The sequence below is a fragment of the Gordonia jinghuaiqii genome, assembly GCF_014041935.1.
In the GTDB taxonomy this organism is placed as follows: Bacteria; Actinomycetota; Actinomycetes; order Mycobacteriales; family Mycobacteriaceae; genus Gordonia; species Gordonia jinghuaiqii.
This window is the reverse complement of record NZ_CP059491.1, coordinates 57,672-173,014: the sequence shown is the minus strand read 5'-3', so window position 1 is coordinate 173,014 and position 115,343 is coordinate 57,672. Positions and strand designations below refer to the sequence as shown.

Sequence of the window (115,343 nt, the reverse complement as noted above, 5' to 3'; positions counted from 1 at the left end):
ACGTGCACCGCGCGCCGGTGCGGCGTCCCCTGCGACGAGGGCGGCGACGTGCCGGTGCCAGAGATGACTCGGTTCGCGAAAGGACTACTTCACACATGGACGTTTCAGGCGCATCCGTTCTGGTCACCGGCGGGGCATCCGGCCTCGGAGCGGCCACCGCCCGCCGCTTCGCCGCGGCCGGCGCACAGGTCTTCGGTCTCGACCTCCAGGCCTCGATCGACAAGGCCGCTCCGGTCGAGGGCGTCACCCTCATCGCCGCAGACGTCACCGACGAGGCGCAGGTCCAGGCCGCCATCGATACGATCGCCGAATCCGGCGCGCCTCTGCGAGTGGCAGTCAACTGCGCCGGCGTCGGGTGGGCCGCACGCATCCTCGGCAGGAACGGGCCCCACGAGCTCGACCTGTTCCGCAAGGTCATCGACATCAACCTGGTCGGCACCTTCAACGTCATGCGGCTGGCCGCCAACCGCATGCAGGAGGAGTCGACGATCGACGGAGACGGCCAGCGCGGCGTCATCATCAACACCGCGTCGGTCGCAGCCTTCGAGGGCCAGATCGGGCAGATCGCATACGCGGCGTCGAAGGGTGGTGTGCATGCGATGACCATCTCCGCGGCACGCGACCTCGCCCGTATCGGCGTTCGTGTCTGCACCATCGCGCCCGGCACCATCAGCACCCCGATGCTGGCCGGCGTCACCCCGGAATTCCAGCAGACCCTGGCCGAGGCCATCCCGTTCCCGCAGCGCCTCGGCGAGCCCGACGAGTACGCCCAGCTCGCGGAGTTCATCGTCGAGCACAACTACCTCAACGGCGAGACCATCCGCATGGACGGCGCGATCCGGATGTCACCGCGCTGATCGGCGTCCGCACCCTCGTGGCTCACTGATCGGCTCGGTGTTCGGACAAGCACCGGACACGCATTCATCAGCGGCGCGGCATCCGCTTCCAGATCTCCGCCTTCGGCGGGGGCGCTTCCAGATCTCCGCCTTCGGCGGGGGCGCTTCCAGATCTTCGCCTTCGGCGGGGGCGAGGTGGCGGACCGCGCCGCTGTTGCTGTTGCTGTTCACCGGCGTACGGGCCCAACGAAGCACTACGCGCCGCAGTGACCATCGTCCGCAGTGATCATCGTCGCGCAGTGATGATCGCCGTGGCGACTGCGTCCGTGGCCGACACCCCTCGGCCCGGAAGACGCCTGCTCGACGCCCGACGAGATCTGTACTCAGTCCTCGCCGGTGTCTCCGACCACGCGCAGTCGCGAGTCGGCGGACGGCTTGCTCTCACCGAGACCGGCCGCGATGACGTCCGGCGGATCCTTCGGCAGGCCCTGCTGCTCGCGCAGCACCTTGATCAACTCGTTGACCACCGTGACCGAATCGCTCGAGAGACCGGCCAGGCGGAATGCCGCCAGCTGGACGTTGGTATCTGCCTGCAGCCGCATCAGATCGATCTCGTCGCGGGTGCGCTGGGCAGCCCGGTCCTCGAGAAAGTAGTGCACGTCGACCCCGAAAGCGGCCGCTATGCCCTCCACGGTGCGGAACGACGGGGACTTGGCCTTCCCCGACCGCAACTGGCTCAGGTACGACTCACCCAGCCGGAACCCCCGTTCCGTCGATCGCGCCGCGATCGCCTTGGCGCTGTACGCCCTTCCGTTCGGACCTGGAACGGTCCGGAACAGTTCCTCGAGTCGCCGGGCAAACAGCCCCGGATCGAGTGCATCGGCTTCCGTCGTTCTCGAACGATCGGAGTCGGTGCGTCCGGTCTCCCCCATCAGCTTCTCCGCCCCTCCTGAAGTCATGACCCATTCTCCACAACGCAAAATTTGAATTGCAAACATTAAATCCCGCAGTACACGGCCATGGCAATGCCCGTTACGGTCAGAACGTACCGGACTGCCGCCTGCGCCGCGTATCACCTGTGCCGATGATGTAACGATCGTTAGTGTGGCGTTCTTCACACTCTGGGGCGTTTCACGTTTACCGAGGCCCGTCGGCCGGTGGACCCTCGGCGTCGGGGTTCGCGCGCGCGGGCCGGTGTCGCGAGTCCGCGCCATGAGCCGTTCTCCGACCGTACGCCTCGAGAGCCATGACCCACCGAGCGCCGACAGTACGGTCCGCTCACTCCGCGAGCAGATCCCTCTCATGTGGTATCTGCGTGGCGGCGCCGTCAGAAATCCACTCCCGCAACACTTTTGTCGCCCGGACGTCGTCCTCGTTGTACTCGAGCAGGCGACGGCGCTGCCCCTCGTCGGGTCTTCCCCCGCCGAGGGCCACGGCATCGCGGTACCACTCCATCGACGCCTCGCCGCTCGCGTCGTCGTCGCGCCAGTTGAATCCCGCGACCGGCGCCACCCGCTTGAGCCCCTTGCCCCGGGGGCAGATGAAGTTCTCCCCGACCGCCTCGTAGATGTCGACCCACTCCGGCGACGCGATGAAGGCCTCGACCTCGGCGCGCGACGGAATACCCGGTTCGCCGGCGAACCGGTCGGCCGAACCGAGCAACCACCGGTTCTCTGCCTGCTGGGAATAGCAGTAGGCCGCGAAGGTCTTCCCCGCTTCGCGCGCCGCGGCTCGTTCGGCGTTCAACCACGTCCAGAACTCGGCGAACGAGCGTGCCTCATCCCGGGTGGGCAGCGGATCCCACGTGACGAACGGCCGGTACTCGACCGGGGCGGACGGGTCGGTGGTGTCGGTGCGCAACGTGCCCCACAGGTAGGCCCCGTGCTCGCCGTAGCTCTCCATGTCGACGTCGACCTCGATGTCGGCACGGCGGACCCGCGGGGTGTCGAGACGCCGAACCAGTTCGGTCCCGGTGAGCCAGGCGATCGCGCCGATCACGGCGTCGCCGAAGCGCACCCCGCCCGGCCAGCCCTCGGGTGGTGCGCCGCGCTGCTCGGCGAGCTGATCGATCGTCGTGATCCCGGCGTCGATCAGCGCCGCGCCCTGGTTGCCGGTCGCCACCAGACTCACGTCGCGCCGGGCTTCGAGTTCCGGCCCGCACTTGACCCACCACGGACACGACCGGCATTCGGCGATGCGTCGCGGCTCGGTCGGCACTTTCTGCTCGGCGATCGCGATCCGACGGTCGAGGACCTGCGAGTAGTCGTCGAGCATCGCGCCGGTGTCGTGCACGACGATGCAATCGGCGTCGACGCCGATCACCCCGCCGCGCAGATCCGCGACGTCCGAGGACGACGCCCGGCCGATCTCGACGAGCATCGCCGTGAGATGGGCCAGTCGCAGATTGTCGCGGCGGTTCGGACGGCCGGTGCGATAAGGGTCCGGTGTCGGGGCCCACGCCCAGAAGGGGCTGGTCACGAGTGAGGGTGGGCGCCCATCGGCCTCGAGGCCCGTCTTGACCGGCTGACTCACCCGATGGTTGACGACGATGACCGGCACATACCCCTCGCCGACCCGCACGAGCAGCTCGGCGTGGCCTCGTCGGCCGTGTTCGACGTCGGTGGGCAGCGCGGCATTCCAGATCCACCTGGCACCGGCGTCGCACGCTCGCAGCGTCGCCGCCACGCGCTCGGATGCGCTCGCGTCCGGATCGACGATGACGAATTCGCCCGGCTGATCGCTGTGCACTCCGCGGAGGAGCTCGCGAACCGCCGCGCGATGGTCGGCGGCGGCCTCTTTGCGACGCTGCACACCGGGTGGGTCCGGTTCGTCGCCGGGCCTCCGGTCATGTGCGAAATCCAGCGCTACGCGATGCTCGCAACCAGCGAGATCGCGCGGCGACAACACCACAGGGGCCACGCCATCCCTTTCTCGGCTCGAGCGGTCGGACACGTGGTGGGATACAACCACATGTCATGCTTGTACTTGTTATCACGCACGCCAGGCGCCGGGAGCGAAGCCGGCGGGCAGGAGACGTGCAGCGGTCTTCTCGGCAGCAGCGAAAGGTCATTCGATGGGATTGTTCTCCTCCAACGCCAGAACTCGCGCTCAACGCAGGGCAGAGGCCAAGGCTCTGAAGACGAAAGCCAAGCTGGAGGCCAAGTTCGACGCCAAGCACCGGCGTAAGGAGGAGAAGGCTCGTCGTAAGACCGAGCACAAGTACTTCCAGCGGGAACTGAAGGCCGAGCGAAAGACCGCCAAGCAGCTTGCCAAGTCGCAGGAGAAGGTGACCAAGGCCGACACCAAGAAGGCAGCCGCGGCGGCCAAGGCCGCTGCCGACGCCAAGGCCTTCAGCCCTGCCAGCGTCAAGCGGTACCTCACGGTCGCGCGGCTGGTGGCCCCGATCCTCGCCCCCATCGCCTATCGCGCCGCGGTGGCGGGACGAGCACAGCTCACCGCATTGCAGGCCAATCGGGCGGGCGTGTCACCGGAGGTGTTGCGGCAGTTCAGCGGTCACGGTGCTGCGCTCTCGGCCCGCATCGCCACCACACGCACCGCGCTGGACAAGGTGATCGCGCAGGACACCAGCGCCGACGCCAAGGACTTCGTCGATGCGATGACCAAGCGCCTGGACAACCTGGCGATAGCCGTCGATGCGGCCGAGACGATGTCGGCGGCGCAGCGCCGAACCGCTCACCAGTCGATCGACGATGAGCTGGTCGCCATCGACGCCGACATCCTCGCGCGGCTCGGCGTGCGTTCCTGACCCGAACTTTCCAACCCGCCCACAGACGCACCGCTCTTCGACTCACTCGGCCCGCAGTTCGGGTGGGTGGAACGATCGGTGGTGCGTTTGGAGTCGCTCGGGCGCATTAGGATGGGTCCGACGCATCGCGCGGGGGCCCATTCTCGCGGCGTCGAAGCGAAGCGGGTCGGGCGTCGGGTGAACACCCCGGCCGACCGTTCGCTCCAGCACGCGCAGGAACTCACGTAAGGGAGCGCCCGTATGACCGAACAGGATCCGAACGTGACGCCGTCGGCCGACGACGCGGACCACGATGAGCCCGCGCTGTTCCCGATCACACCCGCGGACGATCCCGCACCCGACGACCGGACACCAGCCGGGGACACTGCGCCCGCAGGCAAGGCAGCGCCAGGCAAGGCAGCGCCAGGCAAAGCGGCGCCAGGCAAGGCGGCCGCCGCCGATGCACCGGCAAGGAAGACACCGGCGAAGAAGAGCCCGGCAACGAAGAGCCCTGCAACGAAGGCCCCGACCGCCGCGAGCGAGCCGGCCGAGCACTCCCCGGTCAAGCACTCCCCGACCGAGGACTCCCCGACGCAGACCGGTGGCGACCAGCCGGCCGAGAAAGCTCAGGGAAAGCCCGCCCAGCCGAAGCCCGCACCCTCGGGGAAGTCTCCGGCAAAGAAGGCTCCGGCCAAGAAGGCGGCGAGCAACGCTCCCGCCAAGAAATCGGCGGCCAACACGGCTCCGGCGAAGAAGGCCCCACCCAAGTCCGCCCCGCCTGCACCGGCACCCGCGTCGCCTGCCGCACCTGCAGCCGAAACCTCTTCTCCCACAGCCACGCCCGCGGCTGCACCCGAGCCCGCTGCACCCGAGCCCGCGGCGGCCGAAGCCGCCGCGTCGTCTCGGCCTGCACCCAAGGCAGATCCCGGTGCCGCCCCGGCGCGTCCGCCGGTCGATGTGGTCGCCGAATCCGACGCTGCCCGAGCAACTTTCGCGCAACTACGCTCCGGCGGCCCCACCGAACCCCCGACCACCAACCTCACGCCGGCATACGCGGGGCTCGCAGCCCTGGTCGCGCTGGTGGTCTTCGTCGTCCTGCGTCGAATCCTGCGCTGAAACGAGCCCGCTACCGCGCTACCGCGGGGGCGGTGAGACCTCGACGCCGCCCGACTCATGCTCGGGGCCGGCGTTGGGGTGGTCGGCGGGCAGTCGGCCGCGGAAGCGAGCGGCCTCACTGACGCGGGGCTCGCCGCTGCTGGAGTGCGGCGGGCGACGGTACGGGCCCGGCTTCGGGCGGGCCTTGCCGCCCGGGAATGCCAGGCGCGCGATGGTGCGGTGCACCTGTCCCCACTGCTGGCCGAACGGTCCGGTGTTGTACGGCAGGTCGTAGCGCTCGCAGATGTCCTTCACCTTCGGGGCCACCTCCGAGTAGCGGGTACTCGGCATGTCGGGAAAGAGGTGGTGCTCGACCTGATAGCCGAGGTTGCCGCTGATGATGTGGAACAGCGGACTGCCCTCGATGTTGGCCGCGCCCACGAGCTGGCGGACGTACCAGCCGCCCCGCGACTCGTCTTCGACCTCTTCCTGACTGAACGTGTACGTCTGGTCGGGAAAGTGACCGCAGAAGATGATGGCGTGCGACCACACGTTCCGGATGATGTTCGCGGTGAAGTTCGCGGTCAGCGTGCGCAAGAACGTGCTCTCGGCACCGGGCAACACCCGGTCGGCGACGTCGGCCACGGTGTCGAATCGCCTGCGGTCGACGCGGCGCAGAGCCGAACCGATCCGCGACGTCGACGGCTGACGGATACTGCCGCCGGTCAAGGCCTGGGTCAGCAGGAACGCGCCCGCGCTGATCGCCGGCCAGCCGATGTAGTCCTTGACGACCTGACGTCGCATCTTCACCGCGATGCCCTTGAGGTCCTTGATCACCTCGGCGGGGGGTTTCTCACCACGTCGGATGGCCTCGAGATCGAGGTCGTGCAGTGCGACTCCCCACTCGAAGAACGCGGTCAGCAGCACGTTGTAGAACGGCTGCAGCAGGTAGATCGGATGCCACTTCTGATTCGGGTCGATCCGCATGATCTCGTAACCGAGATCCTTGTCCTTGCCGCGGATGTTGGTGAACGTGTGGTGGATGTAGTTGTGCGAGTGCTTCCACGCCTCCGCGGTGGACGCGGTGTCCCAGTCCCACACCGACGAGTGGATGTACGGGTCGTTCATCCAGTCCCACTGCCCGTGCATGACGTTGTGGCCGATCTCCATGTTCTCCAGGATCTTGGCCATGCCGAGGCAGGCGGTGCCCGCCACCCATGCACCTCGTGAACGCGAGTTCAGCAACACGATCCGTCCGATCGTGGCGAGCTGGCGCTGGGAGGCGATGACGGTCTTGATGTAGCGGCGGTCGCTGTCACCGAGGTTTCCGTAGACCTCGTCGTGAATGGCGTCGAACTCCTCGGCCAGGCGATCGATCGTCTCCTGATCGAGGTGGGCCAACGGGCTGGTGACGCGCCGGCCGGAATCTGTGGCTGTCATGTGTAGTCCTTTCCGGTCAGAGGTCGACTTCGACGTCGCCCTCGGCAGTATTGACGCAGATGCGTATGCTCTGGCCTTCGGGCGAGCTCACCTCGCCGGTTCGCAGATCGCGGATGTTCCCCTGCTTGAGCACCCCGGTGCAGGTGTGGCAGATGCCGATCCGGCATCCGAATTTGAGATCCAGACCGTTCTCCTCCCCCGCGACAAGGATCGGGGCACCGGGTTCGCAGGTGGCCTCGGTCTTGCTGCGCAGGAAGCGGACGGTACCGCCCTCGCCGTCCCCGGGGTTCCCACCGATGATCGGCTGGAAACGCTCCAGATGGATGCGGTCCCCGGCACCCTCGGATTCCCAGTGTTCGACCAGACTGTCGAGCATCTCGCGCGGGCCGGAACACATGGTCTCGCGCTCGCGCCAGTCCGGACAGAGTTCGTCGAGGTCGGTCGCCTTGATCCGCCCGTCGCGCTCGGTGATACGCAGGATGAGGTCGAACCCGTCCTGCCGGTCGTCCATCGACTCGAGGTCGGCCCGGAACATCACCTGCTCGACGCTGTGCGCGGAGTGGATCGCCACGACATCGTCGAGCCGATCGCGGTGATCGAGGTCGCGCAGCATGCTCATGATCGGAGTGATTCCGCTGCCCGCGCTGATGAAGAGCATCTTCGACGGCAGCGGATCGGGCAGGGTGAACACCCCTTCGATCTCGCCGAGCCGCACGATCTCGCCCGGGCGGATCCCGTCGACGAGGTAGGGCGAGACCGTCCCCTCCTCGACCAGCTTCGGCGTCACACTGATCAGCCCGTCACGCGGCTGCGGATCCGACGTCAGGGAGTAAGCGCGCCAATGGAATACGCCGTTGACCACCACACCGAGACGGACATACTGTCCTGGTAGGTGGCCGGGCCACTCATAGCCCGGCTTGATCCACACCGTGGCCGCGTCCGCACCTTCGGGGCGTACCTCTTCCACCCGTCCGCGCAGTTCCCTGGTGGTCCAGAGCGGATTGATCAGCTCGATGTAGTCGTCGGGGTGCAGTGGATTGAACAGATGCCGGATGGCGCCGAGAAAGCCTCGCCGCAGTGGGGACACCTTGGGTGTTGCGCCGCGCTCAGCCATGTGAGCATTCCGGCCGGAAATCGATATGTCTCACGAGACCTCGTCTGGGTGGTCGTCGATTGTCTCTCGTCCCTACGCGCTGCTGCATAGTCGAGCCCCGAGTTATGCACCCGACCATACGACGACTGGTCGGCTCATGCCGACCAGTCGCCCATATCGGTGTGCTCGGGCCGTCATCCACTCCGGCAGAACGACCCGCACGCGCACGTCGTGGTCGGCCGCCGTCGGCGACGGCGGCCTGATCTGCGGTGTCGTCGATCAGCATGGGAGAGGTCATACCCACATCGCGCTCTGATCACACCCGTACTCTGATCGCGCGCCTCACGAGCTGCCCCTCGTCGGCACAGACCGAGTCACGCGCTTTGACCGGCCCTCACCCGTCGGCGCGTGTGACCCGGTCCAGGATCGCTGCCGCCACGTCGTCGGGGCGGGACTCCGGGAGCCAGTGGTCGGCGCCGGGCAGCACGATGAAGTCGAACGGCGCCTCGACCCAGGCGGAGCACAGCCTGGCGGAGACCTTGCCGATGGCGATGTCGGCGTCTCCCCAGACGTAGGTGGTGGGGACGCGTACCCGCTTGGGTGCGGAACCGGGGTCGCGCGCGAACATCGCGCGGTACCAGCCGAGGGCGCCGGGCAGTGCGCCGTACTCGCCGATCTCGGCCGCCACGCGGGAGGCGAACGGTTCCGGAAGTCCCATCCGTGCACCGAAATCCGGCTGGGTGCGCAACGCCCAGCCGAGCAGCTTCTCGGGCAGCACCGGGATCTGGAATGCCGCCATGTACCAGGACCGGAGAATCTGGCCGCGCGGCATCGCCTGCACGAACGCCCCCGGGTGCGGAACGGACAGAGCCGTCAGCGTTCTCACCCGATCGTGATGGTGGCCGGCGAGGGTCCACGCGACCGCCGCACCCCAGTCGTGACCGGCGATGTGCGCCTCGGAGATCCCCGCCTCGTCGAGCAGCGCGAGCACGTCGGCAGCGAGTTCGGACTGGGCGTAGTCGCGTCGCCGTCTCGGGCGCGCCCCCGGCGAGTACCCGCGCTGGTCGGGTGCGAGAGTCCGAAAGCCTTTGTCGTGCAGCAACGGGGCCACGCGTTCCCACGAGGATGCGCGCTGCGGGAAGCCGTGCAGCAACACGATGGGTTCGCCGTCGATCGGGCCGGAGTCGACGACGTCGAACGTGAGCGGTCCGCGTCGAAACGCGGTGATGCGATTCGCCATACACCGATCCTTTGTGTTCGTGGAGTCAGACCATCGCGAGTACCCGGGCGGGTCCGCCCGAACCACCGGCGAACCGCGGCGCACCGACCATCACCGTCGCGCCCCGTGGCGGGACAGAATCCAGAGCAGCCATCGCCTCGACGACATACCGCCCGGCGCCCAGAATGGCGGTGTGCGCGGCGGCCTCGCCTCGGATGTCGACGCTGAGGGTGTCCGTGCCGATCGCCACGACACCCCGCTCGGTCACGAGCAGGTTCACGGCGTCGGCGGAGAAGCCGGCGGCGTCGGCGCCGCCGGTTCGCGGTTGCCAGCCGGTGTGCAGGGCCACCAGCGCCCCCTGCGGAATCCGGCCGTTCCGCGACTCCCATCCGTCGATGTCCCTGTCGGTCAACCGGGTACGCGGGTCCTGCCCCGCTCGGGCCCCGATGCTGATCACCACCAGCGGTGCGACGAGGTGGGCGGGATCGATCCGGTCGACGGTGATACCCCGGCCGATCTTGTGGGCAGGTGCGTCGACGTGCGTGCCGGTGTGTTCGGCGAAGGAGACCCAGTTGGTCGCGAAGCCCGAATCGCGGTCACCCACACGCGATGTCGGCACACTGACCATCGGCGGGTTGCCGGGCCACACCGGGAAGGACGGGGAGAGCGGGTGGGTCAGGTCGACGATCCGCGTCGTGCCGCGGCCGCGGGGCTCTGCATGGAACGGCGCCGTCCACCCGACTCCGGCCGCCCCGACTCCGGCCACGGCCGACGCGGACACCCCGGTGGCCACGCCTGCTGCCACCCGCAGTGCGGTACGCCGCGACATCCGACGGGATTCCTCGTGCGCGTGCAGCACGATCGCGTCGTCGCACATGGCTCAGCCGCGCCAGCGCACACGCAGGATTCGATCGGACCCGTCGCCGTCGCTGGTGGTCAGCACGAGCGAACCGTCGGGGGCCACCGCCACACCGCGCAACCTTCCGTGCGCGTCCTTGAGCGCCTCGGTCGAGGACACCACCCGGCGTCCGTCGCCCGACAGCGTCATGAACACCAGCCGCTTGCCCTTGAGGGTCGTGAGGACGAGCCCACCGCTGTGAGGTCCCCAACCGGATTCCGGCAGGAAGGCGATGCCCGGCGGCGCTATCGTCGGGGCGCCAGAGCTCCACACCGACCCGATCGCGCCGGGAACGCGCACCGGGTCGGTCATGGGAACCGACTCGTCGTAGATGAAGGGCAGTCGGTCCGGCTTGTAGCCGTAGTTGCCGCCGGAAACGATGAGATTGAGCTCGTCGTCGCGCGAGGTGCCCTGCTCGATCGCGTAAACCCGGCCGGTTCCCGGCGCCACGGCGACGCCCTGCACATTACGGTGGCCGAGACTGTATATCGGGCTGCGCGGATTCGGGTTCCCGGCCGCCGGGGTGCCGTCGAGCTTGATGTGCAACACCTTGCCGCCCAGGGAATCCCGACTCTGCGGTATCCGCGGGGTCGCGCTGTCACCGGTGCCGATCCAGAGCGAGTCGCCGGTGGCGGCGAGTCCGCAGCCGGCGTGGCGACCCGAGGAGTTGATCGGGATCCCGCTGAGCACAGTGCGCTCACGGGCCATCCGGGTCCAGTCCGTGCCGACCCGCCAGGCCACGACCTTGATCGTCTGGCCTGTCTGCGGGAACTCGATCGGCAGATCAGACAGCGACCCGGGGGCGTTGGGCGCACCGGGCACCGTGGTCTCGGCCTGACACGAGTAGACGCGGCGCGTCTGTTCGAACCGCGGATCGATGGCCAGGCCCATCAGGCCCGACTCGTTCTCCGCGAAGATCCGGGACAGGTCGGCGCGAACGTCGATGCGCTTGCCGCCGGGGCGTACGGCGACGAACCTGCCCGAGCGCTCACCGGTGAGCACCGTGCCATCCGGTGCCACCACGACGCCCCAGGGGATCGACAGGCCGCTGGCCAGCGTCGTGACCTGCAGCGGAGGTGCCGCATTCGCGACCGGCCCGGACGTGAGACCTCCGGCGAGGACCGCCGTCAGAGCTGTGGCCATCGTGAGCAGGCGAGATCTCCGCGATCCGCGGAAGTGCCGGTGGGCGGCGGGGACTGTGCGTGCGCGGCGGCTCCGATTCACGGTGCCACCCTAACCACCACCACCTCACCGGGGCAGGACAACCGCGGATCGGGCGGGGTCTCGGTCGACCCGCAACCCGCGAGGATCAGCGGCCGGGTAGGTACTTCAGTGCACGGACCGCGGCCGGGGTGATCGCGCGGTAGATGCTCGTGGGCACCACCGGCATCCGGTCGATGCCGATGAATCGCTGCTCGGCGATGGTCTGCGACTCGGTGTACTTCAACAGGCCTTCGTCGCCGTGGCGTCGGCCCACACCCGAGATGCCCATGCCGCCCATCGGCGCCGCGGTGGACGCCCACGCCGCGGCGTAGCCCTCGTTGATGTTCACCGTGCCCGCACGCAAACGTTCCGCCACAGCCTGCGCCTCGGCACTGCTGCCCGCGAAAACGCTTGCGTTGAGCCCGTATTCGGTGTCGTTGGCCAGCTTGATCGCCTCGTCGGTGGAGTCCACCGGGTAGATCGAGACCACCGGTCCGAAGGTCTCGTTGCCGAAGCACACCATGTCGTCGGTGACATCGGTGAGGACCGTCGGCTCGAAGAAGAACGGGCCCAGGTCGGCTCGGCGCTTGCCGCCGGCGAGAACCTTGGCGCCCTTGGCGACTGCGTCCTCGACGTGGGCCTCGGCGGTGTCGATCTGCGCGGCCGAGGCCAGCGAGCCCATGTCGGCGGTGAAGTCGTAGGCGGCCGAGAGCTTCATCTGCGAGACGAATGCGGCGAACCGGTCGGCGAACTCGCCCGCGATCTTCTTGTCGACGTAGATGCGCTCGATGGAGATGCACAACTGCCCGGAGTTGGAGAACGCGGCGCGTGCCGCACCCCGCACGGCGTTGGCGATGTCGGCGCCGGCGGTGACCACCATGGGGTTCTTTCCGCCCAGCTCGGCCGAGAACCCGATGAGTCGACGGCCTGCCTGCTCGGCGAGGGTGGCGCCGGTGGCCGACGACCCGGTGAACATCACATAGTCGGTGGTGGCCATGATCGCCTGCCCGACAACGCTTCCGGGACCCGGCACCACTGCATACAGTTCGCGCGGGAGACCCGCCTCGTACAGCAGTTCGGCCAATGCGAGTGCGCAGTAAGGCGTTTGGCTGTCGGGCTTGACCACCACCGCGTTGCCTGCGACCAAAGCCGCGACGGCGTCCGACACCGCGAGAGTCAGCGGGTAGTTCCATGGGCTGATGACACCGACGACACCCTTGGGCAGGTGCCGCACACGAACATTGGTCGCGCCGGGCAGCATCCCCTTGACCTTGCGGTCGGCGAGCAGACGCGGACCGTTCGTGGCGTAGTGCCGCGCGGTCAGCGCGACATCGATGACCTCTTCCTGCGCGTAGATCCGTGCCTTGCCGGTCTCGGCCTGAGCGATGTCCATCAACGACGCGGCGTTGCGGTGAACGAGATCGGAGAAGGTGTCGATGATCGCGGCACGCTCGGCCGGGGTCCGCTGGGCCCAGCCCTCCTGCGCCTGACGCGCCCGGGCAACCGCGGTCTCGAGGTCGGCGGCAGTCGCCACGGGGATGGTCGCCATCTCCGTGCCGCTGAACGCCTCCAGCACCGGGCGGGTGGGACGACTCGCGGCGTCGTCGATCGCGACGAGATCCCCGAGGCGGGTGAAGTAGTCGACAGTGGGCTTCGGCATGACGGAGGCTCCTCGGCGCGGTTCGGTCGGGCGGATCAGTGACTGGAGCTGGTGGGTCTACGGGCTGTCTGGGCTGACGAGCACGATCCCGTCGTCGTCGGAGTACACGATGTCTCCGGGAGCGAAGGTCACCCCGCCGAACGTGAGCGGGACGTCGCGTTCGCCGGCACCGGTCTTGGTGGACTTCCGCGGATTGGTGCCCAGCGCCTTGACGCCGATCTCCATCCCGCCGATGGTCTTGGCATCACGGATCGCGCCGTGGGCGATGATCCCCACCCAGCCGTTCGACCGGCCGAGTTCGGCGATGATGTCGCCGACCAGCGCGGTGTGTACCGAGGCGTCGCCGTCGACGACCAGCACACCGCCGGGGTTGGACTCGCCGAGGACTGATTTGAGCAGGGCGTTGTCCTGGAAACACTTGACGGTCGAGACGCGGCCGACGAACTCCCGGATGCCGCCGAACTGCGTGAACTGGGTGTCGCAACTACGGACATCAGCGCCGATCTCGTCGACGAGGTCGGCTGTCGGGGTGAAGGTCGGCTCGCTCATGCCGACCAGTTTAGGTGTAACCGCAAGTAGCTGGTTACTCGCGGGTAGGGAGAGAGCGATCCGACTCTCTCATGCCCTCGATGATCTCGGCCACGTCATCCGGCCGCTCGGAGACGAGGAAGTGCTTCGTGCGCGGCAGTACGGCGATCTCGTCGGCGCTCAGCACTTCCGCGTACCGCTGCTGCTTCCACTCCCAGAACTCCCGGTAGCCCGGCAATCGTGACGACGCGACCACCACGATGACCGGCACGTCGGGCATCGGCCTTGTCCGACGCAGTCCGCGCAGCGTGTTGTTCATGGCACCGAATGCGGCATTCTCGACAAGCAGGGCGAGAAGGAACGGCGGTTGACCGAAGATCCTCGCACCCCAGCGTCGTTGCTGGTCGCCACGCCCTTCCGGCGGAGCGGGCACCACTCGCGTCCACACCTGCAGACTCGGCCAGCGCCGGATGCCGACACGAGAAGTCACCGCCCGCGCGGCACCCACGAACCGGTGGGCGTTGCCGGTCCGGAACGACAGCGGAACCATCCGCCACGGGACCAGCACGAACGACCCGTCGAGAAGCACCACGCCGGCAGTCCGCTCGGGATGCCGACGGGCGAACGCCTCGACATACAACGAGGCCAGCGAATGTCCCACGACGACAACGGGTTCGTCGACACCACGGGCATCGAGCACCGCCGCCATCCGCTCGACCTCGCCGAGCAACGACGGATGATGATGCCGCCCCACGGGACTGGACAGCCCGTAACCCGGCCGGTCATATCGGATCACCCGCCACGACGACGCGAGCCGCGCGACCAGCGGGTCGAGGTCGAACCAGTTGCTACCCAACGCCGCCATCAACAGCAGCGGCGGCCCCGACCCCTCGTCCAGCACGTGCAGGCGATGCTCGCCGACGGTGACGAACTCACCCGGAGCTCCGCCTGCGTCGCCGGGCGTCATCTCGTGCACCCGACCAGTGTGCCCGAAGCGAGGGTTTCGACAAGCTCAACCGGCAGAGGGACACGCTCCAACCGGCAGACGGACACCCTCAACCGGCAGCGCGTCAGGCGTCCTGCGGTTTGGCGAGCGGGAAGGCCAACGACTCGCGGATCGACTGCCCGGTGATGAGCATGACCACCCGGTCGACACCCACACCGAGACCGCCGGTGGGCGGCATCGCGTACTCGAGTGCCTGCAGGAAGTCCTCGTCGAGCTCCATGGCCTCGGGGTCGCCGTCGGCGGCCAGGATCGACTGCTCGGTGAGCCGCTTACGTTGCTCGACCGGATCGGTCAGCTCCGTGTACGCGGTCCCCAGCTCGACGCCCCAGGCGACCAGATCCCACCGCTCGGCGACTCCGGGCTTGCTGCGGTGCGCCCGGGTGAGCGGCGACGTCGACGTCGGGAAGTCGATGTAGAACGTGGGAAACGTGGTGCGATCCTCACCGAGGTGTTCGTACAGCTCGAGCACGATCTGGCCGGCATCCCAGTCGGGCCGGTGGTTGATCTCGAGCCGGTCGCAGATCGCGCGCAGTGTCTCGACGGAGGTCTCGGGCGTGATCTCCTCTCCCGCACCTTCGGACACCACCTGGTGCACGGTCTTGACCGGCCACTCCCCCGAGATGTCCACGCGCTCTTCGTTTCCGTCGGCGTCGGTGCGCACGATCACCGGCGCACCATAGGCCGCGGTCGCGGCATGCTGGATCATCTCCCGGGTGAGGTCCAGCATCTTCAGGTAATCACTGTGTGCCTCATAGGCTTCCAGGCTCGTGAACTCGGGGTTGTGACTGAAGTCGACGCCTTCGTTGCGGAAGTTGCGCCCGATCTCGAACACCTTCTCCACCCCGCCGACGCACAGCCGTTTGAGGTAGAGCTCGGGTGCGATGCGCAGATACAGGTCGAGGTTGTAGGCGTTGATGTGGGTCTGGAACGGCGTCGCATTGGCGCCGCCGTGGATCTGCTGCAGGATCGGTGTCTCGACCTCGAGGAATCCACGCGCGGCCAGGAAGTCGCGCAACGACTTCACCACGAGACTGCGGATCGCGAGGTTCTTGCGGCTCTGCTCGTTGATCGCGAGATCGACGTAGCGCTGACGCACCCGCGCCTCGGGGTCGGTGAGTCCGGCCCACTTGTCGGGCAGCGGACGCAGGCACTTGCCGTTGATCCGCCAGGCATCGATGAGGATGGAGAGCTCACCGGTGCGGCTCGTCCCCACCACGCCGCGCGCCTGGATCAGGTCACCGAGGTCGACGTCGGTACCGAAGTCAGGCGTACCCGGGATGACCCGGGACTCCTCGACGAGCACCTGCACCTCGCCCGACCAGTCGTGGACGTCGGCGAAGACCACCTTGCCGAAGTCACGCATACGCGTCACTCGTCCGGCGACGGTGACCACGGTCCCCTCGGGGGCGGCCTTGGCCTGCGCGACCGTGTGCGTCGGCTGGTCGGCGGGCGGGTACGGATCAAAGCCGCGCTCGACGAGCCTGTCCATCTTGGCGAGTCGCACACGCACCTGTTCGGGGCGGTGGATGACGGCCCCCTCGGGGTTGGCCGCCTCCGCTTCGAGTTCGGCGATCAGCGCTGGGGCGTCGACGCCGGGTGGGATCGACGGCTGGCCCTGCGCGTAGTGCTTGGCGCGGCCCAGGCGCGGCAGGGTGATGAACCCTTCGGTGACGATCGCCGCGAGTCCCACCCGCGGCAGGATGCGGTTGTCCTCGAAGCACAGGTACCGCGACTGCCAGTCGGGCAGGTACTTGGCGTTGGACTTGTACAGCGACTCCATCTGGAAGAACCGCGAGCCGAACATCAGGACCGAATAGCCCATCCGCATGACCGGGCCGGCGCCGATCTGTGATCCCTGCTCGAAGAACGCGCGGAACGCCGCGAAGTTGAGGGACACCTCGGTGATGCCGAACTGTTCGGAGTTGCGGCACAATTCGGCAACCATCGTCTCGACGACGCCGTTGGGTCCGTGGCGGTCGCGGCGCATCAGGTCGAGCGAGACGCCGCGACGCCCCCACGGCACGAACGACAGCATCCCGACGACGCTCTCCTCGGGAGTCCCCTCACCGATCACCGCCTCCACCAGCAGGCAGTCGCCGTCGGCGGGATCTCCGATGCGAGACAGCGCCATCGCGAAACCGCGTTCCTCGTCGGTGTCGCGCCACTCGTCGGCACGGGCGACGATCCGGTCCATCTCAGACGGGTGGCCCTGCGTCGAGATGTCCCGATGCCTGCGGATTCGCACGGACACCCCGGCACGTTTCGTGCGTGTCACGGCCTGCCGCACGGCCTTCATCGTCGGGCCGCTGAGACTGAACTCGCGCGTGTGCAGGATGGCCTCGTCGCCGATGTTCAGCGACACGAACCCGGCGGCGTCGTAGGCGGCGGCACCGCGGGTGCTCGAGCCCATCGACGCCGGATGCCACCCGTACTCCTCACAGAGCGTGAGGAACTCGGCGATGGCGTCGGGCCACGATTCCGGATCCCCGATCGGGTCACCGCCGGCGAGTCCGACGCCCATCTCCACCCGATAGGTGATGGCTGCCCGTCCGTCGGGCGAGAACACCACCGCCTTGTCGCGCCGGGTCGAGAAGTAGGCAAGCGAATCATCGTCGTTGAATCGGGTGATGAGGGCGCGGATGAGTGCCTCGTCCTCGGCGGTGATCAACCACCGCAGGCGCTGCGACCGGAACAGTACGACCGCAGCCGCGATCAGCGCGAGCGCACCGAACAGCCCCAGGAGTCCGTTGACGAGCACGTGGGTGTGCCTGCCGTCGAAGGACGCATCCTGATCGATCGCCCCGAAGGCGACCACCCGGTTGAAGGCGTAGGGCAGACGATCGCCGCGGGTCAGTGTGTGCGGGAAGGCCCACACCAGCGCCCAGCCCAGCAGGGTCGCGACCGCCAGACCGGCGATCAGCGTCCCGAAAGCGGCCGGGACCGCGCCTCGTCGGACGCGTGTGTAGAACTGGCGGTAGGTGGCCAGCAGGAACACCAGCGCGGCGGCGTCGATGACGAGACCGAGGTAGATGTTGGTGCGGTCCCACGAGGTCACATCGAGGTCGTCCTCGAGCGCGGGGATCAGGTAGAGCACGTTGCCCACCATGAACAGCACCAGGTACACGATGCTGATCCACCAGGCGATGCGTTTACGCGCCGACAGCGCGATCGCGATCAAGGCCAGCACGAACGCCCAGGCGAAGCTCGTGTCGGGCAGCGTGATGACGTAGTCGTCGACGTAACGGCGCGGGTCGTGGATCAGATGCCGGATCGCCGGGAACAGGCTGGACAGCAACGCAATTGCGGCCAGAATCCCCACGACGGTGCCCGCGATGCGGGGCGCGTTGCGGCCGAATCCGCTGGGCCGCCTGATCTTGTCGAGGAGCGCGAGGGATCGACGGTCGGCTGCGGTGGGCGTGCGGTGCGCGATGTCGGCGTGCTCGTCGGCGCCGGCGGGTTCGACGGAATGAGCCGGGTCCGGCGCGATGGGTGTGTCGGTGGCCATGCGTAGAAGGTAGTCGCCGAACGCCGGTCAGCCCTCGCACTCCACGCGGTTGGCCCTGCCCCGGCACAGATCTGCCCCAGCACAGATCTGCGGCGCCCGGGCTCGCACCGCCGATCGAGACCCGGCATGATCGACACCGTGTACGACGTGACGATCCGGGACGAATCCATCCGCCTCGGCCAGTTCCTCAAACTGGCCAATCTGATCGAGTCCGGGGCCGAGGCGAAAGAGGTGATCGCCGACGGCCTGGTGAGCGTCAACGACGAGGTCGAGACACGACGCGGTCGTCAGCTGACGGTAGGCGACGTCGTGGAGGTCGGCGGGATGAGCGTCCGGGTGGCCGCAGAGGAGTAGGCGCAGAGGAGTAGGCGCAGAAGACCAGGCGCAGAGGGGTAGGGCGAGAGAGCGCCGCAGACCAGACGCCGCAGAGCAGACGCCGCGGAGTACGACTCAGCGGGGGACGCGAGCCTCGGCCCAGGCGCTGAGGCCGAAGCGTCTCAGCTCGGCCGGGGTGATGAGGCGTTCGGCCTCGGCGGGGAATCGCGTCGAGTGTTCTCGACGACCCCCGATACGCCCTCCGGTGAGCGAGGTCAGCAGGGTGCCCCGACGGGGCGAATGCAATGTGTCAGCCAACTTCATGACCAATCACTACTTCCTGGTGCATACACATTCGTTACAACGGACTCGTACTTTGAAGTACTGTAGCAGCCGGCTGTGTGCTGCCGCGGGCTTCGAAGTGACCTCGCCGCGTTCCCCGCGACGCGCCGACACGTGTGAATCCCCGCCTCCCCGATTCGGGAGTCGCGAACGCCGCACGTGACGGCTAGATCGATCATGGCACGGTCCGCGTTACCTTCTGGCCAGCGACGCGGACCCTACCTGCGCGAATGTCATTCGTAGCGAACACGACACCGGATGACCCACCCGGCTCGTCGATGCTCCCCGCCGGGATTTCGACGGTGCTGAGGTCACCTGGCTCCGTCTGTGTGCTCGGCGAGTCGGGAGCTCCCGCTGCTTCGGCGTCGGACGCGTTTGACGACGAACCATCCGACCAGCAGGACCAGCAGGACGATCACGACGTTGGACAGCACGCCACTCCAACGCTCCAGGGCGGGCGAGATCGCGGGACCGAAGGCGAACCCGATACCTATCCACAGTGCATTCCACACGCCCGAACCCACCGTCGTGTAGGTGGTGAAACGCCAGATCGACATCCGCTCGACACCGGCCGGGATCGAGACGAAGGACCGCACCAGCGGCACGCACCTTCCGAGGAGCACCGCGAGCCCACCCCAGCGGACGAAGAACGCCTCCGCCTTGTCGAAGTCATCGTGATCGAGAAGCGGAAGTCGTCCGACGAGGCGCCGGGTTCGGTCGCGGCCGAGTGCGGCGCCGATGGCGTACCAGATCCACGCACCGAGCACCGACCCGACGGTTGCGGCCGCCCACGCGAGCCAGACATTCATCCGCCCCTCGTAGGCGAGGAACCCGGCGCCGGGCAGAACCGCCTCGGACGGAATCGGCGGGATGAACGTCTCGAGCAGGATCGCCACGCCGACGCCGAGCTCCCCGAGGGAGTCCATGAGGTCGAGGATCCAGCCGATGAAGCCGCTGTGTCCTTGGGCCGGGTCGGTCATGGCAAGCGTGGCGGAGAGCGTTGGCAAGGATGAGGTCCGTCTGTTCGGGGCGGTCGTGTCGCAGGCATCGGGGTGATCGCGCGAGCGCCACTCTAGCCGGATGTCCGATTCACCGGCCAAACCACAGTTCAGGGCGCCGAACGACGCGCGCGGCCGCCTCCGCGCGCACCGTGGCGCTTCTCGATCAGGCCAGACCGGCGAGGAACCGGTGGGACCACGCGACAGCCGTGACGCCCGGGCGGACCTCGAAGTCCCGGTACGTGCCGTGCGACCCGGACTGCAGGAACCGGCTGAACGACAGGATCTGCTCGCGGGCTCGCTCGTCGCCGAGTTCCTCCACTATCGCTCCGGGACCGCCCAGTGTGAGCAACTCGCGCAGGATCGCCGCCGCCTCCGCCTGATATTGGCCGAACTGGCTGGGCGTCGGATCACTCGTCTCGGCGAGGTATCCGACGATCCGCGTCACGAAGTGGTCGCGAGGGACGTTGCAGTAGACATCGGTCGGTTCGCAGATGGTGAAGGCACGCGGGAGCACCCAGCCCATGCTGTCCACCCGCGGGCCGCCGCTGCCCTCACCGCGCAGCGGCGGGCCGATCAGGTTGTCCCTGACCGAGCGTCGCGGGTCGGAGATCAACACGACCCCGGCCACCTGAGAGGGCCGGATCTCGGCGCGGCCGGTGCCGATCTCCGACGCGACGTCACCGGCGGCGTCGGCGCCCTGGCTGTAGCCGACCAGCGCGATCCGGGCGCCGGGGCACCGGCGCAGCATCTGCAGCGCAAGACCCTTCGTGTTGGCCACCGCCTGCGCCTTGGACTTGCCATAGATCGCCTTCTCCCAGGGGAAGGCGGTCGCGTCGTATCCGACGTACTGCACCTGAGTCTCTGGGCCGAGCCCGGCGGTCACCTCGCCGAGAATGCCGGGGCTGACCCCGTTGGCCCACGTCCCGGGCACCGCCAGCACGTAGAGCTCCGGACACCCTCGCGGGACCGCGTCCGCTCGGACAGCCGTGAGTCCGGCCCCACCCATCACGGCACACACCACCGCACAGACCATCGCGACGATTCGACGCATACTCGGCTCTCCGTAGTCGGGGAATGGGATAGGAGCGAGTGTAGGTCGGGGTGCACCCCGACGGGTGCCCTCCGGCGAAGATCCGACGGCATGCCCGTCGCCCCCCGGCCGAAACGAGAACTCCCGCCCGCCCCGAAGGGCAAGCGGGAGTTCAGGTTCGGCGATCAGGACGGGCAGACGCCGATCAGCGCTGGGCGACCTGGGTCGGCACGATCGGAGCGGGCAGGTCGGTCTGACCGACGAGGAACTTGTCGGCCGCGGCCGCCGCCGAACGTCCCTCGGCGATGGCCCACACGATCAGCGACTGGCCGCGCCCGGCGTCACCGGCGACGAACACGCCGGGCTGACCGGTGGCGGCGAAGTTGCCGTCGCGCTTGACGTTGCCGCGCGGATCGTAGTCGACGCCCATCTTGTCGAGCAGGTCCTCACGCTCGGGACCGACGAAGCCCATGGCGAGCAGCACCAGGTCGGCCTCGAGCTCGAAGTCGGAGCCCTCGACCTTCTCGAACCTGCCGTCGCGCATGACGACCTCGTGCGCCCGCAGCCCGGTGACCTTGCCGTCCTCGCCGAGGAACTGCTCGGTGTTGACCGAGAACACGCGCTCGCCGCCCTCTTCGTGGGCAGAGGACACGCGGTACATCAGCGGGTAGGTCGGCCACGGGGTCGACTCGGCACGCTCGATCGGCGGCTTGGGCATGATCTCGAACTGGTGCACGATCTCGGCGCCCTGACGCAGCGAGGTGCCCAGGCAGTCGGCACCGGTGTCACCGCCGCCGATGATGATGACCTTCTTGCCTTTGGCCGAGATCTGACCTTCGACGGTGTCGCCGAGCTGCACCCGGTTGGCCTGCGGCAGGAACTCCATCGCCTGGTGGATGCCGTCGAGCTCGCGGCCCGGGATCGGCAGGTCACGACCGATGGTCGAGCCGTTGGCGAGGATGACCGCGTCGAAGTCGGCGCGGAGCTGGTCGACGGTGACGTCGACTCCCACGTTGACCCCGGTGCGGAAGACGGTGCCCTCGGCCTCCATCTGCGCCAGCCGGCGATCGATGTGCCGCTTCTCCATCTTGAACTCGGGGATGCCGTAGCGGAGCAGACCGCCGATGCGGTCGGCCCGCTCGAACAGTGTCACGTCGTGGCCGGCACGCGTGAGCTGCTGCGCGGCAGCCAATCCGGCAGGACCGGAGCCGACGACGGCGACGGACTTGCCGGTCTTCTCCGACGGCAGAACCGGGGTGACCCAGCCGTTGTCGAAGGCGTTGTCGATGATCTCGACCTCGACCTGCTTGATGGTGACCGGCGGCTGGTTGATGCCCAGGACGCACGACGCCTCGCACGGCGCCGGGCACAGACGACCGGTGAACTCCGGGAAGTTGTTGGTCGCGTGGAGACGCTCGATGCCGTCACGCCACCGGTCCCGGTAGACCAGGTCGTTCCACTCGGGAATCAGGTTCCCCAGCGGGCAGCCGTTGTGGCAGAACGGGATACCGCAGTCCATGCAGCGGCTGGCCTGCGTCTCGAGATGGCCCTTGTCGAAGTCTGTGTAGACCTCTTTCCAGTCCAGCAGGCGCAGCTCGACCGGCCGGCGTTCGGGCAGCTCCCGCTCGGGGTGCTTGAGGAATCCTCTGGGGTCAGCCACGTGCGGCCTCCATGATCGCTTCGTTCACGTCTCGCCCGGTCTTCTCTGCCGCCGAGATGGCCAGCAGCACACGCTTGTAGTCGCGCGGCATGACCTTGGCGAAGTTCGTCTGGGCGGTGTCCCAATCGTTGAGCAGTGCTCCGGCGACCGGGGATTCGGTCTCGGCCCGGTGCTCGTCGATGATCGAGGCGAGGAACTCGATGTCCTCGTCCTCGAGCGGTTCGATGTCGACGAGCTCGGTGTTGAGGTTGTCGGCGAGCTTGCCTGCGGGGTCGTAGACGTACGCGATGCCGCCGGACATACCCGCCGCAAAGTTGCGGCCGGTCTCGCCGAGGACGACGACCCGCCCACCGGTCATGTACTCGCAGCCGTGGTCGCCCACGCCTTCGACGACAGCGGTGACACCGGAGTTACGCACGCAGAAGCGCTCACCCACGATGCCGCGCAGGAAGATCTTCCCGGCGGTGGCCCCGAAGCCGATGACGTTGCCTGCGATGATGTTGTCCTCGGCGACGAAGTCGGCGGGGGCGTTGCGCGCCGGACGGACCACCAGACGGCCACCCGAGAGGCCCTTGCCGACGAAGTCGTTGGCGTCGCCCTCGAGGCGCAGCGTGATGCCCTTGGGCACGAACGCACCGAAGCTGTTACCCGCCGAGCCGTTGAAGTCGACGATGATCGTCCCGTCCGGAAGACCCTGCGCGCCATAGGCCTTGGTGACCTCGTGGCCCAGCATCGTACCGACGGTGCGGTTCACGTTGGTGATCTTGGAGCTGAACGACACGCGGGTACCGTGATCGATCGCCTCGCGGCTCTGCGCGATGAGCTGCTGATCGAGCGCCTTCTCCAACGCATGATCCTGCACGCCAGAGCAGTACAGATCCTGGTTCATGAACGGCGATTCCGGCATCGTCAGGATCGACGACAGGTCGAGCTTGCCCGCCTTCGACGACTTCCAATGTGCCAGTGCCTTCGTGGTGTCGAGGGCCTCGACGTGGCCGACCGCCTCCTGCAGTGTGCGGAATCCCAGGCGCGCCAGCAGTTCACGGACTTCCTCGGCGATGAACATGAAGAAGTTCTCCACGAACTCCGGCTTGCCCGCGAAACGCTCACGGAGCAGCGGGTTCTGCGTGGCCACACCCACCGGGCAGGTGTCGAGGTGACACACGCGCATCATGATGCAGCCCGAGACCACCAGCGGTGCGGTGGCGAAGCCGAACTCCTCGCCGCCGAGCAGTGCGGCGACGACGACGTCGCGGCCGGTCTTGAGCTGGCCGTCGACCTGCACGACGATGCGATCGCGAAGTCCGTTGAGCAGCAGCGTCTGCTGGGTCTCGGCCAGGCCGATCTCCCACGGCGCTCCGGCGTGCTTCATCGAGGTCAGCGGGGTGGCACCGGTGCCACCGTCGTGACCGGAGATGAGCACGACGTCGGCGTGGGCCTTGGAGACGCCCGCCGCGACCGTGCCGACGCCGACCTCGGACACCAGCTTCACGTGGATGCGGGCCTGCGGGTTGGCGTTCTTCAGGTCGTGGATCAGCTGCGCCAGATCCTCGATCGAGTAGATGTCGTGGTGCGGCGGCGGCGAGATCAAACCCACGCCCGGCGTCGAACCACGCACCTCGGCGACCCACGGGTACACCTTGTGCGGAGGCAGCTGACCGCCCTCACCGGGCTTGGCACCCTGCGCCATCTTGATCTGGATGTCGGTGCAGTTGCTCAGGTAGTGCGAGGTGACGCCGAAGCGTCCCGACGCGACCTGCTTGATCGCGCTGCGCCGCCAGTCGCCGTTCTCGTCGTGGGTGAAACGACGCGGATCCTCGCCGCCCTCACCGGAGTTGGAGCGGCCGCCGAGACGGTTCATGGCGATGGCGAGGGTCTCGTGGGCCTCCGCCGAGATGGAACCGAAGCTCATGGCGCCGGTGGAGAACCGCTTGACGATCTCGCTGGCCGGTTCGACCTTCTCGATCGGGATCGGGTCGCGGTCACCGAAGTTGAAGTCGAACAGGCCGCGCAGCGACGCCATCTGGGTGGACTGGTCGTCGACGAGCTTCGTGTACTCCTTGAACACCTTGTACTGGCCGGTGCGTGTGGAGTGCTGCAGCTTGAAGACGGTGTCCGGGTTGAACAGGTGGTACTCGCCCTCGCGGCGCCACTGGTACTCGCCGCCGACCTCGAGTTCGCGGTGCGCCCGCTCCGACGGACGCTCGGAGAACGCCAGGGCATGCCGCACGGCGACATCGGCGGCGATCTCGTCGAGGCCGATGCCGTCGAGCTGGCTGTTGAGGCCGGTGAAGAACTCGTCGACAGTGTCCTGCGAGATGCCGATGACCTGGAAGAGCTGCGCGCCGGTGTAGGAGGCGAGGGTCGAGATGCCCATCTTGCTCATCACCTTGAGCACGCCCTTGCTCGCGGCCTTGATGTAGTTCTTCTGCGCGGTGGCGAGGTCGACGCCGGCGAGCACGCCGCGTTCGATCATGTCCTCGATCGACTCGAACGCCATGTACGGATTGACCGCTGCCGCACCGAAACCGACGAGCGCGGCCACGTGGTGGACCTCGCGGCAGTCGCCGGACTCGACGATGAGGCCGACTCTCGTGCGCTTGCGCTCACGCACCAGGTGGTGATGGACCGCGGCGGTCAGCAACAGCGACGGGATCGGCGCGTAGGTCTCGTCGGACTCACGGTCGCTCAGCACCACCAGGTTCACGCCGTCGTCGATCGCGGCACTGACCTTGGCGCGCACCTCGTCGAGCGCCTTGCGCAGACCGGCGCCGCCCTCGGCCACCGGGTAGAGCCCGTGGACGTGGATGCTGCGGAAGTCCGGCAGGGCGTCGTTGTCGTTGATCTCGACCAGCTTGGCGAGCGTGTCGTTGTCGAGAACCGGTGAGGAGAGCTCGATCTGGCGGCAGGACTCGGGACTGGGGTTCAGCAGGTCGGCCTCGGTGCCGATGGTGCCGCCGACGCTGGTCACGATCTCTTCGCGGATCGCGTCGAGCGGCGGGTTGGTCACCTGCGCGAACATCTGCTGGAAGTAGTCGAACAGCATGCGCGGCCGCTTGGACAGCACGGCGATCGGCGTGTCGGTGCCCATCGAGCCGAGCGCCTCCGCGCCGGTCTTGGCCATCGGCTCGACCAGGAGGCTCAGTTCCTCGTTGGTGTAACCGAACACCTGCTGGCGCAACGCAACCCGGTCGTGGGGCATGTGCTGATGCGGCGGCGCCTCGATGTCCTCCACCGGGACCAGACCCTGCTCGAGCCACTCCGCGTACGGATGCTCGGCGGCCAGCTCGTCCTTGATCTCCTCGTCGGCGACGATGCGGCCGGCAGCGGTGTCCACGAGGAACATGCGACCCGGCTGCAGGCGCATCTTCTGCACCACCTCGGAGTGGTCGATGTCGAGGACGCCGACCTCGGAGGCCATCACGACGAGGCCGTCCTTGGTGACCCAGACGCGGCTGGGGCGCAGACCGTTTCGGTCCAGCACGGCGCCGACGACGGTGCCGTCGGTGAAGCACACCGACGCCGGTCCGTCCCACGGTTCCATGAGCGCGGAGTGGTACCGGTAGAACGCCCGGTGCTCGGGCTTCATCGACTCCTGACGTTCCCACGCCTCGGGGATCATCATCAGGACCGCGTGCGGCAGGCTGCGGCCACCGAGGTGCAGCAGCTCGAGCACCTCGTCGAAGCGCGCGGTGTCCGACGCGCCGGGGGTGCACACCGGGAAGATCTTCGACGCCGCGTCGGCCCCGAAGGCCTCGGTGTCGATGAGCGCCTCGCGGGCGCGCATCCAGTTCTCGTTGCCGGTGACGGTGTTGATCTCGCCGTTGTGGGCCACGCGGCGGAACGGATGCGCCAGCGGCCACGACGGGAAGGTGTTGGTGGAGAAGCGCGAATGGACGAGGCCCAGCGAGCTCTCCATGCGCGAATCCTGCAGATCCACGTAGAACTCCCGCAGCTGCGGGGTGGTCAGCATGCCCTTGTAGACGAAGGTGCGGCCGGACAGGCTCGGGAAGTACACGGTCTCGCGACCCGGGCCGTCGGCGCCGGCACCCTTGTTGCCGAGTTCATGCTGCACACGTTTGCGCACGACGTAGGCACGACGCTCGAGGTCCATGCCCTCGGCGCCACCGATGAAGACCTGGCGGAAGGTCGGCATGGCGTCGCGGGCGAGCGCACCGAGCGAGTTCTCGTTGGTGGGCACCTCACGCCAGCCGAGCAGCGTCAGACCCTCTGCCTCGATGACCTTCTCGACACCTGCACAGGCGAGGCGCGCGTCCTCGGCGCCCTGCGGCAGGAAGGCGATGCCGGTGGCGTAGGCGCCCTCGGCGGGGAGTTCGAAGTCGACGGTCTCGCGCAGGAAACGGTCCGGGACCTGGATCATGATCCCGGCGCCGTCGCCGGTGTTCGGCTCGGCACCCGCGGCACCGCGGTGCTCGAGGTTGACCAGGGCCATGATCGCCTTGTCGACGATGTCGCGACTGCGTCGTCCGTGCATGTCCACGACAAACGCCACACCGCAGGAGTCGTGCTCATTGCGTGGGTCGTAGAGACCCACCGGTCCCGGAGCCTGCTTCATATTCGCCTCACTTTGCGTGCGCGGGGTGCACGCACTACCCGTCGTCAATGTCTGGGGCCCCACCCGGCCGTTGGGTCGCGGACCTCGATGTCCACGGCGTCGTCGTCTTCCGCCCCTATCGGGGCTGACCTGGGCAGAGCCGACAATCACTAGGCGGTGTGTCCCGGTCAGCGCCGTTGCTGACGGTATTCTCGGGCCGCATCGTCGGGGCCCGAACCACCCTGCTCATCCCAGCTTGTGCGCAGCACGCAAGGGCGCCCGCGGGCAGCCGTATGAGCATTGTGGGCCATTTTTCCACGCCGAGGGTCCACTATTGAAATCCGGCTACCACAACGACGACGACGCTGCACGTGAGACGGCGATCGAAAGGCGCGTGGCGGATTCGGCACCGGCCGCGGCGGAACGACGCCGGAACGTCTCGTTCGGGCGCTGATCGGGTAACGATCGACGCCGGCGTCGGGAATGCCGGATTGAGTCGATTCGATTGTGCGGCGCGAGAGTCACACTCGGTCTACCGTCGGAGTGATGAGCGTCACCTCACCCGCGGATGAACCCTCCCCCGGGCGGACAGCACCGCCGCCGGCCGCCGACCACCCCTTCGGCCGGCTCGGCGTCGACCCGCACGGTTCGCGGCGATCCCGCGCGGTGAACGCCTATCTCGCCCGCGTCACCTGGCCGATGATGGCGGTTGCGGGGGCCAGCCCGCTTCGCGTGACGGCGGAGATGATCCAGCGCACCCGTCCCGGACTCAACCGGACGATCGAGCGGCTCAACCCGCCGCCGGCGAACACCCGCATCCAGATCGTGCGCGAGGTGTTCCGCGGCGGCCAGATCCGTGGTGAGTGGGTCACCGGTCGGCGCGCGTCGCAGCCGCGGCCCGGCGGCCGCATCATCTACTACTTGCACGGCAGCGGGTATGTCGTGTGTTCGCCGCGCACCCACCGCGGTCTGGTCGCGCGCCTGAGCAATCAGACCGAGTTGTCGGCGTTCAGCCTCGACTACCGGCTCGGCCCCGAGCATCCCTGGCCATCCGCGGGCAACGACGCCATCCGCGGCTACCGATGGCTGCTGTCGCAGGGGTACCGGGCGGAGGACATCGTGGTGGCAGGCGATTCCGCGGGTGGACACCTCGCGCTGGACCTGCTCGCCGTCAACCACACCACGGGGACGCCGCAACCGGGTTCGATGGTGCTGTTCTCCCCTCTCTACGACCCGACTTTCGATCTGGCGGTGGCCAATCAGCGCAGCGGGGTCCGCGATCCCATCATCAACGCGGTGTCGGCGCGCAAGATCCTGCGGCTCTACACACGCACCGCCGACCCCGACCATCCCCGCATGCGGGTGCGCCTCACCCCGGACATGTCGTTGCCGACGACGCTGATCCAATACGGTGCACTCGAGGTCATGGGCGCCGACGCCCGTGCCACCCACGACGAGATCATCGGCGCCGGAGGGGTTTCGGTGATCCAGTCCTGGCCCGACCAGGGCCACGTCTTCCAGCTGCTGCCACGCTTGTCCTCGGAGGCACGTCAGGCCGTCGCGACCGCCGCCCGCTTCATCAGCGTGACCGGCTCGGCCCAGCCGCTACGAGCCGCCGAACTCTGATCCATAGCCCTGCCGGTCGGCCGCTCCCGCGAGCTTGCGGTCCAGATCGTCTTGCCACTCACAGGCCGCCTGCCCGTCGAGCACGGCCAGACGTTCGACGACCGCAACACGTTGTGCCGGAGCACATCCGGTGAGTAACGATTCGAACAACGCACGCAGTCGACGCTGGACCTGCGCCTGACCTGCGCTGTGCCTGCGGATCTCGTCGGTGCCGATCGCGACGTAATCGGCCCAGCTCCGCCGGATTCCGCGGACCGAGGTGAGCGGCGCGCGGGCCTCCGCACTCACCCTCGGCGCGAGGAACAACAGCAGGTCCTCGGTGTGGTCGAGGGCCTGCACCACCACGCTCGGGTCGTTGCTGCCCGCCGACATGGCCTTGAGCGCGATGTCGGAGATCGCCTGCAGCGCGGCCGCCGGACTCACCGACGGCTGGTGTGAGTCGCCGAACAACAGACAACCCAGGACACGTGCGGTGATCACCGGCGTCGGATCACCGATGATCGCGACAACCGGGTGACCGCGGGGTACGTGATCGCCCACCGCGACCAGGACGTCGATCCGCACACCCCAGCCGAGCGCCAGTCGTCGGAGTCGATCGCCGTTGACCGCCAGCAACACTCGACCGTGCGCGTTCACCTCCCCCAGCGGGATCACCGATCGGGCGTCGTCGACCAGCGCTTCCCGTTCGGTGGCCGCGTCCTCGGGCGGCTCTCCCGCATCGGGGTTCGCCGGATCGGGGTTCGCCGGATCGGGGTTCGCCGGATCGGGGTTCGCCGGATCGGGGTTCCTTGGATGGTCGGACTCCTCCCCGGGTGGCGCGGGCGGCATCTGGTACTGCCTCAGAATCGCCGCTCGGCCGTCATCGGCGATCCACTGCAACAGGCGGGCGGTGTTGAGGATCGTGCCGACCTTGCCGACGAGCGCGATGAACAGGTACGCACTCGCCGTGGTGAGCACGAAGGCGATGGCCGTGGACAAACCCGGTGTCGGAGAATCGGGCTCGCCCACAGACAGGTCGATCGCGATGATCACGCTGTAGACGAAGGTGGCGAGGAAGAATCCGGTGGACCACCGCATCACGGGTTCCTGCTGGAGCATCGGGATCACCCGCACCGAGATCGACGACGCCCCGAACTGCATGGCCAGGGTCACCGCGGTGAACACCAGACCCGTCAGGGTCGCCATCGAGCCCGCGATGACACTGAGCAGCGTCGCGAGGGTGCCCGGGTCCACCTCGAGCTCGAGGAGCTGGTCGAAGCCGACGGTGAACCACGCCGCGACGATCGCCAGTGTCACCAGCACGACCGGCAGGCGCCAGATCGGCACCGCGCGCAGCTCTTTGCGCGTCCGGCGCCAGCGCAGGGCGGTGACGAATGCACCCGGCACCGGTTCGTTCACGGTGTCGACCGCCGCCACCGGAACCGGAGGAGGCGGCTTGTCGGGTAGGCCGAATCGGCCCGCGACAGCTTCCTGGAGGATGATCTTGCGCCGCATGACCGGCTCGCGGTAGCGCTGCTCACGGTCGGTGGCCCTGGCCATCTTGCGCTCGCGTGTGGTGTAGCGCCAACGCGCCCAGGGTGATTGCGGCCGCGCCAGCCGAAGTGCACCGAACCACAGCAGGATCGGGATGAACATGCCCACGAGTCCGGTCCACACCTTGCCCTTCAGCAGGGTGATCACCGCCAGGATCACGTTGAGGACGACGACGGCGGTCACCGCGATCCGCGCGGCGGTGTCGGTCTCGTCCCGGATCTCGCCGACGATGTCGAAGGCCCCGAACGGCTGCAGTCCCAGCAGGAACAACAGGCCGATCGCGATCGCGACGAACACCGCGTCGATCGAGGCGCGGCCCTCCTCGGACCAGTAGACGTCGCGCAGGTGCAGGATGAGCGCGAACTCGTCGAGCACCAGGGCCGAGCCGATGCCGAAGAGCGCGGCGAGGATACAGTCGACGACCGGGGTGCGGAGCGGGTCGACGGCCACGAAGCCGAAGCCCGACAACAACATCAGCATCATCCCGAAGAAGACGTGATGCACGTGCAGCCCGCCCGGTGTCACGTTCCCGGGCCACCAGCTGACCTCCGCGCGGATCATCCGCACGCTGAACCGGATGAACAGGAAGGTCAGCACGAACGCGAGCAACAGGATGAGCAACGGCAGGCGGCCGGGCTCGACGATCCTCTCATCGAACCACCGCGTCATCCCCCGACATTAGCGGGACATCGGCGCGCTCTCGTGGTCAATCGCAACCCCGGGCACGGCGATGACGCTCACCGCGAGTGTGTCTCGTCGGCTGGGGGGTGCGGCCGTGGTCCGGCGCGTTGTCCCGCGGAGAGATGGGAGCCCGCCTGGGCGTGCACAGCGTGGCCCGTGGTGGCGAGTTCCCATCCCGCGCGGTTGAACACCCCGGTCACCGGGTCCGTGCAGACCGCGGTGAGCAGTGTCCGCGTCGGCAATCCGAACGCCAAATCCTGTCTCCGTTGGCGACCACCCGTGTGCGGATCGCGGCGATGGTCGGCGTGCCGCGCAGGACGAGTGCGCGCGGTTCCGTCCGGCGAACGCGGCCTCTGGTCCTATCCTGAGCCGATGAACAGCCTCGTCACCGTGGTCGTCGTCGACGATCACCCGTTCTATCGCGACGGCGTGTCACGTGGACTGACCGCCAGCGGCAGAGTGCGGGTCCTCGGTGAGGCCGCCGACGGACCGTCAGGTCTGGATCTGATCCGGCGCGAGAAGCCCGACGTCGCGGTCGTCGACCATCAGATGCCCGGCATGACCGGTGTCGAGCTCGCCCATGCGGTGACCCGCGACGGGCTGCCCACTCGCGTGCTGCTGCTGTCCGCGGTCACCGACGGCCCCATCGTCTTCCGTGCCCTGCAGGAGGGCGCCGCGGGTTATCTGTCGAAGGACGCCGACCGGGATGACATCGTCGGCGCGGTCACCGCAGTGGCCAGGGGCGAGACCGTGGTTCCGCCGGCACTCGCCGCCGGTCTGGCCGGCGAGATACGCGCGCAGACGCGGCCGGACACCCCTGCCCTGAGTGAGCGGGAACGTCAGGTTCTGACGGGTTTCGCTCGAGGACAGTCGATTCCGCAGGTTGCGGCCGAACTGTACATCGGCGCGTCGACCGTCAAGACCCACACCCAGCGCCTCTACGAGAAGCTCGGTGTCTCCGACCGCGCTGCCGCGGTGGCCGAGGCCATGCGTCGTGGACTCCTCGAGTAACGCCCCGGCCCGGCGGCGGACGGGTGCGGACATACCCGGTGCCACAAGTTATCTCGGGCTCAGCGAGTTCACCGACGAGCCGCGCATCCACGACATCCTGATCGACCATGCGGTGCGCGGTATCCGCATCCAGGTGCTGCTCCGGTTGTTCCTCTCACTGTTCGTCCTGCTCGCCGTCTGTCTCGATCCACCCGCGCACGCAGCCGCTTTCAGCGTCGTGACCGCTGTGCTCTACGCCGCGTGGTGCGTCGGCGGAGCAGTCGTGGCCGTCGGTTTCCCATCGATGATGATCCGCTGGTCCTGGATCGCCCTGCCGATAGACCTGGTGTTGCTGACCGCGCTGGTGATCGTCGCGGGTGAGTCCAACGAGTTGAGCTGGACCACAAACGCTCTCATCAACGGCTTCGTCCTGGTGCCGATGATCGCGGCCATCGCCCTGCAGCCCCGGATCTGTGCGGTCGTGGTGATCGCCACCGCCGTGGTCTACGCCGTCTCGAGCGCGCTGGCCCGCACGTCCAACGGCGAACCCTGGTCGGTGATCGCTCTGCGCGTCCTCGTCGTCTGCGCGCTCGCGGTGGGCGCAATCCTGTTGTCGCGACTGCAGCGGTCCCGGGTGACGACGATCGGATCGCTTGCTGCCGAACGCGCCCGGTTGCTCGACGCGACGATGGAGATCGAGGAGCGCGAGCGACGCGACCTCGCCGACAACCTGCACGACGGGGCGCTGCAGTATGTGCTGGCCGCCCGGCAGGAACTCGCGACGTTGCGCGGCTCCGCCGATCCGGTGACCCTCGACCGGGTCGACGGGGCACTGCGCGACTCGGCACAGCTGTTGCGCACGATGCTGAGCGAACTGCATCCCGCGGTTCTGGAACAGGCCGGTCTCGCGGTTGCGCTCACCGACCTCGCGTCGTCGTTCGGCAGCCGCGCGGGCGCACCCGCGGTGGCCGTCGACACCGCCGGCTGGTCGCCGGACCTGCGCACATCCGTGGATTCGCTGCTGTTCTCCGCCGCCCGCGAACTGCTGACCAACGTCGTCAAACACGCGCATGCGACGACCGTGGAGATGACCGCGGAATTCGACGACGGGCAGGCACGACTGGTGGTCGTCGACGACGGGATCGGGCTGCCGGCAGACATCGGCGTCGACGATCTGATGCGCCGCCGGCAGGCCGCGGGCCACATCGGACTCGCGTCGAGGCGCGTCCGTATCGAGGGCGCAGGCGGCACGTTGACCCTGGCGCAACGGGCTGGTGGCGGCGGGACCGTTGCGATCGTCGAGGTGCCCGCCCGCACCGTGTGAGACCGGTGAGGTCGCCCGTGTCCCCCTTTTCCCCTGTCCACCGATCGGGGGATGCGCGGTTCAGCCGGTCCATCACCCGGTCGGCGGAATCCGGTAGGGGCGTTCTCCGAGGAAAGTCATTGGTGTCACCGGAACAACCGGCCACACACCAGAGACACCCACCCAGAGAATCCCAGGAGAACACGATGAAGACCATCACGACGACCACCCGCCGCATCGCCTTCGGAACCCTGGGACTCGCCGCCGCCGCGGGTATCGCCCTCGGAGCATCCGGAGCCGCCCACGCCGGCACCCTGCCCATCACCCGGCCCGGCGAACCGACCGTCGCGATGACGATCACCAACCACACCGACAAGCCCGAGTACCTGCAGGGCGCCAACGCCGACGGAGGCCAATGGGTCAACGCGCCGCAGAGCATCCTCTACCCCGGCGCCACCGAGACCATCACCGCGGTCGCCCCCTACGCCGACCACCTCGACGTCAACGCCATCTACCGCATCGGGCTCTTCGGCCCGACCGCGAACTACCAGCTGACCAACCACCACCACAACGTCAACACCGGCATGAGCAGCATCTGGGGCCCGCACTCCCAGCAGTACTGGATGAACAGCAACATCAGCACCGGCTTCCCCCAGGCCAACGTGGGCTTCGACCAGTGGTGAGAAGGAGGTGAGAGGGGACCTGTGAGACGCAGGAACAACCTCCAGCCCTGGCGAGAGAGCGTCGTCCGCGAACGAGGGGTCGCGGACGACGTTCTCGTCGTTGGTCACTGCGCCGTCGGCACTGAAGGTGCCTGCGGTCAGGTCAGGGGAAGATGTTCTCCAGCGAACCGAACGCTCCGCCTGCACCGGTGGCCGCGAAGTTGGTGGTGCAGCCGTTGAACGACACGTTGTCGACGTTGACCTTGCCGGCCTTCGCGGCAGGCTGACTCGAGATGCCGTAGTGGTCCACGACGGCCTTGTCACCGGCCGCCTCGACCAGCTCGGCGAGCGTGGCGTTGGTGCCCTTCTTGATGTCGCCCAGGTCGCGCGTGGCCCACCACTCGTCCGAACCGGCGGCGCTCGCCTTGCCCGCGCTCGACGACGCCGTCCAGACGAGCGTCGCGAAACCGTCCGCGGCACCGGTGTTCGCGCCGGTCACGCGGATCTGCCAGTTGGCATGGCCCTCGGACTTCTCGAACGTGAGCGGTTTCTTCGCGGCGTCGGCCAGCGGGAGCTTGCCCGCGGAGTGGTACGACGCCTGGCGCGGCGTGGTCGCCGACGTCACGAGTTCGAGCGAACCGTCCTGGTCTCGAACGGTGGTCGCGGTCACCTTGCCCGCCTGCCCATGCTCGTCGTCGAAAGTGTTGCCCCAGCCTGCCGGGTTCGACGGCGTCGAGGTCTTCGCACAGTTGGTCTCGGATACCGGCGCCGCAGTGGCGACACCGCCGGGTGCGAGCAGAGCAGCGACCCCGAGGGCAGCACCGACAGTGGTCACACGTATGTAATTGCGTTGCATATGGTTTCTTGCCTCCATTTGTGATTTCGGCTTTCGTCCAACGGCGAAACTAACAAAGGGCGCGGAGCGGCACCACCCCTATTGATAGATGAATCACACACTTGAATGTGGTGAATCGACAATGCTATTCGGTTAATTGGAGACATTTCCGACCAGGCGGCGAGCCCTCGAACGCATCCTCGAACGCAAATTGCGCCGTGCGTATCGGATTCCGATACGCACGGCGCATTCTGTTTGCCGACCGGTCTTCGCCTCAGGGTTCGACGGTGGCCCCGGTCAGGGGTGGATTCGCGGCCAGCGTCGCGTTCTCGTTTTCGCTGAAAGCCCGTGCCCTCGAAAGGAATCGCACACCTTCGGGCGCTTCGAGACTGAACCCGGCGCCCCGACCCTTCACCACGTCGAGGATGAGCTGGGTGTGCTTCCACAGTTCGAACTGGTCACCGTTGATCCAGACACGCACGTTCGGAATGGGTTCGGGGAGTTCGATTTCCCCCACCAGCACATCGCGCTGACCCACCCGATACTCCCCGACCGGGTAACACATCGGGGCCGAGCCGTCACAGCATCCACCGGACTGGTGGATCATGAGTCCGCCGTGCAGCTCCGACAACTTGGTCAGGAGCTGCACGGCGGCGTCTGTGGCGACCACCCGATCAGGAACATTCTGTTCGGTGGTCATCGTCTGTCACCTTCCATCCGCTCCTTCCAGGAGCGAGCTTGAGCTTGGGAGCTCTCTCGAAGTGGCACCCGTCAGAAGAAGCCCTTCGCGCTCTGCGCGTAGCCGACCAGGAGGTTCTTGGTCTGCTGGTAGTGCTCGAGCATCATCAGGTGGTTCTCGCGGCCGATGCCGGACTGCTTGTAGCCGCCGAAGGCCGCGTGTGCCGGGTAGTCGTGGTAGGTGTTCGTCCACACGCGACCGGCCTGGATCTCGCGGCCCGCACGGTAGGCGGTGGCGCCGTCGCGGCTCCACACACCCGCGCCGAGGCCGTAGAGGGTGTCGTTCGCGATGTGCATCGCGTCGGCGAAGTCCTTGAACGTGGTGACCGCGAGGACCGGCCCGAAGATCTCTTCCTGGAAGATGCGCATCTTGTTGTTGCCCTGGAAGACAGTCGGTTTGATGTAGTAGCCCTCGGACAGGTCGCCGTCGAGCTGGGCCGGCTCGCCGCCGATGAGCACCTGGGCGCCCTCGTCGCGGCCGATGGCGAGGTAGGAGCTGATCTTTTCGAACTGGTCGTTCGACGCCTGGGCGCCCATCATCGTGTCGGTGTCGAGGGGGTTGCCCTGCTTGATCTTTCCGACGCGGTCGAGGGCCTTGGCGATGAACTCGTCGTAGATGTCCTGCTGGATCAGCGCGCGGCTCGGGCAGGTGCACACCTCGCCCTGGTTGAGGGCGAACATCGAGAAGCCCTCCAGCGCACGGTCGAGGAAGCCGTCGTCGGCCGACATGACGTCGTTGAAGAAGATGTTCGGGCTCTTGCCACCCAGCTCGAGAGTGACCGGGATGAGGTTCTCCGACGCGTACTGCATGATCAGGCGGCCGGTGGTGGTCTCCCCGGTGAAGGCGATCTTGCGGATGCGGTTGCTCGACGCGAGCGGCTTACCCGCCTCCACACCGAATCCGTTGACCACGTTGAGGACCCCCGCGGGCAGCAGATCGCTGATGAGGCTCACCAGGTAGAGGATCGACGCCGGGGTCTGCTCGGCGGGCTTGAGGACCACCGCGTTGCCTGCGGCGAGTGCCGGTGCGAGCTTCCACACGGCCATCAGGATGGGGAAGTTCCACGGGATGATCTGGCCGACGACGCCGAGCGGCTCGTGGAAGTGGTAGGCGACCGTATCCTCGTCGACCTCGGAGATCGACCCCTCCTGCGCACGCAGCGCGCCCGCGAAGTAGCGGAAGTGATCGATGGCCAGCGGCATGTCGGCGGCGAGGGTCTCACGGACGGCCTTGCCGTTGTCCCAGGTCTCGGCGACCGCGAGCTTCTCGAGGTTCTCCTCCATGCGGTCGGCGATGCGCAGCAGGGCCAGCGAGCGCTCGGCGACCGGGGTCTTACCCCACCCGGGCGCGGCCTTGTGCGCGGCGTCGAGCGCGAGGTCGATGTCCTCGGCGGTCGAGCGTGCGACCTCACAGAACACCTTGCCGTCGACCGGCGACGGGTTCTCGAAGTACTGACCCTTCACCGGCGGGGTCCACTGTCCGCCGATCCAGTTGTCGTAGCGCGACTCGTAGCTCATCACCGAGCCATCGGCACCCGGCTTTGCGAAGACGGTCATGGTTGCTCCTTGAGTGTCGGCGTCGTCGAGGACGCTTGCGGATGTCGCACGGGCCACCAACGGGGCATCGTGTGATCTGTTACACACAGTACGAGCGCGTTGGTTGCACGAGGGTTGCAACGTCGGGCGGAGCCCGTGACCTCCCCCTATACCGGTAGAGCCCTCTATCGCTGGAGCTCCGGTGAACCCCTCAGGCTCCGTACCGCTGGTCGAGCAGTCTGATCCGGCCGCCGACGACGGCGCGATCGGGATGCCCCACCGGTAGACGGTGTTCCAGTCGACGCCAGGCGGCGAGGTCGTCACGCCCGTGGATGGACGACGTCCACCTCCGTAACGCGGCGACGTCACCCCCGGCGATCAGGCGCGACCGCAGGTCCTCGCGCAGTTCCTCGAAGATCTCGACGATCCCCGGCGCTGTGGACTCGGCGAGCAAACCGCCGCGGCCCAGGTCGTCGACGACCGAGGCCGGGGAGGTCCCGCCGGCGATGCGCTTCCGGACTGCGTCGACGTCGGAGGAGATGTCGAGAGTCAGGCGGTAGGGCCGGCTGGCGACGACGTCGGCACCGAGGTCGCGGCGGAGTCGTGAGATCTCGGCGCGGACGGTCACCGGGTCGAGGCCGTCCTCGGCGAGTTTCAGTGCGAGCTGCTCGGTGTTGAGCCCCTCCGGAAACGCCTGCAGCAGAAGAAGTATCTCCGCGTGCCGGCGAGACAGCGTGCGGGCGCCCGCGGGGTCTGCGGTGCGTCGCCAGCGCGGGGCGCCGTCGGCGAGGACCGCCAGATGGGCCGCGCCCGGCTCGGCTGCGCTCGAGCCGAATGTCGCCGGGTCGGCGAGGTCGACCGCACTCGACTGCAGTTCCCGCTCGACCGCGGCGACCACCGACCGCACCGCCGCCAATGCGAAAGGGGCCGCGACCTCGCGCCCGCCGGTCACATCGATCACGCCGATGACGTGGCCGGTGAGCGGGTCGTGCACCGGTGCCGCGGCGCAACTCCACTCCTGCACCGGCCCTGCGAAATGCTCTGGTCCGACCACCTGCACGCCCCGGTCGACGGCCAGTGCGAGGCCGGGCGCGTTGGTCCCGACGACCTCTTCGCTCCACACCGACCCCTCGACGAAGTTGATGTGTCCGGCCTTGTCGCGGGCCGCGGAGTCGCCCTCGATCCACAGCAGGCGCCCGTCCTGGTCGGTGAGTGCGACGACCACCCCGGTGTCGGCGATGGCGTCCACCATCAGCGACCGCACAAGCGGACGCACCGCGGTGATCGGGTGTGCGGCGCGGTAGGCGGCGAACTCGTCGGGGGACATGGCCGGGGTGTGCTCACCCTCGGGGTTGGCCTCGGCGGGGTCGATTCCCCTGGTCAGAGACCTGGCCCAGGATTCGCGCACGATGGAGCGCACCGCGTCCGCAGGTGGGGTGACGCCGGACAGAAAGTCCTCGTACGCCTGGCGGATGCGTGTGGCCACCGCAGCCGCGTCAGTCATGCGCCCTCCGTCGAATTGCCCATATGCCGACGATTCTGCCTGTCGGCGTGTGATCTCGGCAACAATCGCTCAAACTCGCCCACGTGGCGCTGACCACCGGTTCCGTCGCGGCGACGGGGTTCGTACCGACCGATGCTCCGAAGAAATCGGCCGGCTGAGCAGGGCGCGAGGGAATATTGCCCTCGGACGCGGTTGAGGAGGATGAGATTTTTCATGTCTCCGCGGGCCCCGACCCGAAGCGCCCTGACCCGAAGCGTGCCGAGAACGTCCGCGGTGTCATGCCGGTGACCGTCTTGAAATCGCGGACGAAGTGCGCCTCGTCGGCGTAGGAGAGTTCGGCGGCCAGGGACGCCAGGGTCTCGGTGCGCTCGCGCAGGCGTTCGGCCGCCTCGTGCAGGCGCCGACGCTGGATGAGCCACTTGGGCGTCAGACCGAGGCGGCGTCTGGTGAGCCGTTGCAGGCTGCGTTCGGTGAGGTGGAAGCGGTCGCAGATCTGCGCGACCGCCACCACTGTCGAATCGTTCTCCACGTACTCGACGATCGCGTTGACCAGACGTCCGTCGTCGTCGAGCGGGAGAAACCCTCGTAACCACTCCTCGACGATGTCGGTGGCCCGCCGTTGCGTCTCCTCATCGCCGGGTGCGGCGGCCATCTCCGCGCGGACCCGGCTCGCCAGTTCGCTGCCGCTCTCCCCGAAGACCTCCGACAGTTCGTCGAACCTGTCTGTCCAGGTCGCGACGTCCCCGGTCAGCAGGCCGCCGGCGCCCGGCGTCAGCATCACCCCGACCGCCCACCCGTCCCCGGTCAGCACCGTCTCCGACAAGCCGGTGACCACGCCGTAGAACCGGGCGTAGGTGTTGCTGACGACGATCAGGCAGACCGGGTACTGCAGCACGCGCTGCGGCGACTCCGCTCCGGGCGGTACCCACCACACCGGCACCCAGAAGCGCCGTACCAACTCGTCGAGCTCGGGACCGGGCCCCCAGCGTCCGATGCGGTAGCTCGCGTCAGACGGGTCGACGAGGTGCGCGCGCTCGACGTCGTCGAGCCGCGTCGATCCAGGCCGCGTGGATCCCTGATTGTCGGGTTTCATCAATCACCGTCCCGTGGTCTTGCGGTTGACTCTCATCATGACCGCAATCAACGACGCCTCACCACTGCTCACCCACTACGTCGAGCTCGCCGACGGCCTCGCCGGCGTCCTGGACTCGCTGCCCGCCGACGCCTGGACCAACGATTCCCCGTGTGACGGCTGGACCGGCCGCGACGTGGTGGCACACATCATCGGCACCCAGCGCGAATTTTTCACCGGGCACGACGTCGACCTCGGCCCCGCGCCCTCACTCGACGACCCGGCCGCCGCCTGGCGCGCGCACCGCGACGCCGCGGCAGAGGTACTGGCCGACCCGGCCGTCGGAGACCGCGCGTTCGACGGGCACTTCGGTCCGACGACCATCGGAGAGACCCTGCTGCGTTTCTACGGCTTCGACATGATCGCCCACCGCTGGGACGTGGCCCGTGCCGGTGGCGTGGCGCACACGTTCACCGACGCCGAGCTGGCCGAGATGGAAGCGGCCGCCGACAGTTTCGGTGACGCCCTCTACTCCGAGGGTGTGTGCGAAAAGCGCGACGTCCCCGCCGACGCCGACCGCCAGACGACACTGCTCGCCCGGCTCGGCCGAACGGTCTGAGATCAGGGAATCCATCCGTTGCGTCGCGGATACCGCACGCGCAGATGGCTGTAGGCGTAGGTGCTCAGCAGCAGGGCGACGCCGGTTGCGATCGACGGCCACAGGAAGGCGTTGTCGAACGAGTCCCGGACCGAGGCGACCGCCCACCCGATCACGAGGAGAACCATGGCGATGGTCGCGAGGATGCGGATGACGAGCACGAGGGTGGTGATCACCGCCCACAAGGCTTCTCGCGTCCGTACCGACCGTTCATCCACCCCGACATCGTAGTGCGGGCCGTGGCGGGAATCGGGTCTCGTGTGACCCACCTCGCGTGCAACGGCGGTGCCGCGGGGCCGCGCGGACACGGCGATGGTCCCGCATTTGTACCCATCCCCCGGCATCGCGAGGAGAATGTGTCAGATGAAGACCATCCTCAACGTCATCTGGCTCGTCCTGTGCGGACTGTGGATGGCGATCGGCTACGTCATCGCAGGCATCATCTGCTGCATTCTGATCATCACCATCCCGTTCGGCATCGCGTCGTTCCGGATGGCCAGTTACGCACTCTGGCCGTTCGGTCGGACGGTGGTCCGTAAGCCGACCGCGGGCGCGGCGTCGCTCATCGGCAACATCATCTGGATCCTGTTCGCCGGGTGGTGGCTCGCGATCGGGCACATCACGACGGGCATCGCGATGTGCCTCACCATCATCGGTATCCCGCTGGGCATCGCGAGCTTCAAGATGGTGCCGGTGTCGTTGCTTCCGCTGGGCGCCGAGATCGTCCCCACCGACCAGCCGATGCCGGGGGGCGTACCGGCCAGGATGTGACCCGGCGGACATCCGCCACGCCGGCGCCCGGACCCATCCGACACGCCGTCGGTGCCGAACAGGGGGCATGACACTCACGACCGGATCCGCCGGTGCGTCATACTTCTACCCGCGGCCATCTCGTCACCGACCGCGCACGGAAGCGTGATGGCCAATTGTCGGAGCAGTGTGTGGCGGCCGGAGGCAGCAACCCGCCGGCACAGGCAGCAGGAGGTACGTGATGTCTGACGATCTCGAGCCCGATGCCGCCGAGCTTCTCCAATTCGCTCCGATGGTCGGGCTCAACGCGCTCTCCGGCGACGAGCTCCGAGGCGTCGAGGCGCGGGTTGCCGCGGCCCCCGCGGACTTTCGCGAGCTGTTCGACAAGCAGGTTCGTGCGACGCGTGAGGCGATGGCCGCGATCAGCGTCACGACCGCGACCCCTCCCCCACCCGCGCTCCGCGATCGCGTCCTCGCCGCCGCCCGCGCCGACGCGGGACTGACGGGACCCCCTGGGTTCGACGCACTACCGCAAGGACTGCCCGACGGCGACCAGGACGGTGACGAGGCGGGCGGATCCACTCCTCCGGGACCTGCGGAAGACGAAGCGGCCGAACCGGCCGCCACCACCGGGGCCGACTCCCGACGCCGGCGCTGGACCTATCTGGCGGCCGCCGCGGTCATCGCCATCGCCATCGGTGCCGCAGGATGGGTCATCGGATTGTCGAGCTCCGACCCCGAGCCCGGGCCGCCGCTGGCTTCACCTGCCGAACAGGTCTTCTCCGCGAGCGATCTGCGTTCGACGGGAGGCGCGGTCGCCACCGGCAGCGCGACCGTCTATCTCGCGAAGTCGGCCGATACCGGTGTGCTGGTGATGCATTCGGTCCCGCCGCCCAAGCCCGGAACCGTCTACCAGATGTGGCTCATCGGTCCTGATGGTCCGCGCTCGGCCGGCACCATGACCGACAAGGACGTCGAACCGGTCACCACCGCGGTGCTCTCCGGCATCAACTCCGCATCCGCACTGGCGTTCACGGTCGAGCCCCCGGGCGGGTCGGCGCAACCGACCACCACCCCGGTGGCCCAGCTCTCACTGCTCTGACGGCCGATCGTGGTGCGTTTTCCCCCGGTTCGCGAGGGAAAACGCACCGTGATCACCGGCCGGAGCACTCACTTCACGAGCGCACGTACCGCCTCGATGCTGTCGGCCTGGGCGGCAGTCTTGTCCGGGCGGTAGCGGACCACCCGCGCGAAACGCAGCGCCACCCCTCCCGGGTACCGCGAACTCCGTTGCGCACCATCGAGTTCGATCTCGACCACGATCTCCGGACGCAGATACACGGTGTGCGCGTCCCGATGCGTCTCGTGCCCGGGGAACTCTTCGGTCTGCCAACGCAAGAGCTCATCGGTGAGTCCCTTGAAGGTCTTGCCGACCATGATGAACTCACCGGTCTCCGGGTCACGGGCACCGAGATGCAGATTCGACAACCAGCCGGTACGCCTGCCCGATCCCCACTCAGCGCCCAGGACCACGAGGTCGAAGGTGTGCGTGGGTTTGACCTTCTGCCATGCCTTTCCACGACGGCCGGCGACGTAGAGCCCGTCGAGCGATTTCACCATCACACCTTCGTGGCCGTCGGCCATCGCCGTCTCGAAGTGTGCGTGTGCTTCCGCGGGGCTGGGACGCGTCACCGCGGGGATCCGGAGATCGGGGGCGATCGAGTCGATCGCCGCGAGGCGTTCCGACAGCGGGCGGTCGATGAGGTCGACCCCGTCGAGGTGGAGACAGTCGAAGAAGAAGGGCTTCAGCACGCGTTCGGGTTCGCCATCGGCGGTGGGCCCGGAACCGAAGCGGCTCATCGTGTCCTGGAACGAACGTGGGCGGCCGTCGTCGTGCAGCATCAGCGTCTCACCGTCGAGTATCACCGAGTCGCATGGCAATCCGGCGACAACCGACACGAGGTCGGGCACGTTGGCCGTCACATCTCTCAGCGTGCGGGTGAAGACGGAGATGTCGGTCCCCTTGCGATGCACCTGGATCCGGGCGCCGTCGAGTTTGTAGTCGACGATCAGGTCGGGCCCGAGCAAGCCGAGCGCGGCGTCGAGATCGTCTGCGGGGGTGGCGAGCATCGGTTCGACGGCACGGCCCACCCGGAGTCCGACCCCCGCCAACGCGTCGGCCCCGAACCGCGCGAGGGCCGCCGTCTCCGGTAGCGATCCCGTCAGCATGTGCGCGCGCCGGACGAGCGCAAGTGGTTGACCGGTGACCTTCGCGATGGCGTCGGTCATCACCCCGGCCAGCGCGCCCTGCCGGAGTTCGCCCGTCAGCAACGCGAGGAGGAACTTCTGCTCGGCCTCGGTCGCGGCACCGAAGACCGACGCGATGATCTCGGCGCGGCGCTTCGTCGAACCGGGCCCGGTGGCGCCGGCGAGTGCGCCGAGAGCGGCGTCGACGTCGGCGACCTGCAACGACGACGCATCGGACGGCGCGGAGATCAGTTTCGACAGCGACCGCCACCCGACGCCGAGCCTGCCCTGGGGGATCTCCCCGGAGAGCCACGCGACGACGATCGGGAGCTCGGCATCGGTGGCCGCGGACAGGGCTCCGGCCAGCACCTCGGTCTTACGAATTCGCGAGCGGTCCCGTGCGACGTTCGCGGATGTCTCGACCACGTCGATCAGCTTCACGGCGTCTCACCCACGACAACATCGCCAGGATCCGGTCACCCGATCGACGGTACGCCGCGACGGCGACACGATGCGGCCGATGCCCTCAGACCTCGGTCAGATCGACCGTCTTGGTCTCCCGGACGCAGAGCAGCGCGATCATCGTGGTGCAGGCGGCGATCGCGAGATACACACCGACCCAGCCCACGCCGAAGTCGGCGACGATCCACGTCGCGATGAACGGCGCCACCGCGGCGCCGATGATCGACGCGACGTTGTAGGAGATGCCCGACCCGGTGTAGCGGACGTTGGTGGGGAACAGTTCCGGCAGGATCGCGCTCATCGGCCCGAAGGTGAGTCCCATGAGCGTCATGCCGAGGATCAGGAAGAACAGCATCATGCCGTCGGTCATCGACGACGGGTCGAGGAGCAGCTGGAAGAACAGTCCGAAGACGATGATCGCCCCGGTGACCACGATGAGGAAGGCCCGGCGACCGTACCGGTCGGCAAGGCGACCCGAGATCGGTACGCACGCAGCGAAGAAGAGCACCGCGATGAGCTGCAGTTCCAGGAAGTCGACGTAGCTGATGGAGAGCTTCACACCCGAGGCGTCGGTGACCTTGCCGGTGCCGTAGGAGATCACCCAGGTGGTGACGATGTAGAACAGCGTGTAGGTCGCGACCATGATGAACGTGCCGGCGATCAGGGGACGCCAGCTGGTCTTCACGACCTCGGTCACCGGCGCCTTGACCTTCTTGCCGTCGGCGACCGCTTTCGCGAACACCGGTGTCTCCGTGAGCTTCAGCCGCACGTACAGGCCCACGGCGACCATGATCGCGCTGGCCAGGAACGGGATTCGCCAGCCCCACGTCATGAACGCGTGGTTCGACGCCGAGGTCTTCGCATCGAAGTCGAGCCCGAGCATCAGCAGCAGGAAGGTGCCGTTGGCGAAGAGGAATCCGATCGGCGCTCCGAGTTGCGGCCACATCGCGGCCCATGCCCGCTTGCCCTTCTCCGCGGTCTCGGTCGCGAGAAGTGCTGCGCCCGACCACTCTCCGCCGAGTCCGAGTCCCTGGCAGAAGCGCATGAGGGCCAACAGTGCGGGCGCGAGATAGCCCACCGAGTCGTAGGTGGGCAGCAGCCCGATGATGAATGTCGCGATACCCATGGTGAGCAGCGACCCGACCAGGGTCGCCTTCCGTCCGACGCGGTCACCGAAGTGCCCGAACAGGATCGAGCCGATGGGCCGGGCGACGAAGGCCAGGCCGAACGTCGCGAACGACGACAGCAGGGCTGCCGTCTCGTCGCCGGGCGGGAAGAACAGCACCGGGAACACCAGCACCGCGGCGGTCGCATAGATGTAGAAGTCGAAGAACTCGATACTGGTCCCGATCATCGACGCCACGACGATGCGACTCCGGGGTACTGGCGCCTGATCTGGATGGTCGACATTGCGGACCGCGGACTCACTCATCCGCGCGACATTACGCCTGAGAACCAGGTCACACGCCTGGACCCCTGAGGACAATCTGAACGAGCCGACCGGCGCCGGGGAGGAGGGATGCGGCGCCGGTGAGGCCGAGCTGTCGGCCTCCGGAGCGGGCTCGAAGGACATGGCGTCCTCCGGCCCGCTCCGGAGGACGTCATCTCCGCGGGTCGACCGGCGTTCGCGCAGCCTCTACCGCGTCAGCTGCCGCGTTTGATCCATTCCTCCAGGTGAGGAGCCTCGGCTCCGACCGTGGTGCCGTCGCCGTGGCCGGTGTAGACCTTGGTCTCGGGGTCGAGGGAGAAGATCTTCTCGGTGATCGAGGCGATGATCGTCGGGAAGCTCGAGTACGAGCGACCGGTGGCGCCGGGCCCGCCCTGGAAGAGCGTGTCGCCGGAGAACAGCACCTTGGCCTCGGGCAGGTGGATCACCGACGAACCCGGCGAATGGCCCGGTGTGTTGATGATCGTGAGCTCGGTGCCGGCGACGCGGATCCGCTGACCGTCCTCGAGATCCTGATGAGCGACGTCGGGATGGGTGTCGTTCCACAGCATGTCGTCCCCGGGGTGCAGCAGGATCGGCGCGCCGGTGGCCTCCGACAGCTCGGGGGCGACGGTGACATGGTCGTTGTGGCCGTGGGTGAGCACGATCGCCTTCACCGTCCGGCCGCCGACTCCGTCGAGAATCGGCTTGGCCGAGTGCGCGGCGTCGATGATGATCACCTCGTCGTCATTGCCGACGAGCCACACGTTGTTGTCGACATCCCAGGTACCACCGTCGAGGCTGAAAGTGCCTGAGGTGACGACGTTGTCGATCCGCAGCTCCGACATCAGAGTTCCACCACCGATCGCAGGACCTTGCCTGCCTCCATCGCCGAGAACGCGGCCTCGACGTCGTTGATGCCGATGCGTTCGGTGACGAACTTGTCCAGCGGCAGGCGACCCTGCTCGTAGAGGTCGATGAGCATCGGGAAGTCGCGCTCGGGTAGGCAGTCGCCGTACCACGACGACTTGAGCGCACCGCCGCGCGAGAAGAAGTCGACCAGCGGCATCTCCAGGGTCATCTCCGGTGTCGGGACGCCGACGAGGACGACGACACCGGCCAGGTCACGTGCGTAGAAGGCCTGCTTGTAGGTCTCCGGTCGGCCGACGGCGTCGATGACCACGTCGGCGCCGTTGCCGTCGGTGAGTTCCTGCACGGCCGCGACGACATCGTCGACCTTCGAGCCGTCGATGGTGTGCGTGGCACCGAGGTCGGTGGCCCACTCGAGCTTGGATGCGTCGCGGTCGATCGCGATGATCGTCGTGGCACCGGCGAGGCGGGCACCGGCGATCGCGGCGTCGCCGACGCCACCACAGCCGATGACCGCGACCGAGTCGCCGCGGCCGACGTTGCCGGTGTTCATGGCTGCCCCGATGCCGGCCATCACGCCGCAGCCGAGCAGGCCGGCGACGGCCGGGTCGGTGTCGGGATTGACCTTGGTGCACTGCAATTCGTGGATGAGGGTCTTCTCGGCGAAGGCGCCGATGCCCAAGGCCGGGGTGAGCTCGGTGCCGTCGGTCAGGGTCATCGGGACGCTGGCGTTGAAGGTGTCGAAGCAATACCACGGACGGCCGCGCTTACACGCCCGGCACTGACCGCACACCGCGCGCCAGTTGAGGACGACGAAGTCGCCCACCTCGACGTGGCTGACATCCGAACCCACCGACTCGACGATGCCCGCGGCCTCGTGACCGAGAAGGAACGGGTACTCGTCGTTGATGCCGCCTTCGCGATAGGCCAGGTCGGTGTGGCAGACACCGCATGCCTTGATCGCCACGACCACATCACGCGCCCCCGGGTCCGGGATCACCACGTCGACGACCTCCGTCGGCGCCTTCTTGCTCCGCGAGATGACTCCCTTGACTGTCTGCGACATGCGTTGACTTCCTTCCGCAACTGCGTTGTTCGGGTACGTTTCTGGCCTCGGTATCCGACGGGGCGGACGTGGGCGTCTCCCCCGGACAGATCACCACAACCTTATCCGTAGGCCGTAGTGGCGTCTACTCGTGGTCAACAGCGTTTACTGCTGTTATCCCGCTCTGTAAGGATGCCACTGCGTGATCAGCCGCTGTCTCAGACCAGTTTGGTCCGACATCCGCGTGGGCAAACCGGAAAGGCGACCGTTCCAGTCCATCACGCATCCCGAGGAGGTAGACCATGGCGGAGAAGAAGGGCCCCGGACCATCGGTCAAGGACGACGAACTGTACGAGAAGCTGCGCGACGAGGGGAATTCCAAGGAGAAGTCGGCGCGCATCGCCAATGCCGCGGCCAACAGCTCTCGGTCCAGCGTCGGCAAGAGCGGCGGCGAGTCGGGGTCCTATGAGGACTGGACCGTCGACGAGCTCACCGATCGCGCCAAAGAGCTCGACCTGTCGGGCTATTCGGACCTGAAGAAGGACGAGCTCATCGAGAAGCTCCGCGACCACTGACCCCACACACCACGAAGACCCACCAACCACGAAGCCGCCGACCCGGATCGGGTCGGCGGCTTCGGTGTGAGAGGGACGGTGCCGGTCAGTGCGCCTCTCGGCGTATGGTCCGCTCGAAGCGGCGAAGGGTGGGACCCGGGCATTGAGTCCGTCACCGTCGCGTGGTTCAACCGGCGCCCCCGTCGAGTTATTCCGCACCTGCCGCGCATGGGGTCCGGGGATACCCACGGCCACCCAAATCAACCACCCGACCGGGGTTTCCGTGGCGACTACGGCCGCAACAACGCGCGTCGGCACATGGATCGCCGGGCGTCAGGGCAGGAGGCCCGCGCGCCGCGCGGTCACCACCGCTTCGAGTCTCGACGACGCGCCGAGCTTGCGCATCGCGTCCTTCATATAGCCCTTGACGGTGTACACGGTGACGCCCAGGGTTTCGGCGATGCGCGCGTTGGGATATCCGAGCGCCGCGAGTGACAGCACGTCCTGCTCGCGTCCGGTCAGTTCGACGGCGGGCACGCGGGCGGATGACCCGGCGACCAGCACCTCGGTGATCGCCGCGATCTCATCGGCGAGACACGCATCGTCGACGGTGTCGGCGAGCGATCGCAGGCGCGCATATGCCGCCGTCATCCGATCGCGGATCTCGGCCTCGTCCTGGGCGGCGTGTTCGAGTCGCGCGCGGCCGGCGACGATCTCCTGCTCCACGGCGCGCGCCTCCATGGCGAGGATGTCGAGCATGCGGCCACCGATCGGATCGGGAGTGTGCAGCGCCCCGTAGATCACCGCGACGGGGGTCCGGTCGACGATCACCGGGGCCGCCATCATCGCCCGCAACCCCTCCCGCTCGATGATCGTGTTGTAGCGGTGGGTGATGCGGGGCGTGCGGAGGTAGTCGTCGACCACCATCGGCCGGCTCAACGAGACGACCTTGCCGCCGAGGCCGTGCCCGACGTCGACCGAGACCCCGCTCAGCGCGCCGACGGTGGTGCCGGCGAAGTGCTGCAGGCGCAGGTTGGTCGGCCCGTTCACCACTCCGGCGAAAGCCAGTGGCACACCGCTCGACCTGCGGACACGGTGCAATGCGTCGGTGACGATACCGCTGAGTTGCTCGGGCATCTCACCTCACTCCTCCCCCCTCTTCGGGGGGTGTTCCGGGGGCCACCGACGGAGGACACTGTGACCCAGCTTACTGACCGATAGCGAGGTTCACGATGACACAGGCCACCACGACCCCGGCCGATATGGTCGAGCACTGGTTGGGAATCTACGGGGCACCCGATGCCGACGTCGCAGCACTCCTCGTCGACGGCCACGATCAGGATGCGATCGCGTTCACCGTCATCGAGGTCGCCGAGACCGGCGAGCCCGTCACCACCGACATCACCTACGGCGAGCTGGCCGAGAGGTCCAGGCGACTCGCGGCCGCCCTCGCCGAACTGGGTGTGGGTCGCGGCGACACCGTCGGCGTCCTCATGGGCAAGCGCGAGGAACTCGTCGTCTCGGTGCTGGCCATCGCCCGGCTCGGCGCGATCTACATCCCGCTGTTCACCGCGTTCGCGACGCCGGCGATCGAGATGCGCGTGCGCGCGGGCAACGCGAAGGTGGTGATCACCGAGCCGAGCCAGGCGGCCAAGCTCGATCCGATTGACGGGATCACCACCGTGGTGGCCGGCGACCAGTTCGACGGGCTCGTCGACTCGCACGATCCCCTCGCGGAGTCGGTGGCCGTCGGCGGCGACGGCACCCTGATCCTCCTGTTCACCAGCGGGACCACGGGCGCACCGAAGGGTGTGCCGGTGCCGGTGAGGGCACTCGCCTCGTTCGTCGCCTACATGCACTACGGGCTCGACGTCCGCGACGACGACGTGTTCTGGAACGCCGCGGACCCGGGTTGGGCCTACGGCCTCTACTACGGCGTGCTCGGCCCGCTGGCCACCGGCCGTCGAAACCTGCTGCTGCACGCGGGGTTCACCCCCGAACTCACCGCGCGGATCCTCGGCGATCTCGCGGTCACCAATTTCGCGGCGGCACCGACCGTCTACCGCTCCCTCAGCAAGGACCCCCGCATCACCGGGTTCTCCCTGCGGCGCGCGTCGTCGGCCGGTGAGCCCTTGACCCCCGACGTCATCGACTGGGCCTTGGATGCCTTCGGCACCGAGGTCCGCGACCACTACGGCCAGACCGAACACGGCATGTTCATCAACAACCACTGGCACACCGACGTCCACGAGGAACTGGTCCCCGGTTCGATGGGCAAGCCGATGCCCGGCTTCGCCGCCGGCGTCGTCGACGGTCAGATCGCCATCGACGTCCCGGCCAGCCCGCTCCTGTGGTTCACCGGGTATCTCGACGCCCCGGAGAAGACGGCGCAGCGGTTCTCCCCGGACGGCCGCTGGTACCTGACCGGCGACACCGGCCGCGTCGACGACGAGGGTCGCTACTTCTTCACCGCCCGCGACGACGACGTGATCATCATGGCCGGTTACCGGATCGGCCCGTTCGACGTGGAAAGCGTGCTCATCACGCACCCGTCGGTGATCGACGTCGCCGTGGTCGGGAAGCCCGACGAGCTCCGCGGTGAGGTCATCGAGGCGTTCGTCGTCCTCGCCGACGGGGTCGACGGGACGGAGGCACTCGAAACCGAGCTCCAGCAGCTGGTGAAGACGCAGTTCGCCGCCCACGCCTACCCGCGGACCGTACATTTCGTCGACGCCCTACCGAAGACCCCGAGCGGCAAGATCCAGCGGTTCCTGCTCCGAAAGCGCTGAGCCGCACGCTGTCTCGAGACCAGAGACGGTCTCGGACGAACCCGGCCGGCAACCAGCGGGTCCCGTCCCCGCTGGTTGCGGCCGACCCGTCTGTGTGCCGAGTCCCGTCCCCACTGCCCGGTCGAGTCCTGAACTCGCCCCGAACGAGGACCGAACGAGGACCGAAGATGTCCGCGATCGCTCGTAGCGTGAGTTCTGTCCACCAGAACCACCCGATCCCGATCAGACCAGGAGCGACATCATGGGAACCTACACAGCCGCGGAACTCGGCGTCGACGTCACCGGCGAGAAGAAGGACCTCCTCACCCTGTTGCAGGACCAGCGGAATCTGCTGAAGGTCGCCGCCCGCGATCTGTCCGAGGAGGACGCCCGTAGGCAGACGACGGTCAGCGCCCTCACCCTCGGCGGATTGATCAAGCACCTCACACACGGGGAGCAGGGCGCGGCACGGGTGATCACCGAGCGGGACGAGAACGCGGAGTTCGACATGAGCCAGGCGGCAACCGAGTACGACATCACCGGCGACGAGACACTCGCGTACTGGCTGGCCGAATATGACCGCGCCGCAGCGTCTTTCGATCGCGTGATCGCCGACGTCGAGGATCTCGGCGAGCTGATCCCCCAGCCGACCGCACCGTGGCAGCCCGAGCGGGAGTGGTCCTCGATCCGCATGATGATCGCCCAGCTGCTCCGCGAGACCGCACATCACTGCGGCCATGCCGACATCATCCGCGAAGCCCTCGACGGCCAGAGCACGATGGGCGCGATCTCCGAAGGACAGGAGTGGGCCGACGCCGAGTTCTGGACCACCGAGGCGAGCGCGGCGCCGGGCGGACCGGGCGCGTGAGCAACCCCGGGCCCGGCGAGCCCGGGCCCGGGACTTTTCGGATGGGAGCCTTCGGAGACCCATCCGTGCGCCTGCGCGCACCGAATGGGTGGTGAGGCTGCCGACGGCGCAGCCGAAACCCTTCGGAGATTGGATCAATGATGATCAAGCGAGTTCCCCGCATAGCAGGAGCGGTGACCGGTCTGGTCCTCGCCGTCGGCGTGATCGCCGGCTGTTCGAGCGACGATTCGAGTTCGTCAAGCGAGACCAGCAGTGCCACAAGCGAAATGACATCGATGAGTGCGACGGCAGATCCGGCCGCCAACCTCGTCGGACCCGGCTGCGCCGCATATGCCGAGGCCAATCCGTCGGGACCGGCCTCGGTCACCGGGATGTCCACCGTCCCGGTCGCCACCGCTGCTGCCACCAACCCCGAACTCACGACCCTCACGCAGGCGCTGTCCGGGCAGCTGAACCCCGACGTCAACCTGGTCAAGACACTGAACGAGGGTGAGTACACCGTCTTCGCGCCGACCGACGACGCGTTCGCCAAGCTCCCCCCGGAGACGATCGAGCAGCTCAAGACCGACGATCAGTTGCTGACCAAGATCCTCACCTACCACGTCGTCGAGGGTCAGGCGACCCCCGACAAGATCGACGGCGAGCACACCACCCTCGAGGGCCAGACGGTCACCGTGACCGGTTCGGGTGACAACCTGAAGGTCAACGAGTCCGGCATCGTCTGTGGCGGTATTGCCACCTCCAACGCCCAGGTGTACCTGATCGACACGGTCCTCATGCCGCCGGCCACCGAGTGATCTCGACGGCCTCGTCCACGTTCACCACAGCGTTCCCTGACGCCGACCTCGGACTGCATGTGAGCCGAATGCGCCCTTGACCGCACGCGGACGCCTCCGCCCCTCGAAACCACGATTTCGAGGGGCGGAGGTCATTGCAGGATAGAATCGTTTCAACCGACGCTCGGCACCCGATCGCTCGGCGGTTGCCACGACCGCACAAGGAGGACCATGAGGGACGAACACGTCTACTACGTGGACTGCGACCCGGGCATCGACGACGCCCTTGCGCTCATCTATCTCACCCGGAGCAGTGTCTCCCTCACCTCGGTCGGCGCGGTCGCCGGCAATGTCGGCGTGTTCCAAGCGGCAGAGAATGCGCGCCGGTTGCTCGCGCTGATCGGACGAGCGGACATCCCCGTGGCGATTGGACGACAGGAGCCGGTGCGCGGACGGTTCTGGGGTGGCGCACAGTTCATTCACGGCCCCAACGGGATCGCCGGATTGGACCTGTCCGCGTCGGCCCGTCCGTTCGACGAGATGACCGCGCCTGACAGGCTGGTCGATCTCGCACACCGCCTCGGCCGACGGATGCGGATCATCGCACTCGGTCCGTTGACGAACATCGCGGTCGCCTTGTCTCTCGAACCTCGGCTGCCCCAGCTGGTCGGTGGCATAACCATCATGGGAGGCGCCCACGACGTCGCCGGCAACATCACGCAGTTCGCCGAAGCCAACATTTACGCCGATCCCGTTGCCGCCCAGCAGGTTCTGTCCACACCGTGGGATGACTTGATGCTCGTCCCATTGGACATCACCAATCACCACAGCCTGTCCAGGGCCGAGGTCGGTCTCCTCCGAGAGTCCGCCGACCCGGACGTACACACCATCGCTCTGATGCTCGACCACTACCTGGACGGGCATCCGGAGTTCGATGGCACCAAATGTCTACTCCACGACCCGCTCGCGACCGCGATCGCGATCGGTTCGATCGGACTCTCGCACGCGCCGCGATGCACGATCCGGGTGGAGATCGACGGCATACATCGTGGACGCACACTGGTCGACGTGGATGCCACCAGCAACGAGTCGGCAACACCCGGCCACCGGATCGCACTCGCGTCGACGGCCCCGTTCGCCCCCCTGCTGATGACGACACTCGATCCCTCATGCCCGGCTCGTCCGTCCGCAGCGGTGTGACGACCTGAGGAGCTCCGTACTCGACCCTCGGTGCGCATCGGCCGCAGCCACCAGTCCGACTAGGATCAGTTGCTGGTGGCCGCGCCTGCCGAGCCGTACCGCGCGCAATGTGTCCGCGGATGCGACCACCACTGCGTGTCGAGAGATCAACCGGCTCACACCGATCCATAGCAACCGACGCAGACTGGAGAGTTCGTGGCGACCAGACAGCCCCGGGGCAAGCGCGCTCCCTCGGCGTCGGCCACCGGCCGCGTCCGCGATCCGGAGCGTGCCCGCGCCGCCCTGCTGAAGAGTGCCGTGACGCTGTTCGAGCAGAACGGATACGCCGCGACCTCGGTTCAGAGCGTCGTCGATGCGGCGGGGCTCACCAAAGGCGCCTTCTACCACCACTTCGACAACAAAGAGGATCTCCTTCGCCGGGTTCATGACGAGTTCATCCACTACCAGCTCGGCCGTGCACGCGCCGTGATGGCGGAGAAGGACCAGGACCTGGCCACCGCGCTGCGACGGCTGATCGTCGAAGCACTGATCGAACCCATGTCGATCTACAAATCAGAGACCGCGGTATTCCTCCAGGAACGCCGGTTTCTTGCCGGCCGGTTCTTCGAGGAGATCGAACGCAAACGCAGCGAGTTCGAGGGGATCTTCGTCGACGTGATCGCCCGGGGAATCGACGAAGGACGGTTCCGCGCGTCGGGTCCCCCGAAGGTCGTGGCGTTCGGGATCATCGGCATGGGCGCATGGTCCCATGTCTGGTTGGACCTCGACGGCCCGCTGTCGACCCGCGAGATCGGGGAGACGTTCGCCGACATGGTCATCGACGGACTGGGCGTCGACCCACCCTAAGCTCCCGGGTGGGTCGGCCGCGTCACTCCCGCGCCGCGACCGACCATCCCGTCCCTGCCCGCTCGTTCTGCTAGACGTCTTGCACATCGACGACGGTTCGCCCTCTGATCTGGCCGGCCAGCAGGTCCGCGGCCACCTCAGGGACGTCCGCCAGGCCCACCACCCGCGCGGTGGCGGCCAGCTTGGCGAGGTCGAGATCCGTCGCCAGACGGGACCAGGCCTCTTCTCGGATCGCGACCGGAGCGTGCACCGAGTCGATTCCGGCCAGGGTCACTCCGCGGAGGATGAATGGCAGCACCGAACCCGGCAGGTCGGTGCCCTGGGCAAGTCCACAGGCGGCGACTACGCCACGCATCTTCGTGTGCGCCAGCACATTTGCCAGGGTGTGGCTGCCCACGGAATCCACGGCACCGGCCCATCGCTCCTCCGCGAGCGGCTCGCTCGCGTCGGAAAGCGTCGCACGGTCGATGATCGCCGAGGCGCCGAGGGAACGCAGATAGTCCGCCTCCTCCGGACGACCGGTCGAGGCGATGACGTCGTAACCGAGATCGGAGAGCAGTGCGATGGCGATCGAGCCGACTCCGCCGTTGGCGCCGGTCACGACGATCTCACCGCAATCCGGCGTGACACCGCCCCGTTCGAGTGCCAGCACTGAGAGCATCGCGGTATAGCCGGCCGTCCCGATCGCCATGGCGTCACGGGTGGAGATGGTGTCCGGCAGGCGGATTGCCCACTCACCCGGGACCCGCGCGCGCTGGGCGAAGCCACCGTGATGGGTCATGCTCAGCCCCCATCCGTTGACGACCACCCGGTCACCCACGCCGAGGTCCTCCCGATCCGTCGCGCTGACGGTCCCCGACAGGTCAATGCCCGGGACGAGCGGGAATGTCTCGATCACCTCGGCGAGGCCCGTGATGGCCATCGCGTCCTTGAAGTTCACCGTCGAGTACTCGACGTCGATACTCACCTCACCCGGCATCAGATCCTGCTCGTCGAGATCTTTCAGCGCGGTGACGATCCGGTCGTCGGCACGCTCGGCCACCAGAGCCTTGAAACTCATGACTTTCCTTTCGGTACTCAACATCAGGGCACGGCACCGAACCGGACCGTCGATTCGACGGCCCGGACGGTTGTCTGCTCTGGCGACGCCCGCCGAACGTGTCAGCGGGTGAACGCGACGGCGATCAGTGCTGGGACACCGACGAGCGAATCTGCAGGGTCGTCGGCAGAATGCTCAGTTGTTCCGGCTCGTCGTTCTCGATCAGGTCGAACAAGACGTTGGCGGCGCGAAACCCCATGTCGTGGGCCGGTTGTCGCACGCTGGTGAGACGCGGGGTGAGAAGTCGGGAGAGGGCGAGGTCGTCGAATCCGACGATGCTGACCTCGTCGGGCATCTGGAGTCCGGCCTCGCGACAGTATTCCATCGCGCCCACGGCCATCAGGTCGTTGGCACAGATGAGCGCCGACGGCCGGGGGTTCGCGATGAGCGCCGCCTTGGCCGCCTCGTAACCCGAGTCCTGCTGGTAGTCACCGTGATACACCGGCACGGCGTCCGGGTCCAATCCAACGCCCGCGAATGCCTCTCGGTATCCGGCGAGTCGTTGCTGCGCGGTCCAGAGCGCCGGGGGTCCACCGATCACCGCGATCTGGCGGTGCCCGTGATCCAGCACGTGCATGGCCGCCTCACGGGCCCCCTTGCGGGAATCGCAGACCACAGCCGGCAGATCGATGCCGGGGATCTGCTCGTCGACGAGAACCACCGGTCCCGACCGGGCGAGCTCATAGCTCGCGGCCGGCATCGAACCGGTACCCGACAGGTACACGACACCGTCGATGCGTTGGCTGCGCAACAGTTTGGCCTGCTCTTCCTCCGACCGCGCAGCGGCGTCGGGGATGACGAGTACAACGAGGACGTCGCGGGCCGAAGCGGCCCGCTGAACGCCCTCGGTCACCATCGCGAAGAACTGATTCGTCAGTTCAGGAACGACCATGCCGATTCGCGATGCACCGCGCCGCTTGAGGTTTCGCGCCGACTCGTTCGGCGAGTACTCGAGCACGCGAACGGCGTCGAGCACACGGTTGCGCCGTTCCGGGGCGACCGGGCCGGAGTCGTTGAGCACGTAACTGACCGTGCTGACCGATACGCGCGCATGTTCGGCGACGTCCTTTATGGTCGGGCGCTTGTGTTTGGGGCCCGGTTGCTTCACGTCATGCCTCCTCAGCCATTCCGACGGTCGGACGGCTACCTCGCATCTACGACAGTATCGCCGACCGGTGGGCGACGCCCCGGGACCGCGCGTTGATCCCCTCGTACCCAGGTCGAGCGGCCTCGCACATCGGCCGCACCACCGTCCGCCGACGCGGCGCTGAGAGCAAACAGGGCGGCGGGGTTCTCGGTGAGCAGTGTCGCGGCCTGCTCGGCGGAGACACCGTGGCGCTCGAGCCGGGGCAGGAACATCTGTGGGACATAGCCGATCCCGTTGCCACCGTGCCGTGTCCACATACCCTTCGACGCCATGTCATGGCTCAGCAGGAGGCGTTCACCGTGGCCGTCTGCGATCAGCCGAGCGACGGCCGAGGCGGTCTGCTCGGGTGCCGGGGACTGCCCTTCGCCTGCGTAGTAGAACGGCATGCCGATCATGTCGAACTCGAGCCAGACGCCCAGTTCGGCGACGGAGCGCTGGTACTCGGCGTCGTCGCCTGACGGATCCATGTGGCAGAGCACCACAGCCTCCGGCGCGACACCTTCGCCCAAGACGATGTCGAGCACCTCCGGGGCCCGGCGTTTCCACCCTGGCAGATGGATCATCAACGGCACCCCCACCTCCCGCTGGACCCGACTCGCGGCTCGCAGGCGGACCTTCTCGGCGTCGGTGAACTGCGGCGACACTCCGATCTCGCCGATGATGCCGGGCTTCGCCGACGTACCGTCCGCGCCGTCGACGAACTCTGACATCAGGTCCTCGACGAGCTCGTCGACACCCGCCGACGCCTTGTGACTCTCATGGAAACCGTGCACATACCACCCGGAGCCCATGATCACGTTGACGCCGGCTTCTCGCGATATCCGCTCCAGCGCCCGCACGTCGCGGCCGATCTGCGAGTTGGTGCAGTCGACGACCGTCCGGCCGCCCGCGACGGTGAAGTGCCCCAACTCCTCGATGATCCCATCGGGATCGTCGAGCCGTCCGGCGTCGAGACAGCAGAACGGGTCCTCGGCCAGTTTCCAGTGCAGCGATGCGTCCATCGGCGTGTGGTACAGCTTCCGCGCATCCTCATCCGCCGGCTCGACGAAGCGTGTGGTCCAATCGCAGGCGAGATGCTCGTGCATCAACGTCATCCCGAGGTCCTCGACGTCGATCGGACCGAGGACGGTCGTGACCTGAACTGCGCTCATGGAAGGAACATTATCCGTTCCGACCCGCGAAGGCCAGAAGAATAGAATTGTTTCCAGTTGGCGCTGATCGTCCATCTGCCCGCCTGGCCAGACCAGTCCCGAACGCACCTATAGCTCGTTGTTCCCTGGCTACAAACACTTTTCAGGCCGAAAGTCGCCGCCTCACGCATCCAACCGACGGAGTTCAGTCGCCGGCGATACCCCAGCTGGGTTAGAATCGGTTCTATGAGTCAACTTCTCGGAAACGTATTCGCCGCCGAACTTCAACCCGAAAGGTACGTCAGCCTCGACGACGGTACCCCGGTGTCGACCGGGGCCCACTTCATCTCCGACTTCGCCGGCGGCAAGGTCGGCGTCTGGGGCGCCGAGCTCGGCTACATCGGGGGCGAGGCCGCCGACGAGATCTTCGTCATCCTCGAGGGACGCGCGGAGATCAGCTTCGACGACACAGGTGAGACCTTCGTCGCCGGCCCCGGCGACATCGTCCGGCTGTACGCCGGCAAGCGCAACACCTGGAAGACGATCGAACCGGTCCGCAAGGTGTCCTTCTGGATCGAAAACGACGCCTGACTCCGATCCCACCCGCCCGACGGCGAACGGCGTCCGGTTCCCCTGTGACCGCAGCGGAACCGGATGCCGTTGTTGTGCACCCGTTGTCGTGCACGCCGGCTCGGCGAGCGCGCCTCTCCTCCCCGCTCAGACCTGCGCGGTGGCCGCGGTGAAGAACTCTCGTCGTGCGTAGGCGAGAGCGTGGCTGTCGCGGTGCGCCGCTCCCCGCACGACGTGGCCGATGACGATCGTGTGATCCCCGGAGGTGTGCATCTGCTCGACCCGGCACACCGCATACGCGGCGACGTGGTCGTGCAGGACGGGGCCACCGGAGTTGTCATCGAAGACCTCGAAGGCCAGGCCGTTGAATTTCGACCCCGACTTGACCGCGAAGCGCATCGCGATGTCCTCGTGGCCACGGGCGATGTAGTTGACGGTGAACGAACCTGATTCGCGCACTGCCGCCAGTGTATTCGACCCGTGGTCCAGGCAGGCCAGGACGAGCGGGGGATCGAGCGACACCGAACAGACGGCAGACATCGTCAGTCCCTGATGCCGGCCGTCTGCGCCGGTGGCCGTGACCACCGTCGCCGGTCCCGGCGCGGCGGCCATGATGTTCTTGAACGTGTCCTGATCGATCATTGCTGTCTCCTGACTTCGTGCGTTGAGCCGTCGTGCGGCCGTTGCCCGGAGCGGTCCGGCTTCATCCGGATGCGCCGACTCGGGCTCACTGCCATCGAATGCGTCCTGTCGCCTCACGTCACCGGAGTAGTGAAGATGGTTGCGGTTTCGGGGATGGTCACCTTGCGCCCCTGCGCGGAGGCGATCTCGCACCATCCGGACCAACTGGGGTCGAGGTGGACGGTCGTACCCTCTACCCAGCCGATGCCGTTGAGCCGGAGGATTCCCGGTAGATACGGAAGGAGCTTGTCGTGAGTTACGATCCGCACGTCCTCGGTGTCGGCATCGCCCACCGAGACGGCGTCACAGCCATCGATTCGTACATCCATCAGCGGTCTCCTTTCCTTGTGGGTGTTCCCGGTCAGCGCCGGGAGGAGTCGAAGATCCGCGATCCGGTCTCGTTGAGAGGATCGATGATGTCGGGCAGGCGTCCGGGAACCGCACTGTATTCACGGATCTCGTAAAACATGATTCTCCTTCGAGGTGAGCTCGTCCGGTCAGAAGATGTGGTTCTGGCCGCCGAAGACGGCGCTCACGGAGTCGTTGGTGAAGATTCGACGGATCGAGTCGGCGAGCAGCGGGGCACACGAGACGACCTCGACATTCGTCGGCGCACCGGCTGACAGCGGAATGGTGTCGGTGACGACGATCTTCTCGAAGGGTGCGGCAGCGAGGTTCTCGAAGGCACGCCCGCTGAACACCGGATGCGTCGCCGCCGCGAAGACCCGGCGCGCACCGGCGTTCACCACCGCCTCGCCGGCCGCGCGAAGCGTTCCCGCGGTGTCGATCATGTCGTCGACGATGATTGCGGTCTTGCCGCTCACGTCGCCGATGACGTGGGTGATCTCGGCGACCTGCTGCACCGGACGTTCCTTGTCGAGAATCGCCAGGCCCGCGCCCAGCCGGGTCGCGAACTGCTTGTTGAGTTTCACCCGTCCGGCGTCCGGCGCGACGACGACCAGATCGTCGTCGAGGCCGGAGAAATGGTCGGCCAGCATCATCAGAGCGGTCATATGGTCGACCGGCTTTCCGAAGAACCCCTGCAACTGGCCCGCGTGAAGGTCCATCGTGAGGACCCGGTCGACACCCACGGCCTCCAGGGTCCTGGCCACGACACGGGCCGAGATCGGCTCACGCGCAGCAGATTTCTTGTCCTGTCGGGAGTATCCGTACCACGGCGTCACAGCCACCACTCGATGAGCACTGGCACCGACCGCCGCGTCGACCATGACGAGCAGCTCCATCAACGCGTCGTTGGCGTTGACCCCCGACTCGGCGTTACCGCACATGGGTTGCACGATGAAGACATCCGCCCCGCGGACCGACTCGTCGAATCGACAGTAGACCTCTCCGTTGGAGAAGGTTTTCAACGTGACCGGACCGACGTCGACACCGATGTCGGCCGCAATGGCTTGGGTCAGTGCAGGATTCGCACGTCCGGAGAACAGCATCAGTTGCTTCTCGTCTCCGAGTCGCATGGACTGAGTCATGGAACCAACCTTGTCTTCGTCACGTTGCGCAGGTCGTCTGCGGGAACCGGTGGGCACTGTTGAGGGGATTTCGCCATACGAGGCGGTTGTAACGTTTCTACCTGCGAGGATAGCACCGTGAACTGTATGGTTCCATACGTAGAGCCAAATTCTCACGGATTAGTAGAATTGATTCTATCGAGCCAACGGCGGACGATCGCTCGATGTACGCGCCTGTGCTGCAACGCAATCGGACCGGCAGGCGTCCAGGCGTTGTCACAACGCCTGTCACCGACCGGTCCGATCCGCCAGAGGTCTGCTGGAACTAGTGCACCGGAACCTCGAGCTGCGTCCGGAGTTCCCGCTTCAGGATCTTGCCCGAAGGCGTACGGGGCAGCTCATCGACGAGGTGAACCTCCTTCGGCACCTTGAAACCGGCCAACCGCGCCCGGCAGAGCTCGAGCACCTTCTCGGTGTCGATCTCGTGGCCGGGTTCGGCCACTACGAAGGCAACCGGCACCTCTCCCCAACGCTGATCCGCCCGGGCGACCACTGCCGCTTCCGCCACCCCGGGGACCTCATAGACGACTCGCTCCACCTCCGACGCCGCGATGTTCTCGCCGCCGGAGAGGATCATGTCCTTCTTACGGTCCACGATGTAGAGGAACCCGTCCTCGTCCAGGACCCCCATGTCCCCCGTGTACAACCAGCGATCGCGAATGGTGTCCCGCGTCGCCTCCTCGTTGAGGAGGTACCCGGGGAACACCACCGGTCCGCGGACGAGTACTTCGCCCGCGACACCCGCCGACACATCCTGACCGGCGTCGTCGATGACTCGAACCTCCCGTCCCCGGGCCGGGATTCCCACCGAGCCCAGTTTGGAGACCGCGAACTCACTCGGCAGGATCGTTGCGAGGCCTTGGCACTCGGTCAGTCCGTAGACGTCGAAAGCCTTGACCGACGGCCACATTCCGAAGAGCTTCTCCAGCATGGGAAGGGGTGCCTTCTCGCCGCCCATGACCAGAACACGCAATGACACAACGCCGGGAGGCCGCTGATCCGCCTCGGCCAGTACTGCCGCCACCATGCTCGGCGCCATCCACGTACACGTGACCTCGCCCGCATGCAGGATGTCGAGCACGGCCGACGGGTCGAACCGTTCGCAGATGACAACCGTTCCACCGATGTACAGCAAGGTGGTGGCAAAGGTGTCGAGTGCCGCCACGTGGTAGAGCGGCCCAACCGCGAGATTCACGTCGTCAGAACTCAATTCGAAATCGGCAACGCGGCTGAGCGCCCCGAACACGACCTGCCCGTGAGTGACGATCGCACCCTTCGGCCGGGCGGTGGTGCCCGAGGTGTACATGATTCGTTGGGTGTCCGAGAAGTCGGCGGGGACGTCAGCATCGATCTGGCTGCCCGACATCAGCGTCTCGTAACCGAGCCACCCCGGCGGAACGCCGTCCGCGGTGGTGATCAGGCGGAACACATCCGTCTGATCACCGACCGCGCCGGACACCACATCGTGAAACCGTTCCTGCGTGAACAGCATGGCGCACTGACTGTGCTCCAACTCGTAGCGCAGTTCATCGGCACTCATCCGATAATTCAAAGGAACACAGACGATTCCGGCTCGCATGCACGCGTAGTAGATCTCGAAGAACTCCATGCAATTCCACATGAGGATTCCCACAGCGGAGTTCCTGCGAACTCCCGCTTCAACCAACCCGCCGGCCAGCCGGGAGACACGTGTGTTCAACTCCGCGTAGGTTCGTCGTCGTTCACCGCATTTGAGCGCGACCTTATCCGGATGCCGGAGGGCATTCTCGGTCAGGCTGTAGGAATAATTCATCGGCTTCGTTGTCTCCTTCGACCAGCGACGTCGCTCGACTAGACCAGCAGGGCCTTGACCTCGAGGTACTCCTCGAGCCCGAAGACTCCCCATTCACGACCGTTGCCCGACTGCTTGTATCCGCCGAAGGGTGCGTGGAAGTTGTAGTCGGCGCCGTTGACGAAGACCTGCCCGCTGCGGATCTGCTTGGCCACCTCGACGGCCTCGTCCTGCGGACCCCAGACCGCGCCGCTCAGGCCGTAGACGGTGTCGTTGGCGATGTGGACGGCTTCCTCGACGGTGTCGTAGGGCAGGATCGAGAGCACCGGCCCGAAGATCTCTTCCCTGGCGATGGTCATGTCGTGCTTGACATCGCTGAAGACCGTCGGTCGGACATAGAAGCCGGTGTCGAGGCCGGCGGGCTGCTCGGCGCCACCGGCGACGAGCCGTGCGCCCTCGCGCACGCCCTGGTTGATGAGTTGGCGGACCCGGTCACGCTGCGTGGCGGAGACGACCGGTCCGACGGTGGTGTTCTCGTCCGCGGGGTCGCCGACCACCTGGCCCCCGGCGACCTTGGCAGCGATCTCCTCGGCCTGCCCCAGAAGAGCGCGCGGCACCAGCATGCGGGTCTGGGCGTTGCAGGCCTGTCCGGCGTTGGTGTAACAGTCGAGAATTCCTGCCGTAACTGCCTTTTCCAGGTCCGCGCCGTCGAGAATCACGTTCGCCGACTTTCCGCCGAGCTCGAGGGCGACCTTCTTGATGGTCGCCGAGGCGAGTTCGCTGACGCGCCGACCGGCGCGGGTCGATCCGGTGAACGAGACCATGTCCACCTCGGGGTGGGACGCGATCGCCTCACCCACTTCCAGACCGGTGCCGTGAACCAAGTTGAACACACCGCGGGGGAGGCCGGCCTTGTCGAGGATGTCGGCGAAGAGCACCGCCGACAGCGGGGCGACCTCAGTCGACTTGATGACGATGGTGCAACCGGATGCGATCGCGGGCGCCACCTTGAGCGCCACCTGATGAAGGGGGAAGTTCCACGGCACGATACCGCCGACGACGCCGATGGGCTCGCGCACGATGTTCACACCGTTGAGCTGGTACTCGAACTCGTAGTCGGTGAGGAGCTCGGTCGCGACCTGGAAGGTCACCGACGGCAGAAGGGCCTGCATGTTGCGCGACAACTGGATTGGCGAGCCTATCTCCAAGGACATCACTTGAGCGAGTTCCTCACGACGCTCGTTCAACGCCTCCGTGATGGCCTTGAGATATCCGAGTCGCTTCTCGCGAGGCGTCGCCGACCACTCTGCGAAGGCCCGTCGGGCGGCGGTCACCGCACGGTCCGCGTCTCCGGCCGTGCCGGCCGGAATGGACCCGACGATCTCTTCGGTCGCCGGACTGTAGACATCGATCCGGGCGTCGGACTCGCTGGGGGTCCACTGTCCGTCGATGTAGTGGCCCGCGGACAGGCGTTCCAGTTCGGGGAGGACCCCGGCGGCGAGGGAAAGTGTGGTTGTCATCGTTGACTGCCCTTCTTCGTTGGGTTTGTCAGGGCCATCGCCCTGAACTGGTAGCAGGTAGGCCGGCGCGAGTTCTCGCGGCGTGGGTGATCACGAGAGATGGGAGCCTGTTCGGCCATGTGGTGTTCGGGCGGGCGACCGTCGAGGACTCCCCGCGGCCCGTGCTCGACTGTGACCCCGATCTCTCTGGTCGGACTGAGCATAAACGATTCTTGCTGCGGTGGCTACGGCAACCGACGCCCAGAATCGGTTGCCGATCCACCCAGCGAATCGGACCTGGATCTGAGCCGTCGCGCCTGGCTCCCATGCGTCCTCCTTCAAGGGAGCCTCCTCAACCGGTCGCAGGAGCAACCGTACGAGAGGCTCTGAACAGCACAAATGATCGACAGATCACGAATCCGCATGGTGCGGCAACGAAGGGTATTGACGTGTGTCACTCTGCTTGATTATTGTGATCTAGGTTATAGAAACGTTTCTGATACTGCGGGTTTGTTACACGAGCCGCAAGATGTTTCTCACCCGGACCGCGCGTCGGGTGGATACGATTCCGGAAGCAAACGTCGCGCTGGGGCCGATCACCACTCGGGGAACCTTCACTCATTCATCACCGATCGATGCAGCACTACCAGGAAGGTAAGTCAACTATGGGTCAGTCATCGACTCGCAACATCCTGCTCCTCACGGACGTCTACAAGCACTGGGTCATGCGCATGTGGCCGGAGGGCACCGAATACGTCTCGTCCTACTACGAGTCGCGCGGCGGCAAGTTCCCGGTGACCATGTTCGTAGGCCTGCAGGCCTACTTGCAGGAGTACCTGTCCAAGCCCATCACCAAGGACGACGTCGACCTCGCCGAGGAAGTTCTCACCAAGGTCGGCGGCGACTTCCGCCGGCAGGCCTGGGATGACCTGATCAACGATCACGGCGGCTACCTGCCAGTCGAGATCGAGGCCGTCCCCGAGGGCACGGTGGTGCCGACTCGCAACGTACTCATGCAGGTCATCAACACCGATCCCAAGTACGCGTGGATCTCGAACTTCCTCGAAACACCTCTACAGCGGGCACTTTGGTACCCGACGTCGGTGGGAACGCTGAGCTGGACGGCCAAGCAGAACCTGCGCGAAGTTCTCGAACGTACCTCGGACACCCCCGAGCTCCTGCGTATGTACCTGCACAACTACGGGCCCCGCGCGGCAACCTCGAACGAGTCGGCTGTGCTCGGCGACCTCGGGCATCTGGTCAACTTCGACCAGTCCGAGGTCATGGCGGGCTACCTCGCCGCCGACGAGTACTACGGCGAAGCCAATCCTCCCCGCGGAGCCACCGCATATCTGGACCACTCGGTGACCACCACCCGCGGTGCCGCAAACGAGGCCGACACCTTCCGAATGATGCTCGCCGACACCGATTCCGGCCTCGCCGGCCTGCTGACCGACACTTTCGATCACGAGAACGCGGTCCGCAACATCATCGGCAAGGAACTGCGAGAGGAGATTCTCGCCTACCCGGGCATGGTCGCGGTTCGTGTCGATTCGGGCAACCAGGTCCTGACGCCTGTCGAGACGACCGAAGCTCTGCTGGAGGCGTTCGGCGCCACCGTCAACAGCAAGGGATTCAAGGTCCTACCGCCCAACGTCCGGGTGGTCCAAGGTGACGGCCTCGACATCGAACAGCATCGCCAGATCTACGAGGAGCTCGAGAAGCGCGGCCTTTCCGGTGAAAACGTCCTGTGCGGCATGGGTGGAGGACTCCTGCAGGACGTCAGCCGCGACATGCAGAACTTCGGGTACAAGGCGAGTGCGATCTGCGTGAACGGGGAATGGCGGGGGGCCGCCAAGCGCCCCAAGGGCGATCTCATGAAGCACTCGCGAGAAGGCCGATTCGCGCTGCAGTTCACCGACGGCGAGTACCGCACGGTTCTGCGCGATTCGATTCCCGCGGAAGAGAACCTGTTGGTGCCGGTGTACCGCAACGGCGAGCTTCTCAACAAGACGACATTCGCTGAGGTCATCGAGCGGAGCGAGCGCCCCGTGCCCGAGCACTACTACAAGCAGCCCGACAACGTCGAGGCAATCGCCTGACGCAACGGCGATAGGCGAACCGGCATCGCCGGGCTCGGTGCAACCCATCAATGGGGCTGTGGCCGCCACCCACCGGGTGGCGGCCACAGCCTTCTTGTGCTCCCTCCCCATTCGCCTTCCCCCGCCCGGCCCGTCCGCCGAGCACCAGGAACGCAATGCATACCGTGCGGTGAATCCCTCATGGAACCGGAATCCTTCTTACCTGCGGATTCTCGCTTGTAAATACCGGTCGGTATGTATATTCGCAGAAGTCCGCGTAGCGTCGAACCTACCGCTCACCGGTAGCGAATCGTTTCCAAAAGGAGCCTCGACATGACCTCTCCCGACCCGACCCCACCTTTGTGGCCCACGCCCGCCGCGATCACCGCATCCGACGGTGAACTGGCACGCGCCGTCGCGGCGGGGAACATCCCGACCCTGCAACTCGTGCTCGCTCAGTTGACGGGCCGGATCGATTGGTTGCGTGGCGAATTCACCCCGAGTCGCACGGTGGCCCTCAACGACAACGATGACGCCGGACTCGATGAGGACCACCAGCGCCGTATCCAGGAGGCGGTCCTCGCCGAGGTGACGGCGATCCGTGACGGCAAGGCCACTCTCCGCCGGCCACCCGCGGACGACGAACTGATCGCGATGCTCAGCGCATCGCTGGGCGAGGAAGTGCCACTCACCTACGGTCCCTTGATGTCCGAGGAGGGCGGATTCCGCCGGCGCCCGGCACTCACCTGGCACGGCGAGCGGCCGGCCGGCGCCGACGATCTCCACGTCCTGATCATCGGCGCCGGTGCAGCCGGCATCGCCGCCGCCGCGCGGCTCGGCAGCCTCGGCATCGACTTCACCATCGTCGAGCGGAAGTCCCAGGTGGGCGGTGTCTGGCGGGACAACGTCTATCCGGGCGCGGGTGTGGACACGCCGGCCCACATCTACTCCTACTCGTTCGCGCCGCGAAACTGGTCGCGCTACTACGCCAAGCAGCCGGAAGTGCTGACCTATCTCCGCGAGGTGGCCGAGGAGTACGGCGTCACCGCCCGCACGCGGTACGACACCGATGTCGAACGCGTCACGTGGGATGAGGACGCGCAGGTCTGGGTCGCTGAACTCGACCACGCCACCGACGGGCCCTCCACGCTGCACGCCAACGTCGTGATGACCTGCGTGGGAACCCTCAGTGAGCCCTCGATCCCGTCCCTCCCGGGTGCGGACACGTTCCAGGGCAAGCAATTCCACTCCGCGCGGTGGGACACCTCGTTCGACCCGCAGGGAAAGAAGGTCGCCATCATCGGCACCGGCGCAACCGCGATGCAGATCGTGCCCGCGATCGCCGATGCCGCCGAAGTGACCACGGTGTTCCAGCGGACCCCGCAGTGGGTCGCGCCGAATGCCAACTATCTGCGGTTCGTCTCCGACGACGTCCGCCTTCTCATGGACCAGGTGCCCTTCTACGCGGCCTTCTACCGGCTGCGGTTGATCTGGCAGTTCCAGGACAAGCTGCTCGAAACCCTGCGACGCGATCCCTCGTGGGCCCATCCGAACCGATCGGTCAACGAGCACAACGACAGACACCGCGAGTTCCTCACCGCCACCGCGCTCGAGCGTCTCGGCGAGGATGCCGAGACATTCGCCGAACTGGTCGTCCCGGACTATCCCCCGTACAGCAAGCGCATCCTCATGGACAACGAGTGGTTCGACACCATCCGACGTCCCGACGTCGTGTTGGTTCCGCAGAGCGCCACCCGCCTCGACGAACGTCACGTGATCGACTCCGCCGGCACCGCCCACGAGGTCGACGCCGTCGTCTACGCCACCGGGTTCCAGGCCGCGAAGATGCTGTCGACCGTGAATGTTGTCGGCCGAGGCGGGGTGTCACTCCGGGATGTCTGGGGCGACGACGACGCCAGCGCCTACCTCGGTGTCACGGTTCCGGACTTCCCCAATCTGTTCGTGATCGGCGGCCCGCACACGACCCCCGCGCACGGCGGCAGCGCGCTCTATATCGCCGAGTGCGCGATCGGGTACGCCGTCGATGCGATGGTGGACATGGTCGAACGCTCCATCGCCTCTATCGAGGTCCGCCCCGACGTGTTCGAGAAGTACAACGAGGACGTCGACGCCGAGCACGCAACGCTGGTGTGGACACACCCGGGCACCGACAACTGGTACCGAAACAGCCGCGGCCGGGTCATCAACGCACTGCCCTGGACCCTCATGAAGTACCGGGCCGACACCGAGTCGTTCACTGCCGACGACTACCTCACGGTGTCGCGCGACAAAGTTGCTCAAGCGGTGAGGTGACACCACTCGTTTGATCAACCCGATCTCGCCGGGCCCGCTAAGGTCGTCAATGACCTCAGCGAGTCCGGCCCCTATTCACAAGGCATCATCGCTTACCGGTGCGATAGAATCGTTTTTAGTCTTGAGATGGAACGCTCGTTCCGATATCGTCTGAGCTAGCGGCAGTAGCCCCCGTTTCCGAAACGACGCCATCGGCGAACTATAGAAACGATTCACAGGCCAGGACCAGACAGGAGTGACCATGAGCTCGAGCATCGCGTCCAGGCGCGCCGCAGGAGCCTCGATCCGCGCGTCGGCTCCCAAGCAGGAGAACCGGTTTCCCCGGCGGTTCGCATCTACCGAGATCGCCGAGATGCCGCGGATCACCTTCGCGACCGGCGCCGACTCCGGTGTGTTCCTCTCCCGGGAACGCGACGGCTCCCGACACTTCAGCCAGGGCATCAGCTTCATGCGCGCCGACGCGGACGACACCACGTGGCAGGCCACGAGCTGGGACGAGACCCTCGGCTGCCTGAGCGGCAGATTCCAGATGCTGGTCACCGACATCGACGACGTCACAGTCGATTACCTGGTCGAGGCCGGGGATTTCTTCTGGGCGCCTGCCGGATACCGGTACACGTGCCGGGCGGTCGGCGTCGAAGCCACGCTGGTCTTGACCGTCGGACCGGTGATGCCGTCCGGCTGGCGCCACACCGGTGACGACGAGTCCTACAGCGACACCCTCATCGCGCTTCGACGCTGACCAGCCTCTCGAAAAGCTTGCTCCGCCTTCCGGATCGGAGCGTCAGTCACCGACTTCCGTCCTCCGGACGAGTCGACCACACCACAGTTAGGAGACATGACCATGTCACTCAAGATCTGGGTCACGACGCCCTTCTTCTACCCCGACATGAGCCGGCCCTGGACCGACCTGCTCAACGACATGCTGTCGATCGTCGATGCCGCCGAGGACCTCGGTTTCGAAGGCGTCATGATCAATGAGAACCAGTTCCAGAACTATGTGACCAACCCGTCGTCGCTCGCCTTCAGTGCGGCCGCCGCCACCCGCACAAAGCGACTGAAGATCATGCCTGGCGTCGTGGTGCTGCCCAACTACCATCCGCTCCTGGTTGCCTCGGAAATGGCACTCCTCGACCACCTGGCACCCGGCCGGATGAGCATCGGAGTGGCACGCGGCGGCAGCCGCTACCAGCTGGACCGACTCGGCATCAACCCCGCGGAAGCACGCGACATCTACGAGGAGGCCCTCGAGATCATCCGCCGGGCCTGGGTCGAGGACGACCTGACCTACGACGGGAAGTACTTCTCTTTCCCCGAGACCACGATCGTGCCCAAGCCGGTCACCCAGCCGTCCCCCGATCTCTGGGTGGCCTCCCAGAGTGTCGACGGAGTCAAGCGGGTTGCCGAGCAGGGCCTGAACCTGCTGACGGCCCCCAACCACGGCAACTTCGAGCCCTACGGTGATCTCGAGGAGCTCGTCCAGACCTTCAACGACGCGGCCGCGGCCAGCGGTAAGCCCCGCGGTGAGGTCATGGCACTGCGTCACACCTGGCTCGGCCGCACCGAGGACGAGGCCCAGGAGTACTTCGGCGACATCCTCAACGAGTACAACCACTACAAGGCACTCGTGAAGGGCAGTGGAAAGACCCAGACCAAGGAAGGCCGCCTCGCAGCCCGCGGCGTGGGCGACCGGGTCGACGACTACATCCGGGCCGGCCGGGTGTACCCGGAGTCCGAAGCGATTTCCCGTGACGGGCTCTACGAGAAGTACGCCGACCCGATCCTCACCACCCCCGATCGGATGATCGAGCGGTTCAAGGCGTACGAAGAGATCGGCGTCGACCACATCGTCTGCCTGGTTGCGATGGGACAGCCCAACGAGGCGGTGCTGGAGAACCTGAAGTTCATGGCCAAGGAAGTTCTCCCCGCCTTCGCCTGATCCAGTCCGTGACGCCCGGCTCGTCGCTCACCGAGAACTCCGCCACTCGGTGACGGGCCGGGCCGACCGAGAAATGAGGACATCCACATGCCGATCACTCTGGGCCACCTCGCCCCGCTCGACGGTGCGAAACGCCAAGGATTCCTGGAGAAGGCGCTCTGGCTCCGGCTCGCCACCGCGCCTTCCGGCGGGCGGATCCACATCTCCCCCGTCGTCTTCGTCACGGTGGACGACGCGATCTACATCGCACTCGATCCCACCGTCGGCGACCCGGGACAGACGACGACGCCCGACCATCGGCACATCGAGACGATCGACGCCGGCGGGACGGTGTCCGCGCTCATCGACCAGGGCGACGAACTCGCCAGCGTCCGCGCGGTGACTCTCGAGGGTCACGCCGAGCCGGTGACCGACCCCGAGGACGTCGAGCAGCTGCTCGACCTCGTCGCGGAGAAGTACTTCCACGTCGGCCACCCGCATCTCGAGTACTACTTCAGCGCCGGCAACGTCGCCGCTCGCCGCTGGTACCGGATCGTGCCCGAGCACATCGATGGCTGGGACATGCGAGTGCTCCCGCAGCCACCGATCTCCGACCTCCTCAGATTTCCCGCGCATGTTCACGATGCGCAGTGATCATGGTGTGCGACCACCGTCGGACCACATGATCCGACATGACACAGGAACTCACGAGCATGCAACCACCGACCCCCGTGGATGATCCAGCCGCGCACCCGCGACGGCTGCACGTGTTCGACATGGACGGCACCCTCCTCCGTGGCGCATCCACAATCGAGCTCGCCCGGCACTTCGGCAAACTCGACGAAGGGCTGGCCATCGAGCAGCGCTGGCTCGCCGACGAGATCACCGAACGCGAGTTCTGGCAGGTCCTCCTGGACCTGTGCGGCGGCGCCACCGACAGCGAGCTCGACGCCGCATTCCACGGCGCGCGCTGGATGTCGGGGGTCGCGGAGACCTTCGCCGACATCCGATCCCGCGGCGAGATCGCGATCGTCATCTCCCAGTCCCCCATCTTCTTCGTGCGGAGACTCCAGCAGTGGGGTGTGCACGAGACCTACGGGTCAGCCCTGGAGATCGATCAGCCGTTCGCCGACGGTGCGACCATCGCACCCGAGGAGAAGGTGTCCATCACCGCCCAGGTCATGGAGCGCCACTCCATCTCCCCGGAGAACTGTGTCGCCTATGGGGATTCGTCCTCGGACCTCGACCTGTTCCGGTGGCTGCCCAACTCGGTCGCGGTGAACTCCGACCCCGTGATCGCGGAACTGGCCACCGACCGCTACCTCGGCGAGGACATCCGCGAGGCCTATGAGATCGGGCGCCGCCTGCTCACCACCACGCGTGCCGACCGGCGCAACCCGCTCCACTGAAGACTTCAGTACCAATCGAAATCCGACGAGAACGAGAAGGAGGATCTGGTGATGACCGAGATCCGCAATGCACTCGCACACGATGAGGAGGGCCTGTCATGAGCGGTCTGGAAGTCCTGGTCGTCGGCGAATCCTGGGTGAAGCACACCATCCACATGAAGGGCTTCGACCAGTTCCACAACACCGAGTACGAGGAGGGCGCCACCTTCTTCCTCGAATGCCTCGCGAACGCCGGACATCACGTCACCTACATCCGTGCCCATGAGGTGTCCGCCCGATTCCCGCGCACCGCAGCAGAACTCGACGCGTTCGACGTCGTCGTCATCTCCGACATCGGCTCCAACTCGTTCCTGCTCCCCGACGAAACCTTCCTTCGATCGGAGAAGTCCCCCAACCGTCTCGGCCTCGTCGCGGATTTCGTCGGCCGTGGTGGTGGCCTGCTCATGGTCGGCGGATACCTGTCCTTCACCGGGATCGACGGCAAGGCACGGTACGGCATGAGCCCCCTGGCCGACGTCCTGCCGGTGACGATGCTTCCCTACGACGACCGCATCGAGAGGTCCGAGGGACTCAAGGTCGACGTCTGCCAGCCGGACCATCCGATTCTGGGCGGCACGCCCGCGGACTGGCCCGAGTTCCTCGGTTACAACCAGCTCGTGGCGAAGGACGGGTCCGACGTCGTGGTGCGGGCGGGCAATGACCCGATGCTGGTCGGCGGCGAGTTCGGTCTGGGCCGCTCGGTGGCCTTCGCATCGGACCTCGCACCGCACTGGGCCACACCCGAGTTCGTCTCGTGGACGCACTACACCGACCTGTGGTCGTCGATTCTGGGCTGGGCGAGCGCGAACAAGCATGCGGACTCCGATCCCGCCGCTTCGTGATCACTCGCTCGCACCGACGTCTCCCGGCGGAGATGAACAGCATCGCCGGGGCGACGCCGGAGCACCCCACCGGCCACCCCTCACCCCGGGGTGGCCGGTCCTTTCCGGGAGGTAGTAGATGAAACCCTGTGTGCTGGTGGTGGGCGCGCTCAACGTCGACCTCGTGGTCGCCGCCGATCGGCTCCCGGGCCCGGGCGAGACCGTGGTCGGGGACAAGGTGGAGCGACACGGCGGCGGCAAGGGAGCGAACGCCGCGGTCGCGGCGGCCCGCGCCGACGCCGACGTCCGGTACTGCGGCGCCGTCGGTGCGGACGCCACCGGATCGACCGCCCTCGATGAGTTGCGCGCCGATTCGATCGATGTCACCGACGTCGAGATCACCGAGGGCACCCCGACCGGTTCGGCACTCATCGTGGTGGACCCGAAGGGTGAGAACCAGATCGCCGTGGGCGCCGGGGCCAACGCGGTCGCGGACCCGGACGCGGTCTCCTCGGCCGTCGACCGTGCTTCCGGTTGGGCCGGTAGCGTTCTGGTGAGCACCGAGATCAGGCCGCAGGCCGTGGTCGCCGCCGTTCAGACCGCGGTGGCGAAGGGGATGCGTTGCATCCTGAACCCGGCGCCGGTCATCCCGGAGATCCACGGACTGCTCGCACTCTCACCGATCGTCACTCCGAACGCCTCCGAGTTGCGCGACCTGTACGCGCTGGTGACCGGCGACGACGGTGCGAGCGCCCCCGTGCCGGACATGGCCGCCGAGATCGTCACCCGCACCAAGGCGCCCGTCGTGGTGACCCTGGGTGGCGACGGTGTCCTCGTCGTCGAGGCCGACGGTACGTCGACCACCATCCCGGCGCCGCCCGCCGAGGTGCGTGACACCACGGGCGCCGGCGACACCTTCAACGGGGTCCTGGCCGCCACCCTGGCGCGGGGTGTCCCGATCGTGGAGGCCAGCCGGCGCGGCGTCGTCGCGGCGACGCTGTCGGTGCGCGGCGTCGGCGCGCGGTCGGGGATGCCGACGGCCGCCGACATCGACTCGACCCTGGGTTCCCTGTCCCCACAACACAATCCGTAACCCGCAGTCCCGCCACACCAGGAGGAAACCACATGAGCATCACCGTCCTGTTCGACGTCGAATTCAAGGCCGACGCCGTCGCCGACGCCCGACGGATCATGTCGCAGGCACTCGTCGACACCCGAGCCTTCGACGGCTGCCTGGAGGTCGAGGTCTTCATCGACGAGGCGAACCCCGCCCACTGGGTGATCACCGAGGAATGGCAGTCGATGGAGCACGACAAGGCCTACCGCGTGTTCCGGGACGGGCCCGGTGCGATCGGCGAACTCGGGGCGATCCTGGCGGGCCCACCCAAGCTGACCTACCTCACCAAGGACTCGGCCATCTAGGTCGCCATTCGGTCGGCGGCCCGAGCCGAGACCTCGATCGGCACGCCGGTCATGTTGGCCATGCCGGCCAGTCGCTCGAGGTCGGCCGGGTCGGAGGAGATCAGTGCGTTGACGTTGGCGCCCCCGGCGCCGAGGTCGTTCGGGGCGGCGGCGTTCGCGCGGGTCCAGCCCCCGGAACCGTTGTGGCCCCAGCCATGTGGGATGGCGACCACTCCGGGTTTGATGTCCTCGGTGATGGTCACCGGCAGCGAGATCCGGCCGTGCCGGGACGCCACGGTGACCAGGTCGCCCTCCCCCAGCCCGCGCGGCGTCGCGTCGTCCGGATGCATCCGGGCTGCATGCGCGCGCCCGCCCCGGAGGAGCATCGGCGCGTTGTGTTGCCAACTGTTCTCCGAACGGATCTCGCGCATCCCGATGAGCCGCAACGGATACTCCCCGTCCGAGACCACCGCCAGCCGACCGATCTCGGCCATCAGTTCCGGTGCGCTCAACCGGATCCGGCGATCGGCGAAGGTCACCGTCTTCGAGAGTTGCCCCGCGGCGAGCCTGTCGGCCACCACCACGCCGTGCGGATGCTCGTCGGCGAGCTTGCGATAGGTAAGGCCACCGCGGCGAAGCCCGAACCGGTCACCACCGGTTCCGAGGCGGATGACCAGATCCGAGACCAGTCGCGGAGTGACCGGACGGCCGATGCGCGCCGCGAGCGCATTGCCCGTGTGCAACATGCGGATCATCAGGTTCTCACGGGCGAGGACACCGATGAGGTGGTTGATCACCGTCCACTCCTCGCGCGCCTGGCCCTGCGGCGGGATCACCGCCCGCGTGGCCTGCTTGAACGGTGTGGTGAACAGGGCCTGGAACGGGAGGAGGAAGTCCTCGCGCTCGTACATGGTGGTGGCCGGCAGGATGTAGTCGGCGTGGGCGTTGGTCTCGTTGCGGTAGATGTCCAGCGACACCATGAGATCGAGTTGATCCAGCGCAGAAAGTAATTCGTCGCCGTTGGGCACCGACAGTACCGGATTGCCCGCGCTGACGAACAGGGCGCGGAGCGCTCCGGCGCCCGGCGTGGTGATCTCCTTGGCCATCAACGACGCCGGGGCCGTACCCAGCACCTGCGGCAGACCCCCGACGCGACTGCGGCGACCCGACCACCGGAACCGTGACATCCGTTGCAGCGCAGCGATCCCCAGCCGCTGACCGGGAACCCCCAGATCCCCGAACATCGACCCGCCGACCACATCGAGATTGCCCGCGACCAGGTTGACCATGTCCAGCAACGCCGTCGTGAGCGTACCGGTGCGGCCCAGCGACGTGCCCACCCTGCCGTACACGGCTGCCCGCTCGGTGGAGACGAGTGCCCGCGCGATCTCACGCACCCGCGCCGGCGGGACGTCGGTGCGTTCGGCGGTCACCTCGGGCGCATACGCCGTGACCGTCGCCTTCAGCTCGTCGAGGCCGCGCGATCGGCGTCGAAGCCGCTTCTCGTCGGCGAGCCCCTCGTCGAACATCACGTGCAGCAAGGACAGCAGGAACAGCGCATCGGTGTCGGGAGTGATGGGCAGCCAATCGAATTCGCGTGCGGTCTCCGTGTGACGAGGGTCGACGACCAGCACGGTACCGCCTCGCGCGGTGATCGCGTGCAGACCTTCGCGGATACGCGGTGAGCTCATCACGCTCCCGTGGGACACGACCGGGTTGGCGCCGATGATCATCAGATAGTCGACGCGATTGATGTCGGGGATGGGCGCGGCGACAGGATTCCCGTAGAGGAAATGGCTGGCGACGAACCGGTTGTTGACGTCCTGCGATCCGGCCGAGTAGATGTGCGGCGTCCCGAGAAGGTTCATGAAGACCGCGGTCCACAGGGTGTGCCCGGTCGAGAATGTCGCGGGGTTGCCGAAGTACCACCCGATGGAGTTGCCGCCGTGGGTTCGGTGGACGTCGAGGAGCCGGTCGCCGATCTCGGCCAGCGCGGTGTCCCAGGAGATCTGCTCGAACCCGCCGTCGGGGCGGCGTCGAAGCGGGTGGCGAAGGCGGTCCGGGTCGTTGACGATCTCGGTGAACGCGATCCCCTTGGGACACGCGAACCCGCTCGACAGCGGGTGCTGTTTGTCCGGGCGCAAGGAGATCAACCGGTCACCGTCGACCGTGGCGATCAATCCGCACAGCGGCTCGCAGATCCGGCAGTACGTGGGCTTCTCCTGGGTCATCGCGTGTCCCCCCCTCGACCCCGACCACGGGCCCGACCCCGCAGCCCGGCGCCGGCGTTCCCGCAGTTCGGTGTGATGCCGTTCACAACTGAGGACAAGTGTTGCATGATGACAGCAGCCCCGGCACCCCAGCGAGGAGGTCCGCGTGACCGACAGCAACACGACCCGGCAGGACACGCCCCGACGGGAGACCGACCAACGGGAGACCGACCAACAGGACGCCACCGCGCAGGACGCCGCCACCCCGTCGTCGAACGGCGCAGAGCAGCCCCTCCGTGACGTCATCATCGTCGGAGCCGGTCTGTCCGGAGTCGACTGCGCCTACCGTCTCCGCGAGCAGAATCCCGGCGCGGACTATCTGATCCTCGAGCGCAGGCGACGCATGGGCGGTACCTGGGACCTCTTCCGCTACCCGGGTGTGCGCTCCGACAGCGACATCTACACCCTGAGCTATCCCTTCGAACCCTGGCGCAAGCCGCGTGCTCTCGCGCACGGCGACGACATCCGCGAGTACATCGAGGACACCGCCCACAAATACGGCATCGCCGACCACATCCGCTTCGAGCAGCACGTGGTCTCCGCCGACTGGGACTCGGCGACGGATACGTGGACGCTCACCGTGGAAGTCGGCGGGGATGGCGACGGCGGGAACGGTGACGGCGGCGCCGCGCGGCGCGAGACCCACCGCTGCCGGTTCCTGGTCTTCGCGACCGGCTACTACGACTACGACAACCCTTACACGCCGCAGTTCGCCGGGGCCGAGGACTTCGCCGGACAGATCGTGCACCCCCAGCACTGGCCGGAGGACCTCGACCATCGGGGCAAGCGCGTCGTCGTCATCGGAAGCGGCGCGACGGCGGTCAGCCTCATCCCGAGCCTCGCCGACAGCGCCCGGCACGTGACGATGCTGCAGCGATCGCCGTCGTACATCTTCTCGGCCAATCAGAAGCAGTACCTCGCGCCGCTCGCGCAGAAGCTGCTGTCGCCGCGGGCCGCGCACCGGCTCATCCGGTTCAGGTACGCGACCCAGACCGCGGCCATCGTGCACCTCACCCACCGGTTCCCCAAGCTGGGCCGCAAGCTGATCCGCAGCAACGTCGCGGCGAACCTGCCCGCGGACTATCCGATCGACGTCCACTTCAACCCGACCTACAACCCGTGGGACCAGCGCATGTGCATGGTCCCCGACGCCGACCTCTTCCAGCAGATCGCAAGCGGCGCAGTCGAAATGGTGACCGACCACATCGACAGGTTCGACGAGACGGGTGTGCGCCTGACCTCGGGACGCCACCTCGACGCCGACATCATCGTCACCGCGACGGGATTGCAGTTGCTGGGTTTCGGCGGGACGCGGCTTCGCGTCGACGGGGCCGAGGTCAAGCCGCACGATCGCTTCGTCTTCAAGAGTCACCTGCTCGAGGACGTGCCCAACCTCGCCTGGTCGGTGGGTTACACCAATGCGTCGTGGACGCTGCGCGCGGACATGACCGCCCGCGCGGTGGCCGACCTCGTGAAGTACATGCGCCGCAACGGTTACACCCACGCCTACCCGCACCTGGGTTCCGAACCCATGACCGCACGCCCCGTCTGGGACCTGAAGGCCGGTTACGTCGAGCGGTCGCCGGAGGCGCTGCCGAAGTCGGGCACACGGGGTCGCTGGCAGGTCCGGCACAACTACTACCGCGACGCCATCGACCACCGGATCGGCAAGGTCGAGGAGTCGATGGTGTTCGGACGCCACCCCTGATCGGCGAGCGGCGTCGCTGAGGCGCGTCGCGCGCCCCGGCCATCATCTGTCGCGTCACCGCTGCCCAGCGTTACCGCGGTGTGGTCCGAACGGTCGAGATTTGACGTCGCAACCGGCAACAATGCTGGTCGGACCTTGCTCGGCTCCGTCCCGCGCGCAGATACTGAGCTCGGCGAGCGAGCTGCCTCGTCCACATTCGCGGGGTTCCGCGCAGAGGAGTTCCCCACCGAGGAGTTCGTCCGATGACCTATCCGCCCGGTCCCCCGGCCCACCCCTCGACACCGTTCGGCGCGATCCCTCCCGAGCCGCGGGGCGCCCGGACGCTCACGCTGGTCCTCGGTGCGATCGTCGTCGTCCTCGCGCTGGTCCTCGCCGGCGGTATCGTCTTCGTCCTCAAGGCCCGTGACGGCGACATCTACGTTCCCGGACTCACCCTCACCGCGGCCAACGATCCCGGCATCGACCCGTTCACCGATCCCGTACTGGTGGCCGGCGCGGGCACGCTTCCGGACAACGTCGCGCTGACCGGCAGCGTCGGTGCGTCCGACCTCGGGGGCCGCGCGGTCAACGGAACCGAACCGGGTCTGTACGGCACCGGTGATTCCGCGGCCTGCGACACCGCCGCACTGAGCAACCGGCTGCTCGCAGACCCTCCGACCGCGCAGGCGTGGGCGAGCGTCTACGGCATCGGCACCGCCGACATCCCGCACTACCTCAACACGCTCACCCCGGTGGTCCTGACCGCCGACACCTGGGTCACCAATCACTCGTTCACGTCCGGACGGGCCGTCCCGTTCCAGTCGATTCTGCAGCGTGGCACTGCCGTCTACGTCGACTCCGCAGGCGTACCGCGCGCGATGTGCTCATGCGGCAATCCGCTGGCACCGCCCGCGGCGGCTCCCCTGGGCGGCTACCGCCTCGAGGGTCAGCCGTGGCGCGGCTACCAGAGCCGGTCGGTCACCCGGATCGCCTACGCCGACCAGAACGTCACGACCGTCCACGGCACGACCACGATCGTGCCCGGGACGCCGCAGGCAACGGGCACACCGGGGGCACCGATCCTGCAGCTGCTGGACATCCTGACCGGACAGATCTTCGGCAAGCCCGCCGGCGGGCTCCTCGACGTGTCGGGGCTCGCGCCGCCGACCGGTCCGCTGCCGACCCCCGCCGCCCTCAACACCCCGTTCCGGGCGGACACCGAGGACGATGCCGAACACAACGGACTCGCCGGTCCCGGCAACCCCGCACCGGCCCAGGCCGTCGAGAAGCGTGCGGCAGAGGACGGCGGACTCCCCGAGGGCGCCCCCGCGTCCGACTCACCCGGCCCCGGCGTGGATCAGCCCGCCCCGGCATCCGAGAACCCACGCTCTGAGAACCCCGGGTCCGAGATCCCCGGCGCGGACGTGCCCGGCCCGGCCTCCTCGGCACCCGACGGCCCGGCACCGGAGTCCCCCGCGCCCGCGCCCGGCGGGTCAGAGATTCCCCCGGCACCCCCGGCGTCGGAGGTCCCGCCGGCAACACCGCCCACGCCAACCTCGTTCAGCGGGGTCGGCGAGGTGATCGCCGATTTCGCCTTCGACGATGCCGGGCTGGCTGTCGGATGCGACGTCCCGTCCGTGGCGGCGACCGGCTCGGTGGAACTCACGTGCACCGACAACGTGCCCAGATCGGTGCCCGCCACCGCGCTGCGACGATCGTCGGTCGCCGGCGCCACCGACCCGACCGGCGTGTGGACCCTGTCGCTCACCACGACCGGTTCCTCGGAGACGGTCGTGGTCAGGTCCGCCACCTGGACCGTCGACCGGACGGACACGCCGACGACGACTGCACCGGCCACGCCGACCCACGTCGCGCCGCCGGCCGAGGAGACCCACTCCGAAACCACCACGACCACCACCACGACCGAGTACGTGCCCCCGCCCGAGGAACCGTCGCCCGCCTCCCCGGAGACGCCCGCAGAGGTTCCGAGCCCCTGACCGTTGGGGCTGCCGGTGGGCCCGACTCCCGCCTGGGTCAGCCGGGTGGCCGACCTCCGGAGTAGCGTTCGGACCAGCGTTCGGAATGCGTCTGATCAGACGACCAAGAGTGTCGGTGAAGTCGCCTAACCTGGACCGAGGGCAGGTTCGGGGCCGGCCCGCGCGATCGTGCTCTCCGTCGATCGTTCGTCCCTCCCGGGTTCCGCCAGAACGTCGCACGATGCATCCCGATCGGAGCACGACGAGGAAGGGAGTCGACATGGCCGACTTCACCGTGGACTCGCACATCGACGACGCGTGGCGCACATTCGCCCTGCACGTCGGCGACCGGTTGTCTTGTCTCGACAGCGGTGCCACCCTCACCATCCAGCAGGACCCGCAGATCCCCGAGGGCCCGCACGGCACCCTGCGGTTCACACTCACCGGGTCGCATCGGTTGCGGTGCACCATCGACGACGCCGACCTGCACCCCACCCCGGAGTACTTCGACGAGCATCTGACGATGCTCGCCGGCCTCGGCTGGCGACGCCTGCGCAACGGCACCCACATCTACGAGGTCGGCCGCCGACGCGTCGACGAGCTCGCTCACGTCGCCGTGCAGACGCTGCGTCAGGTGTGGGAGGTCGTCCACCCGGCCTTCCTCGACCACACCCCGGCACCACGGGCCGAACCGCAGATCGAGGTCGCCGTCCAGCCCTACGACGCCGATCACCTCCGCGCGCTGGTCGTCGCCTCGCTGGAGGATCTGACCGGTTGCCGGATCCAGACCGACACCGACGGCGACATCGTCCTCCCGACCAAGCCCGTGTCGTCGTGGCTGAGTCCGCGCTCCGACGCACCCCGTCTCGAGTTCTTCGCCCGCCTGGCCGGTGACATCACCGACCGGCGGCGCGCCGCCGACGTCGTCGCCGCACAGCCGACGATGGGATCGGCCGTTCGTGTCCACCTTCTCGAGGACGAGGTGTTCGCGACGCTCACCCTCGAGTGCGCGGTCTTCCATCCCCACAATCTGAGCTCGGCGCTGGCCGAGTGGTTCTCCTTTCTCGCCGACTGCGCACCGAGCGTCATCGAGAAGGTCGCCGAGGGCGCACCCGAACGTATCGAGTCCGACGACCGGCTTCCCGACGCCCTGCAGACCCTCCTGGAGCTCGATCCCGACGGCGGGTCGCTGAACGCGCACGAGGTCGCCAAGATCTGCCACTACAGCCAGGCAGACATCCTCTCCTACATCCACACCAGCGAGGAGCAGTGCCTCACGTGGCGGCGTTCGGCGGTCGATGCCGCCGCGGCGTCGGACACCGCCGAAGCCGATGCCTGCCGCCACGAGGCCGAGGCCTGGCAGGCGACCACACAGAGCCTGCGTGACGCGCTACGCGTCGTCGTGCTCTCCGACGACGCTCCCGACCGCCGCCCATCAGCCAAGTGAGCGAGGCTTTTTCCCGGTTTGCCGCTCGTGAGGACGCGCTCGGCGTAGTCTGCGCGGACGATATTCGAGGTTTTGACGGGCGCACGCGGTCTGCGACGCGTTAGATCGGTGACGGACCTCCTCGTGTGGTCCGGGTCACCGATCGGAGCTACCCATGGCCATCACCACGGACCGCGGCGCGCTGACGTTCACCTTTCCCGCGCTGGGGCCGGACGCCCGACTGCACGTCACGTTCCAGCGCACACCACGCACCCCCGACCTCACCGAACGCACCGGACTCGTCGGCGACGGCACACTACGCCTCGCACAGGGATCGCCCGCCGGGGACGCGCACGCCGTCATCCCGATGTGGCAGTCCGAGGCTGCCTGGGTGGACTTCACCTCACCCCACCAGCATCCGTTCCTGGTGATGCTCGGCGTCGACGGCATCAATGCGATCAGCGGCGAAGAGTTCACCGGTACACCCGATTTCGAGGCCGGCGATTACATCGAGGTACCCACCCAGCCGACCCTCGCGTCCTATCGCGTCCCCACCGGGGACAACCGCCAGTTCGTCGCACCGTCGACGCACACACCCGAGGGCCTGCACTCGGACGGCTCGCTTCTCCAGCTGACCGTCATACCGATGCGCGCCGACGCCTGGGCCCGCCGCCGGCGCCACACCTCGACGACGCCCGGCACCTGCGTCCTCTGCGACATCTCACGTGCCGAACAGGCCCGTGCTCAGCCCCGCACCACGGTCCCCCGGGTGGTCGGACCGCTCGAGTCCACCGACACGTGGCATCCGACCACCCGCGAGACGGCGGCCTTCCGCATCGTCAACTCGGTGACGTGGGAGGCACTGACCGGCCGGACGTTGCGGCGCGCCCCGCTGACCTGTCCGGACTACACGTCCCGGCGGTTGCCCTGGTATCCGGGGTACGGCGAGACCATCCAGCACTCGACACCCCGCTAGATCTCTCACGGGTGTCACCGCGGCGTCGTACTATGCGGATCCCGGTTCGCGTACATACGCCCCCAGAGGAGCCTGCATGTCCCCCGATTTCGACGCCGTCCTCGAGGCGGCCTGGCGGGACTTCGCCGACACCCTCTCCACCCGTGTCCCGGAGTTGGTGCGCGGACAGTCGCTGGCGATCGTGGAAGCCGCTGCGGGTGGCCGGCGCAGGCGGATGACCTTCGCCGTCGCCGGCCAGACCGGCCAACCGGACCGATTACGGTGCACCATCTCGGCGGGCGACCTCACCTGGACCGACAAGGACCGCTGGATGAGGCAGGCCACCTACATCGTCGACCGCGGCTGGTGCCGGCTGGAGGGTCGCAGCGCGTTCTGTTACGAGGTCGACCCGACCCGTTTCGACGATCTCGCCGACGCCGCGGTCCGCGCGCTGCGGGAGGTGTGGGGGGTCATCCACCCGTCCTTCGTCAGCATCGGCGATCCGTCGTTCGCGCGGCACCACTCGGCGTCGGGCGCCGCCGACACCGACGCACCGGGCGAACACGACAGACCGGGCGAGTTCGGTGCCCGCGACGAGACCACCGCTCCCGAGAACACCACCGCCGAGAACACCACTGCCGAGAACACCACTGCCGAGACCGTGCGGTTCGCCTCCCTGGCCGGGCCGGTCGACGCCCCGGTCGAGGGTGGCGTGGTGCCCCGGTCGAAAGACCATCTCGTCGAACTGGTCCGGGCGGCGATGGCCGCGACCGGCCGGCCCGTGGTGGTCAGTCCCCGCAAGGCCATCTATCTTCGGTCGTCGGGCACCTCATTGCTGCGGCCCACACGTGATGCGCGCGCCCTGGAGATCGTCACCATCCTCAGTTCGGTGGTGCCCGCTCCCTCGTTGCTGGGGATGATCGTCTCCGAGTTCTCCCCGCGCTGGCCCGAGGTGGCGGTGGTGGTGCGCAACGGACTCGTCTACGCGCAGCGGCGGCTCGACGTCGCGGTGTTCAATCCGGCCAACCTCGACGCCGCCCTCCGGCGCTGGGACGACTTCGCCGCATCCGCGCGCCCGCAGATGATCTACCGGCTGGACGTCGACAAGAAACTCAAATTGGATCACCGTCGCCGCGGTGACCGTCTGCCCGGCGCGTTGCTGGGCCTTCTGCGGGTCCACCAGAAACCCGATTCCAAGCTGTCACCCAACACCGTGCTCATCGCCTGCCGACACGATCCCGCGCGAGTCCACGAGTTCTTCGACATCTGCGCCGCCGAGATGCGCGAGTGGATGGACAACCTCCTGACGGCCCGCAAGGCTGAGCTCGGCGACGAGGAGATCGCGCTGTGCGAAGCCGAACATCGAGCGTATGCCCGCGTGGCCCGACTACTTCTCAGCGCGATGGACCTCGTGGGCGACGCGTCGTCGGGCCCCTCGGCGGAGGCCTGAGCCCGAAGCGGGCCCGTCGGGTCCGGGCGGTCGGGTCCGGTCAGTCGGTCGAGCTGTAGGACAGGTGGACGACGCCGTTGTCGAAGACGTCGGACCCCACCAGGGCCAGCGGGGTGTCGGTGAGGCCGTCGAAGAGGCGGGCACCACTGCCGAGGACCACGGGGTATACCAGGAGGTGCAGCTCGTCGATGAGCTTGTCGCGCAACAGGGCACGGACCAGCGTTCCGCTGCCGCTCACGTAGAGATCGCGGTCCTTCTTGAGTGCACGGATCTTCTCGGCGTCGTAGGTGCCGAAGATCTCGGAGTTCTGCCAGCCCTCCGCCTTGTGCAGGGTCGACGACACGACATACTTGGTGGTGTCGTTGAAGAACGGAGCGCCCGGATCGTCGTCGGCGGTCCGCGTCGACCACGCCGGCCCGAACATCTCGAAAGTCCTACGGCCCAGCAGGATTCCGGTGCAGTCGTTCATGAACGCACCGAGGAGCTCCGCCATCCCGTCGGCAAAACCGTAGGGCACGGTGAAACTCGGGTCCTCGTAGCTTCCGTCGAGGGTGATGAATTCGTGGACGTGGATCTTTCCCATGGTGCGCTCCGTGTTCTCGATGCTCGGTGGATCCCCGGTGTGTCTCGACGTGTTGCTGTCACGATGTCAGACCGGGCCCCGCGCCGGAACTCATCGGAACGGAACCGATCGGGGAACATCGACATCTGGTAACTCTGAACGCACACACCTGTCGATCAGAGGAGATCCATGGACGTCGCGGGCAAGGTCGCCATCGTCACCGGTGGCGGCGGAGGTATCGGCGGGGCCATCGCGCACGCACTGGTCGACGCAGGTGCGCGGGTCGTGGTCACCGACCTCGACGGCGACGCGGTCACCGGCGTCGCGGAATCCCTCGGGAACTCCGCCGCGGCTCTGAGCGGCGACGCCTCCGACGATCGCCACATCGATGTCGCCGTCCGGCTCGCGGAATCCACCTTCGGGCCGGTCGACCTCTACTTCGCCAACGCCGGCGTCGGGATGGGCGGTGGCGTCGACACCGACGAGGCGGTCTGGGATCTCGCCCTCGACGTCAACCTGCGGAGCCACATCCGCGCCGCGCGACGCCTGATTCCGCAGTGGGTCGAGCGTGGGAGCGGCTACTTCGTCAGCACGGCGTCGGCCGCCGGTCTGCTCACCCAGATCGGCAACGCGCCGTACTCCGTCACCAAGCACGCGGCGGTCGGCTTCGCCGAATGGCTCAACATCACCCACGGCGACGACGGCGTCCGGGTCAGCTGCCTCTGCCCGATGGGTGTCGACACCAAACTGTTGCGGCCAGAAGGGGATTCGGTCACGCAGGAACAAGAGTTGATGCGACGCGCCGTCGAGACGGCCGGTGCGGTGCTCACCCCGGGCGCCGTCGCCGCACTCGTTCTGGAGGCAGTCGCCGACGAACGGTTCCTGATCCTGCCGCACCCCGAGGTCCTGGAGATGTACCGCCACAAGGGCGCCGACTACGACAGGTGGCTCTCCGGGATGCGCCGGTACCAGGCCACCCTCCGCTGACAGGGGTCACTCGAAGTAGCGGCGCGGGACGTCGACGAGCATCGTCGAGATGTCGGTATCGCTGACCCCACGTTCGCGGAGCGCGGGCAACACCTCCTCGCTGATGTGCCGGTAGTTCCACCGCGGCAGCGCCTGCTTCTTGGCCTCGTGATCGAACCAGTCGATGAAGCAGGCGGCGTCGTGCGCCAGGGCCATGCGGTCGGCGTAGCCCCGCTCACACAGTTCGGCGACGGTGTTCACGCGATCCTCGAAGGGCAGCAGGAGATCGAGTCCGAAGCGATCCATGCCGAGGATCGAACCGGCATCGGCGAGCTTCATCAGGTAGTCGAGGTCCACGCTGTCCCCGGAATGGCCGATGACCACCTTCGTCAGGTCGGCGCCCTCCTCGGCCAGCACCTTCTGCGCGATCAGCCCCGACTGCGTGTGGGGATCGGTGTGCACGGTGATCGGCGCACCGGTCTGTGCACTCGTCTGCCCGACCGCCCGCATCACCCGTTCGACGCCGGGCGTCAGACCCTGGGACTCGATGGCGCACTTCAGGAATGAGGCGCGCACCCCGGTGTCGGCGATGCCTTCGGTGAGGTCGCGGGTGAACAGCGTCACCAGCGGTTCCGGGACGTCGAACAGCATCCCGGGGCCGGCGTAGTGGAACTGGAACGGGATGTCGTTGTAGGTGTAGAGCCCGGTCGCCACGACGATGTTCAGGTCGATCTGTGCCGCGATCCGCTGGATGCGGGGGATGTAGCGCCCGAGTCCCAGCACTGTCGGGTCCAGGATGGTGTCGATCCCGAGTTCCTTGAGTTCGGTCAGGTCGCGTACCGCCTCGGCGACCTTCTCGTCCTCGTCCCAGTCGTCCTGGTAGTTCTGCCGGAACTCTTCGCCGACGATGAACACGTGCTCGTGCACCAGCACGTTCCCGAGGTCGGCGGAATCGATCGGACCGGTCACGGTCTGGACGGTGGCCATGGAAACCTCCTCGCCAGGCGGCGTCGTTGCCACCTGCTGCGCCGAACCCTAACCGACGTGGTCAGGACGGGCGGGGGTTTCGACGGGCCTCAACCGGCAGGTGGATCAGGCCACGTCCTCCACGTCGGCCTGCGACGCCCCGGTGATGATGTCGAGGACGCGCGGGTACTCGGCTGCATCCGACGTCACCACCGATCCGTGGTTGCCGCCGTCGATCAGAACCGCCTCGGCGTCGCCGCCCTGCCTCACCACGGCGTCGACGTACCGTTGCGAGTTCACCGGCGAGACCACACGATCGGCCGTCCCGTGGATGGCGACCACAGGCGTGTCCGGATCGATGTTCTGAATCGGATCGACCATCGCGTAGCGCTGCGGAACCTGACGCGGTGTGCCACCCAGGGCGGTCACGATGCGGTCGTCACCATGTGTCGCCGCGTAGACCATGTCGAGCGGGCCGGCCAGGGAGACGACTCGCGTGGGCCGGAACACCGGGCGGGACCCGACCTCGTCGTCCTTCAGCTTGTGCCGCGTACCGCCCCACACCGCGAGTTGTGCCCCGGCGCTGTGTCCGACGACGAGCTCGTCGTCTGTGGTGATCTGCGGGAACTGTTTGTCCACCACCGCAACGTGATCGAGCGCGCTGGCGACGTCGCGGAACGTCGCCGGCCAGCCGCCTCCGGAGCCCACCCGCCGGTACTCGACGTTGTAGACGGCCATCCCGCGGTCGGCGAGATCGCGCGCCAGCGGCTCGAAGATGTCGGCACCCAGCGCGCTCTGCCAGGCACCGCCATGGATCAGCACGACGAGCGGGATCGAATCGACACGCTGCTCGCCGGCCGGCAGGTACAGCTCCGCCCAATTCTGTTCGGTGTCAGCGGTGTCGGGAGTCGGGTACTCGAATCGGTGGACGGTCACCTCGTCGAGCGTCTCGACCTGCTCGGTGATGCTCGACGCCGGTGCGGAGGTCGTCGACGACGGTTCGTCGCTGCAGGCGACCGCGCCGAATCCGACCGCCCCGAATCCAACGACGCCGAGCCCGACAGCAGCCAGCAGGCTCAGCACGCGCGGCGGAACCGTCCGGCCTCGGGCGGGAGTGACACTCGTTCCGGCCCGGCGGTTGTCGCTGTTCACTGGGCGAGTGTCACCGGCGTGACAGATGCACCACTGCGGACGGTCGCGGTCAGCGGTCCCCAGCCGGTCCAGAGATTCACCGGCACATCGAGCTTCGCACCCGGGCGCAGCGTGACCGGGGTTCGGGTGATCGCGGTCCGGTCGGTGAGGGTGTCGCTGCGTTCCACCGCGAGTCGCACCTTCTGCGCCCGACCCTCGGTCAGCACCGTCACACCCACCGGTGAGGTGGCGCCCACCGACACCGACGAGCCCGGACCGATCGACAACTGGCTGGTCTCGGTCGACAGCGACCGCAGCGAATCCTCGGTGGCCACCTGGAATTCCGCGGTCGTCGTCGCCGACGAACTCACGCGAAGTGCATGCCGCGCCGGGTCTGCGTCGATCACCGCGGTGGCACCGGCGGGCACCTCGAGGTCGCCCATGGCCACGGCGCCACCGCCACTCAGGACGGTCGCATTGATGTCCGCGGTGCGTCCGGCCTCCACACCGTCGACGACGATCCGGAACTTCCGGTTCGCGGGCACGGTGAACGACGCGGTGTTGTCGTTGTTGAAGAAGATCTTCTTCTCGACGCCGGGGATCGTGCGGCCGGCCGGATCGGTGACCCTGACGTCCCAGTCGACGTCACCGGCGCCGCGAGCGCCGCCGTTGGTGTCGGACACGACCACGACGGTGTCGTCGTTGCGCAGGTCCGGATCCTGGTGTCGCGCAAGGATCGACGCCAACGGCACCAGCATCATCTTGTTCGCGGCAGACCCCTGGAACAGCATGGTCGGTTCGGACGGGTTGGTGGCCGTCGAGTAGTACCAGCGCTCGGCGGCCGGATCGACGACGACCATCTTCTCCACACCGGGGAAGTTGTTGTCGTAGACGACGATGCCGCGCTTGCCCTCACCGAGGTCGCGGATGGCGATCGGGTTGATCGCGTGGCCGGCCTGACGCTCTTCGTCGGTGTAGATCGCGAGAACGTAGTTGTCGTTGCGCGTCCACGCCGAACGCAACCGTGAGAGGGCCTGTGACGCCGAGACCTCCGATTGGGCGAGATCGGTGGGCGGGAAGCCCTGGGTGATGAACATCCGCGCGATCAGCTCGTCCAGCGGTGCCGACGGCCCGATGCTGTAGACGGACTGCCACGGCATCGCGAACGGGAACGGATTGAGCCGCTTGGTGGCATACAGGCCGGCCAGGGCCGCCATCCCGAAGCAGTGCCCACCGGTCATCGCGTCGTTGAATTCCTGCTGCACGAGCTCGGCGACCGTCGTCGGCGAGCACACCCCCAGGACGATGCGGGCGCACACCTCGTCACCGAAGACCGCACGCATCCCCTCGATCGACAGGCCACGCGAATGGGCGGCGTCGTTCGGTCCCCAGTTCTCGAAGGAGAACCCGTCGCGCTTCACCTCGAAGTCGGCCTTTGCCACCAGCTTCCCGGCCTTCGGGTTCACCACCGGAGCGGCGGCCGACGATCCTGCGGCGACGACCGAGAGGGAGGCGGACACCGCGAGCACGAGAGCCGCCACCAGCAGACGCGCCGACAAGCGCACAGAACCCTGACCTTTGAGCATCGCTAAACATTAGCGGACAAATCAGGCAACCTGAGCAAATCCTGAGACATATCCGTGTGGCGTTCGAGGCATGTCCCGGATTCGCCGTTCGGCACCGGAAAGCGGTCGCGGTCAGAGATACACGACGCGGTATTTGAGGCTGCCCTTGATCCGTCCGACGAGATTTCCCGTCACCCAGACCCACGCCCCGCGCCGCCGACGCGACCACGCCCAGGGCCACACCGGACATGTTGCGAGGACGACACCCACATGGATCGGGAACCACCACCACTGCCGTCCGGGAGCACCGAACTGTTTGGCGACGCGGGCCTCTTCGCTGCCGTAGTCGACGACCTGGTCCCACGATTCGCGCAACCCGGTCCGATACCGGTAGGCGACCATGGCCTCGGGCGCGTAACCGAAGGTGTGGCCCGCGGTCTGGATCCGCCAGCAGAACTCGACGTCGCTGCCGGCCGTCGGGTAGTTCTCGTCCCACCCGCCGACTGCGTCGAAAACGCTGCGGCGCACGCCGAGATTGCAGCCGAAACTCATGGGGAGAAAGCGTCCCAGCACGATCGGTTCGTCCGGATCGGGCAACACCCGCCACGACGCGACGACCGGGTCGTTGAGAGTGTCGCGCTCGAGTGGACCGCCCACCAGGTCGGCGTCGCGGCCGGCGTCGACCATGGCGCGCAGCCAGGTCGGATGGACCGCGTCGTCCTGGTCGCAGTAGACAATGAAGTCTGCTGCGGCGCTGCGTGTTCCGACGTTCCTGGCATGCGAGGTACCGGCGACGTCCGAGGAGTCCACCCAGCGCAGAGCCAACCGGTCGCGCAGCGGATGGGCGTCGAGATGCCGACGCAGCTCGGCGCTTCCCTCGTTGTCGCTGACGATCACCTCGAAGTTCCCGCTGAAGTCCTGCGCGGCCAGGGCTTCGAGCTGGACGTCGAGGTCGGGCAGTCCGCGGTAGTAGGCGATCACCACCGATGCCGCCACCGGTGCGGCCGTCATCGGACTGCCTCCCGGAGCACGGCGACGGTGGGCGTCCCGTCCTGTTCGACGACGGTCTCGAGGATCGCCCGGAGAGAGCCGACGAGCCGCTGCGCGGTGGCCGGGTTGAACAGGGCGACCGGATAGAGCAGGGTGCCGGTGATTCCGGCAGGCCCCTCGGCGTCGCGGACTTCGAGCAACGTGAACTCCAACTCGTGTTTGGCGACGCAGTTCGCGAGCGGTTCGCGGGTGATCCGCACGCCCCCTAGGTCGATCTCGGACATACCCGCGTCGTCTGCTCCCGCCTGCTGCAGGATCAGCGTCGCCGGGAAGACGGGCGACCCGGACGAACCCGCGGGATCGATGTCGAGGTCCAGTGCGTCGGCGAGGTCGGGAACCGAGATGTCCGGGTGCGCGAGGCCGTCGAGCAGCTGCTGATGCACCTCGCGTGCGAGCGCGGCGAAGTCCCGGTGGCCGGCTGCGTCGAGACGCATGGGCAGGTCGTCGGCGAAGTTGCCGATGACCCCCTCGAGCGCCGCGTGCGGCCGGTTGGCGTTGGCCGTGCCCACGCGCACGTCCGGGTCGTCGGCCAGTTCCGCCAGGATCACCGCGAACGCGGCCTGCAGGACCGCGAACATGCTCACCGACGTCGCCCGGGCGAACCCGTCCAACGCGACGTGCAGGTCGGTGGCGAGGGTGAACTCGACTGCGGCGCCTGCGGACTGCCACCGCGCGGGACGGTGGTGGTCGGTCCGTAGCGTCGGACCTGTTCCGGGACCCCGGGATCCGGCGGTCAACCGATCCGTCCAGTAGGCGAGCTGGCGGTCACGGTCTGCGGCGAGGATGCCGGTGCGCCATCGCGCGTAGTCGCGGAACCTCACCGCCGGCTCCTGCACCGGAACGGCCGATCCGGCATCGAGGGTCCGCGCGACGAAACCGGTGATGAGGTCGCGGGCGAGCGGTGCCATCGACTGGCCGTCGACGCTCAGGTGGTGGGTGACCAGCACCAGAACATGTGTCTGGTCGTCCAACTGCAGCAGCCGGAGTCGGATAGGTGCCGAGTTCCGCACGTCGAGTTCCGACCAGGCCACCTCGGCGAGGACCTGCTCGTAGTCGGCGGCGGCGACGGGTTGCGGAGTGAGGCCGCGATCGATGAGATCGGCGACCACTCCGGTCGGCAGCACCACCAGTTCCGGGCCGGAGACACCGTCACGGTGGCGCGTGCGCAACGATTCGTGGCGGTCGACGAGGTCCACCAGAGCCGACGCCAGTGCCGCTGTGTCGAGGTCCCCGGAGAAGCGCACGGCGACCGGTACATTCCAGTCCGCACCCGACCCGTTGCGCACGGCCTCCCAGATTCGACGCTGCGCCGGTGCCAGTGGCGCCGGCTCGTCGTCGTCACCGCGGACGAGCGGCACGCCCGCGGTGTCCTCGGTGCCGGTCGGGACGGGCAAGGTGTCGATCTGCGCGGCGAGATCGGCGACGTCGACCGCGTCGAAGAGCAGCCGGACGGGGATTGCACGCCCGAACTCCGCTTCCAGCAGCGATGCCACCCGCGTCGCCGACAGCGAGTTGCCGCCGACGTCGAAGAAGTTGTCGCCCAGGCCGACTCGTTCGGTGCCGGTGACCTCGGCGATCACCTTGGCGACCCGGCACTCCACATCGGTGCGTGGCGGCGCGTAGGCGCGTTCGGCGGCCCGCGGTTGCGGCAGTTGCGAACGATCGACCTTGCCGTTGTCGTTGTACGGCAACGAATCGAGGACATGAACCTCTGGGCGCAGGTAGGCCGGAAGCCGGGACGCCGCCTCGCGTCGGACGTTCTCCGCGGTCAGCTCCGCGGCGTCACCGGCGACGAAGCCGACGACCCGGTCCTGGCCATCTGCTCCCGGGATCGCCACGACGACCGCGTCGGCGACGCCTGCACAGCGCCGCAGCACCGCCTCGATCTCGCCCGGCTCGATGCGGAAGCCGCGCACCTTGAGCTGGTGGTCGGTGCGACCCAGATACTCGAGCGCGCCGTCGGTGTTGCGGCGCACCAGATCCCCGGTGCGGTACATCCGTGCGCCGCCGGTCGTCCACGGATCAGGGACGAACGACGCCGCGGTCCGCGCCGGGTCCCCGTGGTACCCGCGTGCCAGTTGCACACCGCCGAGGTACAGCTCGCCTGCGACGCCGTCGGGCACCGGTTGCAGGCGTGTGTCCAGCACGCGCACGGTCACGACGGGTTGCGGGTGCCCGATGGAGACCCGCCCGTCGGGAACGCCCACCACTTCGTGTCCGGTCACGCTGACCGCCGCCTCGGTGGGCCCGTAGAGGTTGTGGATCACGATCGGCGTCGACCGACTGCCGGCGGCGGCCTCGCGCACCCGGGCGACGAGCTCGGCGGGCAGCTCTTCACCGATGCACAGCACGGTACCCAGCGAGGCCGGTGGCGTACCGGCGTCGAGGATCATCGACAGTGCCGACGGCACCGTCGGCAGTACCGTCACGTGGTGCCGGCCGAGGGCGCCGAGCAACGCGTGGCCGTCGCGCTCGCTCCCGTTGTCGCCGAGCACGATTCGTGCTCCGGTCTGCAGTGGCCACCAGTACTCCCAGACCGACAGATCGAAGCCCGCGGAGGTCCTGACCAGCACCGTGTCACCGGCACCCATCGGATAGCGGTGCTGCATCCAGTGCAACTGGTGGGCGAGGGCGGCATGAGACACACTCACCCCCTTGGGTATTCCGGTGGAACCGGAGGTGAACAGCACGTAGGCCGTGGAGTCGGGGCGCGGTCTGGGGAACTCATCGGACAGCGCGGCCGGGAGTTCGACGAGTTCCGCGGCGAAGTCGGCCGACGTGGCCTCGATGGTATCGAGGTCGAGGTAGGGCCGGGAATCGGGCGCCGCGGATCCGACGCCCAGTACCAGGACCGGGTCGGACACATCCAGGATCGTCGCGGCACGTTCGGCCGCCGACGGGTCGACCGGAACATATGCGGCGCCGACGGTGGCGACCGCGTACACGGCGAGCAGTTGGGGCAGTCCGCGTGCCGCGGCGATGGCGACACGGTCCTCGGGACCGACGCCGGAACGCACCAGTAGCCGCGCCAATGCCGTCACCCGGCAGGCGAATTCGCGGTACGTCAGGACGCGATCGCCGGTCACCACGGCCTCGGCGTCCGGTGTGCGCGACGCCCGGGCGTGGAACAGGTCGGCCAGTCCCGTGTCGCCCGGGACGGTCTCCGGCGCGGTCGCGGTGACCGTCAGCGCCGATCGCTCAGTGGCGTCGAGCAGTGGCAGGTCACCGACCGCGGTGTCGGGTGCGTCGACCATCGCCGCCAGGATGCGCCGGTAGCGCTCGACTAATTCGGCGGCCGAGTCCTGATCGAAGAGATCGGTCGCATGGACCAGTTGCCCGGTGAGGCCGGCGGGGGCGCCGTCGGCCCCGAAGGTGTCGGCGAGGGTCAGATGCAGGTCGAACTCCGCGACCTCGACGTCGTCGTCGACGACCTCCACCGCCAGCCCCGGCAAGGCCAGGTCCATCGGGCCGATGTTCTGGAACGACATCGCGACCTGGAACAACGGGTGGTGCGACGTCGACCGCGGCAGGTCGAGTTCCTCGACGATGCGGTCGAACGGGATCAGCGAGTTCGAGAAGGCATGCAATGCTGCGTCTCGCGCGATGTCCAGGGCTTCGTCGACGGTGGCAGCCGGGTCGATGACGGTGCGTAGCGCCAGCATGTTGACGAACATGCCGGCCACCCGGTCGAGGTGTTGCTCGCCTCGCCCGGCGATCGGCGTGCCGATGACGACGTCGCGGTTGTCGCCGAGACGGCCGAGCAGCACCGCGAGCGCGGTGTGCGCCACCATGAACGGGGTCGCGCCGCGACGGCCGGCGAAGTCGACGATCCGAGTGTGCAACTCGGCATTTATCGCGAAGTCGACGCGGGCTCCGCGCCCGCTGGGTCGAGTGGGTCGCGGGCCGGCCGTCGGCAGGTCGATCACCGGCGGCGCGCCCTGTAGTCGCTGCACCCACTGCTGCAGTTGGGCGGCCGACGAACCGTTGCGGTCGTCGAGGATCGCACGTTGCCAGACCGCGTAGTCGGCGTACTGGACAGGTGGTGGTACCGGCTCGACCGCCCGTTTCCCGGTCCGGTGCGCATCCATCCGCGACGAGTAGTCCGCGGCCAGCTCGCCGGCGAGTGCCACCATCGTCAGTCCGTCGGCGCAGATGTGGTGGGCGACGAGGACGAACACGTACTCGTCCCGGCCGGCGTCCGTGCGGTGGTGATCGGTCACGCGGAAGAGCTCGGCGCGGACCGGTGGGGCCGCGGTGACGTCGAACGTCGTCCGGGTGGACCGCTGGACTGCGTCGGGCAATGCGCTGCGGGACAACGGGACTGTCGATAGATCGAGTGGTACCTGATCGGCGGGCAGGATCACCTGGTGTGGTCCGTCGGCGCTGTCGGGGTAGATCGTGCGCAGCGCCTCGTGGCGGGCGAGCAGCCCGGCCAGCGCCGCGGTGAAGGCCTCGACGTCGAGGTCACCGGTCAGCCGCAGGACGATCGGGATGTTCTCGGTCAGCGCGCCGGGATCGAACCGGTTGAGGAACCACATCCGCTGCTGGGCGGGCGACAGCGGAATCCGCGCCGGCCGGTCGAGTTCACCCAGGACCGGTCCGGTGTGTGCGGTGGACGCGTCGAGCCGGCGTGCGAGTTCCTGTACAGATGGGGCGTCGAACAGATCGCGGACGGACAGCTCACGGCCGGAGCGGGTGCGGATACGCGCGGCGGCCTGGGCGGCGGTCAACGAGTTGCCGCCGGCGTCGAAGAAGTTGTCCGACACCCCGACCCGGTCGCGTCCGAGGAGTTCGGCGAACACCTCGGCGACAAGCCTTTCGGTCGACGTACCGGGCGCGCGGTACTCCGTGGTCTCGTATACCGGTGCGGGCAGGGCCCGGTGGTCGACCTTGCCTGCGGAGGTGAGCGGTACGGCGTCGAGTTCGACGATCGCCGCCGGAATCGCGTGGGCGGGCAACGACTCGCGCAGCCGGTCGAGCAGGTGGTCCCGCCGGAGATCGCCGGTGGGCACCACATAGGCCACGAGCGCGGCGTTCCCGTCCGGGCCCGGCCGGGTGGCGACTACCGCGGCGCGGACGCCGGAGTGCCCGCGGAGCAGCGACTCGACCTCGCCGGTCTCCACCCGGTGGCCGCGGATCTTGACCTGATGATCGATGCGGCCCAGGTGCACCAGACCGGCGCGCGCCTCGAGCTCGGGTGCGCGGACAGACACCCTGACCAGGTCGCCGGTGCGGTAGCGGCGAGACCCGGGTGGGCCGTCGGGGTCGGCGACGAAGGTCGCGGCAGTGAGCCCGGGCCGACCGTGGTATCCGCGGGCCAGACCGACTCCGCGCAGGTACAACTCGCCGGGCACCCCGGGTGCGCACTCGCGGAGAGACGGATCGAGCACGCGGACGTCGGTGCCGGTGATCGCCGAGCCGATGGTCATCGGTTCGGTGTCGGCCACCGACAGCGGGCCGGCGAGGGTCCCCATGATGGTCGACTCGGTGGGCCCGTAGGCATTGAAGAATCGCTTGCCCAGGCCGATCCACCGCCGCGCGGTTGTCGCCGAGCATGCGTCCCCGCCCACGATGATCGTCTGCAGCAGCGGCAACGGGTCCGCTGCTGCGGGATCGTCGGCGTCGGGTGCGATGGTGTCGAGTACGCCGGGGGTGAGGAATGCGTGCGTGACGCGCTCGGCACGGAGCAGCTCGGTGAGGTCGTCGGCGCCGTAGATGTCGGTGGGCGCGACGATCGTGGTCGCGCCCGCGTCCGCGGCCATCAACAGCTCGAGGATCGCGGCGTCGAAGCTGGGAGACGCGAAATGCAGTACACGGCTGCCGCTCTCGATGCCGTAGCGGCGCTGCTCTGCCGTGAACGACGCCACGCCCCGATGGGTCACCGCGACCGCTTTGGGCCGCCCGGTCGATCCCGAGGTGTAGATCAGGTACGCCGGCTGGTCCACGTGCCGAACCGCCCGGCGCTCGGTCTCCTCGATGGCACCCGCGGGCAGCGCAGCGAGTTCCGACTGCGTGTCCGGGTCGTCGAGCAGGAGCACGTCCTGCCGACCGCCGCAGGCGAGCGATCCGGTGGTGGTGACGATGATCGATGCGCCGGAGTCCTCGAGCATGAAGGCGATGCGATCGGCAGGATACGACGGATCGACCGGCACGAATGCCGCACCGGTGGCGGCAACCGCCCGCATCGCCATGACCGACCACACCGAGCGGGTGATGGCCAGTGCGACAACCGTTTCTGGTCCGGCGCCGCGGGAGATCAGCGCTCGTGCCAGTCGATTGGTCCAGTCGGCGATCTCTTCTGCGCCGAAGGCGCGCCACTGTCCGCCTGAGCCGAAGGCGCACCCTGATCCGTCGCCGTCGAAACCCACCAGGCGGTGATCGGGATTGCCGATCGCGTCGCCGAACAGAACCGGGGCGGCGGGATCGTCGCCGCGCAGGTCTGCGAGGGTCTCCTGCTCGTGCTGACCGAGCAGGCTCGACACCCGTAGCGGTGTCGTGGGATCACCGGCGGCCAGCGAGATCGCCCGGCCGTACCGATCCAGCAGTGCTGCGGCAGTGCTGTTCCGGTACACATCGGGACGATGGATCAGGGCGATGTCCAGGCCGCCGTCGGACGTCGGGGTCACGGTGAACTCGAGATCGAAACGGGCCACCGGGATGTCGAGACGAACGGCCTCGGCAGCGGCGCCGTGCTGGGAGTGCCTCCCGTCGGCGGGGTGGTCGGCACCGTCGACCGTCAGGGTCACCTGGACCAACGGGTGGCGTGTGCCGTCGCGGGACAACCCGAGATGGTCGACGATCTCCTCGACATCGACCTCACCGTGTTCGAGCGCGTCCACCACGCTCTCGCGCGACCGCGCGACGAGCTCGGCGAATCCGGATCGCGGGTCTACTTCGGTGCGTAGCGGCACCATCGTCACGAACATGCCGATCAGATCGGCGACATCGGCGTCGAAGCGGCCCGCGGTCGGGGTACCGATGACGACGTCGTCGCCGGCACCGGACCGGCTCAAGGTGAGTGCGAGCGCAGCATGCAGGATCCCGAAGACGGTGCTGCCCGACCGGTCGGCGAGATCACGGAGCCTGGCTGTCTCCGCTGGTCCGACTGCTCGGTGGTGCACGGTGCCGGGTTCGGCCTCGAGTATCCGGTCGGCCGCGGGCGCCGACAGCGTCGGCGCGCCGGACAACTGGTTGCGCCAGTAGGCGAGATGTCCGGCGAGCTTCGAGGCCGGATCGCCGGGCGCGCCGAGGCGGCTCGCCCGCCGTACGACGTGATCGGCGTACTGCACCGGCAACGGCGGCCACGCGGGCTCGTTCCCGGCGAGGCGTGCGGTGTAGGCGGTGTCGAGGTCACGGGCGAGGACACGTAGCGACCAGCCGTCGGCGGCGACGTGGTGCACGGCCAGGACGATCACCGTTGCACCATCGTGTTCTCCGACGACCACGCGCAGCGGCAGGTCGGTGGTGAGGTCGATCGTGGAGTCCAGTGCGGCCGCGACCGCCTCCTCCTCGGCGGAGGTCGATGGCGCGCGCATCGAATCCATCACCTGCAGAACGTCATCGATCGAGTACTGGCCGGTGTCCCGGATGAGCTGATGCGGTCCGGCGTCGCCCTCGGGGTACACGGTGCGCAAGATCTCGTGCCGCCCGATCACGTCGCCGAGTGCCGCACGCAGGGCATCCCGGTCGAGGGTCTGCGGGATCCGCACGGGCGCGACGATGAGGTACGCGCTCGACGACGGCTCGATCCGGTTGTGCAACCACATCTGCAGTTGCGCCGCCGTCAGCGGGATTCGGTCCGGCCGTTCGACGGTGTGCGGTCTCGGCAACGGGTTGGCGGCGGCCGCGGTGTCTGCAGCGGCGGCGATCGCGGCGGCGGTGCGGCCGTCGAAGACCGCGCGCACCGGGACACCGACGCCGAGTTCCTCGGCGATCCCGGCCACCACGCGCGTGGCGACGAGCGAGTTGCCGCCGGCGGCGAAGAAGTCGTCGTCGACACCCACGTCCTCGCCGAGGATCGCGCGGATCAGCGACAGCACAACGTCTTCGGTGGCGGTTTCCGGTCGCCTCCCGCCATCGGGACCCGGTGCGACGGTGGTCGCGGGTGTGGGTAGCGCCGCCCGGTTGACCTTGCCGCTGGTCGTGGTCGGCAACGCGGCGGTGGGCAGGATGTGAGTGGGCACCATGTGGTCGGGCAACCGCTCGGCGAGGTGGGCGCGCAGTCTCGCCGCGGTGAGCCCGGCGGCCTCATCGACGACGACGTGTGCGACGAGCTGGGAGCCGATACGCGGGTGCTCGTGGACGACGACCACCGCCGCGCGGACTTCGGGGTGCGTGAGCGCGGCGGCCTCGATCTCGCCGGGTTCGACGCGCTGCCCGCGGATCTTCACCTGGAAATCGCTGCGTCCGAGGTAGTCCAGCACCGGCATTGCCTCATCGGGTCCGGGCCGACGCCAGCGCACCAGATCACCGGTGCGATAGAGCCTTTCACCGTTCCCCCAGGGTGACGCGACGAAGCGCGACGCGGTCAGGTCGGCCCGCCGGTGATACCCGCGCGCGAGCTGGACACCTCCGAGGTAGAGCTCGCCGGTGACACCCGCGGGGACCGGCCGCAACCGGCTGTCGAGGACGACGACCGTGTTGCCCGCGGTGGGGCGCCCGATGGAGATCGCGGTGTCGGTCCGGTCGACCTCGACGGCGGTCACGTCGACGGCCGCTTCGGTCGGGCCGTACAGGTTGTGCAGCTGCGCGGACGTGAGTGATCGGACCGCCCGCGCCGACGGGGCACCGAGCGCTTCCCCGCTGGTGAAGATCAGCCGCAGCGAGCGCAGGTCGTCGGCGGCAGGTGAGGCGGCCACGAACGCGTCGAGCATCGCGGGCACGAAGTGGATGACCGTGACGTCGTGTTCGCGGATCAGTCCGGCGAGTACGGCCGGGTCGCGGTGCGCATCGGGTGCGGGGAGAACGACATCGACGCCTCCGTGCCGGATACCGGTGAGGAAGGGCCAGAACAGTTCCCACACCGACACGTCGAAGGTGATCGGCGTCTTCTGCAGGACCACGTCGCCCTCGCCGATCGGGTGGCGCTGTTGCATCCACGCGAGGCGGTTGACGATCGCCGCATGACTGATGCTGACCGCCTTGGGCACCCCGGTCGATCCCGAGGTGAACAGGACATAGGCGGGATGCTCCGAGCGGAGCCGAACCCGCCGGTCGGCGTCGGTGATCGGCTCGTCACCGCGGTCGAGGTGCAGGTCGGCCGGATCGAGGAGGCGGTCGGCGAACCCGGCCGGAAGACTCAGCCCGCTGCTCGCAGGTGCGAAGATCCGCACCGGATCGGTGGTCTCCAGCATCGTCGCGATCCGGGCTTCCGGCTGGGCGAGGTCGATCGGCACATATGCGCCACCCGCGAGAACAACGGCATGGATCGCGACGAGCATGTCGATCGAACGCGGAACGGCAACGGCCACCGTCTGTTCGGGGCCGACGCCCGCCGCGATCAGCGCGCGGGCGGTACGGGCGACCCGCCGGTGGAAGTGCTTCACGGTGACCGCGGTGTCGCAGTCGATCACCCGTCCCGTCGCGGTACCGGGAACCGTCATCGCCGCGGGCAGGGTGCGGGAGGTCGCGTCGCCGGCAGGCCGGCCACCGCTCCCCCACTGCTCGCGGGTGCGGTCGAGTTCGGCGGTGTCGACGACTGCCAGTTCGTGGACTGCGGCCCCCGGCTCTGCCACCACGCCCCGCAGGACGTGCAGCAGCATGTCGACGAAGCCGGTGACCGTGCTGCGGTCGAAGAGTTCGGTGGCATAGGTCCACCGACCGCGGATCGGTGCGTGTCGCGACCCGGCGTCCGTGACCGAGTCCGATGCCTGGAGGGTTCCGAGATCGTCGGGAGTTCCGCCCGTCGACGGGACGTCGAGGGTGAGATGCAGGTCGAAGCGCGCGAGCGGCAGTTCGACGGGCAGCGGCGTCGCGGCGATCTCACCGCTGCGGACGGGACCCGGGGGCGGGTCGCCGAACGCGAGCATCACCTGGAAGACCGGATGATGCGCGCCTGCCCGGTCGGGCTCGTACTCGTCGGCGAGTTCCTCGAACGGCACCTCCGCATTCGCCTGCGCGGCAACATCGGACTCGACGACCGATTGGAGCAGTTCGGAAACAGTCGCGTCCTCGTCGATGCGGGTTCGCAGGACCACGGTGTCGACGAACATGCCGACGAGGTCGTCGAGCAGTTCACTGCCGCGACCCGAGACGGGCGTGCCCACGACGATGTCCGACGAACCGGACAGCCTGGAAAGCACAATGGCCAGTGCAGTGTGCACGAGGTGGAACACCGTGGCCCGGTGGGCTGATGCGACGCGTTCGATCTCGCGCATCAGCGCAGGGTCGACAGAGAACTCGACGGTGTCGCCGCGGTGTGTCGGGTGTGCGGGGCGTGCGCGGTCGACGGGAAGCGGCAGCGGGCCGGGCAGGTCGGTGAGGACCTCGCGCCAGAACTCCCGCTGACGGGCGATGCTCGGGTGCGGCTCGGTGCCGTCGAGCTCGCCCAGCAGCGTCGACTGCCACAGGGCGAAGTCGGCGTACTGGACCGGCAGCGGGTTCTCCTGGCGGGCTCCGCCCGCGGGGGTCTCCTGGCGGGCTCCGCCTGCCGGAATCTCTCGGCGGGCTCCGCCCGCGGCGGCGGTGAGATAGCCGGCGAGCAGATCGCGTACCAGCGGACCCGTCGACCACCCGTCCGCGGCGATGTGATGGAGAACGATGACCACCACGTGGGCGTCGGGTCCGGTCCGGAATGCCCTGATCCGCAGCGGTATCCGGGAATCGAGCGCGAATCCGCGGCTCGCGGTGTCGCCGACGAAGGTCTCGACGGGGACGCTCTCGGGAACCTCGGCGACCAGATCGATGTCGGCGCCGGCCAGTGCCTCGTCGGTCGACAGGATGTGCTGGCGCGGGATCCCGGCGTCGGCGGGGTAGATCGTGCGCAGGACCTCGTGCCGGTCCAGCAGTCCGCGGATCGCTCCCGCGAGTGCCTCGACGTCGAGCGGGCCGTCGACCTGCAGGGCGAACGGCAGGTTGTAGAGCGCGGTACCGGGTACGAGCCGGTCCGACAACCACATTCGCCGCTGTGCTCGCGACAGCGGCAGCACCGGCGGCCTGGTCCGAACACCCAGGCGGGGGCGGTCGGAAGCGGCCGCGTCGTCGATGCGCCGTGCGAGGTCGGCGATGACGGGGGCGTCGAAGACCGCGCGCACCGGGAGGTCGACACCCATGGCGTCGCCGATGCGAGCCGAGAGACGTGCGGCCATCAGTGAATTGCCGCCGAGTTCGAAGTAGTCGTCGTTCACGCCGATGGCCCGGTCGGCGTCGGCCGGCAGCAGCGTGCCGAGCAGTTCGACGAGCGCGCGTTCGGTGGCGGTGCGGGGCGCGACGTGGGAGTGCCGTGTTCGCGGCGGCTCGGGCAAGGCGCCCCGGTCGATCTTGCCGTGGATTCCACGCGGCAGGGCGTCGAGCACGACCGCGGCGGTGGGGACCATGTACGCCGGCAGCCGGCGGCGGAGATCGTCCAGGACCGCGGTGGCGCCGAAGGTGTCCGTCGCCCCGTGCGCGGGTACGAGGTAGGCGGTGAGGGTGTCGCCGTGATGTGCGGCGACAGCTGCCGCGGCGACGCGCGGATCGGCGGCGAGAGCGGATTCGATCTCGCCGAGTTCGATCCGCTGGCCACGGATCTTCACCTGGAAGTCGTTGCGGCCGAGGAACTCCATCGTGCCGTCCGGACGGATGCGGGCGAGATCGCCGGTGCGGTACATCCGTGTGCCCGTCCCGGCGGGGTGGGCGACAAACCGATCCGCGGTGAGGTCCGGACGTCCCTCGTAGGCGGTCGCCAGTTGCGCTCCCGCGAGGTACAACTCACCGACGACCCCGAGCGGCACGGGATGCAGGCGAGCATCGAGGACGAGCACGGTCGAGTCGTCGACCGGAACACCGATCGGTACCGTCGGGGACCCGGGCGACGCGAGCGCCCGACCCACCTCGTGGTGGGTGATCCCGACGGCGGCCTCGGTGGGACCGTAGAGGTTGAACACCCTGGCGCCGAGCATGTCCGCGGCCCGTTGCGCCGTCGCCGGGGTGAGCGCCTCACCGATGCACAGCACCCGTCCGATCGGGTGCGCCTGCGTTCCGGTGTCGGAGAGTGCGTCGAGGTGGGCGTCGAGCAGCGACGGGACGAAGTGGGCCGCGGTGACCGCGGTGCGCCGCATGAGGTCGGCGATGTAGCGCGGGTCCAGGTGCCCGTGGGGCGTCGCGACGACCAGTCTGGCGCCGCTGATCAAGGGCCAGAACAGTTCCCACACCGACAGGTCGAAAGTGAGAGCCGTCTTGAGAACGGTGCTGTCCCCGGGTCCCAGCGGGAATGCGGTGGTCTTCCAGTTCAGCTGGCCGGCGATCGCCCGGTGGGACACCGCGACACCCTTGGGTGTGCCGGTGGAACCGGAGGTGTAGATGACGTACGCCGTGTTCGACGGCCGCAACGGCGCGATCCGGTCGGCGTCGGTGACCGGCCGGCCTGCGCCCCCACCGGCTCCCCCGTCCCCGGTCACGTCGGTCACGGTCACGTCGGTCACGTCGGTCACGTCGGTCACGTCGATGATCACCACCGGGTCCACCGGCGTGATCGTCGTCGGTCCGGCGACCAGAACCACTGCCGGTGCGCATGATTCGAGGACGAGACGTGTTCGTTCGGCCGGCGCTTCGGGATCGACGGGCACATACGCGCCGCCCGCACGGGACACCGCGAGCACCGCTTCGACGAGCGTCGCCGACCGCCCGATGGCGACCGCGACCCGGACCTCGGGACCCACACCGGCCGCGATCAGCCTGCGCGCCAGCCTGTTCACGCGTGCATCGATCTCCCCGTAGGTGAACTCGGCGCCGGTGGCGTCGTCGTAGAGTGCCGGTGCACCCGGATGTCGCGCCGCGGCCTTCTCCACCAGGGCGGGCAGGGTGTCCTCGTCGCGACCGCTCTCCGGTCCGGCCAGGACCCCTGCGGTTGCCTCGACGGCCAGATCACCGACGGGGGTGTCCACGGCGTCGAGAGCCGCGGACAGGAGTGCGATCCAGAGTCGGTGCCAGCGCTCGATGGTGCTGTGGTCGAACAGGTCCCGGTCGTAATCCCACTGCACGCGCATCGGCCCGGCGGTGACGCCCGCCGCGCCGTCGTCGACCAGCGTCAGGTGCAGATCCGACTTCGCCACTCCCAGAGACGGTTCGACGATCTCGACCTGGAGTCCGTCGAGGAACACGGTCGACGTGCCGAGGTTCTGATAGGAGAAGCCCACCTGGAACAGCGGGTGGTACGCCGCGGAGCGGCGCGGGGCGACGAGGTCCACCAGCCGGTCGAACGAGATGTCGGCGTGCTCGAAGGCGTCGAGGTCGACGGTCCGCACCTCGGAGAGCAACTCGGCGAACGTCGCGGTCGGATCCACCCGGGTCCGCAGGACGACGGTGCCGACGAACATGCCGACCAGTTCGGCGAGGTCGCGGTGGTGCCGACCGGCGACCGGGGTGCCGACGGCGATGTCGGCGGTTCCGCTGAGACGTCCGAGCAGCAGCGCGAGTGCGCTGTGGGCGACCATGAACGGAGTGGTGCCGGTGGCCCGGGCGAGGGTGCGCATGCGCTCGACCACCTCCGCCTCGACCTCGGTGTGCAGCTCGCCGCCGCGTGCACGCGGGTGCGCGGGCCGGGGCCGGTCGGTGGGCAGGGCGAGCAGATCGGGCAGGTCGCCCAGGCGGCGTTGCCAGTGGTCGAGCTGAACGGCGGCAACCGACGACGGGTCGGACTCGTCGCCCATGACCTCGCGATGCCACAGCGTGTAGTCGCGGTAGGTGACCGGCAGCGGCGTCCATGCGGGCGCCTCCCCGCGTCGGCGCGCGTGATAGGCCACCGCCAGATCGCGGGCCAGCGGCGCCGTCGACGACCCGTCCGCGGCGATGTGGTGTACGACGCACAGGAGGACGTGGTCGTCGGCGGCCACGCGGAGCAGACGGATCACGAGCGGAACGCCTGCGGCCACATCGAAGCCGGTGGTCGCCAGATCGGCGATCCGGGCATCGAGATCGGACATCGCGACCAGCTCAGGGTCGGTGACCGTGGTGAGGTCGACGACGTCGGTGGGTTGCACAACCTGGACGGGCCCGCCCGGGGTGTCCGGGTAGACGGTACGCAGCGTCTCGTGCCGGTCGAGGACGTCGCGGACGGCATCGGCCAGTGCCACGCGGTCGAGGTCGCCGCGGATCCGCAGGGCGAGCGGGATGTTGAACACCGGTGAGCGCGTGTCGAGCTGGTTGACGGCCCACATGCGCTGCTGCGCGGGTGCCAGCGGCACGGGATCCGCCGCACCGGCGTCGGCGCTGCCGATCGTGGTGACGCGCCGTAGCTCCGGGATGCGTCGGGTCACCGGATCGGCGAGGCGCGCTGCGAGTCCGGCGACCGTCGGGGTCTCGAAGACCCAGCGGACCGGGACGTCGGCGTCGAGTTGGCCCGACAGCGTCGACGCGAGCCTCGTGGCGGTGAGCGAATCACCGCCGAGGGCGAAGAAGTCGTCGTCGCGGCCGACCCGGGCGGCACCGGTGCAATCGGTGAACGCCGCGGCGACCACGCGTTCGGTGTCCGAGCGCGGTTCGGCATAGGGTGCGGCCACCGGCACGGGGACCGGCAGGGCCTTGCGGTCGACCTTCCCCGATGTGGTCAGCGGTATCGCGTCGAGCCGAACGAGAACCGAGGGAACCATGTGCGCCGGCAGGACCGAACGCAGCTCCTCGCGAACTGCCTCGGAATCGGCTGTGCCGGTGTAGTACCCGACCAGATAGGTGCCGGCGGCGGTGTCGCCTGCGCCCGCCCGTGCGGTCTGCGGCTCGGTGACCGCGAGATCGACACCGGCAACCGCGCCGATCGCGGCGTCGATCTCACCCAACTCGATGCGGAAGCCACGGATCTTGACCTGCCGGTCACCGCGGCCCAGGTACTCCAGGTGATGCTCTCCCCCCGCGGTCTCGCGCCACCGCACCAGATCTCCGGTGCGGTACAGGCGTGCACCCGGCGGCCCCCAGGGGTCGGCGACGAACCGCGAGGCCGTCAGCGCCTGCCGCCGATGGTAGCCGAGGCCGACGCCGGCACCGCCGACATACAGCTCGCCGGTCGCCCCGACCGGCACGGGCCGCAGCCGGTGATCGAGGACCACAGCCGTGCTGCCGGTGATGGGTGCACCGATGGTCACCGGCCCGGCCGGATCGAGCGGCCCGGCGAGGGTGGCCATGACCGTCGACTCGGTCGGCCCGTAGGCGTTGAACATCCGCCGTCCGGTCCCCCATCGGGACACCAACTCCGGCGGACAGGCCTCGCCGCCCACGATCACCGTGCGCAGCTCGTCCAGGCCGTCGGCCGGGAGGGTTGCCAATGCGGCCGGGGTCAGGAAGGCGTGGGTGACGCGTTCGGCGCGCAGCAGCGCGGCCAGCTCGTCGCCGCCGTAGATGGTGGTCGGCACGATCACCATCGTCGCGCCCGACGCCAGGGCGAGAAGGAGTTCCAGGACCGCGGCGTCGAAGCTCGGGGAGGCGAAATGGATGGTGCGCGAACCGCTCCCGACGCCGTAGCGCCGGATCTGCTCGTCGGCGAAGGAGGCCAGTCCGCGGTGGCTGATGACGACACCCTTGGGCGCGCCGGTGGAACCGGAGGTGTAGATCACGTACGCGGGGTCGTCGATGCGCAGGGGCCGTGTCCGCTGCGCATCGGTGACGGGTTCCGCCGAGGCGTTGCGGTAGTCGGCGACGACGCGTTCGTCGTCGAGAGCCAGCCAACGGCAACGATTCTGCAGCGCGTCGAGTCGTGCGCCGCTCCCCGGGCCGACGATGCCTATCTCGGCGGCGCTGTCGTCGAGAAGGTAGGCGAGCCGGTCGTCGGGAAGCGCCGGATCGACGGGTACGAACGCCCCTCCGGCCAGCAACACGGCGAGTTCGGCTGTCACCGAGTGCAATCCGCGTGGAATCACCAGGGTCACGGTGACACCCGGGCCCACCCCGCGGGCGATGAGCACACGGGCGAGTCGTCGCACCCGTTGCATGAGTTCGTCGTAGCGCAGCGCACGAGGTCCGTCCACCACGGCCTCGGCGGCCGGGTGTGCCGCGGCGGCACGGGAGATGAGGTCGGCGAAGTGCGCCGGCTCCGACGCGGCGTCCCCGCGCGCCGGGACGAGAAGTGCACGCTCGGCCACCTCGAGGATGTCGAGGTCGCCGACCCGGGTGTCGGGGCCCGCGGTCACCATCCCCGCGAGAACGAGCAGGTATCGGCGACGATGGGCGGTCAGATCGGCCTCGGGGTAGGCGGCCGCATTCGCCTCGAGATCGATTCGCAGATCACCGGTTCCGGTGTGGACGGTGACGGCGAGATCCTCGGTCGGTCCGGTGCTGAGGATGTGGCTGCGACCCACGCAGTCGCCCAGGATCGTCTCGCTGCGGAACATCATCACGTTGACCGCCGGCCCGAAGAACCCGCGGCCCACCGCCGACGGGCCGAGGCTTCCCTGGTTGGTGCCGGCCGTCCGCGCCGCGAGGTCGCGTCGCATGTCCTCGAACCGGTAGCGCTGGTGGCGCAGCGCCCCGCTCAGCTCGGTGGTGATGCGGGTGAGGAGTTCCCCGATGGTGGTGTCGGGTGTGATGCCGCTTCGGATCGGGACGACGTTGGAGACCATGCCGCCCGAGCGGCGCAGCAGCGCATTGGTGCGGGCCGAGACCGGCAGGCTCAGGACGATGTCGTCGGTGCCGGTCATTCGCGAGATGTACACGGCGACAGCCGCACTGGCCACGGCTGCGACGGTCGCCCGGTTCTCCGCGCAGAAGCGCTCGACGTCGAGGACCAGTTGCGGGTCCAGGTCACCGCCGACCGTGCGCGATTCGGCGCCGCCGCCGAGAACGGGATCGGCGAGACGGACCGGATCGGGCAGATCGCGTAAGCGCTGTGCCCAGTGCTCCCGGTCCCGTTCGAAGCGGGTCGACGACCGGTAGGCCACGTCGTCTGCGTGCAGGTCGTGCAGACTCCCGGCGCGCGCGGCCGGCACGTCGAGGCCCCGTGACCGCGCGGTGTAGACCTCGGCGGTCCGCTCGGCGAAGGCCGACGCACCGTATCCATCGAGGAGTATGTGGTGAACGCGGGTGTACCAGAAGTAACGCGATTCGGAGATCCGCAGCGTCGCCGACTCGATCAACCGGTCGGCGAAAAGGTCGAGGGGAGTTCGGAACTCCTTGTCCATCCACGCCCGCGCGGCCGCCTCGGGGTCGTCGTGGTCGGTGAAGTCCAGGTGCATCATCTCGTCGCGCAGGGACTCGTCGAGGTACTGCAGCGGCGCCTGGGTCGCATCCTCGGCGGGCACGAGTCGCACCATCGCGGTGCCGAACTCGCGGGCCACCTGCCGCCCGACGTCGGTCAGCAGGTCGAGGTCGAGGTCGCCGTGCACGTCGACGTACTGGGCTATGGAGAACGGGGTGTGCGGCGCGAGGTGCTGCGCGAACCACATGCTGCGCTGGGCTGCCGACAGGGGAACGAGATCGAGATGTTCCACGACGTCCGATGCGGTCACCGATGCGGCACCGGGCCGCGCGTCGACGTCGTTGTTGGTCACGTGGGATGTCACTCTTCCGAAGGTTTCGGCATGCCGAAGACAGCCGGGCCACGATCGGGCCGGCGTGGGGAATGGTTAGGATTCGGGGCGAACCGGTCGCGCGGCGCCGGTTCCTCGATGTGTTACATCGGAGGCGCCGGCGGAGAATTGCCCCCGGCTCCGACATGCATGCGCCGTGTACAGGCGATTTGGCCAGGCGTCATTAGCACAGGCTAACCTTAACACGCCGTTCAAGCCGCTTACATCCGTGTGGGCGTCGTCCGTGCGGGCCCGTGATCAAGAGGAGAAGTGATGAGCGAACCTGCCGTACGGGTGGACGCCATCACCAAGTCCTTCGGTGACGTCCACGCGGTCCGGGACATCTCGTTCGAGGTGCCCGCCGGCACCGTGCTCGGCATCCTGGGACCCAACGGGGCAGGCAAGACCACGCTGGTCGACATCCTGTGCACACTCCTCACCCCGGACTCGGGTACGGCGTCGGTCGCCGGGCGCGACGTCGTCCGCGACGCGGCCGGTGTGCGCGAGGCGATTTCGATGACCGGCCAGTACGCCGCCCTCGACGAGACCCTCGGTGGGCGCGACAACCTGATCTTCTTCGGCCGGATGCAAGGCCTGCGCCGGCGCGCGGCCCGCGAACGCGCCGACCACCTCCTCGAACAGTTCGACCTCGCCGAGTACGCCAAACGACCCGTCTTCGCCTACTCCGGCGGCATGCGCCGCCGCCTCGACATCGCGTGCGGCCTGGTGGTGAGACCCGAGGTCGTCTTCCTCGACGAACCCACCACCGGCCTCGACCCGCGCAGCCGGCAAGCGGTGTGGGGGCTCGTCGAATCACTCAAGGCCGACGGCATCACCACCCTGCTCACCACCCAGTACCTCGAGGAGGCCGACCGCCTCAGCGACAGCATCGTCGTCCTCGACAAGGGGCAGGTCGTCGCCGAGGGAACCGCCGCGGAACTGAAGAACAAGGTCGGCGGCACCTACTGCGAGGTGATCCTCGACGACCCGCTGCGTGCCGACGCCCTGGGTGCACTGCTCACCGAACGACTCGGCACCGAGCACCGGCCGACCGTCGGGGCCGGCGCGACGATCACGCTGACGTCCACCGACGGGATCGCGACCATGGGCGAGGTCATCGCGATCGCCCGCGACGCCGGCATCGGACTCGCCGACATCGGCCTGCGCACCCCGTCGCTCGACGACGTGTTCCTCACCCTGACCGGTTCCCCCGGTTCGGGCGCGACCGACTCCGAGGCCGGTTCCGCCCGGTGATCGGCACCGGAACGCCCACGGTGACCGGCATCGACGAACGGCGCCTCACATGGCCCGACGTCGACGACCCGGCAACCGTCGCCCGGAACCGGCCCTTCGCCCGCCAGTGGGCGACGATGACCGGCCGCGGCATCCGGTCCGCCTGGGGCGAGGGCGAATTCCTGGTCGCGGTGGTGATGCCGCTGGTCTTCGCCCTCGGCTTCTATCTGCCGCTACGGCTGGTGATGGCCGACCGCGGCATCGACTACGCCCAGTTCCTCATGCCGATCATCGTGCTGCAGGCGGTGGCGTTCACCGCGGTCGCCGCGGCCCAGCGGGCGACCCTCGACAAGCTCCGCGGGATGAACCGGCGTCTCGCCTCGATGCCGGTGCGTCCGCTCGTCCCCCTGTCCTCACGGATGACCATCTCGATGGTCCGTTCGGTGGTGTCGATCGTCGCGGCGCTGATCTTCGGTGCACTGCTGGGCTTCTCGTTCAGCGGCAGCGCCCTCGACACTCTCGCGTTCGTCGGCTTCGCGCTGGCGGTGGCGCTCGTGCTGGCGATCGGCGCCGACTCGCTGGGACTGATCGCCCGGAATCCGGAGGCGACCTCGCAGTTGCTCGTGCTGCCTCAGCTGGTCCTCGGCCTGCTGTCCACCGGGTTCGTCCCGGAGTCGGGATTTCCCGACTGGGCACAGCCTTTCGCCCGCAACCAGCCCATCTCCCACTTCGCCGGCACGATGCGCGAACTGGCCGAGGGCAATCCGACGGCGTCGACCGTGGTGCCCGCGCTGATCTGGCTCGGGGCACTCGCCGTCGTGTTCGTCGCGCTCGCCCATCACACCCAGACCCATCGGCGCCTGTACCCATGACACAAGTACCCATGACACCGGTACCCCCGACATCGGCAACCCGGACATCGGCAACCCGGACCCCCGGTCACACAACCCCGGCACCCGACGCCCTGCGGTTCCCGCCGCGTGAGGCCTGGACCGCCGAGTCGACGCCGCGGGCGTTGCTGCGCGGCTCGATGCTCCAGGCCGAACGCATCCTGGTGAAGTGGGCCACCGACCCCGCGACCCTCCTTCAGTCACTGCTCTTCCCGGCGCTGATGGTCCTGATGTTCTGGCTGGTCTTGGACCGCTCGGTCAGCGCTCACTCCGGGTCGTCGAGTGTGTTCGGCATGGTGCCGATGGTCGCCCTCGTCGGCGCGATGTCGGGTGCGTCGATCAGCGGTCTGGGGTTGCGACGCGAACGGATGTCGGGGCTGCTCACCAAGATGTGGGTGCTCCCGGTGCACCGGGCCTCGGCGATGGTCGGGCGGCTGCTGGCCGAGGCGGTCCGGATCGTCATCACCGTCAGCGCCGTACTCGCGGTGGGCACGATCATCGGGTTCCGCATCGAATCCGGGGTGCTGGGCTACGTCGCGATCATCGGCGTCACGCTGATCTTCGGCATCGCCTTCTCCATCATGGTCACCGCGCTGGCGCTGCTCAGTCGCGACTCCCACATCGTCGAATGGGTGGCCATCGGCACCAACCTGGCGATGTTCTTCAACACCGGTTTTGTGCCCGCCCAGTCCTATCCGGCGTGGTTGCGGCCAATCGTGGAGTATCAGCCGCTCAGCTGCGCCGTCGAGGCCATCCGGGGGCTGGCCTCCGGCGGACCGGTCGCCCTACCGCTGCTGCTCACCGCCGTGTGGGCGGCCGGGCTGCTCGCGGTCTTCACGGGGCCGACGTTGTCGGGGTATCGGCGCGCCGCCTCGCGGTGAGCACCCCAGCCCCCTGACCCCTAGCCCCGTAACCCCGTAGCCCGTTCGGCCTATGGCCCTACGCCCGCGGCGTGTATATCGTCACTCCGACGAGTGCGAGAGCCCCGAACCCCAGGAGTGCGTGAATGTTGCGACGAGTCGTGTCGGTCTTCGTGGCCGTTACCGTGATGGCACTGGGGATGATCGTGGGCACCGCCCAGACACCGCAGGCTTCGGCAGCCACCAGTTACGGCAACGTCTACATCTCTTTCCCGAAGTGGCAGGGCAACTGTCCGCGCGGCGGCAACGTCTACGCGATCGGCGGAAGTGTCACCGGCCTCGAGGTCCCGACGTCGTGGAACGCGAGGGGCTGGGACTACGGCGACGACCTCATCTATGCGCGGGTCGCGCTGAAGAAGCGGAGCCAGGTCAGCGCCCAGGTGTGGTGCAACCAGGCGAAGCCCACTGCACGGCCGCGCAGCATCTCGGTGTCCCACACCGTGATCGCTCAGATCAAACCGACCCGCAACGGCCAGACCGTGTGGGTGGGCCCCAAGGGCGTCAAGAACAGCTGACGCAGCTGTCCGAGGCCCGTCACACGTAATAGCAACGGAACTGGATGCTGCCCTTGATGCGCCCGACGAGGTTGCCCGCGAGGAACAGCCACCGTCCCAGCGGCGCGCGGGTGATCGCGGTTGGCAACAGCGGATTGCGGATCAGCAGGTAGAGCAACACATCCACGGTGGCGTACCAGGGCCGGCGCGGCATGCCGTAGTGGCGGTAGTCCGCATAGAGTCGGGCGTCGCCCTCGCCGCACATCACCGACTGATCCCAGATGCCGGCCAACGAGTCCCGGAGCCGGTAGGCGACCAGCGCCTTGGGGGCGAGAACCATGGTCCCGCCGGCCAGCTGCACGCGGATCGCGAAGTCGGAGTCCTCGGCGCCCCGGTCGTACTCGAGGTCGAATCCGCCGACCCGGTCGAACCATTCACGCCAGACACCGAAGTTGCAGGTCGGGTGCACGCGCATGAAGCCCGGCACGTGGTAGGGCTCGTCGGGTTCCAGGACGTGCCGCCAGCTGCGCACCTCGTCGGAGTTGAGGGTGTGGGTCTCCAGCGCGCCGCCCACCGCGGCCGCTCGCGTCGCCACCGCGGTGAGTTCGGTGAGCCAGTCCGGGTACGCCCAATCGTCACCGTCGCAGAAGGCGATGAAATCACCGGAGGATGCGGCGACGCCCATGTTGCGTCCCTGCGATCCGCCGCGCCGCTGGGAGGCGTCGGTCCAGGTCATGCGGAGACGCTCACGCAGCGGGTGGTTCTCGATGTGCGCGCGCAGGCCGTCGGTGGAGCCGTTGTCGGCGATGATCACCTCGAACGGCCGAGGATAGGTCTGTGCGGCGAGCGCCTCGAGTTGATGATCGATGACGTGGACCCCGTTGCGGACCGGGATGACCACCGAGACCAGTTCGGGGAGCGGGCGTTCGGTGTCCTCGTAACGCTCACCGACCGGCGTCGTCCCGCCGTGGCTCCCGGCGGGCCGGGACAGCCCTGCACGGAGCCGCGCGGCGCGCTGCAGCGTCCGTTCCGGGATGCGCCCGGTCTCCCCCTTCGCGGCCGCACGGAGTCCGGCGGCGGTCAGGTACACCCGGGAGAGCCGGTCGGTGCCGATGAGCATCGCCCGTCCCCGCGCGATCACGTCCTTGGCGATCGACGCCGATGTCCACAACGGTTCGGTGCGTGCATAGCGGCGGTACATCACCGACCGGTTGCGGGCGATGTAGTAGTGACGGAACGGTGCGTCCTCGGTGAACTCGATCGCCGCGCCCGCACCGCGCCCGCGCAGCATCCACCGCAGCGGACGCGGGGGTGTCCACGTGGCGGACCGCCCCAGACTGTGCCGAATCCGGTTGCCGGGCACGATGAGTGCCGACCCCCCGGCGGCACGCGCCCGGAGATAGAACTCGGTCTCCACACAGTCGATGAACAGGTCCTCGTCGAAGAGGCCGATCTTCTCGAACAGACCCCGCGAGATCACCAGGCCCGACTGCAGCGGCTCGAAAGCCAGGGTCAACCCCTTCTCGGCGAACCAGAACGGGGCGACGTCGTCGTTGATGAACGCCGGCGAGGCCATGGCGTCGGTGACACCGAGTGACGCCGCCAGCGCCAGGTGGTCGACGGCGCGCCGGACGTAATCCGGACCCAGATGGGTGTCCTGGTCCAGGGTCAGCACGGTATCCGCTCCGCGCGCGAGGGCCTCTCGCACACCGCGATTGAGAGCGTGCGCGATCCCCTGGTTGGTCGGGTTCTCGAGGACCGTCGCACCGGCGGCGGCACACTCGTCGAGCACGGTGCGCACCGCCCCCTGCGGTGAGGCCGCCAGAGACGGCGAACCATCGTCGACGATGATGACCGAATCCGTTTGCTGGAGTGTGATTTCCACGGACTCGAGCAGTTCGCGGCTGGGTTCGAAGGCGGCTATCACCGCGACGGTCGTGTGGCCGGTGCTCATGACTCAGAGACCTTTGTTCTCGAGGGCGGCCGCGACTGCTGCCGCGGTGGCGGTGACGTGTGGCGCACGCATCATGGCGTGGTGATCCCCGGGCACGGTGACCGTGTGCAGTTCACCGGTCACCAGGCGTGCCCAGGTGTCGGGGTGGTCGGGGTTGTCGGCGGCCTTCACCAGCGTGACCGCACCTGCGTACGGGGTCGGCCGGTGGCGTCGGATCAGGTCACGACCGAGGTCCCAGAAGACGTTCCACTGCAATGTGGTCGGCAGTGTCCAGAGTCCGGCGGTGGCGACGAGGCCGCGCATCGCCAGGCGTGTCCACAAGATCTGCAGGGACTGTGACCGGGAGGGTGTGGTGCGCTCGGTCGCTGCGCCGGTGCGGTCCGGAAGGGCTGCCGGTCCGGCGGTGCCGGTTCCCTCGGTCATCCGACCCCCCACTCGGCGAACGAGCTGCGGCTCGAACCGGGAGTCCAGAACGATCACGGGGTCGCACACCTGACCGTCGGCGCGCAGGATGGACGCGGCCTCGAGCATGACGAACCCGCCGAACGAGTAGCCACCGAGACGATAGGGACCTTCGGGTTGTACCGAGCGGATGTCGGCGATGGCGCGGCGTGCCGCTGCGCGAATCGATCGGTCCGCCCGGCCACGGCCTTCCAGTCCGTATGCCTGGAGTCCGAATACGGCTGGGTCACCGTCGATTTCACGTGCCAGCGGCAACAGGCTCGCCGCCGGCGTGCCTGCTCCGGCCATCAGGAACAGCGGCGCGCCGGTGCCGGTGCGCAGCCTGGTGATCGTGGCGCCCGACGCTGAACGCGCCCGGTCGCGGTGGGCGTCGTCGAGCAACTCGGCGAGTCCGGCGATGGTGGGCGTGCCGGCGAAGTCGGCGGTCGAGATGTCGACCAGCCACCGTTCGCGCAATTCGGTGAGCATCGTGGCGGCAGCCAGCGAGTCACCGCCCAGGGACACGAAATCCTCGTTGCGCCCGACGGTGTCGAGTTCGAGGATGCCGCACCAGATGTGCATCAATGCCGCCTCGGTGGGACCGCGGACGGGTTCGGGTGCGCGTGGCGGTGGCGGCGGCAGCGCGGCCCGGTCGACCTTGCCGCGCTCGTTGCGCGGCAATGCATCGAGGACCACGACGTCGCGCGGGATCATCCACGGCGCCAGCGTCTTCGCCAGGGCAGTGCGGATCTCGGCCGGCGAGGGCGTCCACTTGGCGGGGTCGACGGCGACATGAGCGGTGAGGCGTGCGGCTTCGCGGTCGGCGGTGACCACGGCGTCGACGGTCCACGGCAGCGCGCGGAGAGCCGCTTCGACCTCGATGGGTTCGACCAGGTATCCGCGGATCTTCACCGCGTCGTCGCGACGGCCGAGGAGTCGCAACTGCCCTTCGTCGTCGAAGCGGCCGAGATCGCCGGTCCGGAACCGCCGCCTGCCGTCGGGCAGCTCGGTGTACTTCTCCGCGGTCAGCTGCGGGTTGTTGAAGTAACCGAGGGAGATGTAGCCCGATTCGACGACGACCTCGCCCGCGGTACCGGCCGGGACGTCGTTGCCCTCGTCGTCGACGATGCGGATGTGCTTCTTCGACGCCGGGGCGCCGACGGGGATCGCGCCGGTCGGAACTTCCCGGCCGGCCGGGAAGAAGTTGAAGGCGAGGTCGGCCAGTTCCGATGCGCCCGACCAGCTGCAGAACACGGCCTGCGGCGCCACGGTGGCGCGTACCTGTGCGACGTCGCCGTGGTGGACCGGTTCCCCGCAGGTCGACAGCAGACGGACACTCGGGATCTCGTCGGCGGCACCGAGACCGGCCAGCCAGGACCGCAGCAGTGACGGCGTGCAGTGCACGGTGGTCGCGGTCTCGTGGGCAAGCCACTCGCGCAGGCCGATGGTGGTGCGGCGGCGCACATCCCAGAGCAGCAGCGTCGCACCGTTGAACAGGGCCATGGTCAGGCAGTCGATGCCGGCGCCGAAACTGAGCGGGAGCAGCGCGGCCACGCGGTCGGCGGGCCCGAACCCCATGAAGTCCCGGCCGTCGAGTGCCTGGGCGAGGCCCGCCCGCTGCGGGTGGACGACGCCCTTGGGTGCGCCGGTCGACCCCGAGGTGAAGACGAGGACGCCGGGATCGTCGGGACCCACGACCGGGAGCGGAGCCGCCGACGACGGCAGCGCGGCGATCGCGGCCGGGGTCAGCCGGCGCGCGCCGGAGAGGTCGAGGATGTGGTCGCGCCGGTCGTCGGGAAGGAAGGGGTCGAGCAGGATGACCGGGTGCCCGGAGGTGAGGACCGCGAAAATCGACAGCACCGATTCGACGTCGGACTCGATGTCGACCGCCACCGGCCGCCCGGGTTCGGCGACCGCCGCGGCGATCGCCCGGCCGCGGTCGTCGGTGTGCGCAAGCGCCTCACGGTAGGTGATCGAGGACTCGGGCGTGCGGATGGCCACCGCGTCCGGGTTCGCCGTCGCGCTGCGACGCCAGAGGGCCACAACGGTTTCCGACGGCGCCGACCCACCGTCCGGTTGTTCGGGCGCGTCGGGATTCACCGTGGTCATGATGTTGCTCCTGCGGGCTCTGAGCAGCCTGAGACCGCAGGAGTCAGGAAGCCGACCGCGATGGCGGTGGCCGCCAGACATCTGTAACGCATAGTTAGGATAGGCTACCTAACTCATGCTGG

At 68.0% G+C, this 115,343-nt stretch carries 82 protein-coding genes; 37 read left to right on the top strand and 45 right to left on the bottom strand.

What is annotated here, in order from left to right; translation table 11 throughout:
- Nucleotides 1-95 precede the first annotated feature (95 nt).
- On the top strand, nucleotides 96-857 hold the full coding sequence (locus tag H1R19_RS00685) for an SDR family NAD(P)-dependent oxidoreductase (RefSeq protein ID WP_188330722.1): 762 nt from the start codon (nucleotides 96-98) through the stop codon (nucleotides 855-857).
- Nucleotides 858-1,219: 362 nt separating this feature from the next.
- Here the strand turns inward: H1R19_RS00685 and H1R19_RS00680 are convergent, their stop codons facing one another.
- Entirely contained in the window at nucleotides 1,220-1,795 is a 576-nt protein-coding gene (locus H1R19_RS00680) for an XRE family transcriptional regulator (RefSeq protein WP_372632159.1), read from the bottom strand.
- Between the two features lie 319 nt (nucleotides 1,796-2,114).
- Complete coding sequence (locus H1R19_RS00675) at nucleotides 2,115-3,755, bottom strand: TM0106 family RecB-like putative nuclease (protein WP_188330721.1); 1,641 nt, start codon at nucleotides 3,753-3,755, stop codon at nucleotides 2,115-2,117.
- A 154-nt stretch (nucleotides 3,756-3,909) separates the two neighbouring features.
- On the opposite strand from H1R19_RS00675, the gene H1R19_RS00670 reads away from it, so the two are divergent.
- The gene (locus H1R19_RS00670; RefSeq protein WP_188330720.1) at nucleotides 3,910-4,602 is read left to right on the top strand and encodes a DUF6474 family protein; all 693 of its coding nucleotides are present in this window, start codon (nucleotides 3,910-3,912) and stop codon (nucleotides 4,600-4,602) included.
- A gap of 240 nt (nucleotides 4,603-4,842) precedes the next feature.
- Entirely contained in the window at nucleotides 4,843-5,697 is an 855-nt protein-coding gene (locus H1R19_RS00665; RefSeq protein WP_219850317.1) for a hypothetical protein, read from the top strand.
- A gap of 18 nt (nucleotides 5,698-5,715) precedes the next feature.
- Here the strand turns inward: H1R19_RS00665 and H1R19_RS00660 are convergent, their stop codons facing one another.
- The 9 genes from H1R19_RS00660 to lysX all read right to left on the bottom strand — a co-directional run bounded on the left by H1R19_RS00660 (nucleotide 5,716) and on the right by lysX (nucleotide 18,228).
- Nucleotides 5,716-7,116 (bottom strand): fatty acid desaturase family protein, encoded by a 1,401-nt coding sequence (locus H1R19_RS00660; RefSeq protein WP_219850316.1) that lies wholly within the window; start codon nucleotides 7,114-7,116, stop codon nucleotides 5,716-5,718.
- Between the two features lie 16 nt (nucleotides 7,117-7,132).
- Nucleotides 7,133-8,230 carry a ferredoxin reductase gene (locus tag H1R19_RS00655; protein ID WP_188330717.1) on the bottom strand — a complete coding sequence of 366 codons (1,098 nt, stop codon included), beginning with the start codon at nucleotides 8,228-8,230 and terminating at the stop codon, nucleotides 7,133-7,135.
- 373 nt (nucleotides 8,231-8,603) lie between these two features.
- The gene (locus H1R19_RS00650; RefSeq protein ID WP_188330716.1) at nucleotides 8,604-9,449 is read right to left on the bottom strand and encodes an alpha/beta fold hydrolase; all 846 of its coding nucleotides are present in this window, start codon (nucleotides 9,447-9,449) and stop codon (nucleotides 8,604-8,606) included.
- Nucleotides 9,450-9,474: 25 nt separating this feature from the next.
- Nucleotides 9,475-10,305, bottom strand: a complete 831-nt coding sequence (locus H1R19_RS00645) for a cyclase family protein (protein ID WP_188330715.1) — start codon at nucleotides 10,303-10,305, stop codon at nucleotides 9,475-9,477.
- Nucleotides 10,306-10,308: 3 nt separating this feature from the next.
- Nucleotides 10,309-11,469 (bottom strand): PQQ-dependent sugar dehydrogenase, encoded by a 1,161-nt coding sequence (locus H1R19_RS00640; RefSeq protein WP_219850315.1) that lies wholly within the window; start codon nucleotides 11,467-11,469, stop codon nucleotides 10,309-10,311.
- A 166-nt stretch (nucleotides 11,470-11,635) separates the two neighbouring features.
- Nucleotides 11,636-13,189 carry a succinic semialdehyde dehydrogenase gene (locus H1R19_RS00635; protein ID WP_188330713.1) on the bottom strand — a complete coding sequence of 518 codons (1,554 nt, stop codon included), beginning with the start codon at nucleotides 13,187-13,189 and terminating at the stop codon, nucleotides 11,636-11,638.
- Nucleotides 13,190-13,246: 57 nt separating this feature from the next.
- Nucleotides 13,247-13,738: a ribonuclease E activity regulator RraA gene (gene rraA, locus H1R19_RS00630; RefSeq protein WP_219850314.1), complete on the bottom strand. Its 492-nt coding sequence runs from the start codon at nucleotides 13,736-13,738 to the stop codon at nucleotides 13,247-13,249.
- 34 nt (nucleotides 13,739-13,772) lie between these two features.
- Nucleotides 13,773-14,684 carry an alpha/beta fold hydrolase gene (locus H1R19_RS00625; protein ID WP_219851485.1) on the bottom strand — a complete coding sequence of 304 codons (912 nt, stop codon included), beginning with the start codon at nucleotides 14,682-14,684 and terminating at the stop codon, nucleotides 13,773-13,775.
- A 103-nt stretch (nucleotides 14,685-14,787) separates the two neighbouring features.
- Entirely contained in the window at nucleotides 14,788-18,228 is a 3,441-nt protein-coding gene (gene lysX, locus H1R19_RS00620; protein WP_219850313.1) for a bifunctional lysylphosphatidylglycerol synthetase/lysine--tRNA ligase LysX, read from the bottom strand.
- Between the two features lie 126 nt (nucleotides 18,229-18,354).
- Here lysX and H1R19_RS00615 point away from each other — a divergent pair, with 126 nt between their 5' ends.
- A complete protein-coding gene (locus H1R19_RS00615; protein ID WP_188330710.1) occupies nucleotides 18,355-18,582 on the top strand; it encodes an RNA-binding S4 domain-containing protein in 228 nt (75 codons plus the stop codon).
- A gap of 96 nt (nucleotides 18,583-18,678) precedes the next feature.
- Here H1R19_RS00615 and H1R19_RS00610 read toward each other — a convergent pair whose 3' ends face one another.
- From H1R19_RS00610 to gltB, 5 genes are all read right to left on the bottom strand, one after another.
- Nucleotides 18,679-18,867 carry a hypothetical protein gene (locus H1R19_RS00610; protein ID WP_188330709.1) on the bottom strand — a complete coding sequence of 63 codons (189 nt, stop codon included), beginning with the start codon at nucleotides 18,865-18,867 and terminating at the stop codon, nucleotides 18,679-18,681.
- Nucleotides 18,868-19,196: 329 nt separating this feature from the next.
- Nucleotides 19,197-19,865, bottom strand: coding sequence for a DedA family protein (locus H1R19_RS00605; protein WP_188330708.1), 669 nt, complete (start codon nucleotides 19,863-19,865; stop codon nucleotides 19,197-19,199).
- A 184-nt stretch (nucleotides 19,866-20,049) separates the two neighbouring features.
- Nucleotides 20,050-20,937 carry a cutinase family protein gene (locus H1R19_RS00600; protein ID WP_219850311.1) on the bottom strand — a complete coding sequence of 296 codons (888 nt, stop codon included), beginning with the start codon at nucleotides 20,935-20,937 and terminating at the stop codon, nucleotides 20,050-20,052.
- A gap of 184 nt (nucleotides 20,938-21,121) precedes the next feature.
- The gene (locus H1R19_RS00595) at nucleotides 21,122-22,576 is read right to left on the bottom strand and encodes a glutamate synthase subunit beta (RefSeq protein WP_188330706.1); all 1,455 of its coding nucleotides are present in this window, start codon (nucleotides 22,574-22,576) and stop codon (nucleotides 21,122-21,124) included.
- A complete protein-coding gene (gene gltB / locus H1R19_RS00590) occupies nucleotides 22,569-27,152 on the bottom strand; it encodes a glutamate synthase large subunit (RefSeq protein WP_219850310.1) in 4,584 nt (1,527 codons plus the stop codon). Before gltB ends, H1R19_RS00595 begins: the two co-directional genes overlap by 8 nt.
- Nucleotides 27,153-27,677: 525 nt before the next feature.
- Here gltB and H1R19_RS00585 point away from each other — a divergent pair.
- Nucleotides 27,678-28,757, top strand: a complete 1,080-nt coding sequence (locus H1R19_RS00585; RefSeq protein ID WP_188330704.1) for an alpha/beta hydrolase fold domain-containing protein — start codon at nucleotides 27,678-27,680, stop codon at nucleotides 28,755-28,757.
- On the opposite strand, the gene H1R19_RS00580 is transcribed toward H1R19_RS00585, so the two are convergent.
- Nucleotides 28,737-30,959: a DUF2254 domain-containing protein gene (locus tag H1R19_RS00580; RefSeq protein WP_219850309.1), complete on the bottom strand. Its 2,223-nt coding sequence runs from the start codon at nucleotides 30,957-30,959 to the stop codon at nucleotides 28,737-28,739. The genes H1R19_RS00585 and H1R19_RS00580 overlap by 21 nt on opposite strands.
- Nucleotides 30,960-31,343: 384 nt before the next feature.
- Here H1R19_RS00580 and H1R19_RS00575 point away from each other — a divergent pair, with 384 nt between their 5' ends.
- The 3 genes from H1R19_RS00575 (at nucleotide 31,344) to H1R19_RS00565 (ending at nucleotide 33,947) form a co-directional block, all read left to right on the top strand.
- Nucleotides 31,344-31,982 (top strand): response regulator, encoded by a 639-nt coding sequence (locus tag H1R19_RS00575; protein WP_188330703.1) that lies wholly within the window; start codon nucleotides 31,344-31,346, stop codon nucleotides 31,980-31,982.
- Entirely contained in the window at nucleotides 31,966-33,285 is a 1,320-nt protein-coding gene (locus H1R19_RS00570; protein ID WP_188330702.1) for a sensor histidine kinase, read from the top strand. The genes H1R19_RS00575 and H1R19_RS00570 overlap by 17 nt, the downstream gene beginning before the upstream one ends.
- Nucleotides 33,286-33,470: 185 nt before the next feature.
- Nucleotides 33,471-33,947 (top strand): hypothetical protein, encoded by a 477-nt coding sequence (locus H1R19_RS00565; protein WP_219850308.1) that lies wholly within the window; start codon nucleotides 33,471-33,473, stop codon nucleotides 33,945-33,947.
- A 142-nt stretch (nucleotides 33,948-34,089) separates the two neighbouring features.
- Here the strand turns inward: H1R19_RS00565 and H1R19_RS00560 are convergent, their stop codons facing one another.
- The 5 genes from H1R19_RS00560 to H1R19_RS00540 all read right to left on the bottom strand — a co-directional run bounded on the left by H1R19_RS00560 (nucleotide 34,090) and on the right by H1R19_RS00540 (nucleotide 39,632).
- Nucleotides 34,090-34,782, bottom strand: coding sequence for a hypothetical protein (locus tag H1R19_RS00560; RefSeq protein WP_188330700.1), 693 nt, complete (start codon nucleotides 34,780-34,782; stop codon nucleotides 34,090-34,092).
- Between the two features lie 253 nt (nucleotides 34,783-35,035).
- A complete protein-coding gene (locus H1R19_RS00555) occupies nucleotides 35,036-35,461 on the bottom strand; it encodes a DUF779 domain-containing protein (RefSeq protein WP_188330699.1) in 426 nt (141 codons plus the stop codon).
- A 71-nt stretch (nucleotides 35,462-35,532) separates the two neighbouring features.
- Nucleotides 35,533-37,056: an acetaldehyde dehydrogenase ExaC gene (gene exaC, locus H1R19_RS00550; protein WP_188330698.1), complete on the bottom strand. Its 1,524-nt coding sequence runs from the start codon at nucleotides 37,054-37,056 to the stop codon at nucleotides 35,533-35,535.
- Nucleotides 37,057-37,246: 190 nt separating this feature from the next.
- Nucleotides 37,247-38,539 carry a GAF domain-containing protein gene (locus H1R19_RS00545; RefSeq protein ID WP_219850307.1) on the bottom strand — a complete coding sequence of 431 codons (1,293 nt, stop codon included), beginning with the start codon at nucleotides 38,537-38,539 and terminating at the stop codon, nucleotides 37,247-37,249.
- Nucleotides 38,540-38,750: 211 nt separating this feature from the next.
- A complete protein-coding gene (locus H1R19_RS00540; RefSeq protein ID WP_188330696.1) occupies nucleotides 38,751-39,632 on the bottom strand; it encodes a helix-turn-helix domain-containing protein in 882 nt (293 codons plus the stop codon).
- 37 nt (nucleotides 39,633-39,669) lie between these two features.
- Between H1R19_RS00540 and H1R19_RS00535 the strand changes: the two genes are divergently transcribed.
- Complete coding sequence (locus H1R19_RS00535) at nucleotides 39,670-40,230, top strand: maleylpyruvate isomerase family mycothiol-dependent enzyme (protein WP_188330695.1); 561 nt, start codon at nucleotides 39,670-39,672, stop codon at nucleotides 40,228-40,230.
- A 2-nt stretch (nucleotides 40,231-40,232) separates the two neighbouring features.
- Here H1R19_RS00535 and H1R19_RS00530 read toward each other — a convergent pair whose 3' ends face one another.
- Nucleotides 40,233-40,487 (bottom strand): hypothetical protein, encoded by a 255-nt coding sequence (locus H1R19_RS00530; protein ID WP_188330694.1) that lies wholly within the window; start codon nucleotides 40,485-40,487, stop codon nucleotides 40,233-40,235.
- A gap of 145 nt (nucleotides 40,488-40,632) precedes the next feature.
- Between H1R19_RS00530 and H1R19_RS00525 the strand changes: the two genes are divergently transcribed.
- On the top strand, nucleotides 40,633-41,040 hold the full coding sequence (locus H1R19_RS00525; RefSeq protein WP_219850306.1) for a YccF domain-containing protein: 408 nt from the start codon (nucleotides 40,633-40,635) through the stop codon (nucleotides 41,038-41,040).
- 220 nt (nucleotides 41,041-41,260) lie between these two features.
- Nucleotides 41,261-42,121, top strand: a complete 861-nt coding sequence (locus H1R19_RS00520; protein WP_219850305.1) for an anti-sigma factor — start codon at nucleotides 41,261-41,263, stop codon at nucleotides 42,119-42,121.
- Between the two features lie 68 nt (nucleotides 42,122-42,189).
- Here the strand turns inward: H1R19_RS00520 and H1R19_RS00515 are convergent, their stop codons facing one another.
- The 4 genes from H1R19_RS00515 to H1R19_RS00500 form a co-directional block, all read right to left on the bottom strand.
- On the bottom strand, nucleotides 42,190-43,707 hold the full coding sequence (locus H1R19_RS00515) for an ATP-dependent DNA ligase (RefSeq protein WP_219850304.1): 1,518 nt from the start codon (nucleotides 43,705-43,707) through the stop codon (nucleotides 42,190-42,192).
- 85 nt (nucleotides 43,708-43,792) lie between these two features.
- Nucleotides 43,793-45,160, bottom strand: a complete 1,368-nt coding sequence (locus H1R19_RS00510) for an MFS transporter (protein ID WP_188330690.1) — start codon at nucleotides 45,158-45,160, stop codon at nucleotides 43,793-43,795.
- Nucleotides 45,161-45,372: 212 nt separating this feature from the next.
- Nucleotides 45,373-46,002, bottom strand: a complete 630-nt coding sequence (locus tag H1R19_RS00505; protein WP_219850303.1) for an MBL fold metallo-hydrolase — start codon at nucleotides 46,000-46,002, stop codon at nucleotides 45,373-45,375.
- Nucleotides 46,002-47,090, bottom strand: a complete 1,089-nt coding sequence (locus H1R19_RS00500; protein WP_188330688.1) for an S-(hydroxymethyl)mycothiol dehydrogenase — start codon at nucleotides 47,088-47,090, stop codon at nucleotides 46,002-46,004. The genes H1R19_RS00505 and H1R19_RS00500 overlap by 1 nt, the downstream gene beginning before the upstream one ends.
- Before the next feature lie 281 nt (nucleotides 47,091-47,371).
- Between H1R19_RS00500 and H1R19_RS00495 the strand changes: the two genes are divergently transcribed.
- Nucleotides 47,372-47,644: a DUF7218 family protein gene (locus tag H1R19_RS00495; RefSeq protein WP_219850302.1), complete on the top strand. Its 273-nt coding sequence runs from the start codon at nucleotides 47,372-47,374 to the stop codon at nucleotides 47,642-47,644.
- A gap of 312 nt (nucleotides 47,645-47,956) precedes the next feature.
- Here H1R19_RS00495 and H1R19_RS00490 read toward each other — a convergent pair whose 3' ends face one another.
- Complete coding sequence (locus H1R19_RS00490) at nucleotides 47,957-48,760, bottom strand: LuxR C-terminal-related transcriptional regulator (protein WP_188330686.1); 804 nt, start codon at nucleotides 48,758-48,760, stop codon at nucleotides 47,957-47,959.
- Between the two features lie 95 nt (nucleotides 48,761-48,855).
- On the opposite strand from H1R19_RS00490, the gene H1R19_RS00485 reads away from it, so the two are divergent.
- From H1R19_RS00485 to H1R19_RS00465, 5 genes are all read left to right on the top strand, one after another.
- The gene (locus H1R19_RS00485) at nucleotides 48,856-50,412 is read left to right on the top strand and encodes an AMP-binding protein (protein ID WP_219850301.1); all 1,557 of its coding nucleotides are present in this window, start codon (nucleotides 48,856-48,858) and stop codon (nucleotides 50,410-50,412) included.
- Between the two features lie 241 nt (nucleotides 50,413-50,653).
- A complete protein-coding gene (locus H1R19_RS00480; RefSeq protein WP_188330684.1) occupies nucleotides 50,654-51,259 on the top strand; it encodes a DinB family protein in 606 nt (201 codons plus the stop codon).
- A gap of 140 nt (nucleotides 51,260-51,399) precedes the next feature.
- Nucleotides 51,400-52,056, top strand: coding sequence for a fasciclin domain-containing protein (locus tag H1R19_RS00475; RefSeq protein ID WP_188330825.1), 657 nt, complete (start codon nucleotides 51,400-51,402; stop codon nucleotides 52,054-52,056).
- Nucleotides 52,057-52,266: 210 nt separating this feature from the next.
- Nucleotides 52,267-53,235, top strand: a complete 969-nt coding sequence (locus H1R19_RS00470; RefSeq protein WP_188330683.1) for a nucleoside hydrolase — start codon at nucleotides 52,267-52,269, stop codon at nucleotides 53,233-53,235.
- 195 nt (nucleotides 53,236-53,430) lie between these two features.
- Nucleotides 53,431-54,081, top strand: coding sequence for a TetR/AcrR family transcriptional regulator (locus H1R19_RS00465; protein ID WP_188330682.1), 651 nt, complete (start codon nucleotides 53,431-53,433; stop codon nucleotides 54,079-54,081).
- A gap of 70 nt (nucleotides 54,082-54,151) precedes the next feature.
- On the opposite strand, the gene acuI is transcribed toward H1R19_RS00465, so the two are convergent.
- The 3 genes from acuI to H1R19_RS00450 all read right to left on the bottom strand — a co-directional run bounded on the left by acuI (nucleotide 54,152) and on the right by H1R19_RS00450 (nucleotide 57,478).
- Nucleotides 54,152-55,141 carry an acrylyl-CoA reductase (NADPH) gene (gene acuI / locus H1R19_RS00460; protein WP_188330681.1) on the bottom strand — a complete coding sequence of 330 codons (990 nt, stop codon included), beginning with the start codon at nucleotides 55,139-55,141 and terminating at the stop codon, nucleotides 54,152-54,154.
- Nucleotides 55,142-55,265: 124 nt separating this feature from the next.
- Entirely contained in the window at nucleotides 55,266-56,288 is a 1,023-nt protein-coding gene (locus H1R19_RS00455; RefSeq protein WP_188330680.1) for a LacI family DNA-binding transcriptional regulator, read from the bottom strand.
- A gap of 35 nt (nucleotides 56,289-56,323) precedes the next feature.
- Entirely contained in the window at nucleotides 56,324-57,478 is a 1,155-nt protein-coding gene (locus H1R19_RS00450) for a phosphotriesterase family protein (RefSeq protein ID WP_188330679.1), read from the bottom strand.
- 225 nt (nucleotides 57,479-57,703) lie between these two features.
- On the opposite strand from H1R19_RS00450, the gene H1R19_RS00445 reads away from it, so the two are divergent.
- The gene (locus H1R19_RS00445) at nucleotides 57,704-58,048 is read left to right on the top strand and encodes a cupin domain-containing protein (protein WP_188330678.1); all 345 of its coding nucleotides are present in this window, start codon (nucleotides 57,704-57,706) and stop codon (nucleotides 58,046-58,048) included.
- Between the two features lie 126 nt (nucleotides 58,049-58,174).
- Here H1R19_RS00445 and H1R19_RS00440 read toward each other — a convergent pair whose 3' ends face one another.
- The 5 genes from H1R19_RS00440 to H1R19_RS00420 form a co-directional block, all read right to left on the bottom strand.
- Nucleotides 58,175-58,669, bottom strand: a complete 495-nt coding sequence (locus tag H1R19_RS00440; protein WP_188330677.1) for a flavin reductase family protein — start codon at nucleotides 58,667-58,669, stop codon at nucleotides 58,175-58,177.
- A 113-nt stretch (nucleotides 58,670-58,782) separates the two neighbouring features.
- Nucleotides 58,783-59,037 carry a hypothetical protein gene (locus H1R19_RS00435; RefSeq protein ID WP_188330676.1) on the bottom strand — a complete coding sequence of 85 codons (255 nt, stop codon included), beginning with the start codon at nucleotides 59,035-59,037 and terminating at the stop codon, nucleotides 58,783-58,785.
- A gap of 168 nt (nucleotides 59,038-59,205) precedes the next feature.
- Entirely contained in the window at nucleotides 59,206-60,198 is a 993-nt protein-coding gene (locus H1R19_RS00430) for a ribose-phosphate diphosphokinase (protein ID WP_188330675.1), read from the bottom strand.
- A gap of 304 nt (nucleotides 60,199-60,502) precedes the next feature.
- Entirely contained in the window at nucleotides 60,503-62,029 is a 1,527-nt protein-coding gene (locus H1R19_RS00425; RefSeq protein WP_188330674.1) for a class I adenylate-forming enzyme family protein, read from the bottom strand.
- Between the two features lie 38 nt (nucleotides 62,030-62,067).
- Entirely contained in the window at nucleotides 62,068-63,528 is a 1,461-nt protein-coding gene (locus tag H1R19_RS00420) for an aldehyde dehydrogenase family protein (RefSeq protein WP_188330673.1), read from the bottom strand.
- A gap of 644 nt (nucleotides 63,529-64,172) precedes the next feature.
- On the opposite strand from H1R19_RS00420, the gene H1R19_RS00415 reads away from it, so the two are divergent.
- The 9 genes from H1R19_RS00415 (at nucleotide 64,173) to H1R19_RS00375 (ending at nucleotide 73,510) form a co-directional block, all read left to right on the top strand.
- The gene (locus tag H1R19_RS00415) at nucleotides 64,173-65,609 is read left to right on the top strand and encodes a nicotinate phosphoribosyltransferase (protein ID WP_188330672.1); all 1,437 of its coding nucleotides are present in this window, start codon (nucleotides 64,173-64,175) and stop codon (nucleotides 65,607-65,609) included.
- Between the two features lie 312 nt (nucleotides 65,610-65,921).
- Nucleotides 65,922-67,901: a flavin-containing monooxygenase gene (locus tag H1R19_RS00410; RefSeq protein ID WP_223205424.1), complete on the top strand. Its 1,980-nt coding sequence runs from the start codon at nucleotides 65,922-65,924 to the stop codon at nucleotides 67,899-67,901.
- 241 nt (nucleotides 67,902-68,142) lie between these two features.
- Entirely contained in the window at nucleotides 68,143-68,643 is a 501-nt protein-coding gene (locus H1R19_RS23105; RefSeq protein ID WP_223205423.1) for a cupin domain-containing protein, read from the top strand.
- Between the two features lie 96 nt (nucleotides 68,644-68,739).
- Nucleotides 68,740-69,840, top strand: coding sequence for an LLM class flavin-dependent oxidoreductase (locus tag H1R19_RS00400; protein ID WP_223205422.1), 1,101 nt, complete (start codon nucleotides 68,740-68,742; stop codon nucleotides 69,838-69,840).
- A gap of 87 nt (nucleotides 69,841-69,927) precedes the next feature.
- A complete protein-coding gene (locus tag H1R19_RS00395; RefSeq protein WP_188330671.1) occupies nucleotides 69,928-70,473 on the top strand; it encodes a pyridoxamine 5'-phosphate oxidase family protein in 546 nt (181 codons plus the stop codon).
- 38 nt (nucleotides 70,474-70,511) lie between these two features.
- On the top strand, nucleotides 70,512-71,228 hold the full coding sequence (locus H1R19_RS00390) for an HAD family hydrolase (RefSeq protein ID WP_244970820.1): 717 nt from the start codon (nucleotides 70,512-70,514) through the stop codon (nucleotides 71,226-71,228).
- A gap of 98 nt (nucleotides 71,229-71,326) precedes the next feature.
- Complete coding sequence (locus H1R19_RS00385) at nucleotides 71,327-72,109, top strand: glutamine amidotransferase (RefSeq protein WP_188330670.1); 783 nt, start codon at nucleotides 71,327-71,329, stop codon at nucleotides 72,107-72,109.
- Nucleotides 72,110-72,227: 118 nt separating this feature from the next.
- A complete protein-coding gene (locus tag H1R19_RS00380; protein ID WP_188330669.1) occupies nucleotides 72,228-73,181 on the top strand; it encodes a ribokinase in 954 nt (317 codons plus the stop codon).
- 32 nt (nucleotides 73,182-73,213) lie between these two features.
- The gene (locus H1R19_RS00375) at nucleotides 73,214-73,510 is read left to right on the top strand and encodes a putative quinol monooxygenase (protein WP_188330668.1); all 297 of its coding nucleotides are present in this window, start codon (nucleotides 73,214-73,216) and stop codon (nucleotides 73,508-73,510) included.
- Here H1R19_RS00375 and H1R19_RS00370 read toward each other — a convergent pair.
- Nucleotides 73,507-75,720 (bottom strand): molybdopterin-containing oxidoreductase family protein, encoded by a 2,214-nt coding sequence (locus tag H1R19_RS00370; protein ID WP_188330667.1) that lies wholly within the window; start codon nucleotides 75,718-75,720, stop codon nucleotides 73,507-73,509. The two genes, H1R19_RS00375 and H1R19_RS00370, sit on opposite strands and share 4 nt — an antisense overlap.
- Nucleotides 75,721-76,003: 283 nt before the next feature.
- Here H1R19_RS00370 and H1R19_RS00365 point away from each other — a divergent pair, with 283 nt between their 5' ends.
- From H1R19_RS00365 to H1R19_RS00345, 5 genes are all read left to right on the top strand, one after another.
- A complete protein-coding gene (locus H1R19_RS00365; RefSeq protein ID WP_244971027.1) occupies nucleotides 76,004-77,467 on the top strand; it encodes a flavin-containing monooxygenase in 1,464 nt (487 codons plus the stop codon).
- Nucleotides 77,468-77,709: 242 nt separating this feature from the next.
- Nucleotides 77,710-79,443, top strand: a complete 1,734-nt coding sequence (locus H1R19_RS00360) for a DUF6777 domain-containing protein (protein ID WP_188330665.1) — start codon at nucleotides 77,710-77,712, stop codon at nucleotides 79,441-79,443.
- A gap of 259 nt (nucleotides 79,444-79,702) precedes the next feature.
- Nucleotides 79,703-80,869 carry a TY-Chap domain-containing protein gene (locus H1R19_RS00355; RefSeq protein ID WP_188330664.1) on the top strand — a complete coding sequence of 389 codons (1,167 nt, stop codon included), beginning with the start codon at nucleotides 79,703-79,705 and terminating at the stop codon, nucleotides 80,867-80,869.
- A 154-nt stretch (nucleotides 80,870-81,023) separates the two neighbouring features.
- Complete coding sequence (locus H1R19_RS00350; RefSeq protein WP_188330663.1) at nucleotides 81,024-81,824, top strand: hypothetical protein; 801 nt, start codon at nucleotides 81,024-81,026, stop codon at nucleotides 81,822-81,824.
- A gap of 76 nt (nucleotides 81,825-81,900) precedes the next feature.
- Nucleotides 81,901-83,253, top strand: coding sequence for a TY-Chap domain-containing protein (locus H1R19_RS00345; protein ID WP_188330662.1), 1,353 nt, complete (start codon nucleotides 81,901-81,903; stop codon nucleotides 83,251-83,253).
- 40 nt (nucleotides 83,254-83,293) lie between these two features.
- Here H1R19_RS00345 and H1R19_RS00340 read toward each other — a convergent pair whose 3' ends face one another.
- The gene (locus tag H1R19_RS00340; RefSeq protein ID WP_188330661.1) at nucleotides 83,294-83,836 is read right to left on the bottom strand and encodes a dihydrofolate reductase family protein; all 543 of its coding nucleotides are present in this window, start codon (nucleotides 83,834-83,836) and stop codon (nucleotides 83,294-83,296) included.
- Between the two features lie 168 nt (nucleotides 83,837-84,004).
- Here H1R19_RS00340 and H1R19_RS00335 point away from each other — a divergent pair, with 168 nt between their 5' ends.
- Nucleotides 84,005-84,802 carry an SDR family oxidoreductase gene (locus H1R19_RS00335; protein WP_188330660.1) on the top strand — a complete coding sequence of 266 codons (798 nt, stop codon included), beginning with the start codon at nucleotides 84,005-84,007 and terminating at the stop codon, nucleotides 84,800-84,802.
- Nucleotides 84,803-84,808: 6 nt separating this feature from the next.
- On the opposite strand, the gene H1R19_RS00330 is transcribed toward H1R19_RS00335, so the two are convergent.
- From H1R19_RS00330 to H1R19_RS00310, 5 genes are all read right to left on the bottom strand, one after another.
- Entirely contained in the window at nucleotides 84,809-85,768 is a 960-nt protein-coding gene (locus tag H1R19_RS00330) for a phosphotriesterase family protein (RefSeq protein WP_188330659.1), read from the bottom strand.
- A 105-nt stretch (nucleotides 85,769-85,873) separates the two neighbouring features.
- Nucleotides 85,874-86,821: an alpha/beta hydrolase family protein gene (locus H1R19_RS00325; RefSeq protein ID WP_223205462.1), complete on the bottom strand. Its 948-nt coding sequence runs from the start codon at nucleotides 86,819-86,821 to the stop codon at nucleotides 85,874-85,876.
- Nucleotides 86,822-86,895: 74 nt separating this feature from the next.
- Nucleotides 86,896-88,464 (bottom strand): hypothetical protein, encoded by a 1,569-nt coding sequence (locus H1R19_RS00320; protein WP_219850300.1) that lies wholly within the window; start codon nucleotides 88,462-88,464, stop codon nucleotides 86,896-86,898.
- Between the two features lie 111 nt (nucleotides 88,465-88,575).
- Entirely contained in the window at nucleotides 88,576-89,454 is an 879-nt protein-coding gene (locus H1R19_RS00315) for a glycosyltransferase family 2 protein (RefSeq protein WP_244970819.1), read from the bottom strand.
- Nucleotides 89,451-107,174 (bottom strand): non-ribosomal peptide synthetase, encoded by a 17,724-nt coding sequence (locus H1R19_RS00310; protein ID WP_244970818.1) that lies wholly within the window; start codon nucleotides 107,172-107,174, stop codon nucleotides 89,451-89,453. Before H1R19_RS00310 ends, H1R19_RS00315 begins: the two co-directional genes overlap by 4 nt.
- Before the next feature lie 279 nt (nucleotides 107,175-107,453).
- Between H1R19_RS00310 and H1R19_RS00305 the strand changes: the two genes are divergently transcribed.
- The 4 genes from H1R19_RS00305 to H1R19_RS00290 all read left to right on the top strand — a co-directional run bounded on the left by H1R19_RS00305 (nucleotide 107,454) and on the right by H1R19_RS00290 (nucleotide 110,738).
- Nucleotides 107,454-108,434, top strand: coding sequence for an ATP-binding cassette domain-containing protein (locus tag H1R19_RS00305; protein WP_219850299.1), 981 nt, complete (start codon nucleotides 107,454-107,456; stop codon nucleotides 108,432-108,434).
- On the top strand, nucleotides 108,431-109,285 hold the full coding sequence (locus tag H1R19_RS00300; RefSeq protein WP_219850298.1) for an ABC transporter permease: 855 nt from the start codon (nucleotides 108,431-108,433) through the stop codon (nucleotides 109,283-109,285). Before H1R19_RS00305 ends, H1R19_RS00300 begins: the two co-directional genes overlap by 4 nt.
- Nucleotides 109,286-109,296: 11 nt before the next feature.
- Nucleotides 109,297-110,184: an ABC transporter permease gene (locus tag H1R19_RS00295; RefSeq protein ID WP_219850297.1), complete on the top strand. Its 888-nt coding sequence runs from the start codon at nucleotides 109,297-109,299 to the stop codon at nucleotides 110,182-110,184.
- A gap of 125 nt (nucleotides 110,185-110,309) precedes the next feature.
- Complete coding sequence (locus H1R19_RS00290) at nucleotides 110,310-110,738, top strand: hypothetical protein (RefSeq protein WP_188330654.1); 429 nt, start codon at nucleotides 110,310-110,312, stop codon at nucleotides 110,736-110,738.
- A 19-nt stretch (nucleotides 110,739-110,757) separates the two neighbouring features.
- Here the strand turns inward: H1R19_RS00290 and H1R19_RS00285 are convergent, their stop codons facing one another.
- A complete protein-coding gene (locus H1R19_RS00285) occupies nucleotides 110,758-112,671 on the bottom strand; it encodes a glycosyltransferase family 2 protein (protein WP_219850296.1) in 1,914 nt (637 codons plus the stop codon).
- Nucleotides 112,672-112,674: 3 nt separating this feature from the next.
- Nucleotides 112,675-115,221 (bottom strand): AMP-binding protein, encoded by a 2,547-nt coding sequence (locus tag H1R19_RS00280; protein ID WP_219850295.1) that lies wholly within the window; start codon nucleotides 115,219-115,221, stop codon nucleotides 112,675-112,677.
- Nucleotides 115,222-115,343 lie beyond the last annotated feature (122 nt).

What these genes read in the sequence shown, in the direction of transcription:
- H1R19_RS00685 (WP_188330722.1), top strand. Translation starts at nt 96, where the DNA reads ATGGACGTTTCAGGCGCATCCGTTCTGGTCACCGGCGGGGCATCCGGC.
- H1R19_RS00680 (WP_372632159.1), bottom strand. Translation starts at nt 1,795, where the DNA reads ATGACTTCAGGAGGGGCGGAGAAGCTGATGGGGGAGACCGGACGCACC.
- H1R19_RS00670 (WP_188330720.1), top strand. Translation starts at nt 3,910, where the DNA reads ATGGGATTGTTCTCCTCCAACGCCAGAACTCGCGCTCAACGCAGGGCA.
- H1R19_RS00665 (WP_219850317.1), top strand. Translation starts at nt 4,843, where the DNA reads ATGACCGAACAGGATCCGAACGTGACGCCGTCGGCCGACGACGCGGAC.
- H1R19_RS00660 (WP_219850316.1), bottom strand. Translation starts at nt 7,116, where the DNA reads ATGACAGCCACAGATTCCGGCCGGCGCGTCACCAGCCCGTTGGCCCAC.
- H1R19_RS00655 (WP_188330717.1), bottom strand. Translation starts at nt 8,230, where the DNA reads ATGGCTGAGCGCGGCGCAACACCCAAGGTGTCCCCACTGCGGCGAGGC.
- H1R19_RS00650 (WP_188330716.1), bottom strand. Translation starts at nt 9,449, where the DNA reads ATGGCGAATCGCATCACCGCGTTTCGACGCGGACCGCTCACGTTCGAC.
- H1R19_RS00645 (WP_188330715.1), bottom strand. Translation starts at nt 10,305, where the DNA reads ATGTGCGACGACGCGATCGTGCTGCACGCGCACGAGGAATCCCGTCGG.
- H1R19_RS00640 (WP_219850315.1), bottom strand. Translation starts at nt 11,469, where the DNA reads ATGGCCACAGCTCTGACGGCGGTCCTCGCCGGAGGTCTCACGTCCGGG.
- H1R19_RS00635 (WP_188330713.1), bottom strand. Translation starts at nt 13,189, where the DNA reads ATGCCGAAGCCCACTGTCGACTACTTCACCCGCCTCGGGGATCTCGTC.
- rraA (WP_219850314.1), bottom strand. Translation starts at nt 13,738, where the DNA reads ATGAGCGAGCCGACCTTCACCCCGACAGCCGACCTCGTCGACGAGATC.
- H1R19_RS00625 (WP_219851485.1), bottom strand. Translation starts at nt 14,684, where the DNA reads ATGACGCCCGGCGACGCAGGCGGAGCTCCGGGTGAGTTCGTCACCGTC.
- lysX (WP_219850313.1), bottom strand. Translation starts at nt 18,228, where the DNA reads ATGGCCACCGACACACCCATCGCGCCGGACCCGGCTCATTCCGTCGAA.
- H1R19_RS00615 (WP_188330710.1), top strand. Translation starts at nt 18,355, where the DNA reads ATGATCGACACCGTGTACGACGTGACGATCCGGGACGAATCCATCCGC.
- H1R19_RS00610 (WP_188330709.1), bottom strand. Translation starts at nt 18,867, where the DNA reads ATGAAGTTGGCTGACACATTGCATTCGCCCCGTCGGGGCACCCTGCTG.
- H1R19_RS00605 (WP_188330708.1), bottom strand. Translation starts at nt 19,865, where the DNA reads ATGACCGACCCGGCCCAAGGACACAGCGGCTTCATCGGCTGGATCCTC.
- H1R19_RS00600 (WP_219850311.1), bottom strand. Translation starts at nt 20,937, where the DNA reads ATGCGTCGAATCGTCGCGATGGTCTGTGCGGTGGTGTGTGCCGTGATG.
- gltB (WP_219850310.1), bottom strand. Translation starts at nt 27,152, where the DNA reads ATGAAGCAGGCTCCGGGACCGGTGGGTCTCTACGACCCACGCAATGAG.
- H1R19_RS00585 (WP_188330704.1), top strand. Translation starts at nt 27,678, where the DNA reads ATGAGCGTCACCTCACCCGCGGATGAACCCTCCCCCGGGCGGACAGCA.
- H1R19_RS00580 (WP_219850309.1), bottom strand. Translation starts at nt 30,959, where the DNA reads ATGACGCGGTGGTTCGATGAGAGGATCGTCGAGCCCGGCCGCCTGCCG.
- H1R19_RS00575 (WP_188330703.1), top strand. Translation starts at nt 31,344, where the DNA reads ATGAACAGCCTCGTCACCGTGGTCGTCGTCGACGATCACCCGTTCTAT.
- H1R19_RS00565 (WP_219850308.1), top strand. Translation starts at nt 33,471, where the DNA reads ATGAAGACCATCACGACGACCACCCGCCGCATCGCCTTCGGAACCCTG.
- H1R19_RS00560 (WP_188330700.1), bottom strand. Translation starts at nt 34,782, where the DNA reads ATGCAACGCAATTACATACGTGTGACCACTGTCGGTGCTGCCCTCGGG.
- H1R19_RS00555 (WP_188330699.1), bottom strand. Translation starts at nt 35,461, where the DNA reads ATGACCACCGAACAGAATGTTCCTGATCGGGTGGTCGCCACAGACGCC.
- exaC (WP_188330698.1), bottom strand. Translation starts at nt 37,056, where the DNA reads ATGACCGTCTTCGCAAAGCCGGGTGCCGATGGCTCGGTGATGAGCTAC.
- H1R19_RS00545 (WP_219850307.1), bottom strand. Translation starts at nt 38,539, where the DNA reads ATGACTGACGCGGCTGCGGTGGCCACACGCATCCGCCAGGCGTACGAG.
- H1R19_RS00540 (WP_188330696.1), bottom strand. Translation starts at nt 39,632, where the DNA reads ATGAAACCCGACAATCAGGGATCCACGCGGCCTGGATCGACGCGGCTC.
- H1R19_RS00535 (WP_188330695.1), top strand. Translation starts at nt 39,670, where the DNA reads ATGACCGCAATCAACGACGCCTCACCACTGCTCACCCACTACGTCGAG.
- H1R19_RS00525 (WP_219850306.1), top strand. Translation starts at nt 40,633, where the DNA reads ATGAAGACCATCCTCAACGTCATCTGGCTCGTCCTGTGCGGACTGTGG.
- H1R19_RS00520 (WP_219850305.1), top strand. Translation starts at nt 41,261, where the DNA reads ATGTCTGACGATCTCGAGCCCGATGCCGCCGAGCTTCTCCAATTCGCT.
- H1R19_RS00510 (WP_188330690.1), bottom strand. Translation starts at nt 45,160, where the DNA reads ATGAGTGAGTCCGCGGTCCGCAATGTCGACCATCCAGATCAGGCGCCA.
- H1R19_RS00505 (WP_219850303.1), bottom strand. Translation starts at nt 46,002, where the DNA reads ATGTCGGAGCTGCGGATCGACAACGTCGTCACCTCAGGCACTTTCAGC.
- H1R19_RS00500 (WP_188330688.1), bottom strand. Translation starts at nt 47,090, where the DNA reads ATGTCGCAGACAGTCAAGGGAGTCATCTCGCGGAGCAAGAAGGCGCCG.
- H1R19_RS00495 (WP_219850302.1), top strand. Translation starts at nt 47,372, where the DNA reads ATGGCGGAGAAGAAGGGCCCCGGACCATCGGTCAAGGACGACGAACTG.
- H1R19_RS00490 (WP_188330686.1), bottom strand. Translation starts at nt 48,760, where the DNA reads ATGCCCGAGCAACTCAGCGGTATCGTCACCGACGCATTGCACCGTGTC.
- H1R19_RS00485 (WP_219850301.1), top strand. Translation starts at nt 48,856, where the DNA reads ATGACACAGGCCACCACGACCCCGGCCGATATGGTCGAGCACTGGTTG.
- H1R19_RS00480 (WP_188330684.1), top strand. Translation starts at nt 50,654, where the DNA reads ATGGGAACCTACACAGCCGCGGAACTCGGCGTCGACGTCACCGGCGAG.
- H1R19_RS00475 (WP_188330825.1), top strand. Translation starts at nt 51,400, where the DNA reads ATGATCAAGCGAGTTCCCCGCATAGCAGGAGCGGTGACCGGTCTGGTC.
- H1R19_RS00470 (WP_188330683.1), top strand. Translation starts at nt 52,267, where the DNA reads ATGAGGGACGAACACGTCTACTACGTGGACTGCGACCCGGGCATCGAC.
- acuI (WP_188330681.1), bottom strand. Translation starts at nt 55,141, where the DNA reads ATGAGTTTCAAGGCTCTGGTGGCCGAGCGTGCCGACGACCGGATCGTC.
- H1R19_RS00450 (WP_188330679.1), bottom strand. Translation starts at nt 57,478, where the DNA reads ATGAGCGCAGTTCAGGTCACGACCGTCCTCGGTCCGATCGACGTCGAG.
- H1R19_RS00445 (WP_188330678.1), top strand. Translation starts at nt 57,704, where the DNA reads ATGAGTCAACTTCTCGGAAACGTATTCGCCGCCGAACTTCAACCCGAA.
- H1R19_RS00440 (WP_188330677.1), bottom strand. Translation starts at nt 58,669, where the DNA reads ATGATCGATCAGGACACGTTCAAGAACATCATGGCCGCCGCGCCGGGA.
- H1R19_RS00435 (WP_188330676.1), bottom strand. Translation starts at nt 59,037, where the DNA reads ATGGATGTACGAATCGATGGCTGTGACGCCGTCTCGGTGGGCGATGCC.
- H1R19_RS00430 (WP_188330675.1), bottom strand. Translation starts at nt 60,198, where the DNA reads ATGACTCAGTCCATGCGACTCGGAGACGAGAAGCAACTGATGCTGTTC.
- H1R19_RS00425 (WP_188330674.1), bottom strand. Translation starts at nt 62,029, where the DNA reads ATGAATTATTCCTACAGCCTGACCGAGAATGCCCTCCGGCATCCGGAT.
- H1R19_RS00420 (WP_188330673.1), bottom strand. Translation starts at nt 63,528, where the DNA reads ATGACAACCACACTTTCCCTCGCCGCCGGGGTCCTCCCCGAACTGGAA.
- H1R19_RS00415 (WP_188330672.1), top strand. Translation starts at nt 64,173, where the DNA reads ATGGGTCAGTCATCGACTCGCAACATCCTGCTCCTCACGGACGTCTAC.
- H1R19_RS00410 (WP_223205424.1), top strand. Translation starts at nt 65,922, where the DNA reads ATGACCTCTCCCGACCCGACCCCACCTTTGTGGCCCACGCCCGCCGCG.
- H1R19_RS23105 (WP_223205423.1), top strand. Translation starts at nt 68,143, where the DNA reads ATGAGCTCGAGCATCGCGTCCAGGCGCGCCGCAGGAGCCTCGATCCGC.
- H1R19_RS00400 (WP_223205422.1), top strand. Translation starts at nt 68,740, where the DNA reads ATGACCATGTCACTCAAGATCTGGGTCACGACGCCCTTCTTCTACCCC.
- H1R19_RS00395 (WP_188330671.1), top strand. Translation starts at nt 69,928, where the DNA reads ATGCCGATCACTCTGGGCCACCTCGCCCCGCTCGACGGTGCGAAACGC.
- H1R19_RS00390 (WP_244970820.1), top strand. Translation starts at nt 70,512, where the DNA reads ATGACACAGGAACTCACGAGCATGCAACCACCGACCCCCGTGGATGAT.
- H1R19_RS00385 (WP_188330670.1), top strand. Translation starts at nt 71,327, where the DNA reads ATGAGCGGTCTGGAAGTCCTGGTCGTCGGCGAATCCTGGGTGAAGCAC.
- H1R19_RS00380 (WP_188330669.1), top strand. Translation starts at nt 72,228, where the DNA reads ATGAAACCCTGTGTGCTGGTGGTGGGCGCGCTCAACGTCGACCTCGTG.
- H1R19_RS00375 (WP_188330668.1), top strand. Translation starts at nt 73,214, where the DNA reads ATGAGCATCACCGTCCTGTTCGACGTCGAATTCAAGGCCGACGCCGTC.
- H1R19_RS00370 (WP_188330667.1), bottom strand. Translation starts at nt 75,720, where the DNA reads ATGACCCAGGAGAAGCCCACGTACTGCCGGATCTGCGAGCCGCTGTGC.
- H1R19_RS00360 (WP_188330665.1), top strand. Translation starts at nt 77,710, where the DNA reads ATGACCTATCCGCCCGGTCCCCCGGCCCACCCCTCGACACCGTTCGGC.
- H1R19_RS00355 (WP_188330664.1), top strand. Translation starts at nt 79,703, where the DNA reads ATGGCCGACTTCACCGTGGACTCGCACATCGACGACGCGTGGCGCACA.
- H1R19_RS00350 (WP_188330663.1), top strand. Translation starts at nt 81,024, where the DNA reads ATGGCCATCACCACGGACCGCGGCGCGCTGACGTTCACCTTTCCCGCG.
- H1R19_RS00345 (WP_188330662.1), top strand. Translation starts at nt 81,901, where the DNA reads ATGTCCCCCGATTTCGACGCCGTCCTCGAGGCGGCCTGGCGGGACTTC.
- H1R19_RS00340 (WP_188330661.1), bottom strand. Translation starts at nt 83,836, where the DNA reads ATGGGAAAGATCCACGTCCACGAATTCATCACCCTCGACGGAAGCTAC.
- H1R19_RS00335 (WP_188330660.1), top strand. Translation starts at nt 84,005, where the DNA reads ATGGACGTCGCGGGCAAGGTCGCCATCGTCACCGGTGGCGGCGGAGGT.
- H1R19_RS00330 (WP_188330659.1), bottom strand. Translation starts at nt 85,768, where the DNA reads ATGGCCACCGTCCAGACCGTGACCGGTCCGATCGATTCCGCCGACCTC.
- H1R19_RS00320 (WP_219850300.1), bottom strand. Translation starts at nt 88,464, where the DNA reads ATGCTCAAAGGTCAGGGTTCTGTGCGCTTGTCGGCGCGTCTGCTGGTG.
- H1R19_RS00315 (WP_244970819.1), bottom strand. Translation starts at nt 89,454, where the DNA reads ATGACGGCCGCACCGGTGGCGGCATCGGTGGTGATCGCCTACTACCGC.
- H1R19_RS00305 (WP_219850299.1), top strand. Translation starts at nt 107,454, where the DNA reads ATGAGCGAACCTGCCGTACGGGTGGACGCCATCACCAAGTCCTTCGGT.
- H1R19_RS00295 (WP_219850297.1), top strand. Translation starts at nt 109,297, where the DNA reads ATGACACCGGTACCCCCGACATCGGCAACCCGGACATCGGCAACCCGG.
- H1R19_RS00290 (WP_188330654.1), top strand. Translation starts at nt 110,310, where the DNA reads ATGTTGCGACGAGTCGTGTCGGTCTTCGTGGCCGTTACCGTGATGGCA.
- H1R19_RS00285 (WP_219850296.1), bottom strand. Translation starts at nt 112,671, where the DNA reads ATGAGCACCGGCCACACGACCGTCGCGGTGATAGCCGCCTTCGAACCC.
- H1R19_RS00280 (WP_219850295.1), bottom strand. Translation starts at nt 115,221, where the DNA reads ATGACCACGGTGAATCCCGACGCGCCCGAACAACCGGACGGTGGGTCG.